The organism is Ensifer sp. CCNWLY38, from assembly GCF_037120565.1.
In the GTDB taxonomy this organism is placed as follows: domain Bacteria; phylum Pseudomonadota; class Alphaproteobacteria; order Rhizobiales; family Rhizobiaceae; genus Ensifer; species Ensifer adhaerens_H.
This window is the reverse complement of the sequence record NZ_JBBBBO010000009.1, coordinates 1-115,343: the sequence shown is the minus strand read 5'-3', so window position 1 is coordinate 115,343 and position 115,343 is coordinate 1. Positions and strand designations below refer to the sequence as shown.

The 115,343-nt window shown below is 62.6% G+C and carries 101 protein-coding genes (1 of these 101 running past the window's edge); 49 read left to right on the top strand and 52 right to left on the bottom strand.

Annotated elements, in window-relative coordinates; all coding sequences use genetic code 11:
• The 8 genes from cueR to V7S54_RS19985 form a co-directional block, all read left to right on the top strand.
• Nucleotides 1-418, top strand: partial view of a Cu(I)-responsive transcriptional regulator gene (gene cueR, locus V7S54_RS20020; protein WP_065375573.1) — the 3' portion only. The gene continues 53 nt to the left of window position 1, outside the view; the window shows 418 of its 471 coding nt (coding positions 54-471); the start codon falls outside the window, past its left edge; the stop codon is at nucleotides 416-418.
• A 96-nt stretch (nucleotides 419-514) separates the two neighbouring features.
• Nucleotides 515-907 carry a hypothetical protein gene (locus tag V7S54_RS20015; RefSeq protein ID WP_336409304.1) on the top strand — a complete coding sequence of 131 codons (393 nt, stop codon included), beginning with the start codon at nucleotides 515-517 and terminating at the stop codon, nucleotides 905-907.
• Nucleotides 908-1,110: 203 nt separating this feature from the next.
• The gene (locus V7S54_RS20010; protein ID WP_336409303.1) at nucleotides 1,111-1,341 is read left to right on the top strand and encodes a hypothetical protein; all 231 of its coding nucleotides are present in this window, start codon (nucleotides 1,111-1,113) and stop codon (nucleotides 1,339-1,341) included.
• Nucleotides 1,338-2,801 (top strand): TolC family protein, encoded by a 1,464-nt coding sequence (locus V7S54_RS20005; RefSeq protein WP_336409302.1) that lies wholly within the window; start codon nucleotides 1,338-1,340, stop codon nucleotides 2,799-2,801. Before V7S54_RS20010 ends, V7S54_RS20005 begins: the two co-directional genes overlap by 4 nt.
• 14 nt (nucleotides 2,802-2,815) lie before the next feature.
• Nucleotides 2,816-4,153 carry a multicopper oxidase family protein gene (locus V7S54_RS20000; RefSeq protein ID WP_336409301.1) on the top strand — a complete coding sequence of 446 codons (1,338 nt, stop codon included), beginning with the start codon at nucleotides 2,816-2,818 and terminating at the stop codon, nucleotides 4,151-4,153.
• 50 nt (nucleotides 4,154-4,203) lie between these two features.
• The gene (locus V7S54_RS19995) at nucleotides 4,204-4,689 is read left to right on the top strand and encodes a cupredoxin domain-containing protein (RefSeq protein ID WP_336409300.1); all 486 of its coding nucleotides are present in this window, start codon (nucleotides 4,204-4,206) and stop codon (nucleotides 4,687-4,689) included.
• Nucleotides 4,690-4,717: 28 nt separating this feature from the next.
• The gene (locus tag V7S54_RS19990; RefSeq protein ID WP_065375567.1) at nucleotides 4,718-5,011 is read left to right on the top strand and encodes a copper-binding protein; all 294 of its coding nucleotides are present in this window, start codon (nucleotides 4,718-4,720) and stop codon (nucleotides 5,009-5,011) included.
• A gap of 84 nt (nucleotides 5,012-5,095) precedes the next feature.
• Entirely contained in the window at nucleotides 5,096-5,560 is a 465-nt protein-coding gene (locus V7S54_RS19985) for a DUF411 domain-containing protein (RefSeq protein WP_083203730.1), read from the top strand.
• A 110-nt stretch (nucleotides 5,561-5,670) separates the two neighbouring features.
• On the opposite strand, the gene V7S54_RS19980 is transcribed toward V7S54_RS19985, so the two are convergent.
• A complete protein-coding gene (locus tag V7S54_RS19980) occupies nucleotides 5,671-6,069 on the bottom strand; it encodes a VOC family protein (RefSeq protein ID WP_336409299.1) in 399 nt (132 codons plus the stop codon).
• A gap of 69 nt (nucleotides 6,070-6,138) precedes the next feature.
• Nucleotides 6,139-6,867, bottom strand: a complete 729-nt coding sequence (locus V7S54_RS19975; protein ID WP_336409298.1) for a phosphoribosyltransferase — start codon at nucleotides 6,865-6,867, stop codon at nucleotides 6,139-6,141.
• A 145-nt stretch (nucleotides 6,868-7,012) separates the two neighbouring features.
• Here V7S54_RS19975 and V7S54_RS19970 point away from each other — a divergent pair, with 145 nt between their 5' ends.
• Nucleotides 7,013-8,188 carry a M20 aminoacylase family protein gene (locus V7S54_RS19970; RefSeq protein ID WP_336409297.1) on the top strand — a complete coding sequence of 392 codons (1,176 nt, stop codon included), beginning with the start codon at nucleotides 7,013-7,015 and terminating at the stop codon, nucleotides 8,186-8,188.
• A gap of 136 nt (nucleotides 8,189-8,324) precedes the next feature.
• Here V7S54_RS19970 and V7S54_RS19965 read toward each other — a convergent pair whose 3' ends face one another.
• From V7S54_RS19965 to V7S54_RS19935, 7 genes are all read right to left on the bottom strand, one after another.
• Nucleotides 8,325-10,082 (bottom strand): adenine deaminase, encoded by a 1,758-nt coding sequence (locus V7S54_RS19965; protein WP_442892580.1) that lies wholly within the window; start codon nucleotides 10,080-10,082, stop codon nucleotides 8,325-8,327.
• A gap of 26 nt (nucleotides 10,083-10,108) precedes the next feature.
• Nucleotides 10,109-11,029 carry a nucleoside hydrolase gene (locus V7S54_RS19960; RefSeq protein WP_336409295.1) on the bottom strand — a complete coding sequence of 307 codons (921 nt, stop codon included), beginning with the start codon at nucleotides 11,027-11,029 and terminating at the stop codon, nucleotides 10,109-10,111.
• Nucleotides 11,030-11,035: 6 nt separating this feature from the next.
• Nucleotides 11,036-12,064, bottom strand: coding sequence for an ABC transporter ATP-binding protein (locus V7S54_RS19955; protein WP_336409294.1), 1,029 nt, complete (start codon nucleotides 12,062-12,064; stop codon nucleotides 11,036-11,038).
• Nucleotides 12,057-12,836, bottom strand: a complete 780-nt coding sequence (locus tag V7S54_RS19950) for an ABC transporter permease (protein ID WP_065375561.1) — start codon at nucleotides 12,834-12,836, stop codon at nucleotides 12,057-12,059. The genes V7S54_RS19955 and V7S54_RS19950 overlap by 8 nt, the downstream gene beginning before the upstream one ends.
• Nucleotides 12,833-13,660: an ABC transporter permease gene (locus V7S54_RS19945; protein ID WP_065375560.1), complete on the bottom strand. Its 828-nt coding sequence runs from the start codon at nucleotides 13,658-13,660 to the stop codon at nucleotides 12,833-12,835. Before V7S54_RS19945 ends, V7S54_RS19950 begins: the two co-directional genes overlap by 4 nt.
• A 102-nt stretch (nucleotides 13,661-13,762) precedes the next feature.
• Nucleotides 13,763-14,785, bottom strand: a complete 1,023-nt coding sequence (locus V7S54_RS19940) for an ABC transporter substrate-binding protein (protein ID WP_336409293.1) — start codon at nucleotides 14,783-14,785, stop codon at nucleotides 13,763-13,765.
• On the bottom strand, nucleotides 14,782-15,861 hold the full coding sequence (locus tag V7S54_RS19935) for a LacI family DNA-binding transcriptional regulator (protein ID WP_336409292.1): 1,080 nt from the start codon (nucleotides 15,859-15,861) through the stop codon (nucleotides 14,782-14,784). The genes V7S54_RS19940 and V7S54_RS19935 overlap by 4 nt, the downstream gene beginning before the upstream one ends.
• 547 nt (nucleotides 15,862-16,408) lie before the next feature.
• Here V7S54_RS19935 and V7S54_RS19930 point away from each other — a divergent pair.
• From V7S54_RS19930 to V7S54_RS19905, 6 genes are all read left to right on the top strand, one after another.
• The gene (locus V7S54_RS19930) at nucleotides 16,409-17,872 is read left to right on the top strand and encodes an ABC transporter substrate-binding protein (protein ID WP_336409351.1); all 1,464 of its coding nucleotides are present in this window, start codon (nucleotides 16,409-16,411) and stop codon (nucleotides 17,870-17,872) included.
• Between the two features lie 315 nt (nucleotides 17,873-18,187).
• Nucleotides 18,188-19,153 (top strand): ABC transporter permease, encoded by a 966-nt coding sequence (locus V7S54_RS19925; protein ID WP_141679473.1) that lies wholly within the window; start codon nucleotides 18,188-18,190, stop codon nucleotides 19,151-19,153.
• Nucleotides 19,150-20,001, top strand: a complete 852-nt coding sequence (locus V7S54_RS19920; protein WP_065375557.1) for an ABC transporter permease — start codon at nucleotides 19,150-19,152, stop codon at nucleotides 19,999-20,001. The genes V7S54_RS19925 and V7S54_RS19920 overlap by 4 nt, the downstream gene beginning before the upstream one ends.
• The gene (locus V7S54_RS19915) at nucleotides 19,998-20,807 is read left to right on the top strand and encodes an ABC transporter ATP-binding protein (protein ID WP_336409291.1); all 810 of its coding nucleotides are present in this window, start codon (nucleotides 19,998-20,000) and stop codon (nucleotides 20,805-20,807) included. The genes V7S54_RS19920 and V7S54_RS19915 overlap by 4 nt, the downstream gene beginning before the upstream one ends.
• A complete protein-coding gene (locus V7S54_RS19910) occupies nucleotides 20,804-21,550 on the top strand; it encodes an ABC transporter ATP-binding protein (protein ID WP_336409290.1) in 747 nt (248 codons plus the stop codon). The genes V7S54_RS19915 and V7S54_RS19910 overlap by 4 nt, the downstream gene beginning before the upstream one ends.
• A 192-nt stretch (nucleotides 21,551-21,742) precedes the next feature.
• Nucleotides 21,743-22,450, top strand: a complete 708-nt coding sequence (locus V7S54_RS19905; protein ID WP_336409289.1) for an OmpW/AlkL family protein — start codon at nucleotides 21,743-21,745, stop codon at nucleotides 22,448-22,450.
• Nucleotides 22,451-22,521: 71 nt separating this feature from the next.
• On the opposite strand, the gene V7S54_RS19900 is transcribed toward V7S54_RS19905, so the two are convergent.
• From V7S54_RS19900 to V7S54_RS19850, 11 genes are all read right to left on the bottom strand, one after another.
• A complete protein-coding gene (locus V7S54_RS19900; RefSeq protein WP_336409288.1) occupies nucleotides 22,522-22,941 on the bottom strand; it encodes a CBS domain-containing protein in 420 nt (139 codons plus the stop codon).
• An 80-nt stretch (nucleotides 22,942-23,021) separates the two neighbouring features.
• Nucleotides 23,022-25,133 carry a glycoside hydrolase gene (locus V7S54_RS19895; RefSeq protein ID WP_336409287.1) on the bottom strand — a complete coding sequence of 704 codons (2,112 nt, stop codon included), beginning with the start codon at nucleotides 25,131-25,133 and terminating at the stop codon, nucleotides 23,022-23,024.
• 53 nt (nucleotides 25,134-25,186) lie between these two features.
• A complete protein-coding gene (locus tag V7S54_RS19890) occupies nucleotides 25,187-26,185 on the bottom strand; it encodes a glycosyltransferase (RefSeq protein ID WP_065375615.1) in 999 nt (332 codons plus the stop codon).
• Between the two features lie 81 nt (nucleotides 26,186-26,266).
• Complete coding sequence (locus V7S54_RS19885; RefSeq protein WP_336409286.1) at nucleotides 26,267-26,629, bottom strand: VanZ family protein; 363 nt, start codon at nucleotides 26,627-26,629, stop codon at nucleotides 26,267-26,269.
• Between the two features lie 138 nt (nucleotides 26,630-26,767).
• Nucleotides 26,768-27,868, bottom strand: a complete 1,101-nt coding sequence (locus tag V7S54_RS19880) for a glycosyltransferase family 4 protein (RefSeq protein WP_234793128.1) — start codon at nucleotides 27,866-27,868, stop codon at nucleotides 26,768-26,770.
• A 325-nt stretch (nucleotides 27,869-28,193) separates the two neighbouring features.
• Nucleotides 28,194-29,438 carry a glycosyltransferase family 4 protein gene (locus V7S54_RS19875; protein WP_336409285.1) on the bottom strand — a complete coding sequence of 415 codons (1,245 nt, stop codon included), beginning with the start codon at nucleotides 29,436-29,438 and terminating at the stop codon, nucleotides 28,194-28,196.
• A gap of 9 nt (nucleotides 29,439-29,447) precedes the next feature.
• On the bottom strand, nucleotides 29,448-30,209 hold the full coding sequence (locus V7S54_RS19870) for a polysaccharide deacetylase family protein (RefSeq protein WP_336409284.1): 762 nt from the start codon (nucleotides 30,207-30,209) through the stop codon (nucleotides 29,448-29,450).
• The gene (locus V7S54_RS19865) at nucleotides 30,202-31,530 is read right to left on the bottom strand and encodes an O-antigen ligase family protein (RefSeq protein WP_336409283.1); all 1,329 of its coding nucleotides are present in this window, start codon (nucleotides 31,528-31,530) and stop codon (nucleotides 30,202-30,204) included. The genes V7S54_RS19870 and V7S54_RS19865 overlap by 8 nt, the downstream gene beginning before the upstream one ends.
• 13 nt (nucleotides 31,531-31,543) lie before the next feature.
• Nucleotides 31,544-33,079, bottom strand: a complete 1,536-nt coding sequence (locus V7S54_RS19860) for a GumC family protein (RefSeq protein ID WP_442892571.1) — start codon at nucleotides 33,077-33,079, stop codon at nucleotides 31,544-31,546.
• Nucleotides 33,080-33,288: 209 nt separating this feature from the next.
• Nucleotides 33,289-34,437 (bottom strand): GNAT family N-acetyltransferase, encoded by a 1,149-nt coding sequence (locus tag V7S54_RS19855; RefSeq protein ID WP_336409281.1) that lies wholly within the window; start codon nucleotides 34,435-34,437, stop codon nucleotides 33,289-33,291.
• Nucleotides 34,427-35,749: a lipopolysaccharide biosynthesis protein gene (locus V7S54_RS19850; protein WP_336409280.1), complete on the bottom strand. Its 1,323-nt coding sequence runs from the start codon at nucleotides 35,747-35,749 to the stop codon at nucleotides 34,427-34,429. Before V7S54_RS19850 ends, V7S54_RS19855 begins: the two co-directional genes overlap by 11 nt.
• A 271-nt stretch (nucleotides 35,750-36,020) precedes the next feature.
• On the opposite strand from V7S54_RS19850, the gene V7S54_RS19845 reads away from it, so the two are divergent.
• Nucleotides 36,021-36,674 (top strand): N5-glutamine methyltransferase family protein, encoded by a 654-nt coding sequence (locus tag V7S54_RS19845; RefSeq protein WP_336409350.1) that lies wholly within the window; start codon nucleotides 36,021-36,023, stop codon nucleotides 36,672-36,674.
• Nucleotides 36,671-37,786, top strand: a complete 1,116-nt coding sequence (locus V7S54_RS19840; protein WP_065375543.1) for a hypothetical protein — start codon at nucleotides 36,671-36,673, stop codon at nucleotides 37,784-37,786. The genes V7S54_RS19845 and V7S54_RS19840 overlap by 4 nt, the downstream gene beginning before the upstream one ends.
• A gap of 71 nt (nucleotides 37,787-37,857) precedes the next feature.
• On the opposite strand, the gene nadE is transcribed toward V7S54_RS19840, so the two are convergent.
• From nadE to V7S54_RS19800, 8 genes are all read right to left on the bottom strand, one after another.
• Nucleotides 37,858-38,865 carry an NAD(+) synthase gene (gene nadE / locus V7S54_RS19835; RefSeq protein ID WP_336409279.1) on the bottom strand — a complete coding sequence of 336 codons (1,008 nt, stop codon included), beginning with the start codon at nucleotides 38,863-38,865 and terminating at the stop codon, nucleotides 37,858-37,860.
• Nucleotides 38,862-40,409 carry a class I adenylate-forming enzyme family protein gene (locus V7S54_RS19830; protein WP_336409278.1) on the bottom strand — a complete coding sequence of 516 codons (1,548 nt, stop codon included), beginning with the start codon at nucleotides 40,407-40,409 and terminating at the stop codon, nucleotides 38,862-38,864. Before V7S54_RS19830 ends, nadE begins: the two co-directional genes overlap by 4 nt.
• 21 nt (nucleotides 40,410-40,430) lie before the next feature.
• Complete coding sequence (locus V7S54_RS19825; RefSeq protein WP_336409277.1) at nucleotides 40,431-40,697, bottom strand: acyl carrier protein; 267 nt, start codon at nucleotides 40,695-40,697, stop codon at nucleotides 40,431-40,433.
• Between the two features lie 22 nt (nucleotides 40,698-40,719).
• The gene (gene asnB, locus V7S54_RS19820; protein WP_336409276.1) at nucleotides 40,720-42,657 is read right to left on the bottom strand and encodes an asparagine synthase (glutamine-hydrolyzing); all 1,938 of its coding nucleotides are present in this window, start codon (nucleotides 42,655-42,657) and stop codon (nucleotides 40,720-40,722) included.
• 146 nt (nucleotides 42,658-42,803) lie between these two features.
• Nucleotides 42,804-43,082: a hypothetical protein gene (locus tag V7S54_RS19815; protein ID WP_141679472.1), complete on the bottom strand. Its 279-nt coding sequence runs from the start codon at nucleotides 43,080-43,082 to the stop codon at nucleotides 42,804-42,806.
• Between the two features lie 405 nt (nucleotides 43,083-43,487).
• Complete coding sequence (locus V7S54_RS19810; RefSeq protein WP_065375537.1) at nucleotides 43,488-44,249, bottom strand: FkbM family methyltransferase; 762 nt, start codon at nucleotides 44,247-44,249, stop codon at nucleotides 43,488-43,490.
• Nucleotides 44,250-44,355: 106 nt separating this feature from the next.
• Nucleotides 44,356-44,820, bottom strand: coding sequence for a cyclic nucleotide-binding domain-containing protein (locus tag V7S54_RS19805; RefSeq protein ID WP_057251293.1), 465 nt, complete (start codon nucleotides 44,818-44,820; stop codon nucleotides 44,356-44,358).
• A gap of 91 nt (nucleotides 44,821-44,911) precedes the next feature.
• Nucleotides 44,912-47,614 carry an ABC transporter transmembrane domain-containing protein gene (locus tag V7S54_RS19800; RefSeq protein ID WP_336409275.1) on the bottom strand — a complete coding sequence of 901 codons (2,703 nt, stop codon included), beginning with the start codon at nucleotides 47,612-47,614 and terminating at the stop codon, nucleotides 44,912-44,914.
• A gap of 304 nt (nucleotides 47,615-47,918) precedes the next feature.
• Between V7S54_RS19800 and V7S54_RS19795 the strand changes: the two genes are divergently transcribed.
• On the top strand, nucleotides 47,919-48,593 hold the full coding sequence (locus V7S54_RS19795; protein ID WP_065375535.1) for a hypothetical protein: 675 nt from the start codon (nucleotides 47,919-47,921) through the stop codon (nucleotides 48,591-48,593).
• A gap of 123 nt (nucleotides 48,594-48,716) precedes the next feature.
• Here the strand turns inward: V7S54_RS19795 and V7S54_RS19790 are convergent, their stop codons facing one another.
• From V7S54_RS19790 to V7S54_RS19750, 9 genes are all read right to left on the bottom strand, one after another.
• Nucleotides 48,717-49,853: a glycosyltransferase family protein gene (locus V7S54_RS19790; protein WP_141679471.1), complete on the bottom strand. Its 1,137-nt coding sequence runs from the start codon at nucleotides 49,851-49,853 to the stop codon at nucleotides 48,717-48,719.
• Nucleotides 49,853-51,097: a glycosyltransferase gene (locus tag V7S54_RS19785; RefSeq protein WP_336409274.1), complete on the bottom strand. Its 1,245-nt coding sequence runs from the start codon at nucleotides 51,095-51,097 to the stop codon at nucleotides 49,853-49,855. Before V7S54_RS19785 ends, V7S54_RS19790 begins: the two co-directional genes overlap by 1 nt.
• Before the next feature lie 4 nt (nucleotides 51,098-51,101).
• Nucleotides 51,102-52,319, bottom strand: a complete 1,218-nt coding sequence (locus V7S54_RS19780; RefSeq protein WP_065375532.1) for a glycosyltransferase family protein — start codon at nucleotides 52,317-52,319, stop codon at nucleotides 51,102-51,104.
• Nucleotides 52,320-52,388: 69 nt separating this feature from the next.
• Nucleotides 52,389-53,564: an ABC transporter permease gene (locus V7S54_RS19775; protein WP_336409273.1), complete on the bottom strand. Its 1,176-nt coding sequence runs from the start codon at nucleotides 53,562-53,564 to the stop codon at nucleotides 52,389-52,391.
• Nucleotides 53,561-54,559: an ABC transporter permease gene (locus V7S54_RS19770; protein ID WP_058323943.1), complete on the bottom strand. Its 999-nt coding sequence runs from the start codon at nucleotides 54,557-54,559 to the stop codon at nucleotides 53,561-53,563. The genes V7S54_RS19775 and V7S54_RS19770 overlap by 4 nt, the downstream gene beginning before the upstream one ends.
• Nucleotide 54,560: 1 nt before the next feature.
• The gene (locus V7S54_RS19765) at nucleotides 54,561-56,462 is read right to left on the bottom strand and encodes an ABC transporter substrate-binding protein (RefSeq protein WP_336409272.1); all 1,902 of its coding nucleotides are present in this window, start codon (nucleotides 56,460-56,462) and stop codon (nucleotides 54,561-54,563) included.
• Nucleotides 56,459-58,351 carry an ABC transporter ATP-binding protein gene (locus tag V7S54_RS19760; protein WP_336409271.1) on the bottom strand — a complete coding sequence of 631 codons (1,893 nt, stop codon included), beginning with the start codon at nucleotides 58,349-58,351 and terminating at the stop codon, nucleotides 56,459-56,461. The genes V7S54_RS19765 and V7S54_RS19760 overlap by 4 nt, the downstream gene beginning before the upstream one ends.
• A 122-nt stretch (nucleotides 58,352-58,473) precedes the next feature.
• Entirely contained in the window at nucleotides 58,474-59,424 is a 951-nt protein-coding gene (locus tag V7S54_RS19755; RefSeq protein ID WP_336409270.1) for a polysaccharide lyase, read from the bottom strand.
• A gap of 8 nt (nucleotides 59,425-59,432) precedes the next feature.
• Nucleotides 59,433-60,782 (bottom strand): adenylate/guanylate cyclase domain-containing protein, encoded by a 1,350-nt coding sequence (locus tag V7S54_RS19750; protein WP_336409269.1) that lies wholly within the window; start codon nucleotides 60,780-60,782, stop codon nucleotides 59,433-59,435.
• 374 nt (nucleotides 60,783-61,156) lie between these two features.
• Between V7S54_RS19750 and V7S54_RS19745 the strand changes: the two genes are divergently transcribed.
• Nucleotides 61,157-62,494, top strand: a complete 1,338-nt coding sequence (locus V7S54_RS19745; protein WP_336409268.1) for a nucleotide sugar dehydrogenase — start codon at nucleotides 61,157-61,159, stop codon at nucleotides 62,492-62,494.
• Between the two features lie 41 nt (nucleotides 62,495-62,535).
• Here V7S54_RS19745 and V7S54_RS19740 read toward each other — a convergent pair whose 3' ends face one another.
• Entirely contained in the window at nucleotides 62,536-63,705 is a 1,170-nt protein-coding gene (locus V7S54_RS19740; RefSeq protein WP_065375525.1) for a DUF3095 domain-containing protein, read from the bottom strand.
• A gap of 278 nt (nucleotides 63,706-63,983) precedes the next feature.
• Between V7S54_RS19740 and V7S54_RS19735 the strand changes: the two genes are divergently transcribed.
• Nucleotides 63,984-64,814, top strand: coding sequence for an MBL fold metallo-hydrolase (locus tag V7S54_RS19735; RefSeq protein ID WP_065375524.1), 831 nt, complete (start codon nucleotides 63,984-63,986; stop codon nucleotides 64,812-64,814).
• On the opposite strand, the gene V7S54_RS19730 is transcribed toward V7S54_RS19735, so the two are convergent.
• The 6 genes from V7S54_RS19730 to V7S54_RS19705 all read right to left on the bottom strand — a co-directional run bounded on the left by V7S54_RS19730 (nucleotide 64,801) and on the right by V7S54_RS19705 (nucleotide 73,348).
• A complete protein-coding gene (locus V7S54_RS19730) occupies nucleotides 64,801-65,571 on the bottom strand; it encodes a polysaccharide deacetylase family protein (RefSeq protein WP_336409267.1) in 771 nt (256 codons plus the stop codon). The two genes, V7S54_RS19735 and V7S54_RS19730, sit on opposite strands and share 14 nt — an antisense overlap.
• On the bottom strand, nucleotides 65,568-66,665 hold the full coding sequence (locus V7S54_RS19725) for a glycosyltransferase family 4 protein (protein ID WP_336409266.1): 1,098 nt from the start codon (nucleotides 66,663-66,665) through the stop codon (nucleotides 65,568-65,570). The genes V7S54_RS19730 and V7S54_RS19725 overlap by 4 nt, the downstream gene beginning before the upstream one ends.
• Nucleotides 66,666-66,734: 69 nt before the next feature.
• A complete protein-coding gene (locus tag V7S54_RS19720; protein ID WP_442892579.1) occupies nucleotides 66,735-67,010 on the bottom strand; it encodes a hypothetical protein in 276 nt (91 codons plus the stop codon).
• A gap of 51 nt (nucleotides 67,011-67,061) precedes the next feature.
• Nucleotides 67,062-68,516, bottom strand: coding sequence for a lytic transglycosylase F (locus tag V7S54_RS19715; RefSeq protein WP_336409264.1), 1,455 nt, complete (start codon nucleotides 68,514-68,516; stop codon nucleotides 67,062-67,064).
• A gap of 41 nt (nucleotides 68,517-68,557) precedes the next feature.
• Nucleotides 68,558-70,675, bottom strand: a complete 2,118-nt coding sequence (locus tag V7S54_RS19710; RefSeq protein ID WP_336409263.1) for a mechanosensitive ion channel family protein — start codon at nucleotides 70,673-70,675, stop codon at nucleotides 68,558-68,560.
• Nucleotides 70,676-70,786: 111 nt separating this feature from the next.
• Nucleotides 70,787-73,348: an SH3 domain-containing protein gene (locus V7S54_RS19705; protein ID WP_336409262.1), complete on the bottom strand. Its 2,562-nt coding sequence runs from the start codon at nucleotides 73,346-73,348 to the stop codon at nucleotides 70,787-70,789.
• Between the two features lie 472 nt (nucleotides 73,349-73,820).
• Here V7S54_RS19705 and V7S54_RS19700 point away from each other — a divergent pair, with 472 nt between their 5' ends.
• The 9 genes from V7S54_RS19700 (at nucleotide 73,821) to V7S54_RS19660 (ending at nucleotide 83,040) form a co-directional block, all read left to right on the top strand.
• Entirely contained in the window at nucleotides 73,821-74,273 is a 453-nt protein-coding gene (locus V7S54_RS19700) for a helix-turn-helix domain-containing protein (protein WP_336409261.1), read from the top strand.
• A gap of 27 nt (nucleotides 74,274-74,300) precedes the next feature.
• Nucleotides 74,301-76,172 (top strand): SARP family transcriptional regulator, encoded by a 1,872-nt coding sequence (locus tag V7S54_RS19695; RefSeq protein WP_336409260.1) that lies wholly within the window; start codon nucleotides 74,301-74,303, stop codon nucleotides 76,170-76,172.
• Nucleotides 76,173-76,205: 33 nt separating this feature from the next.
• Nucleotides 76,206-76,427 carry a hypothetical protein gene (locus V7S54_RS19690; RefSeq protein WP_057251314.1) on the top strand — a complete coding sequence of 74 codons (222 nt, stop codon included), beginning with the start codon at nucleotides 76,206-76,208 and terminating at the stop codon, nucleotides 76,425-76,427.
• Nucleotides 76,428-76,499: 72 nt separating this feature from the next.
• On the top strand, nucleotides 76,500-77,687 hold the full coding sequence (locus V7S54_RS19685) for a YcaO-like family protein (protein ID WP_336409259.1): 1,188 nt from the start codon (nucleotides 76,500-76,502) through the stop codon (nucleotides 77,685-77,687).
• A complete protein-coding gene (locus V7S54_RS19680; RefSeq protein WP_336409258.1) occupies nucleotides 77,684-78,409 on the top strand; it encodes a TfuA-like protein in 726 nt (241 codons plus the stop codon). Before V7S54_RS19685 ends, V7S54_RS19680 begins: the two co-directional genes overlap by 4 nt.
• Before the next feature lie 35 nt (nucleotides 78,410-78,444).
• Nucleotides 78,445-78,765 (top strand): hypothetical protein, encoded by a 321-nt coding sequence (locus V7S54_RS19675; RefSeq protein ID WP_336409257.1) that lies wholly within the window; start codon nucleotides 78,445-78,447, stop codon nucleotides 78,763-78,765.
• Nucleotides 78,766-79,388: 623 nt separating this feature from the next.
• Nucleotides 79,389-80,426 (top strand): isopenicillin N synthase family dioxygenase, encoded by a 1,038-nt coding sequence (locus V7S54_RS19670; RefSeq protein WP_442892570.1) that lies wholly within the window; start codon nucleotides 79,389-79,391, stop codon nucleotides 80,424-80,426.
• A 45-nt stretch (nucleotides 80,427-80,471) separates the two neighbouring features.
• Nucleotides 80,472-81,833 carry an O-acetylhomoserine aminocarboxypropyltransferase/cysteine synthase family protein gene (locus V7S54_RS19665; RefSeq protein ID WP_336409256.1) on the top strand — a complete coding sequence of 454 codons (1,362 nt, stop codon included), beginning with the start codon at nucleotides 80,472-80,474 and terminating at the stop codon, nucleotides 81,831-81,833.
• Nucleotides 81,834-82,014: 181 nt separating this feature from the next.
• On the top strand, nucleotides 82,015-83,040 hold the full coding sequence (locus V7S54_RS19660) for an NADP-dependent oxidoreductase (protein WP_336409255.1): 1,026 nt from the start codon (nucleotides 82,015-82,017) through the stop codon (nucleotides 83,038-83,040).
• Nucleotides 83,041-83,060: 20 nt separating this feature from the next.
• On the opposite strand, the gene V7S54_RS19655 is transcribed toward V7S54_RS19660, so the two are convergent.
• From V7S54_RS19655 to V7S54_RS19640, 4 genes are all read right to left on the bottom strand, one after another.
• Nucleotides 83,061-84,827 carry a tetratricopeptide repeat protein gene (locus tag V7S54_RS19655; RefSeq protein ID WP_336409254.1) on the bottom strand — a complete coding sequence of 589 codons (1,767 nt, stop codon included), beginning with the start codon at nucleotides 84,825-84,827 and terminating at the stop codon, nucleotides 83,061-83,063.
• A gap of 219 nt (nucleotides 84,828-85,046) precedes the next feature.
• Nucleotides 85,047-85,322, bottom strand: coding sequence for a hypothetical protein (locus V7S54_RS19650; RefSeq protein ID WP_065375514.1), 276 nt, complete (start codon nucleotides 85,320-85,322; stop codon nucleotides 85,047-85,049).
• A 455-nt stretch (nucleotides 85,323-85,777) separates the two neighbouring features.
• The gene (locus tag V7S54_RS19645; protein ID WP_442892578.1) at nucleotides 85,778-86,815 is read right to left on the bottom strand and encodes an HAD family hydrolase; all 1,038 of its coding nucleotides are present in this window, start codon (nucleotides 86,813-86,815) and stop codon (nucleotides 85,778-85,780) included.
• 52 nt (nucleotides 86,816-86,867) lie between these two features.
• Complete coding sequence (locus V7S54_RS19640) at nucleotides 86,868-87,839, bottom strand: formylglycine-generating enzyme family protein (RefSeq protein WP_336409252.1); 972 nt, start codon at nucleotides 87,837-87,839, stop codon at nucleotides 86,868-86,870.
• Nucleotides 87,840-88,097: 258 nt separating this feature from the next.
• Between V7S54_RS19640 and V7S54_RS19635 the strand changes: the two genes are divergently transcribed.
• From V7S54_RS19635 to V7S54_RS19590, 10 genes are all read left to right on the top strand, one after another.
• On the top strand, nucleotides 88,098-89,069 hold the full coding sequence (locus tag V7S54_RS19635) for an AAA family ATPase (protein ID WP_336409251.1): 972 nt from the start codon (nucleotides 88,098-88,100) through the stop codon (nucleotides 89,067-89,069).
• 16 nt (nucleotides 89,070-89,085) lie between these two features.
• Nucleotides 89,086-90,081, top strand: coding sequence for a DUF58 domain-containing protein (locus V7S54_RS19630; RefSeq protein ID WP_336409250.1), 996 nt, complete (start codon nucleotides 89,086-89,088; stop codon nucleotides 90,079-90,081).
• A 2-nt stretch (nucleotides 90,082-90,083) separates the two neighbouring features.
• Nucleotides 90,084-90,611, top strand: coding sequence for a DUF4381 domain-containing protein (locus V7S54_RS19625; RefSeq protein WP_336409249.1), 528 nt, complete (start codon nucleotides 90,084-90,086; stop codon nucleotides 90,609-90,611).
• A complete protein-coding gene (locus V7S54_RS19620) occupies nucleotides 90,598-91,602 on the top strand; it encodes a vWA domain-containing protein (RefSeq protein ID WP_336409248.1) in 1,005 nt (334 codons plus the stop codon). The genes V7S54_RS19625 and V7S54_RS19620 overlap by 14 nt, the downstream gene beginning before the upstream one ends.
• The gene (locus tag V7S54_RS19615) at nucleotides 91,599-93,170 is read left to right on the top strand and encodes a VWA domain-containing protein (protein ID WP_065375509.1); all 1,572 of its coding nucleotides are present in this window, start codon (nucleotides 91,599-91,601) and stop codon (nucleotides 93,168-93,170) included. Before V7S54_RS19620 ends, V7S54_RS19615 begins: the two co-directional genes overlap by 4 nt.
• On the top strand, nucleotides 93,167-94,537 hold the full coding sequence (locus V7S54_RS19610) for a hypothetical protein (RefSeq protein ID WP_336409247.1): 1,371 nt from the start codon (nucleotides 93,167-93,169) through the stop codon (nucleotides 94,535-94,537). The genes V7S54_RS19615 and V7S54_RS19610 overlap by 4 nt, the downstream gene beginning before the upstream one ends.
• Nucleotides 94,538-94,690: 153 nt before the next feature.
• Complete coding sequence (locus tag V7S54_RS19605; protein WP_082641186.1) at nucleotides 94,691-96,334, top strand: arylsulfatase; 1,644 nt, start codon at nucleotides 94,691-94,693, stop codon at nucleotides 96,332-96,334.
• 66 nt (nucleotides 96,335-96,400) lie between these two features.
• Nucleotides 96,401-98,956, top strand: a complete 2,556-nt coding sequence (locus V7S54_RS19600; protein ID WP_176707584.1) for a fused MFS/spermidine synthase — start codon at nucleotides 96,401-96,403, stop codon at nucleotides 98,954-98,956.
• Between the two features lie 205 nt (nucleotides 98,957-99,161).
• A complete protein-coding gene (locus V7S54_RS19595; protein ID WP_065375507.1) occupies nucleotides 99,162-99,698 on the top strand; it encodes an L-2-amino-thiazoline-4-carboxylic acid hydrolase in 537 nt (178 codons plus the stop codon).
• Nucleotides 99,695-100,948 (top strand): Zn-dependent hydrolase, encoded by a 1,254-nt coding sequence (locus V7S54_RS19590; protein ID WP_065375506.1) that lies wholly within the window; start codon nucleotides 99,695-99,697, stop codon nucleotides 100,946-100,948. Before V7S54_RS19595 ends, V7S54_RS19590 begins: the two co-directional genes overlap by 4 nt.
• Nucleotides 100,949-101,022: 74 nt before the next feature.
• Here the strand turns inward: V7S54_RS19590 and V7S54_RS19585 are convergent, their stop codons facing one another.
• The 3 genes from V7S54_RS19585 to V7S54_RS19575 all read right to left on the bottom strand — a co-directional run bounded on the left by V7S54_RS19585 (nucleotide 101,023) and on the right by V7S54_RS19575 (nucleotide 103,426).
• On the bottom strand, nucleotides 101,023-101,700 hold the full coding sequence (locus V7S54_RS19585; RefSeq protein ID WP_065375505.1) for an isochorismatase family protein: 678 nt from the start codon (nucleotides 101,698-101,700) through the stop codon (nucleotides 101,023-101,025).
• 109 nt (nucleotides 101,701-101,809) lie between these two features.
• Nucleotides 101,810-102,451: a hydrolase gene (locus tag V7S54_RS19580; protein WP_065375607.1), complete on the bottom strand. Its 642-nt coding sequence runs from the start codon at nucleotides 102,449-102,451 to the stop codon at nucleotides 101,810-101,812.
• Nucleotides 102,452-102,556: 105 nt separating this feature from the next.
• A complete protein-coding gene (locus V7S54_RS19575) occupies nucleotides 102,557-103,426 on the bottom strand; it encodes a pirin family protein (RefSeq protein ID WP_065375504.1) in 870 nt (289 codons plus the stop codon).
• 121 nt (nucleotides 103,427-103,547) lie between these two features.
• On the opposite strand from V7S54_RS19575, the gene V7S54_RS19570 reads away from it, so the two are divergent.
• A complete protein-coding gene (locus tag V7S54_RS19570) occupies nucleotides 103,548-104,468 on the top strand; it encodes a LysR substrate-binding domain-containing protein (RefSeq protein WP_065375503.1) in 921 nt (306 codons plus the stop codon).
• An 11-nt stretch (nucleotides 104,469-104,479) separates the two neighbouring features.
• Here the strand turns inward: V7S54_RS19570 and V7S54_RS19565 are convergent, their stop codons facing one another.
• Nucleotides 104,480-105,709 carry an ROK family transcriptional regulator gene (locus tag V7S54_RS19565; protein ID WP_065375502.1) on the bottom strand — a complete coding sequence of 410 codons (1,230 nt, stop codon included), beginning with the start codon at nucleotides 105,707-105,709 and terminating at the stop codon, nucleotides 104,480-104,482.
• A 232-nt stretch (nucleotides 105,710-105,941) separates the two neighbouring features.
• On the opposite strand from V7S54_RS19565, the gene V7S54_RS19560 reads away from it, so the two are divergent.
• The 9 genes from V7S54_RS19560 to cysT form a co-directional block, all read left to right on the top strand.
• Nucleotides 105,942-107,180, top strand: coding sequence for an extracellular solute-binding protein (locus tag V7S54_RS19560; RefSeq protein ID WP_065375501.1), 1,239 nt, complete (start codon nucleotides 105,942-105,944; stop codon nucleotides 107,178-107,180).
• A gap of 180 nt (nucleotides 107,181-107,360) precedes the next feature.
• Complete coding sequence (locus V7S54_RS19555) at nucleotides 107,361-108,242, top strand: carbohydrate ABC transporter permease (protein ID WP_336409246.1); 882 nt, start codon at nucleotides 107,361-107,363, stop codon at nucleotides 108,240-108,242.
• Nucleotides 108,242-109,087 (top strand): carbohydrate ABC transporter permease, encoded by an 846-nt coding sequence (locus V7S54_RS19550; protein ID WP_065375499.1) that lies wholly within the window; start codon nucleotides 108,242-108,244, stop codon nucleotides 109,085-109,087. Before V7S54_RS19555 ends, V7S54_RS19550 begins: the two co-directional genes overlap by 1 nt.
• Complete coding sequence (locus V7S54_RS19545) at nucleotides 109,084-110,109, top strand: SIS domain-containing protein (protein ID WP_065375498.1); 1,026 nt, start codon at nucleotides 109,084-109,086, stop codon at nucleotides 110,107-110,109. The genes V7S54_RS19550 and V7S54_RS19545 overlap by 4 nt, the downstream gene beginning before the upstream one ends.
• Before the next feature lie 3 nt (nucleotides 110,110-110,112).
• Entirely contained in the window at nucleotides 110,113-111,048 is a 936-nt protein-coding gene (locus V7S54_RS19540) for a PfkB family carbohydrate kinase (protein WP_065375497.1), read from the top strand.
• On the top strand, nucleotides 111,045-112,130 hold the full coding sequence (locus V7S54_RS19535; protein WP_065375496.1) for an ABC transporter ATP-binding protein: 1,086 nt from the start codon (nucleotides 111,045-111,047) through the stop codon (nucleotides 112,128-112,130). The genes V7S54_RS19540 and V7S54_RS19535 overlap by 4 nt, the downstream gene beginning before the upstream one ends.
• Before the next feature lie 103 nt (nucleotides 112,131-112,233).
• Entirely contained in the window at nucleotides 112,234-113,292 is a 1,059-nt protein-coding gene (locus tag V7S54_RS19530) for a D-TA family PLP-dependent enzyme (protein ID WP_065375606.1), read from the top strand.
• A gap of 352 nt (nucleotides 113,293-113,644) precedes the next feature.
• Nucleotides 113,645-114,646, top strand: coding sequence for a sulfate ABC transporter substrate-binding protein (locus V7S54_RS19525; protein ID WP_419178170.1), 1,002 nt, complete (start codon nucleotides 113,645-113,647; stop codon nucleotides 114,644-114,646).
• A 127-nt stretch (nucleotides 114,647-114,773) separates the two neighbouring features.
• Nucleotides 114,774-115,343: sulfate ABC transporter permease subunit CysT (gene cysT / locus V7S54_RS19520; RefSeq protein WP_442892569.1), on the top strand; the 570-nt coding region annotated here is incomplete at its 3' end.

Here is a 115,343-nt window from a genome sequence, read left to right as displayed (position 1 = left end):
CTATTACGAGACGATCGGCCTTATCCCACCGGCCGATCGCAGCGGGTCGGGCTACCGCAACTATGGCGACAACGACGTCCATACATTGCGCTTCATCCGCCGGTCGCGCGATCTCGGCTTCACCGTCGAGCAGATGACCGATCTTTTGGCGCTCTGGCGCGACCGGTCGCGCGCCAGCGGTGAGGTCAAGAAGATCGCGCTCGAGCATGTCGAGATCCTGGAGCGCAAGGCGGAGGAGCTGAAAGCGATGAGCCGCACACTTAAGCATCTGGCCGCCCATTGCCATGGCGACGGACGCCCGGACTGTCCCATTCTCGACGATCTCGCGGATGCTGGAAACGCCCCCGCGAAGGCAACAGAGCCTGCCCGGTTTGGTGCGAGCGGCATCGATCCGGTTCGCAACCGGCGTCACGGATGAAGCGCCTCCATGCGCCTCGTAAAGTCTCACGCATTCGTGACGTTGCGAAGCGCAAGCGGCATTGACAGGAATCGCGAGCGTTTCTACGGATCGAGTATGGAAAAGGTGCGAACCACATATCTGCGTTTGCTGATTGTGCTGAAGCTGGCGATTGCGATGTCGCTTGCCCTGCTGCCCTATTCCACTGCTTCCGGCATGACACATGCGGCCGCGCACGGCGCGATGCAGATCGAAGCGTCCTCGGACAACCCGATCCAAGCAGCGGCCGAGCATTGCCCGAGCCTCGACAAGGGCAAGGTGAAGCCCGTCCAACAGGACGGCAAGGCCGACAAGAAGGATTGCTGCAAGACCTTCTGCGCCGCGGTCGCCGTTCTTGCCGATACCGGCAGCAGCCACCCTGTCGTCCCGCGTTCAATCCGCACCTTCGGGCCACAGTTGCAACTCGCGCCCGGCGAGCGCGACGGGCTGCATCGCCCTCCAAAAGCCTGAAATTGTGAAACCGTGACCGCTGCTGCATGTTGCCTTTGATCGTCGCCGATCGAAGGGCAAAACCATGCAGCAGAGCAAAGTGCTGTGGCCGCCTTTTGCGCGTCTCGTGAGACGCACGGCGCTGTAGCGCGGTCCGCGACAAGGCCCTACCGGTCCTTTCCGGTCGGTCGCCGACCTCTGCCATTCACATTTCAGGTTTGACCATGAAACGTTTGTTTTCCATGGCGCTCCTGCCCATGATCCTGGGCGGATGCGCTGCCACCTTGCCTGCCGAGGTTTCAAGCATCGGCGATCCCGCCGACAGCTCAAGCGGACTTCGCGGCACGCAATACCGGAGCCCCATCTCGGGCTACACCTACCGCGAGCCCATCGGCCCGAAGCCGTGGGGTCCGCTCAACGACGCCCAGTCGCCCAAGAAGGGAGACGCGTCATGATGACCCGCAAGATCAAGCTGGCGGCGCTCATCGGTCTGCCGCTCGTACTCGCCGGCTGCGCCACCAATGCCGAATATTCGACCAAGGACGCCGGCTTTGCGACCGTGGATGCCAAGGTCTCTACCGCCGCGACCAAGAAAAGCGTCTGGATCCAGAACCGCGCGCAGGCCGACAAGGTCAATGCCGAGGTCAAGGCGCTCTTGAAGCGCAAGACGATCGACGCTGACACGGCCGTCCAGATCGCGCTTCTCAACAATAAGGGCCTGCAGGCGGCCTATGCCGATCTTGGCGATGCGTCGGCGGATGCCTGGCAGGCGACACTCTTCCTTAACCCCACCGTCTCGATCGGCACCACGGGTATCGGCACGCCGGAACTGCAAGCCTATCGCGCGATCGAGGGCCTGGTCACCACCAACATCCTGGCACTTCTGACGCGCGACAAGACTATTGCCATCGCCGATGCGCGTTTCCGGCAGGCGCAACTTTCAGCAGCGCTCAGAACCCTGCAGCTGGCCGCAGAAACCCGCCGCACCTGGATCGAAGCGGTCGCCGCATGGGAAACCGTCGGACAACTCAACCAGGCTCAGGCGACGGCGGATGCCTCCTCCGAACTCGCCGCCAAACTGGGCGAAACCGGTGCCATGGGCAAGGGCGCGCAGGCGCGGGAGCATGTCTTCAACGCCGAACTGGCAGGACAGGCAGCCGAGGCGCGCCTTGCCGCGCGGCTTGCCAAGGAGACCCTCACGCGCCTGATGGGCCTGTGGGGATCCGATGTCGACTACCAAGTCCCGAACCGTCTGCCGGACCTGCCGAAGGCGCTCGCCCGCAAGGACAGCATCGAAGCGGAAGCACTGAAACGCCGCGTCGATCTCCAGATCGCCCGCCTCGATCTCGAAGCGGTGGCGAAATCCTACAAGCTGACCGAGGCGACCCGCTTCGTCACCGATCTGGAACTCGTCGCCGGCGCAGAAGCCGAACGGGAGCAAGAGGATCACGGCACCAAGGTCGAGACGACGGGCCAGTTCGAGCTCGAATTCGTCATCCCGATCTTCGACAGCGGCAACGCGCGCATGCGCAAGGCAGAGCTTGCCCACATGCGCTCGGCCAACCTGCTTGCCGAAAAGGCGGTCAACATCCGCTCCGAGGCGCGCTCGGCCTATGAGGCCTATCGCTCGCGCTACGAGATCGCCCGCCACTATCGCAACAGCGTCGTGCCGCTGCGCAGCAAGATCGAGGAGGAGGCAACGCTTAGCTACAACGGGATGATCACCAGCACCTTCGAGCTGCTTGCCGACGTCAGGGCGAGGGTCGATTCGACCGTTCTCTCAGTCAATGCGAAACGCGATTTCTGGCTCGCCGACACCGATCTGAAGACGGCGATCCACGGTGGCGGATCAGGCGGAGCAGCCGAAGCAACGGCCGCCCCCGCGACGGCGGAAGCCGGCGCTGCAGGGCATTGAGAAGGAATAGGATCATGTTCAACAGAAGACACTTCCTCGGTGCCAGCGCGACTCTCGTTTCGACCGCCGCCTGGGCGCAGACCTCCAACTCCGGCCTGCCCGAAGCGGCAAGCATGGACAACGCCAAGACGCAGAAGCCGCTGGTGCCGACTGGTGGCCGCGACTACAACCCGGTCGTCACCCTCAACGGCTGGACGCTGCCGCACCGCATGAACAATGGCGTCAAGGAGTTCCACCTCGTCGCCGAGCCGGTCGAACGCGAGATGGCCGATGGCATGACCGCTTATCTCTGGGGTTACAACGGCCAGTCGCCGGGCCCGACGATCGAGGCGGTCGAAGGCGACCGCGTCCGGATCTTCGTCACCAACAAGCTGCCGGAGCACACCACCATTCACTGGCACGGCATGATCCTGCCTTCGGGCATGGATGGCGTCGGCGGCCTGTCGCAGCCGCACATCCCCGCGGGCAAGACCTATGTCTACGAGTTCGACCTCGCGAAGTCGGGCACCTTCATGTACCACCCGCACGCCGATGAGATGGTGCAGATGGCCATGGGCATGATGGGCTTCTTCGTGGTGCATCCGAAGGACCCGAATTTCATGCGCGTCGACCGCGACTTCGTGTTCCTGCTCAATGCCTACGACATCGATCCCGGCACCTACATTCCGCGCATCATGGAAATGACCGACTTCAACATGTGGTGCTGGAACAGCCGGATCTTTCCGGACATCGATCCTCTGGTCGTCTCCAAGAACGACCGGGTGCGGGTGAGGGTCGGAAACCTCACCATGACCAACCATCCGATCCATATGCACGGTTATGACTTCGAGGTAACCTGCACCGATGGCGGCTGGGTGAGGCCGGAGGCACGCTGGCCCGAGGTGACGATCGACATTCCCGTCGGCGCCATGCGCGCCTATGAGTTCGACGCCAAATACGAGGGTGACTGGGCGATCCATTGCCACAAGTCGCACCACACGATGAATGCGATGGGCCACGACATCCCGACCTTCATCGGCGCCGACAAAAAATCGGTCGCGGCGAAGATCCGCAAGGTCAAGCCCGACTACATGCCCATGGGAACCGCCGGCATGGCCGACATGGGCGAAATGGAAATGCCGCTCCCCGACAACACGATCCCGATGATGACCGGCTGGGGTCCGCACGGCGCGCTGGAGATGGGCGGCATGTTCTCGGTGGTGAAGGTGCGCGAAGGCATCTCCGCCGGCGATTACAGCGACCCCGGCTGGTACGAGAACCCGCCGGGAACACAAGCCTTCGAGTGGACCGGCGACCTGCCGGATCTGACACGGGCAAAGGATGCCAAGACCGTGATCACGCCGAAACCATGACGACACGGCTGATTGTTATGAACTCTCTCAAATCGACCAGGAAGAACATGATGAAGAAAACAGCATTCGCTCTGGCGCTCGTTGTCGCCTCCGCCCTCACCTCCAAGGCGCTCGCTTCGGGCAGCCATGCCGGCAGCCACGACAAGGTGTCCGTCGGTGAGGCCGGCGACAAGAAGAAAGCGACGCAGACGATCCGCGTCACCATGAAGGAAACCGACGACGGCAAGATGATCTTCACGCCTGCGACCATCAAGGTTCGGCAGGGCCAGACCGTTCACTTCGCAATCAAGAATGCCGGCGAGCTCGCGCATGAATTCGTGCTCGACGACAAGGCGACGATCCAGGAGCACAAGGTGACCATGGAGAAGTTCCCCGACATGGAACACGACGATCCGAACGCGATCCGGCTTGAGCCGGGCAAGTCCGGCGACATCTACTGGACCTTCACCAATGACGGCACCTTCGAGTTCGCCTGCCTGGTGCCCGGCCACTACGACGCCGGCATGCATGGGCCGCTCGACGTCGTGAAGAAGTAACTCCCCGATCACAGCAAAGGATGAAACCATGAAGACCATCGGTACCCTCTTCGCAGCGCTTGCGCTCGCTGTCTCCGCCGTCACGTTCGCGCTTCCCGCCCAGGCGGCGGAGTTCACCAAGGGCGTCGTCAAGAAGATCGACACCAAGGCAAAGAAGGTGACGATCGACCATGAGGATCTGAAAAACCTCGACATGCCGGCCATGACCATGGTGTTCCGCGTCGGCGATGACGCCATGCTCGCCAAGCTCAAGGAAGGTGCGTCGATCGAATTCGTTGCCGACCGGGTCAACGGCAAGCTGACCGTGACCGAAGTCAAGTAAGCTGCGACAAACGGCCCGGGTCGAAATCACGCCGCCCGGGCCGGCACGATGCTATAGTCAGGCAGAACCGGAAAGGAGCGTCCAATGGACGTGTTACGCAGACATTTCGTTACAGGCGCAATCGCAGGCATCACCCTCTTTGCGACAGCCGCCGCGGCTGCGGCCGGCACCATGGCCATCTACAAGGATCCGCAATGCGGCTGCTGCGAGCAATGGGCCGAGGCGATGGAGGCGGCCGGCTACAAGGTCGAGGTCCACGACGAGGCCGACATGTCGGTGATTAAGACCCGCTTCGCGGTGCCGGCCGACGTGGAAGGCTGCCATACCGCCGTCATCGACGGCTATGTCATCGAGGGGCATGTGCCGCTGGAGGCGGTCCGCAAGCTTCTCTCTGAGCGGCCCGATATCGCCGGGATCGCCGTGCCCGGCATGCCTTCAGGCTCGCTCGGCATGGGCAACGACCCGCAGGCGTCCTACGACGTCTATACGATCGCCAAGGCAAGCGGTGCGAAGTCGGCGGTTTACTATCAGGTCCGGCCCGCGAACTAGCGCCAGGACAAAGTAGCACTTCCGCCCCGGGCGTGGTCCGGGGCCAGGAGATCGCGGGCGCTTCCACGGTGTGGAGGTGCTTTCCACGATAAAATGTCCAATCGGAGAAGCTAGGCTTCTCCCTTGCCCGAGGATCCCAAGTCCAGCGGCTCCCCGATTTCGATCGCATGTCCGTCCGGATCGTAGAAGCGGAACACGCGCTGGCCCCATGCCTGACGCTCGACGGAGCGTATCAGCTCCACATGGGGCGCGATGCGTTCAAAGGCCGCGTCGACATCCTCGTGCTCGAAGTAGAGCAGCAGGTTTCGCCGCCCGTAGGGTTCCGTCGAAGCCAGTTCTCCTCGCCACACCGTTTGTTGCAGCGAGCGTCCCTCGTGGATGGCGAAACCGCCCTCGAAGAGGACGAAGTTTCCGAAGTCCTCCAGGACCTTGAGGCCAAGTCTTTCCTCGTAGAATTCCTTGGATCGGCTGATGTCCCGGACGAAAGGGATCGGGTTGATGAACCGCATGCAATTCCTTTCGTGACCGTCTCACGCAGACAGGCAACCTATCGCGGCCCACGCTCGACGCAACGGAATTCAGACGGCGTACCAACTGCCGTCTTCGTCACGCTGAAGCATCGGCGTTTGGAACACGCCGACCACGCGCTCGGGCCAATGTGATGCGAGATCGGCAAGTGGCTTCCGCCACCGCTCGGTCTGCAGCATGGCGGCGCCGATCGCGACCGGCTCGATGCCGCAGGCGTCCATCAGCGTCAGCCCGGCCAGGATCGACGTGCCGCTCGATATCACGTCGTCGATGAGCGCCACCCGCTTCCCCTCAAGCAGCGGCAGCATGCGCGGATCGACATAGAGGCGCTTCTTCTGGTCCGGCGTCGTGATCGACGAGAGCGGCACCGACAGGTCGTCGACATACCAGAACTTTCTTGATGTACCGAGCGGCACGTAGCGACTATGGCCGAGCTTGCGCGCAACGGCGGAAGCAAGCGTCAGGCCCAATGTCGGGAGACCGGCAACGACATCGGGCTCGAAGGCGGCAAGCTTGGCCGCAAGTTCGGTTGCCAGTGCGTCCTCGACGGCAAAACTCGCCTGATTGACGATCAGCGAGGCGAGCGCGTGCCTGCCATCCGAGAGCGGACGGATCGGCAGCAGGATCTGGCGGCCATCGCCGAGCGTTGCCGGGAAGAAATCGCGATAACCCGCCTGAATGTCGAAACTTTTCGGCGGATAGACCTCCTGCCAGAAGTCGTGAGGTTGCATCGGTTCCGTCCTCGTCTTCGCATGTCGCCCGAATTGAAATGCGACCAAAAAAGCCGGTTCGCTGTTCTGGTCTCGGCCGTTTTCGTCTATACCGTTTGCGACTTCGATCAAACCGAAAGGGCACCTCCGAGCAAGCAAAGCGCGCGGAATTCACAAGCCCCTTCGCCAGATGAAACATGGGAAATGCCTGCCGATGCGCCTGCCAGACGGAATAGCCGACGATCTCACCTTCCTCACCGACTTCCGTCGCGATCTGCATGCTCATCCGGAACTCGGCTTCGAGGAGGAGCGCACCAGCGACCTCGTTGCCAAATGGATCGAGGAAGCTGGACTAAAAGTACACCGTGGCCTTGGAAAAACCGGCGTCGTCGGCACCCTGCAGGTGGGCAATGGCACGCGCTCGATCGGGCTTCGTGCCGACATGGACGCACTCGCCATGCCTGAAATCGCCGACCGCCCCTACAAGTCCCGCGAAGCCGGCAAGATGCATGCCTGCGGCCATGACGGCCACACCGCGATGCTGCTCGGCGCCGCCCGCCATCTGGCAAAGACCCGTAATTTCTCCGGCACCGTGCATTTCATTTTCCAGCCGGCTGAAGAAGGGCGCGGCGGCGCAAAGCGCATGGTCGAGGACGGGTTGTTCAAACTTTTTCCCTGCGATGCCGTTTATGGCCTGCACAACATGCCCGGCCTCGATCCGGACGAGATGGCCGTCGTTGCCGGCCCCCAGCTCGCGTCCTCCGACAGCTGGCGGCTCACCTTCCGCGGTGTCGGCACCCACGGCGCCAAGCCGCACCTCGGCCGCGATCCGGTGACCGCCGCCGGCACTTTCCTTGCCTCGCTGCAATCGATTGTCGGCCGCGTCGTCGATCCGCTACAGCCAGCCGTCGTCAGCGCCTGCTCGGTGCGCGCCGGCGACCCGAAGGCGCTCAACGTCATTCCCGATACGGTCGAGATCGGCGGCACGGCTCGCGCCTACACACCTCATGTGCGCAATCAACTCGAGGAGGAGATCGGCCGGCTGGCACGCGGTACGGCCGAGATGTACGGGATTTCCGTCGACTACGAGTTCGAACGCCGCATTCCGCCGGTCGTCAATGACGCCGACGCCACCGCACGGGCACTGAAGGCGGCTCAAGCCGTCTTCGGCGAAAAGACCCGAACAGCCTTCCCGCCTTCAACTGCGGGGGACGACTTCGCCTTCTTCGGGCTTGAGGCTCCCGGCTGTTATGTCTGGCTCGGCAACGGCCCCGCCATCGACGGCGCGCTGCACCACAACACCGCCTATGATTTCAACGATGCAGCGATCGGGCCGGGCGTTGCGTTCTGGTCGACGTTGGTGGAGCAAGAGTTGCCGCGCTCCGAGTAGCGCTCCGGCCGCGAGCAACCGCTTCACGATCGTGTAATATCGGAGAAGCTGAGAACGCCTTTGAACTGAGGCTTTATACGTGCCACGGATCCGAGCGGTCATGGCATTGGCCGCCCCATGCGGCGGCCAATGTGGCCTACGTATCAAGCACGTCGAGAACGGGACTTTCCATCAGCTTTCCCGTCAACACGTCGGCAATGCCGCGATCGGTCTGGTGCGGGCCTGCGTTGCAGGCAAGCGTCGCTCCGAAACAGGCCTTGAAGACGAGGTAGGGCGGCTGCCAATCGACGATCCGTCCGACAGCATCACGCAGCGCGGCAAAGCCGGATGACACATCGGCCAAGGGCGCATCGGAGACGAGGCCACACAGCGGCAAAGGCAGGATCGCGCCGATCTTGCCTGCGGATGCGACCGCCATGCCGCCGCCGGCCGCGATGACGGCATTGGCCGCCACCATCATATCGCGGGAATTGCCGCCGAAGACCGTGAGGTTGTGGCTGTCGTGGGAAACGGTCGTCGCGAAGGCGCCGCGCCACTCGCCCCAGCCGGTAAGCAGGCCGACGCGCGGCTTGCTGTCGGCGCGGCCATGGCGGTGAGCAACGGCAATCAGTGTCGCGCCCTGCGGCGGAACGACGAAGCCATTCTCGACTTCGGCCACGACCTCGCCCCATTGGGTGAAGCGCGGTCGGTCGATCGTGGCGACACGCACCTTTGAGCCGGTTGCGGGAATGGCGAAGTCCGTCTCGCGCAACGGCTCGATCTTCATCGTACCGGCAAGCGCTTGGACGTCGGCCTTCGGCACGGCGTCGATCATCTGCCCCGCCCGGGCCACCTGCTTACCGCCCGCAATCACCGTACGGGCGCGAAAGTCCTGGAGATCCTCGAAGATCGCGATATCCGCCCGCCGCCCGGGGGCAACGAGGCCGAGGTCCGGACGACCGAGACGGGTGGCGGCGTTCAGCGTCGCGGCGCGAAGCGCCCATTCCGGTTTCAGCCCGTAGCGCACAAGCCGCCGCACTACGTCGTCCAACCCGCCCGAGCGATCGAGATCGTCGGGAAAGACATCGTCGGTGCAAAGCGTGACGGGCTGCGGCAAATGGCCGAGCGTGTTCAGCGCCTCGACGAATTCCGGTAGCAGATGGTCATGCGACCCGCGCAATTCGATCGACAGACCGGCGCGCAGCTTCGCCATCAGATCGTCGCCCGAAACCAGCTCATGGTCGGAACTGACGCCCGCAGTGACGAAAGCCTGGAGATCGGCGCCGGTGAGACCCCGCGCGTGGCCGTTGACCGGCTTGCCGGCGGCAAGCCCGGCTTGAACGATTGCGCTGATCCGCGCTTCGCCGTCGATGACGCCGCGCATGTTCATCATTTCGGCGACGCCGCCGATTTCCGGCCAACTCAGGATGCCGGCAATCACATCAGCGTCGAAATCGGCACCGGCGAGCTCCAGGCCGGGTGCGGAGGGCACGCTGGACGGCGCCAAAAGCACCGTGCGCAAGGGCAGCCCGGCAATGGCATCCGCAGCCCAGCGAACGCCGGCGATGCCGCTGACATTGCCGAACTCGTGCGGATCCCAGACGACTGTCGTGACGCCACGCGGCAGCACCGCATCGGCATAGGTCGCCGGCGTCACCATCGAGCTTTCGACATGCATATGGGTGTCGATGAGCCCCGGGGAGACGAAGGCGCCGCTCGCGTCGATGACATCAGCCGCATCGCTGCGCGCGCCCGGTTCGTGAACACTTGCGACCAAAGGCCCGACGAGGCCGATATCGGCTGGGCGAAGCTCGCCGGTCACCACGTCGACCAGCGTACCGCCCGAGATCAGGACGTCAAACGGTTCGCCTCCACGCGCCGCCGCCACGGCGCAGGTACGGAGCGCCGCATCCATCAAGTCTTGAGGCTGCTCGACAAAACTCACTTCTGAGCCTCCTTCATCAGGGCGCCCAGAATCTGCGCACGCGTCGTCTCCACATGGGCGTCGACGGCGTATTCGGCATTGAAGATCGCATGGCTTTCGCGCGTTTCGACCACGGTGCGCCCGCGGGTGAGCGCGCCGCCGAGCTCGACCTCGATGCGGGCGCTGCGGAAGGAGATCGCGCCGGGATTGACGAAAGCGACAGCGGCTGAGGGATCGTAGATCGCCATGCCCGGCCGGCCGCGGCTGGTGCCGATCGAGATGTAGCCCGCGAGCAGATCGGCGATAAGCGCCGCATTGACGCCGCCGGCCACGCGGATCGGCGCGACGTCGTCCGGATAGGCAAAGATCTTGCGGCAGAGATCGAGATCGACCATGCGCAGCGGCAGGCCGTGCGCGAGCACAATGGCAAGCGCCTCCGGGTCAGCAAAAGCGTTGAACTCGGCGGACGCCGTATGGTTGCCGCTGGTCACGCCGCCGCCCATCCAGGTGAGATCGGTGATCCGTGCGGCAAGATCCGGGCGAGCAAGGCAAAGGGCTGCGAGGTTGGTGAGCGGCCCGAGAGCCAGTATGCGCTTCGGCCCCTCTTGTTCCAGCCAGGCCGAGAGAGCGGCGAAGGCGTCGCTTAGCGGCAATGCATCGGCCTGCGGCAGCGTCAGCCCGGCGGTCGGCATGCCGGCCTCGCCGAGGATGCGTTCAGCGGTCTCGAGCTTTCCGAGCACCGGCAAGGCGCGGCCCTCGTGGATGGGAAATCCCCAACCGAAGGCAAATGTCGCACTGGCGGCGTTGCGTTTCACCTGGTCCAGCGGCGTGTTGCCGAAAACCAGAGAAACACCGTCGATTTCTTCACCGGCATGAAGCACGACGAGCACCGCTGCAATGTCGTCGAACCCCATGTCCGTATCGATCCAGACACCCATCTGACGTCAACCGAACTTCTTCAGGCGCGCAGCCTTTTCAACCGGCAGGTCGAAGGCGATCGTAGAGCCGGTTTCACGCGCTGCCAACGCAGCATCTTCTTCCGCCTTGATGGCGCCGAGCGGTGTATCGAGCAGATATTCGCGCGTGCTGCCGGAGAAAGAGGCTCCGCGCACGGTGCCCTGGAAAGGACCTGAGCCCAGGGTCACCATGCGCGGACGCCACGCAAGCCCTGCCGTGTCAGGCGGCAGGGATCCGGAAAGATCGATCGGGCCGTTGCCGGCCTTAAGCTTGTGGCCCTCGACGGCAAAGATGTTCTCGAAGCCGACGAAGTCGGCAACGAAGCGCGAGAGCGGACGGTTGTAGATGTCCTCGGGTGTGCCGATCTGCTCGATAGTACCGTTCAGCATGACGACGATGCGGTCGGCGAGCGACAGCGCTTCGCCCTGGTCGTGGGTGACGAAGATCATCGTCACACCGGTTTCCTTCTGCACGCGCTGCAGCTCCGTGCGCATCTCGAGGCGCAGGCGGGCATCGAGGTTCGACAGCGGCTCGTCGAGCAGCAGGAGCTTCGGCTCCATCACCATCGAGCGGGCAAGGGCCACGCGCTGCTGCTGACCGCCGGAGAGTTCACCCGGCTTGCGCGCAGAGAATTTCGAAAGGCCGACCGACTTCAGGCCGGCCGTTACCTTGCTCTCGATCTCCGCCGCCGGCAGCTTCTTCAACCGCAGGCCGAAGGCGACGTTTTCGAACACGGTCAGGTGCGGGAACAGCGCATAGGACTGGAAGACGAGGCCGACCGAGCGCTTGTTGGCAGAGACGCGGGTGATATCGGCGCCGTCGAGTTTGATCGCGCCGGAAGCGGGCGATAGCAGACCGGCGATCGAGCGCATCGTCGTCGTCTTGCCGCAACCGGACGGTCCGAGGAACGCCACCAGTTCGCCCTTGCGGATCGAAAGGTCGAGGTCCTTCACCGCAACGGTGTCGCCATAGGCGAGCGTCAGTTTTTCAAGGCTGAGGAAAGCGGCGTCAGACATAGCGAGAGAATCCCAGGAAGCGTTCGGCAAGGAAGACGATGCCGATGGACATGAAGGCGAGCAGTGCGGAGAGGGCCGCGACCGACGGATCGTAGGTGATCTCCATGTAGGAGAGCATGTCGATCGGCAGCGTGCGCACGCCGGGGCCGGAAAGGAACAGCGACACCGGCACCTGGTTGAAGCTCGTGACGAAACCGAGGATGAAGGCGGCCAGAATGCCGCTGCGGATGTTCGGCATCACCACCCGGAAGAAGGCGCCGGCGCGCGAGGAACCGAGCAGCACCGCCGCCTCCTCGATATCGGAGCGCAGGTTGTTGAGGCTCGCCGAGACGACCCGCACCGCATAGGGGAGCACCAGCGCTGTATGCGCCAGGAACAGGGTCAGCGTGATGTTGAAGCCGAAGGGCACGACGATGTAGCGCAAGAGCGCCAGGCCGACGATGATGCCGGGCACGATGATCGGCAAGGAGACAATCGTGCGGATGGTTTCGCCAAAAGGCAGCTTGTAGCGCGAAAGGGCGTAAGAAGCGGGAACGCCGAGCACGAGAGCGGCCGCCGTGCCGCCGATCGCAAGCAGCATGGAGATCGCGAAACTCTCCTGGAAGCTCTCGACCGTGAAGACCTTGGCTACCCACTTGAGCGAAAAGCCCTGCGGCGGGAAGGCCAGTGTCTCGCCGCCCGAAAGCGACGCGGCGACGATGATGAAGAACGGCCCGATCAGGAAACCGATCACCAGGAGAAGGACAAGGGGTGAAAAGACGCGGGGTGTCATCGCTTGTTCCTCGCGGTGGCAAGCCGTTTCAGGAGAAGATTGGCGGCAAAGCTCATGACGATCAGGATGAAGGCGATGACGCTCGCTGCCACGAAATCATTGGCGACGGTGACGCGCTGGTAGAGCAGCGTTTCGAGCATCAGCACCTTGGAGCCGCCGAGAATCGCCGGGGTGATGTAGGCCGTCAGCGAGCCGGTGAAGACCAGCGTGCCGCCGATCACCAGGCCTTCCTTGGTCAGCGGCAGGATCACCTTGAAGAAGACTTGAAACCAGTTGGCGCCGAGAACGCGCGCGGCCGGGATCGCATCCTTCGGCATGTTTTCAAGCGCGCTGATCAGCGACAGGATCATCAGCGGCAGGAACAGCTGCAGCAGGCCGATAAACACGGCCGTTTCCGTGAAGAGAAAGCGGATCGGCTCGTCCGAAAGGCCGACGAGCTGCAGCGCCTGGTTGACGATGCCGGTGCGGCCGAGAATGACGATCCAGGCATAGGTGCGGGCGACCGACGAAATCATCAGCGGCAGCACGACGAGGCCGATCATCTGGCCCTTATTGCGCGGCGAAAGATTGACGATGGCAAAGGCTGCGGCATAACCGACGACCGCCGAAACGGCCGTGACCATCAGGCCGAGCCGGAAGGTGCGCAGGAAGACGGTGCGGTTCAGCGGATCCGAGAAAAAGGTCGTATAGGCGGAGAGCGACCAGCTGTCGGCGTTGCGAAAGCCTTCCGCCAGCAGAATCACCACCGGCGCCAGAAAGACGATCGCCGCAAAGACCGCTGCGGGCAGAGCGAGCGCCAGGGCTTCGGCGCGGTTCTGAAACATCCTTCTTCCTTTCAAGGCATTCGTTGGCGCGGCCCACCCCGTCACTGGGGCCGCAGCGTCCTCCGGCCGACGAGGCCGGCCGGTGGAGTTCAGTCGTTTGGCTTACTGGCCGACCTGCGCGTTCCACTCCGACAGCCACGCTTCGCGATTGTCGAGCGCAACGGCCGACGGGATGAGCTTCAGGTTCTTCACGGTCTCTTCGCCGTAGGTCAGGTTCTCGGCGATCTCCGGCGAAACCTTGACGTCCTTGTTGGCCGGGCTGTCGACCAGCTTTTCGGCAAGTGCTGTCTGGATTTCGGTCGAGAGCCAGAAGTCCATGAACTGCAGCGCCAGGTCCTGGTTCTTGCCGCCCTTGGTCAGCACCATCACGTTCATGCCGCCGGTCTGGCCTTCTTTCGGCGTTGCCCACTTGATCGGCAGGCCGAGCTTGGTGAAGCCTTCCCAGGAGAACCGGCCGATCGGTGCGGCCCAGATCTCTTCCTGCTGCATCAGCTGCACGAGCTGCGAGGACTTGACGTAGAAGGTGACGATGTCGTCCTTCTTGGCGCCGACGGCGGCGATCGCTTCCTTGAGATCCGGCGTGTTCTTGCCGATGGCTTCGCCGACCATGTAGAGCGCCGGCGGGCCCTGGTTGGTCGTGACGTTCGGGAAAGCGACGTGGCTGGCGTTCTCATCGCTGAGGAGATCGGCCCAGGAGTTCACTTCCATCTTGTCGGAGCGATAAACGATCGAGGTCGCGTAGAAGGTGTAGCCGACACTCATGCCGTCGCCGTTCGGGTCCTTGGCGAGGTCATAGAGCTTGTTGAAGTTCGTGAGCTTCGAAGTATCGATCTTTTCGATCAGGTCGGCGCGGGAAGCCGAGAGCGCGTCGGCCATCGAAACGACGGCCATGTCGACGACCGGGCTTGCCTTGTTGGCTTCCATCTTCGCCAGGCGCTCGACGCTATTGCCGGTTTCGACGACGAGCTTGCAGCCGCACTTCTGTTCGAACGGCGTGTAGACCAGTTCCTTGAACGCGTCCTGGGCAAAGCCGTAGACGGAAATGGTGAGCGTCTTTTCCTGAGCAGACGCGGCGTTGGCGCCAACGAGCAAAAGTGCGCTCGAGGCAAGCAGGAACTTCTTCATGGCTGGTGTCCTCCTTCGGTGACGGATGTGGCTGCGGTGATGGGGGTATGAATGGGATAACCTGCAGGCGGGGCGGCGGCCGATTGCCTGACGACGAGATGCATCGGAACCTTCGACGTCTCGGCGGTAACCGGTGCGCCAATCTCGGGGTCGGACGGGTCGCGCTCGCTGATCGCCTTGACGAGGGCTGCGACCGCAATCGCCGCGATCTCGGTCATGTCCATGCGTGCCGTCGTCAGCGCCGGCGTGATCACCGGCGCCCAGATCAGATCGTCGAAACCGGTGACGCTCGCTTTTTCTGGGACGTTGATCCCGGCGCGCTGCAATTCGGTCAGCGCACGCAGCGCATGCAGATCGGAGATGCAGGCAAAGGCGGTGTAGCCTTCGGCCACCTTCTCGGGGAGACCGAGCGGACAGCCCTTGCCGGCAACCTTTTCCAGCGGTTCAATCCAGAGCGTGTCGGTGTGATAAGCCTCGCCAAACACCGACCGGATGCCGCCGGCGCGGTCGTTCTGCACGTTGGAGGCAGGATTGTTGCCGATGATCAGCACGCGACGATGGCCGAGCCCCTTCAGGTGTTCACCAATCTGCCGGCCGCCGCCCCAATGGTCAGCGGCAACCGTGTTGCCGGGCGTCGAGGGCGTGTCGATCACGGCCACCGGACAGCCGACATCGGCGATGCGCGTGCCGCGCCTGGGTACGATCACCAGGCCGTCGACGTCGCGGTCGATCAGCCGCTCGATCGCCTTGGTCTGGGTCGAGACGTCGCCGCGCGAATCCGCGATGAGCACGCCGTAACCGGACGACGAGGCAGCAAGCTCGATCGCCTGGGCGATCTGCGGGAAGAGCGGATTGGCGATATCGGGAAGGACGAGGCCGAGCACGCCGGTGCGGCCGGTGCGCAACGCCCTGCCCGCCTGGCTCGGCACATAACCGAGCTCGGCGGCGGTCGCGCGGATTTTTTCCACCATTTCGGCCGACACGCGGCCCTTGCCGGAGAGCGCGTTCGAAACCGTGGCTGCGGACACGCCGAGCGTTCTGGCAATCCTCGTCAGTTTTGGTCCGGAACGCGCCAAATCCGTGGTTTCCGCTATCGCGTGATTAAACGATTAATCACGCGATATATCAGAATCTCCTGGGTGTCGAATCCTTTTGTCGACTCGTTGCATTTTGCAATTTTCGAGGGAAAAGTGTCATGAATAACAATCGACGCCCCCTTATTCCAAGCCGTCAATCCTGCATTAAGCTTATGGAGAAGACCGTTCGAAATCAGAGTTGAGAGGCGGCCCCAATTCGCCGGAACCAAACAGATTCGTGAAAGTTCTCTGATATATCTCGATGGTGCGCCCGACGACGGAAGGCGAAATGCGCGTATGCCCATCCGCCCGGGCCGCGGGTACAATTTTCAACTTCGACGGACAAAAGAAACCAATTTTCCCACTAAATTACTAGGGAATAAGTATGATGTATCGCAATCATCCGGTGCGTACATTCGGGTGGCGACGCGATCCGCGTGACAGGCACAATGCAGGAGTTTGGGACATGACTGGCAATATCATCGGCTTTGGCAAGACCGCGGGACAAGCCCGCCGCGCACGAGGGGCAACTCTAGCTGCCGCCACAATGGCGCTCGCTCTGTCGACGAGCACAGCCGTCTTCGCCGAGGACGCCAAGTTTGACCCCAACGCCTCGATCACGATCGGCTCGCTCTATGAACCGCAGAACCTCGACAACACCGCCGGTGCGGGCCAGGGTATCAACGAAGCCTTCAACGGCAATGTCTACGAGGCGCTGTTTACGTTGACCGACGCCGGCGACGTGCAGCCGGGTCTCGTTGCCTCGCAGAGCGTCAGCGAAGACGGCCTTACCTATACCTTCAAGCTTCGCCCCGGCGTTACCTTCCACTCCGGCGATCCGCTGACGGCTACGGACGTCAAGTACAGCATCGAGCGCGTGACGGCAGAGCAATCCAAGAGCTCGCGCAAGAAGAGCCTCGCAACGATCAGCGCGATCGAGACCCCCGATGATCAGACGGTTGTCGTCAAGCTTTCGACCCGATCGATCTCGCTCCCCTACAATCTGAGCTACGTGTGGATCGTCAACGATGCGGCGAAGGATTTGAATGCCAGCGAAGACGGCACCGGCCCCTATCGCCTCGATGAATGGCGCCGCGGCTCGTCGCTGGCGCTGACCCGCAACGACAAATACTGGGGAACCGCGCCCGCCAACGGCGAAGTCGTCTTCCAGTACTTCACCGACGCAACCGCACTCAACAATGCGCTTCTGACCGGCGCCGTCGATATAATCACCAGCGTCCAGAGCCCGGACTCGATCGCGCAGTTCAAGGACAATCCCGACTTCACCGTCACCGCCGGCCAGTCGACCACCAAGGAACTGCTTGCGTTCAACGATCGCGTCGCCCCCTTCGACAACGTCAAGGTCCGGAAGGCGATTGCCCGCGCCATCGACGACAAGAAGCTGCTGACGTCGATCTGGGGCGAGTACGGCACGCTGATCGGCTCCTTCGTACCGCCGACCGATCCCTGGTACGTCGACCTCACCGCAGTCGACGCCTATGACGTCGAAGGCGCCAAGGCGCTGCTGAAGGAAGCAGGCTTTGCCGATGGCTTCACCTTCAAACTCGACACGCCGAACTACGATCCGCATCCGATCGTCGCGCAGTTCATCCAGAGCGAACTCGCCAAGGTGAACATCAAGGTCGAGATCAACGTGATCACCGCCAACGAGTGGTACACCAAGGTCTACAAGGCACATGATTTCCAGGCGACGCTGCAGGAGCACGTCAACCACCGCGACATCGTCTTCTACGGCAATCCGGACTTCTACTGGGGCTACAACAACCCCAGGGTTGTCGACCTGATCAAGGCCTCGGAAGCGGCGGCCAATACCGACGAGCAGACCGCCAAGCTCAAGGAAGCCAACACGATCATCGCCGAGGACGCCGCCAGCAACTGGCTCTACCTCTATCCGCAGATCGTCGTATCGAGCTCGGCGGTGAGTGGCTACCCGGTGAACGGCCTGAACTCGCAGTTCTTTGCCTACGGCATCAAGAAGAGCCAGCAGTAAGCGAAACGACTTCCGCTTTTCGCGGCACTGGAGCATCCCGCCTCAAGCGGAAGCACTTGAGACGGGATGCTCTATAATCAAAGTGCCAGAGCGTCCTTTGTGCGTTCATATGAACGCACGGCGCTCTGAGAGCCCCTGGATCGGATCCAGGGGCTTCTGCGTTTCGCGATCATGGCCGACTTCATCCGCGCCGTTTCGGCCGGCCACGCACAGGTCCCACTAAAGTAAGGCCCTCGCTCTAGCCTCCCTCTCTGTTTTGATGCAAAAGCCAACGTCTCTGATCACGGCGTCCCGTGAGAAGAAAGGAATGCAGCCATTCTCACCTATCTCGTTCGCCGCTTTGCCATCCTGCTCCTGTCGCTGCTGATTGCGGCGGTGGTGCTGTTCGTTCTCCTGCGCCTGCTCCCCGGCGACCCCGCCAACGCGCTTCTCTCTGTCGGCGCCGATGCCGCGCAGATCGAAAAGGCTCGCGAGCAGGTCGGCTCGAACCTGCCGCTCTGGCAGCAGTTCCTTCGTTTTGCCGGCAGCCTCGCCCGCTTCGATCTCGGCACGTCCTTCGTCAGTGGCAAGCCCGTGATCGAGGAGATCGCCGCGCGGCTGACGGTCACCGTACCGCTGGCGCTGATGGGCTTCCTGCTTTCCATTCTGATTGCCGTGCCGCTCGGCATCCTCTCGGCCGTCAAGGCCGACCGCTGGTATGGCGGATTGATCTCGACGGTCTCGCAGCTCGGCATCGCCATTCCGGTCTTCTGGGTCGGCATCCTGCTCGTCACTATCTTTGCCGTCACCTTCCGCCTGTTTCCCTCCGGCGGCTTCCCCCGCCGCGGCTGGCAGAATGAGGGACAGGTGCTCTATGCGCTGGCACTCCCTGTTCTGACGATCGGGCTCGTCATGGGCGCATCGCTGCTGCGCTACGTGCGTTCGGCGACACAGGATGTTCTCGGCAGCGATTACCTGCGCACCGCGCGCGCCCTCGGCGCCAGCTTTCCTGAAGCGCTTGTTCGCCACGGTATCCGCAACGGCGCCGTGCCGATCATCTCCATTCTCGGCATCGAGCTTGCCACGACCCTGCTCGGCGCCGTCGTCATCGAGCGTGTCTTCGCGCTGCCGGGTCTCGGCTCGATGCTGCTGCTCGCGATCGAGCAGCGTGACTATCCCAACGTCCAGGGCGTGCTGTTCATCTCGACGCTGCTGGTGTTGCTGATCGGCTTTGGCGCCGATCTTACCCAGCGGCTGATCGATCCGCGCCTGCGCGAACGCGCCGTCGGAGGCAACGCATGAGCCCGGTCGAGACATCCGTTTCCAGACGGGAGCAACGGCACTCGCTTGCCCTTACCGTCGGGCTCGCGCTTGTCGGCATCAATCTGCTCGTCGCCCTGCTCACGCTGTTCTGGACGCCGTACGATCCTTTGAACGCCTCCGGCGGCCGGCTGGAAGCGCCATCGCTCCTGCACTGGCTCGGGACCGACCGGCTGGGGCGTGATCTGCTGACACAACTGATGATCGGTGCGCGAACGGCGCTTCTCGTCGGCACCGGCGCCGTTGCGATCGGCGCGACGATCGGCGTCAGTCTCGGCGTTCTCGCCGCCTTCGCCACCCGGATTGCCGACGATGTGATGGCTGCCACCCTCGACATCTTGATCGCCTTCCCAACGCTTCTCCTGGCTATGCTGGTCGTGGCCGCAAGCGACAGCGCCAGCCTCTGGACGGCGATCCTGGCGCTCGGGCTTGCAATCTCCGCCATCGTCGCGCGGCTGACCCGCATCCTCGCCAAACGGGTGCTGCGCCAGGACTATATCGTCGCCTCGCGAACGTCGGGAACCTCCTGGGCGGGCGTCGTCTTTCGCCACGTGCTTCCCAACATCTGGCCGACGCTCTCGGTCAATTTCGCTTTGCAGTTCGGCCTTGCCGTCATCGCCGAGGCGTCGCTCTCCTATCTCGGTCTCGGCGCACCGCCGCCGAACGCCTCCTGGGGGCGGCTGCTGCAGGAAGCGCAGGGCACCGTCTACACGGCGCCGATCGGGGCGATCGCACCCGGTATCGCGCTCGTCGCGCTTGTCATCGGCATGAACCTCCTTGCAGATGGCCTGCGCGACATCGCCGATCCGACACGCGGGAGATCGCGATGACAGCGCTTCTCAACATCCAGGACCTCGACATCCGCGCCGGCGAAAAGCCGCTGGTTTCCGGTCTCTCCTTTTCGATCCAACCCGGCGAACGCATCGGCCTGATCGGCGAATCCGGCTCCGGCAAGTCGATGACCGCGATGGCTGCGACCGGCCTGCTTCCGCCGTCGATCAGCGTAAGCGGTTCGATCGAACTCGACGGACAACAGGTGGTCGGCGCCACGGACAAGGTGATGAACCGATTGCGCGGTGTCGCCGCGGCCGTCGTCTTCCAGGAGCCGCTGACCGCACTCGACCCGCTGATGAAAATCGGCCGGCAGATCGCCGAGCCGGTGCGCCGGCGTTTGGAACGCGATGGCAGGAAGGCATCGAAGGATACCGTCCAGCGCGAAGTCCGCGACCTCATCGACAAGGTGGCGCTGCCGCAGCCGGAACGCATCATCAACTCCTATCCGCACGAAGTGTCAGGCGGCCAGCGTCAGCGCGTCGCGATCGCCATGGCGCTCGCCTGCCGCCCAAAACTGCTGATCGCCGATGAACCGACAACGGCGCTCGACGTCACCACCCAGGCGGAAAGCCTCGCGCTACTGGACCAGTTGGTGCGCGAGACCGGCATGGCCCTCCTGTTCATCAGCCATGACCTGCCCGTGGTTGCCCAGGTGGTGGAACGCGTGATCGTGCTGAAGAACGGCGTTGCTGTCGAGCAAGGGCCCGTCAAGACGGTCTTCGGCAACCCGCAACACGGCTACACCAAAACCCTGGTTGAGGCCGCCCGGCTGTTCGACGAAGCGCTCGGGGCAACCGGATGATGATGCTCGATCTTCAAAACGTCAGCTTCGGCTATTCCCGGGAGCAGACCACGCTCAACGGCGTCTCGCTGTCTGTCCGCCCCGGTGTCAGCGTCGGCCTCGTCGGCGAATCCGGCTCCGGCAAGACGACGCTTCTGCGGCTGATGCTCGGGCTCATTCGCCCGACCAGCGGCGTCATTCGCTTCGGCGAGGAGAGCCTTGATACTGGCAACAGTGCCTTCATGCAGCGCTATCGACGCGCGGTGCAGCCGGTCTTCCAGGATCCCTATTCGTCCCTCGACCCGCGCCAGCGGGTGATCGACATTATCGGCGAGCCGCTCAGGTCGTTGCGGATCCCGGGCGATCGCACGCAGGCGGTCGCCGAAGCGCTCGAAGCGGTCGGCCTGCCGCTTGACGCGATGCGCCGCTACCCGCACGAATTCTCGGGCGGCCAGCGCCAGCGCATCGCCATTGCCCGTGCAATCGTCGCCCGTCCGCAGATCGTGCTCGCCGACGAAGCGGTCAGCGCCCTCGATCTTTCGACCCGCATCCGCATCGTCGAGCTCTTCAAGACGCTTTCGGAAAAGCTGACGCTGGTGTTCGTCTCCCACGATCTCGGCGTCGTCGCAGCACTTTGTGAGGAAATGGTCATCCTGGAGCGCGGCAAAGTGGTCGAAAGCGGCAAGACCCGCGACATTCTGACCGCCCCCAAGCACGCCTATACGCAGCGGCTGCTTGCCAGCATTCCGCGCATGCCGGCCTGACAAGGGATTGCACGAAGTTCGTGGGTTCAGACGAATCCGCCTTTATCCCCAAGGACTTGGTGATTCGTGGCCGCATTGATCCAGGACAACCCCTGAGACGCACATCGTGAGCATAGTGCCGCCGGCCGCAGATACCCTGTGGCCGAACGCCCTGACCGGCGATGTTCAATTTCTTCTGGGGGTCCGGAAATCATGCCTACTCGCGCCATCTTGCCATCTGCCGTCTTCTTTGCCGTACTCGCGGCGCCGCTCGCGATCGCGACGGCGGCAGATCTCTCCGAGCCGAGCGTGGTCGCTGCACCGGAAATGCCTCTCGGCAGCGAGCCCGGCCCATGGATGATCCGCGCCCGCGCGCTGGCCGTCCTGCCCGACGACAAAGCCTCGCTCTCCCTGAATGGCACAGCGCTTGATGGCGAAAAGGTCGGCGTCAGCAATTCCGTCGTGCCGGAACTCGACATCACCTACTTCTTCACCGACAACATCGCGGCTGAACTGGTCCTCGGCACGACGCCGCACACGGCGCGCGGCAGCGGCTCGATCGCCGGCCTCGGCGAAATCGGCAAGGCATGGCTGCTGCCGCCGACGCTGACATTGCAGTACCACTTTAACGTCACCGACGAGATCAAGCCCTATGTCGGCGCCGGCGTGAACTACACGATGTTCTACAACGAGAAGCCCCGCGGCGATTTCTCGAGCTTCAACATGAAGAACACCTTCGGCGTGGCGCTACAGGCGGGCGTCGACATTAAGCTCGACGACCATTGGGGCCTGAACTTCGACGTCAAGAAGTTGTTCCTTGAGCCTGAGGTCAACGCAACGCTACCTGGCGCCGGCGCGGTCAGCGGCAAGGTCAAGCTCGACCCGTGGCTGATCGGCACCGGTATCAGCTACCGGTTCTGATCCGTTCGCGGAGCGACGCGAGAAATCGTTTGCGGCGCCGTAGTAGGCGCCGCAACTGTAGAGGCAGGATGTTAGAGGTGATGAGCCGTGACTGCCCGCGCAAGTTCACCTGACAGCTGCCGGCTGCTGGCATGGGATATGTCGCCCAGTGACAGCATGCCGACCATGCGCTTGTCCTCGTCGATTACAGGCAGACGCCGGACCTGTTTCGCCTCCATCAGGTGGACGGCGTGTTCGATCGTCTCACCGGTGCGGCAGTAAACAACATCCCTGGTCATCAAGTCGCGTGCCGTCATCGAAGCGGGATCGCGCCCATTGGCAAAGGCACGCAAGGCGATGTCGCGATCCGTGACCATGCCGATCAGACGGTCGTTTTCGCCGACGGGTAAGGCGCCGATGTCCTCATCCCGCATGATGCGCGCGATCGTCTTGATATCTGTTTCGGGAGAGATCCAGCGTGCGCCGGGATGCATGGCTTCCGATATTTTCATCGTACCCTCCTGTGCTTGAAAGCGGCGGAGAATAGGCTGACATCGTGGCCATTCATTGATCCACTGGCGACAGACGATTTCTATTGCAGCTCGAGAAGGAAATAGGTCGTCGGACCGGAGGGAACGTCGTTTGAGAGACGGAAGGCGACGGCGCCCTTCCCCTTCACGACGGGCGCATGCACAGTCCCATCGAGACCAACAGGCGAAACGCTCCAGCTCGCAGCGCTTCGCTCCATCGAAAGGTCCACATAGCCTTCCCGGATCCGGACGGGCAACCGCCCGAAATCCTCGATCACCTTCTCTTCGGTGTCGCGAAATGTCATGCCGGTGTTCTGCGCATCGGTCGCAAAGATCAAGAGGAAACGGCGGCTCTTGCTCAGGGATGCTTCCGCATCGAGGGCCGAGACCGCGATCAGCCCATTGCCATCGGCCCCGTCGATGCGCAGGACGCCGAGATCGATAGGCTCGCGTAGCGACGAGAAGGCTGCGGCTTCGGTCGCGGTCGTTGCAACGCGCAATTGCCCGGCAAAACGGTTCAGCGCGATCTCGCCTGTGCTGCTCTGATAGATGCCGGCATCGATGTTCGTGCCATTGTCCGCCGGAAGCGCACCGCTTCGGCGCAGGCTTTCGAGCAGCGCTTCGCTGTTTTGCTGACGTGGTTGCAACACCGCAGGAGTTTCGCCGACCCGGTTCGCGTCCTCAAGTCCGATCCGACCGATGAGCGCGAGGTCCGTCAGATATTCCGGCTCCCGCGCCTGCATGTCGTCAGATAGATCCTCTTCACCACGCACGGCAAACGGGACGGTTACGTCCGACGTCGCAACGTCCCCGCGGCGGTAAAGCAGCGCTGCCAGCGTCTCGCCGGCACGGGCGACGGGATCGAGGGCGATCGCATAGGGAAGCATTGCCTTCTTGTGTGCGAAAGGCTCGCCATAGGTAAGAACGATCGGGCCGTGACCATGGCGGCAAAGCGCGTCCCAGCCTTGCAGCGCCGCATAGGCCGGCATCGCCAGCCCCGCCTCGTAGCGGTAGCGGTTCCAGAAGAGATGATCGTATTCGCTGACGACGAAGGGCCTGCCGAGCCAGCGCGCCGCCGCGATCATCCGGATATAGTTCACCCCGTCGGCAATCGAACTGACCTGGGTGGTTTTGCTGCCCGGCGCGTAGCCGCTGACCCAGTCGTGATAGGTATTCATGGTCACGGCTTCGAGGTCGCGCCGGCTGAGCGACGCCTGGACCGTCGGCCAATTGTTGTAGTTGCTGATCAGGCCGCGGTAGCCAAGCCCGCGCAGCACCTCGCTCATTCGTGCGGTTGTGGCCCGTTCCGTCTCGGCAAAGAAAGCCTGCAGATCCCGCAGACGCGCGCTGTCGCCGTAGCGGTCGGCGGGAAGCTCCACCGATCTCGCCTCGATCGTCTCATCGGAGCGCAGATCGGGCCAAGCCTTGGCCAAAGCTTCGGTGGAGCCATAGCGTTTCGCCAGCCAGTTATTGAACGGCTTGGCGAGCAACGGATCGTAAGGCGCCTTTCCCGGCCGATCGTGAACGACAGCATCGAACTCCATCCCGTTCTCGTTGGCGAGAATGACGACCGCCAGGGCATCGTCGCGGATGGGCGCGACGCCCGTATAGGGGTTCACGCGCGCAAAGATCGTTTCCTGCATGCGCTTCCAGTGATCAAACGCCCGGTCATCCACAAACAGCTCGAGCTTGTGGTTTCCTCCATCGTCCCAACGGTCGTCAAAGCCGCCATAGACGCCGCGCGGCGATGACAGGCCGTCAATCATCCAGTAGATGCCGTTGCGCTTCAGCGCCGCCAGCAGATAGTGAATGCGGTCGAGGGTCTCGGGGTCGTAGTCGAAATCCCGGTCACGGCCGAACATCAGGCTGGCATCAACGAAATGCAGTCGAGCGAGATTGTAGCCGCGCATCGCCAGCTGCCGGGCGTAGCGATCGGCCGTTTCGTGATCGGGAAACCCGCCGGAGGCCGGGCTCCAGGCGAGTGACGCGCAGAGCATCCTTTCAGGTTTTTCGGGCGAACTCGCGAACGCGAGGCGGCCATTGGTGCCTGCGACCAGGCGACGATCCGCACCGATCGTCACGTTCGGCAGAAAAGAGGAAAAGTCGAGAGGGCTGCCAGCCTTGAGTTCGAGCGAGACTTCGTGCACCGGAAGCCACTGATCGGATGCGCGCATGGGCGAACCGAATGCGAGAAGCATTGCCGCAGCAGCGAACAGTCGACGCCCTATCACGCCGGTGCTCCGAGCAGCTTGCTCTCGATCGGCGCATCCGGTTTCCGGCGCGACCGGAAGAACCCGACCGGCAGGGCCGCCGCATGGAAGAACCAGGCGACGACGGTGTAGAGCCCCATGCTGAAGCCGCCTTTGCGCAGGCTCATGAGCCCGACGACGCCGGCGAGGATCGCAAGGACCACGCCGAGTGCGAGCGCCTTGTTGGGCATGAAAAGCAGCAGGCCGAGCGAAACCGCCCACCAGAGATAGACCAGAGCCCAAAGCTTGAGTTCAGGCAATTCCTTGATGAGCTGCAGGAAATAGGGCCGGCCAAGCGATGCGCGCAGCAGCTCGCCGATGCCGAACAGGTATTTGCTCTTCCAGCGGCGGACGAGCAGTCGGTAGGAATTGTCCGTGTGGCCAAAATGCTGGACGAAGCGGCGGTCGAGACGATGCAGCTTCCAGCCGGCGCTGCGCAAACGGATACCGAGGTCGAACTCCTCGTAGCCATGGAGATTGCGATCGGAGAGATAACCGACCGCCTCGATCGCCGAGCGGCGATAGAGGCCGCCGCCGTTCATGCGGTCGATCGCGCCGATGCGGTTCTCCGGCGAATTGCGTGTGACCCGCCGGGCAAATTCGAGGTTGGAGGTCAGCATCTCCTGGACATGACCGGTAACGCCGCCGACCTTAGGATTGTTGGCCAGGAACGCCTCGGCAATCTCGAGGAAGTCGCGGTCCAGAAGCATGTCGCCATCGAGCAGGCAGATGTGCTCGTGGCGGGAATACTGGAAACCGAGCTGCGGACCGATCCCGCAACTTGGAAGCGCCGGCGGGCTGATCTGGGCAATGACGACCGGATAGCGGGAGGCAATCTCTATGGTTCTATCGGAGGAACCGCTATCGGCAACGATGACCTCACCACCGACCGTCTTGAGGGCGACAAGCGCGCTCTCGATATTCGCGGCGATGCGCTTTTCTTCGTTCAGCGTCTTGATGATGACGGATACTGCCACGCGTTCCCCCCATATCAACAGCGCGTCGACAACCGCGCCCAAGTCGCGGGCGATCTTACCCGCGATATTTTGCGTTTTGGTTTACCGCCCCATCAAACGCAGCAATGGCAACCGATAGCGGAAGAGGAACCAGCCGCCGAAGACGCCGCAGGCACCACCGAGAAGCTTGACGGCGACATCAGCCACCCGCGCATGGCGATCCGCCGAGATCATCTGCAAAAGTTCGAAGCCGATCGCGGTGGCAAGCACGAGAACCAAGACACGCACGAGGTGCCTCGGATAGGCGACCGCGAACAGCAGCCCCAGCAGGCCGAACGCGCCGAACCGCTCGAGATGGACGAGATGCCCGATGCGCGGACGCAATTCGAGGGGAGACATCGTCGAATAGGCGATCACGGCAAAAAGGAGCCATGCGAAAAGGCCGGCGGCGCGTTTGAGGTTCATTGTCAGCTAGTCTTCCAGGCGGCGTGCAACGCACGGCAATCGTCGAACGGACCACGACGGCGCCGCCTGCCCGTCCAAACGTGCAAGGCGCGCTGTCGTACTTGATTGGCGAAGACACGGGCAGACGCGAACGTCGGCCTATTTCGCCAGCAATGCGCTATACACCGCCGCAGTCTTTTGCGCCACGTTTGTCCAACTGTAGGTAGCTTCCGCGTGGGCCGCGCGCTCCCGCACATCGTCATCGCTGAGTGGCGCAGCAAGCTTTGCGGTGATGCCGGCAGCAAGCGCATCGATATCGCCCAGCGGAAAGTACTCATCAGGCGCAAGGTCCAGTTCCCGGTTGGGAATGATATCGCTTGCCAGCAAGGGCAGGCCGTAGGCCATCGCCTCCAGAAGGGCGATCGGCATGCCCTCATGGCTTGAAGGCAGCACGAACAGGGCGGCATTGGCGAAGAGTTCTGCCAGTCTATCGCCGGACTGGAAGCCGGTAAGCACAACCCCCGGCACCTCGGCGGCGAGGGTTCTCATCTCTCGGACATAGGGTGTCTCGAACTCCGCGCCACCGGCGATAACGAGCCGGACATCCGTCAGCCCGCATTTCGCAAAGGCCCTGATGAGATCGAGCTGCCGCTTCTCCGGAACCAATCGCGCGGCGAGCAGGATGTAGCGTCGCGGCGCCAAGCCAAATTCACGCAGGATACCGGCGCTGCCGGAGGGCAGCGTAATCGCGACACCATTTGGAACCAGCGTCATCGACACATGGTGGCGCGCGCGCATGGTCTGGACGATATCCTGCGATATCGCCACGCGCCCATTCGAGAACCGCATGCCAAAGAACTCACCGAGCTTCAGCGTGCGCCTGGCAAAGGCGCCCCACTTCTGCCGGTCGTAGTCGTAGCCATGATGGGTGACGACAACCTTCAGTCCGAAAACGCGTGCAAGCGGTGTCATCAATGCCGGGCCGATGGCGTGGATATGCAATACGTCCGGCCGTCGCCAGGCGGCAAGACATACGCCGAGAAAGGTGTGAACCAGCGCCTCCAGCGCCATGCGGCGCGGCGACCAGAGAGGGATGACCTCGACCCCGTTCCAGGTGTAGCAGTCGCTTTCCTGAAGATAGCGCCGACGTCCGACGACTTCGACATCCCAGCCGTAGCCCAGAAGTTTGCTGGCGAGCATTTCGACGTGTTTTTCGACGCCGCCCTGGACGTTCGGAATGCCGCGCAAGCCCAGCATCATCACGCGCTTGCCCTCGCCTCTGACGGCAACAGCTCCACTCTGGACGGCCAGAGCCCGCTGCCTTCCAGACAGAGCCGCGCCGCGCCGGGGCATCTGCGCGCGTCCCTCGGACAGCCCGGATTGTGCCATCTCCTGTGCAATCACCGGCTGCTGGCGGTGACTTCGCGAGACATCAGAGTTACTGCTCATGCGTCGCCTCGAAAGTTGTCCGTACCGGATTTCACGGCGAAATACTTATCAACCAAGTAAATATTTCATTGACCACTTATATAACTGACCAGAAACCGTACGGCGAGCCCACATTACTACAAATTGCGCGCGACGGTTAACGGCGCCGGCCCTCCCCCGCCCCGAGCGATGCATAGAGGTCAAGTGTTCTGTCGCGATAGGCGGCAGCCGAGAATTCATTGGCGACCCAACGCCGACCTGATGCCCCCATCGCCGCACGTTCCGAGGAAGAGAACGCCGCCATCCGCGTCAATGCGCGCGCGAGATCGTCGGCATCACCGGGTTTTGCCGTCATCCCGGTCTCACCTTCCCGGATCATTTCGGGGATACCGCCGATCGATGCGCCGATGACGGGCCGTCCCAAGGCATAGGCTTCAAGCACGCTGATCGGTGCGTTCTCGTACCATTCAGATGGCAGGACCAGGGCGCGCGCTTCCCCAATCAGACGGTGCAGGGCCTGGCCCGAAAGGTAACCGGCGAATGTGACATCGGCCCCCGTCTGCTCCACGAGCCGGCGAAGCATCGCTTCCTCGGGCCCGGTTCCGGCGATCACCAGGCGCTGGCGCGACGATGCCGCCGCTCTTATCAACGTCCCCAACCCCTTCTCCGGCGCCAGACGTCCGGCGAAGACGAAGTAGTCGCCCTCTGTCCATTGGGCGGAATAGTCCTCGACGTCGACGAAGTTCGGGATATGGACCATGCGTTCACGCGGCCATCCCCACTCGACCAACTTGTCGACATAGAACTTGCTCGGCACGACGATGCGGTCCACCTGGTTGCGGTAGAGACCGAGCGCGCGGTGGACCAGCGTTTCCGCAAGCACTACCGCGCTCAGCGTCACCTCTCCCTTGATGCAGCGGTGGCGCAACACGTTGTAGACGTGCCCGCCGCGACAGTCCTCGCAGACGGTGCCGTCACGAAGCATCTTGTAGGAGGGGCAGGCAAGCTTCAGGTCGTGCGCCGTCATGACGACGGGGATGCCGGCGTGCTTCAGCGTCGAGAAGATCGCCGGCGACAGATGATGGTAGACATTGTGCGCATGGGCGATCGAGGGCCGGACACTCCGGATCAGCCGGTCGATGTTGCGTTGCGCCTCGCGCGAATAGATCACGCTCGCCGCCTGCACGACCTTGCGCAGCAGATTGGTGCGCCGGCCGTATTCGATCTCGGAGACGAAATAGTCGGACCATGGCGAAGGCTCGTTGTCCTCATGCTCCATGGCGAAGGGCACCACGTCCCAGCCGATGTCGCCGAACATCTTCATATGGTCGAAGAAAACCGCTTCGGCGCCGCCGCGGCGATAGAAGTAGTTGTTGATGGCGAGCAGCCGCTGACCAGACATGGCGCTCTCCTACCAGCCGAGCCTGTCGAGCACCCGCTCGACGGGCAGGACCACGCATCCCTTTGCGACCGCGTATTCGACGAGGTGTTCGAAGGTCTCCGACGTGCAGCCATAGGGCGTCGGACGCGCGGCGATGTCGTGGGTAAAAAACACGAGCCAGCCGGGGCGGGCGACCACATCGTCGATCCATCCGCTCAGTGCGCGCGCATCCGCTTCCGGCTGACGGATCTCCACTGCCTTGAGCATCAACGGGTCGACGGCGGTGCGATTGATGCTTTCGCCAGCGGCGCGGCAGGTGCGGTAGCGCCGACCCAGCTCCCGGCGCGACAACGGCCAGGCGGCATTATAGGGAAAGGCGAAATTCGTCGCTGCCGGCCCGACACCGCTGCGCTTCAGATAATCGGCATTGCGGTCGAGATCCCGAGCAAGACCGGCAGCACCCAGGCGCCTGATCTTGCTATGAGAAAAGGTATGGCAGCCGATTTCGTGGCCTCGATCGGCGAGGTCGGCGCATCCCTCCGCTGAGATCAGAGTGCGATCAAGCTCGACGCGACCAGCCAATCCGCCGGCGATGTAGAATGTCCCCCGCGCACCGTGGCGTTCGAGGATCGTTGCCCCGTTATGAAGCGCAGTATCCGGCACGTCATCGAAGGTGAACGAAACGAGCGGCACATCGGTCACAACGTCGCGCGGCTTGGCCGCGAAGCGCCAGATCAACCGGTTGGCGACGCGATCGACAAGGCCGTCGACGGTCTGCAGGAGATCAGGCATAGACGGCTCCGGATTTTACCTGCTGCGGGGCTACCGAAAGAGCCGCGCGCGATTGTAGGTGCAGGCCGTAAAGGGAAAAGAGGAAGGTGAACCAGAGGAGGTTGCCGCCCTCGAAAAACAGGCTTTCGAGGCCGGCATTGAAGATCGTGTAGAGCCAGACGCGGATGTAAAGCCGGGTCAGATGCGAATGCTCCGCCGCCGGTGCCAGGCGCGCGACGTTGCGCAAAGGCAGGACCAAAAGCCAGATCACCGTCAGCAACAATCCGGGAAAACCCGTCGTCAGGGCGATGTCGAGATAGGAGTTGTGACCATTTGCGGCCGCCACAGCCCAGGTCTCGATCGAGCCACCGCTGTTGACCAGTTCCGGCGTCTGCCAGAAAGCCTTGAAACCATAGCCGGTGATCGGTTGTTCGGCGAGCGCCGTGAAGGCGAAGCGCCAGATATCGGCACGGTTGGTAAAGGTCGCATCGATGCCAAGCTCGGTGACGAAATCGCTGAGTGGCTTGAACACCGCGGAGCCGACGGCGAAGAGATTGAACAGTCCGACCCCGCCGATAACGATCGGGATGCGCAGGAAGCGGAACCGCTCGAAAACCCAGGCAAGCAGCACAATCGCCGGCAGCATGGCGGTCGAAGTCTTGCCACCCGTGTGGAGCAGGAAGTTGAACGATAGAACGACGATAACCAGCCCGGCCAGTCGTGACCAGACGTTCATGACGAAGAGGCCAAAGAAGGCGGCAATCACCATGGCCGCCGCGGCGCTGTTCTTGTGGGGGAAATGACCACGCCAAAGGCCGGCGTTCATCGGTTCGCGCAGTTCGGAGGCCTGGTGGATCGCCAGGGTCGGCTTGAAGAGAATCCCGTAATAGGCGACCGCCAGCATGAAGAGGGTGCCGATACCGAGCATCTTGGCGAAATGTCGCTCCGAAGCCGGCAGCAGCAGGTAAATGCTGGCGTTGATCGTCACCATTACGGCGAGCACGGTCCCCTTGATGCCGAACATCGGATAGGCCGAAATCGCCGAGACGAACAGGAACCAGATGTAGAGCACGGCCAGCAATGGCCGCGGCTGCAGGATGATGCGCCGCATCGGATGCGCCAGCCCATAGGCGAACAGGCCCGCGAAGAGTGCAAGCGATACGATCTGGTTCAAGCGATTGGAATTGCCGGCCGAAGGATCCAGCACCGCCGCCCCGGTCAGATCGATGAAGGGCGTGGTCGTTATCCAGAAAAACAGGAACGTCGCCATGAAGAGCACGGTTCCTATACGGACGCGGAGCAGGTCTGCCGGACTCTCCTCGCGATAGACGGCGCTCGTCATGCCGTCCCCTCTCTCAGGCCACTGCGGGCCGGCGTCCGCGCAGGAAACGCCAGAGCCCCAGCGTTAGGGCCAGGCCGACACCAAGTGCGAGGCCGAAGATCGCGCCTCCCGCGAGCAGGATCAATGTCCGCGGCGGCCAGCTCCGCGCATTCGGCGGCAGCGCGCGCGAGATCACGCGGACATTGGTCGTGTCGATCTGCTGGCGCTCGGTGATCTGCTGGGCGCGCGCCAGGTGGGTCTCGTAGATGGTGGCCTTGGCGCGGGCATCGCGTTCGAGGTCTCGAAGCTGAACCTGGGCTTCGTTGTCGGAAAACACGTTGGACTTCTCGTCGCTCGCCTTGGCCTGCAGAGCAGCAAACGCCTGCTGCTCGCGATCCATGTCCGCCTTGGCACGATCGAGAATGCGGCGCGCTTCGTCGGTCATCGCCCCTTCCAGCGTCGTGCGCTCGGAGCGGGCATTGACGAGACGAGGATGACGCTCGCCATAGGTGCGCTGCATCGAGGCGATCTGCTGCTGCAGCACGTTATATTGCTCGCGCAGGTTCGTCATGTTGACGGATTCGAACTCCGAGGCGCTCGCGGTTCGGCCCTGAGCGATGGCATCGTTCATCTGCCGGTAGCGCGTATCCGCCTGGATGAAGCGCTGTTGGGCGTCGAGAACCTGCGTATTCAGTTCGTTCGAAAGCTGATTGCTGACGAGCTGGCCGTCGTTGGTCGACTGCAGACCATTCTTGCGGCGGAAATCCTCGACCGCTCGCTCCGCCTCGGTAACATTGTGGCGCAACTCGTCGAGGCGTGCATTGAGGTTCTGGGCAACACGGCCAGCGCTCTCGGCGGCAGATTGAAACAGCTCCTGCTCAAAGGCCGCAACGATCGCGTTGGACAGCGTCACCGCCCTCGCCGCCTCCTCGCTCCAGACCTTCATGACCACGACGAAGGAGCGCTCCTCGCGCCGGGCTTCGACGCGCTCCGATAGCGCCCGCATCGCGGCAAGTTCATTTCCTGCCTGCTGCTCCGCCTTCGTCGAAAAGAGGCTCTTCAGCGAACCGAAGGCCGAGGGCTTCACGAACTCCGGATCCTCGGCAAGGCGCAACTGGTCGATCACGCGCGACAGCACGTTGCGCGACGTGAGAATGCGAAGCTTGCTTTCGACTTCCAGCAACTGCGCGTCGCGCTGCGGGTTGGAGGTGAAAACGTCGTCGCTGACGACATTCAGATTGGAGGGGTCGACAACGATGTCGGTGTAGACATTGTAGCGCGGCGTCGCCGTCATCGCATAGGCGAGCGCGGCGGCCACACAGAGCATCACTGCGACGACGATCCAGAGGAGCCCGTCCCGCAGCCAGCCGATGATATCATCGACGCCGACGTTGCCGAGTTCGTTCAATCCGGGGAAGTAACTTTCGCGACGGACCGGTGGAGTAGCCACAGTGGCCCTGGGCTGCAGCCGCGACGTTTCCAAGGGCTCGTCGGGTTGCAGGCGCGCATTTGCGGGCTTCTCGGCCACCTGCTCTGCTTCCGGCAAGTCAGACGACAGCAGATCGAGCAACGAGCCTCTCGCGGCCGGTGCACGCTGATCGTGCGCCGGCTGGCTGGGCCTCCGTTTTTCGGCCTCGTCCGGCCTGTACATAAGCATCCCTCACGCACGCCCATCAAGACGCGAAGATCGTGACCCCGCGAGCCGCCTTCCATCGCAGAATTAAGGTTGTAGGGTGAATATTCCGTTAAACGACAGGGATTGCCGCTTAACGCATGGCGTCAGAAGTCGGTCAGCAACCGGCTCCAGCTCTCGGACGCCAGTCCGCCGACATAGATATCGTTGCGCTGGGCGGCATCCTTGAGGTCCGCATGCCGGGTCACCATGCAGAAGTAGCCGCGATGATGGAATGAGAGCCATCTCTGGCGAGAGATCGCGTTCATCAGGAAAGGCTGCGCGCTGCCGGTGGCAAGCGCGTAGCCCTCCGCGTCAAGCGAATGGAACATTTGCGCGGTGACGTCGAACTCACGGCCCGCCTCGCAGACGATGTTGAGCACCGTCGCCGTCTCACCGGCCTTGCCGAAATAGAGATAGGCACCGATCACACGCCCGCGCTCATCCACGACCTCCCGGCTCAGGAGTTCACCCAGGGTGTTGTTCAAACCGGCGACGGCCGTCAGCCAGCCGAATTCACTGCGGGACCAGACGGGTCTGACCGCAAAGCGCTGGAGCATCGGCTCGGCGCACTCGACAAAGGCCGCGAGGTCGATGGTACGCGTTGTGCAACCGGCTGCGGCGTCCGGCTTCGTCCTGGGACGACGGCGGCGCAACATTCGATCGGCGACCGTGAGTGGGCCCATGACAACGCGGGATCGAACGAGCGGTGCCTGTCGGCCAATCGTCAGAGCCCAGGCTTTGAGCGGCCGAAAGGAACGGCGCCAATCGAGGCTCTGTATCGGAAGCACGATCCCCCCGCCTGCCACCCAGTGGTCCGCACTGACCGGCGACGAATTGTCCGAAAAGCACATATCCTGTTTTGCGGCGCGCATGGCGCGGGCAAGGCACGCTGCGCCGACTGCGCCGGCCTTACCTTCGGACATGAAGGCGCAAAGCAGTTTCGCCACCGTACGTCGGCCATTGACCGTGAACTCCATCGGGAGCGCCAGTATTGCGCTGCCGATACCGCCGGTCCCGTCGTCATAGACGATGCTACCGTTTTCCGAGCTATAGAGCGGGCTGCCGAAGAAGGTGGTCTGAAGATACTGTCGAAGCTCTTCGCTCGCCGCCTGTTCGCGTTTACGAAAGATCCGGGTGAACATGCTGCTGACGATGGGGATATCCCGAGGCTCCATGGCCCGTACCTTGCCCAGGCGCGGCGTTTCCCGGCCGAGCGGCCTTGCGGCCCGGATGTTTTCGGCCTCAAGCTTCATGGGCCATCCTCGTCGCCAGAGACGCGCCGCCAGCGGCCTGCTCCCGATCATGCCGCACGAAGCGCAGGAAAACGGTCCAGGACACGATGACCATCGCTATTTCGATGACGTAGAAGGAGACGAAGGTTCCGGTCGGCGGCGCATACCAGGTGGCCCAGGCCGTCAAAGCGGCGCCGAGCACGCTGCCGAGGCCCATGACCGAGGCGCGCGCCGGATGGTAGCCGGAGGCGCCGAGCGCCTCCATCGCCACCGTCCACATGGCAAGCGGCACCACGACCCAGCAGAGGATGCGGACGAAGGAAACGAGCGACACGTAATCCTTGCCGAAAAGATAAGGCAAGACTGGAGCGAGCACAAAGACCGCGATGGCGGCAGCGATACTGATCGAGGTGGCGGCAACTAGCACCTTGCGCACACGTTCGAACGCATGATGCAGCCCGGTTGCAGTCGCCTTCGCGGAGCCGGGATAGATCAACCGGTTCAACGCTTCGACCGACAGATAGCTGCTCTCCAGCATACGCCGCGCGACGCTGTAGCTCGACATGACCTCGGCAGTCGCCACCAGGCTCAAAACCAGCAGGTCGGCATTCTGCCTGACGGCACGCAGGATGAACGGGATGCTGAAATAGAGCCCCAGCGGCAGCTCTTCACGGACGATGCCGTAGGTCGGACGCCCCAGCCCCTTGACTGCGCGCCAGCACCCGACAGCCACGAGCACATGACAGATGAACTGCCACACCGCCCAGGAGGCGACCGTCGCAACTCCGAACGCGATACAGGCGAGCGCGGCGGCAATGGTGCGCGCCACGGCAAAGCCGACGACGACCTTGTTCGCCGAGGCAAAATTCGAATGCGCGAGGAAAATCTGCTCCGCCAGCACGATGATGCGAACGAAGATGATGTTGGTGATGAGCATGAGCGTGATCACCGCGACATTGGTCGCGGGATCCGGTGACAACGTGAAGAAGAATGGCAGGACGGCAGCGCCGAGCATAACCAGGATCACGCCGCTCACGGCGGTCAGAAGAATATTGTGCCCGAGCATGCGCGCGTACATAATGCGATCGCGCGCCACGCGGCGCACCAGGCACTCCATCGCCCCAAGACCGCACAGGTGCACGGCGATGTTGGCGACAGCGGTAATTGCGACGAAAACACTGAACTCATGCACGCCGAGCCAGCGCGCCAGGATAGCAAACGTCAGAAGCTGGGCGGCGGACCCGATGACGAGGCTGCCGCCGGATGCAGCATAGGACATGATCATCGAGAGGAACGGTCTGTGCGCGCGTTCCTTCACACCTTCCGAAGCCATTCCGATCTGCCTTTGACACCAACCCGCACCGTTCATTGCGCAAAGTGCACTCAATGACAGCGAGCAATCGCCTTTGATCGCTGCGCAAGGTAGCAGGTAGAGATGATTGCGCGGTTAACACATGCGCCGCAATTGCATTTGAGCTTCATTTACCCGATTACAATAGTCTGCAGCACTGCGCGTCTACAGATTTATCCAGGAACAATTCGACCGAGGACATGAGGGGGTGGCCGTGCCGCACAACGACAATCATATCCGTCTGCATCGTTTCATGGGCGTGGAGCTTGAACTGGCGCCCGACGTTCTCATCCCGCGCGAGGAAACGGAGCTCCTGGGAAGAAAAGCCGTGTCGATCCTCGCGGATGGCCCTTCGGCACCAACCGTCATCGACATGTGCTGCGGCTCTGGAAATCTCGCACTCGGTATCGCCAACGATGTCCCGTCTGCCCGCGTCTGGGGCGCCGACCTTACGGACAGCACCGTTGCGCTGGCGCGCCGCAACGTCGACCGGCTCGGGACCGGCGGGCGTGTCTCCATTCGGCAAGGTGATCTCTTCGCCGCCTTCGAAGGTGACAATCTCGAAGGCGCGGTCGATTTGATCGTCTGCAATCCGCCTTACATCTCGACCGGACGGCTGGAGGGAGACCGGGCGCACCTGCTTGAAAGCGAGCCGCGCGAAGCCTTTGATGGCGGCCCCTACGGGATTTCCATTCACCAGCGGCTGATCCGCGACGCCCTCGTCTTTCTGAAGCCGGGTGGCTGGCTGCTGTTCGAGTTTGGCGAGGGCCAGGATCGACAGGCGGCCGCCCTTCTGTCGCGCATCAAGACCTATGAGCCGGTGACGTTCGCGACCGACCGCGACGGCAAGCCGCGCGTCGCTATCGTCAGGAGAATCGACGACCGGGACGGAAGCTTACCCAAATGAGCGAAATCCGTTCGCTCGAACGCGCGGATATCCCGGCAATCGCAGGCATGTTCCAGCGGGTGTTCCGCAATAACCAGAGCACACCGCGGCCGGCACTTGCCGATTACATGCAGCAGCTTTACCTCGATGCGCCCGGCTGCGATCCGGAGATACGCCCCCTCGTGCACGTGAACGACAAGGGCGTCATTTCCGGATTTGTCGGCGTCAACGTCCTGCCAATGGTGTTGAATGGACGCCGGCTGCGCGCGGCCATCTGCGGCTCGCTGATGGTCGAGGATCGCGAGAACGATCCCCTGGCCGGAGCGCGCATCCTCAAGGCCTTTCTGGCCGGACCACAGGATCTTTCCTTCAGCGAAACCGCAAGCGACGTCTCGGTGCAGATGTGGACACGGCTTCGTGGCGTCGTCCTGCCGCAATACAGTCTCGATTGGGTGCGCGTCATCCAACCCGCTTCCTTCAGCCTGAGTGTCGCGTCCAACCGCATCAAGCCGGCGCGGCTTGCCGCACCTTTCGCGCGCGCCGTTGACAGCGCCTACCGCAAGCGGATGGCGCCGGGCGAACAACGCTGGTCCGCCGTGTCTGCCGCCGGCATCGGCCAGGCCGGTTTCACGACACAGGAAACCGATCGCAACGGCTTTGCCGCCGTGGTCGATCGTTTCATCGCGCAGTTTCCGCTGCGCCCCGAATGGGCCGAAGGGCAGCTCGACTACATTCTCGGCGATGCGGAGCAAAAGCCCGAACAGGGAGAGCTCGTCTACGCTCTGGTAGCGGCGCGCACCGGCACGCTCGTTGGCGCTTTCGCCTATTACGCCAGGGCGAGCGAGATCGGGCGGGTCCTCCAGGTTTTGGCGCTGCCGGGCCAGGCCGGCCCGGTCATCGACTGTCTTGTCGATCATGCCTCCAAGCGCGGACTTCCGGGCCTAAGGGGGCGGACGCAGCCGGTACTTATGGAAGCCATGCTCGGACGTCGGATTGCCTTCGTCCATGTCGCCTCGACGGTGCTTCACTCCCGTGACCCGGCAATCGTCCAGGCCTGCCGGGACGGACAAGGCTTCTTCAACGGTATTGCCGGAGAGCATTGGTGCCGGCTGATCGCCGGACAGTTCGACTGACCAGGGCTTCGGTTATTGCGGCGTTTCCTTGAAGCCACCGCAACTACCTCGCCGAGCAACGCAGCTCGATATCAGCCCTTGATCTCCTCCACCGGCTGCACGAGCTGGGGACCCAGATGCAGGTAGCGCGTCGCCTTGCGCTTAGCGGCGATATCCGCCCAGACGCGCTCTACCTGCGTGACCGTCAAGCCTGCCGCTTGAGCGACGGCGTCGATATCGATGCCGTTGTTGAGCCCGTAGAGGCAGAGATCCATGCGGTCGTATGGCAGCGAGAAGTAGAACTCCTCCTGCGTCTGCTCCAGCGAATAGGTGTCGGTCGTCGGCGGCCTGCGCCGGATCTCCTCGGGAATGCCGAGATAGGCGGCAAGCGCGTAGACCTGCGACTTGTAGAGATGCGCGATCGGCTTGACGTCAGCCGCCCCGTCGCCGTTCTTGACGAAGAAACCCTGGTCGTATTCCAGCCGGTTCGGCGTGCCGAGCACCGCGAAATTCAGCCGGTCGGCGTGGTAATACTCCACTTGCTTGCGGGTGCGCTGCTTCATGTTGGTGGCGGCGACGATGCCGAGATAGACCGAAGGCGGCATGCGATGCTTCGACCGCGTGCCTTCGGGGCTTTGAACCACGAGCGAGGAAATATTGTAGCCTTCGCCCTCGAGCGCATTGGCAATCACGATCTTCGAGGCCCATCCGTCACCATAGTCCGGAACCAGTTCGCGAATGAATGCATCGCGACGCTCGTAGCAGCCCATCGCCTTCAGCGTCGGACCGATATCCTCGATGATTGCCGCGACGCCGAAGGTCTCGGCGACGAGGCGGCCAAAGCGCAGGCTTTCCGGATCGGAATCGTTTTCCGGCATGAACAGGCAAAAGACATTCTTGGCGCCGACGGCGCGCACGGCCAGCGCGACCGAAACGCTCGAGTCGATACCACCGGAGAGCCCGAGCACCAGACCGCGCTTCTTCATCGCCCGCAACTGCTCACGCAGCCCGGCGACGATCCGGTCAGTCTCGGCCGCATGATCGATCGTCAGCGTCTCGGCCGAAAACGGGCGCGCGCCCTCAGTCATCAGAATGTTCATTGGGCGGGCTCCATCGTCTCGGCCGCAAGGCGGCGGCTGACCTTACCAGTATCTGTTTTCGGGAGTTCGGTGCGGAATTCGACAATCTTCGGCACCATGAAATCTTCGAGATGGCGGGTGCAGTGGCGAATAATGTCCTTGTCCGTCAGGCTGGGATCGGACAGCACCACCAGCGCCGCAATTGCGTGGCCGAGCACCGGATCGGCGACGCCGACCACCACGGCCTCGGCGATGCCGGGATGCGCGTGCAGCACCGTCTCGACTTCCTTGGGAGCGACCTTCTCGCCGCGCGTCTTGATGATGTCGTCCTTGCGGCCGACGAAATAGAGGAAGCCCTCTTCGTCGGTCTGGAAGAGGTCGCCCGTATAGAGCACCTTTTCCCAAGGGTTCGGCCCCGGCCGCAGCATGCGCTCGGTCGCGGCATCGTTGCGCCAGTAGCCTTGCATGACATGGGGACCGCGAATGACAAGTTCGCCGGGAACGCCCGGCGGTACGCGTTTGCCCTCGTCATCGACGACGAACGCCTCGGTGTTCGGGATCGCGATGCCGACCGAACCCGGCCGGCGGTCGAGTTCTTCCGGCGGCAGATAGGTGCAGCGCTTGCATTCCGTCAGCCCGTACATCGAATAGAGCCGGGCGCCCGGAAAGAGCTCGCGGAGCCGCGCAATATGCGGCGGCGGCAAGGCAGCGGCGGTGTTGGAGAGATAACGCAGGCTTGGCAGGAAGCCGGGTTCCAGATCGCGCATCTGCAGGATCATTGCCGCCATCGTCGGAACCAGCGGGAAGCCGGTGACGCCCTCCTCACGGATCCGCTCGAAGATCGCATGCGGAAACGCGAAGGATTTTTCGAGCACCAGCGTCGCGCCGATGCGGATCGCCATCAGCAGCTGATAGAGGCCGTAGTCGAAGGCAAGCGGCAATACATTGAGGATGATATCGTCAGGTTCGTTGCGCAAATAGGTGGTGATCGACTCCGATGCCGCATCGATGTTGCGATGGGTCATCATCACGCCCTTCGGCCGACCGGTCGAACCCGAGGTGTAGATCAGCATCGCAAGGTCGACATCGATGCCGCGATGCGGCACGGGCGTTGCCGCTTCCGCAAGGCAGCTCTCGAAGGAGACCGCGTCAACCGGCGTCTGGCCGTTGGGCGCAGCCGTCGAGGCAACGAAGATATCCGATTTGCCGCTCAGCGCCTGGGCCTCCGCCACGATCGGCATCAGCTTTGCCTGCGTCAGGATCGCCGCCGCCTCGCAGTCGGTCATGATATAGGCGAGCTTGTCCGCCTTGGTCGAGGCGTTGATCGGGCTGAAGGTCGCGCCGGCCTTCAGGATCGCGAAGATCGAAACAGCCGCCTCCCAGCAATTGTCCATGAAGACGAGCACGCGATCGTTGCGTTTGACGCCGGCCCGCGCCAGCGCGGCAGCCAGCCTGCCCGATAGATCGTCGAATTCGCCGTAGCTCAGGCGACGGCGGTCGGTGACCAGCGCCGTTTTCGCCGCTTGCCTGCCGGCATTGCTGATAAGGAATTGCTCGAACCGCATGGACGACCCCTCGCGTCTTGATTATGCCGTGGCCGGCGCCCCGACCCGGGCCCCGATGAAGGCCGAAATGCGCGCAAGAGAATCGAGATTCGCGGGCACGATGTCGGCGTCGCCCATGACGATGCCGAACTGGTCCTCGATGAAGGCCACCAGTTCGAGAACGCCGGTTGAATCGATGATGTCATTCTCGATCAGCGAGGCTGTATCGGCGAGATCGTAAGATGTATCGCCGAACAGGAAGTTTTCGATGACGAAGGCTCTAACCTTGTCTTTGATCGTTTCCGTCATGTGGTTTCCTTTCCTCAATATTTCAGGCTGCTTCCGCCGCGCGGACGCTGGTGCCGGTGAAGGTTTGCAGCCAGAGCTGTGTCGACAGGACTCCGACGAAAGCCGCATTGTCGCGGAAGCCGGTGACTGGCTGCGACTGGCATTTTTCGTAGAGCTTCGTCACGGCCTTGGCATTGAAAAGCCCGCTGTCGCTGACACGCGCCTCGCTCATCGCATCGCGGACGTAATCGAGTTCCCCCACGCCGGTGAAGGAATGGCTGTCCGGCGCGCGATAGGGCTGCTTGGTTCGCTGGCCGATGGACGGCGGCAACAGATCCTTGGTCGCTTCGCGCAGGATATGCTTCTCCACCAGCCCCTTCAGCTTCATTTCGGGCGGCAGACGGGTCGCGAATTCGACGAGGCGATGATCGAGGAACGGGAAGCGTCCTTCGATCCCGTGGGCCATGGCCATGCGATCGCCCTGGCTCGACAGGATATACCCCGGCAGCAGGAAGCGGCTTTCGAGATACTGCGCCTGGTGCAAGGGGTGCCAACGACCGAAGGCTGCCGGAAGCCGGCTCGCCAGATCCTCCGCCGCATCGTAGTTGCTCAGCCGCGTACGCAGATCGCCTGAGAAGAAGATCTTGGTCGCCGCCGTGCTCTTGAAGCGTGGCCGGTGCGAAAAGAGGGGATCGTCGAGCGGCACGTCGCCGGCGCCGAAGAACGCGGCGAGATACTCCGCCGATTGCTGCTGCAGGCCCGGGATGTAGGGATAGAGCTTGCGGAAGAGGTGAGGGCGTATGCGCGACCCGGGCTGGCGGCCGCAGAACCGACGGACCCGCGACTCCTTGAAGATATCGTAGCCGGCAAAGACCTCGTCGGCCCCTTCACCCGTCAGAACCACCTTCAGCCCCTGCTCCCGGACGAGACCCGAAAGCTGATAGAGAGGTGCCGGCGCCGTTCGGATAATCGGTCGCTCCGCAAAGCGGATCACCTCCGGGAAAGACCTCGCGATGTCGCCCGCCCGGCAGGCAACGGCGCTGTGATGCGTGCCGAGCGCTGTCGCCATTTCCATCTGGAAGGCGCTCTCGTCGTGCTCCACACTGTCGAAGGTGACGGAGAAGGTCCTTAGCCCCTGCGGCGCCATGTCGGTCGCCATCGCCGCGACAATGGAGGAGTCGAGCCCGCCCGAAAGGTAGGAGCCGACGGGAACATCAGCGCGCATTCGGATCCGGGTGGCATCCGTGAGCAGCGCACGCAACTCTTCGGCAGCGGCGCGCTCATCCGTGAAAAGCGGCGATGCCCCGCGGTCGGGATAGTCGAGTTGCCAGTAGGGGCGGATCGCGACCTTGCCCTTTTCTGCAATCATGAGATGCGCCGGCTCAAGCTCATGAATGTCGCGAAAGCCGGTGCGCGGCGCGATCGGCGCCCAGAGCGTGAAGATCTGGTCGAGCGCGATCGGATCGAGTTCGGCAGAAACGCCTGGCACCTGAAGCAGGGCCTTGATTTCGGAAGCGAAATAGAGCGTGCCACCATGGTTCATGTAGAACAGCGGGCGTACACCCATCCGGTCGCGTGCCAGCATCATCCGCTGGCGTCGACGATCCCAGATGGCGAAGGAAAAATCGCCATTGAGACGGGACAGGCATTCCTCCCCCATGACATCGTAAAGATGCAGAATTACTTCGGTGTCGCTCGAGGTGCGGAAGCGCCGGCCCTTGGCGCGCAGCTCGTCGCGCAATTCGACGTAATTGAAGATCTCGCCGTTGAAGGCGATCGTCAATTCACCGCTCTCGTCCGACATCGGCTGCTGGCCGTCGCCGAGACCGACGATCGACAGGCGCGCATGACCAAGTCCGGCCTCCTTGTCGACGAAGACGCCGTTCTCGTCCGGGCCGCGATGGGCAATCGCGGAGACCATTCTCTCGAGGAGGTGCTTTGCGTCTGGAATTGAGCCGAAATAGCCACCGAAACCGCACATGTTCAAACACTTTCACACCGGTCGATCACCGCCGAAGCATAATCCGCATGAGGTACTCATGGGTTAAATCTCCGGCATTTTCTGGTTGTATGGTAAATGCCACGGTTCGGGCGCAAAACCCGACATAGAGGCAGGGAAGTCTAACCTTAGCGCTCCGAAATTCTTGTTTTCGATATCATTTTAAACATCAGATAGAGAAACAGGACCGGCCAAAGAATGCAGATGACCAGTCCGGCAAAACGATACATGTTCCAAGGCGCACGCGCCTGCAAACCTTCAAGATAAGTCATCGCCAGGAGAAACAAGGCGGTCAGGCAATAGGCGGCAGTCGCAAAATACATCCATGACATGCGGTCGCCCTCACGACACAACATCAAACTTTCTGCATGAACCCTTAGATCGACCTCAATCTGAGGCAAAGACATGCAGCAAATCAAAGTACTACAACAACCTTTGCGCGTCTCATGTGACGCGCGGCGTTTTAGGCAATAGCGGCCAAGAAATTTATAGCACTGAAAATTACGTCTTTAAACGAAGAATTAACATTCTCTAAAGAATGGTTAACCATGCCGGCTCCGCAGCTGTTGTCGGCGGGAGCCTGTCTCGCTCAAGAATGATCCCGCAGGACGTGACTTGAACCCCTATCGCCGCGCGCCTCTGCGCGAAGAGACAGCCATCTGATACACGCGGGCGGATGGAAAACGCACTTGCCGTTGTCGCAACCGCCTAAAGCCTGTCGCGCAAAAGTGCACAGCGGTTTTGCGATAACGACACGCGACATATCAAAAACTTAAAGCGCAAGGAGCGAATCTGAAAGATCGCGACGCGCTTTAGCGGTCGTGCCGTCTCGAAACGAACAAAAGGTCGAAGCCCCGAAACTCCCGGCGGGCAATCGATTTGCGCAGCGCCGCCCAAATCGCCGAGGGATTGTCGAGGCGGAAGCCGCTCAGGCTGCGGATCAGGCGCATCGTGGCTGCAATCGTGCGAATTGCGCGCACCACCGAAGGACCGCTCAGCGAGGCAAAGAGGATTTGCGGGTGCACCGCAAGCAGGATGCCGGCGGTGCGTTGCGGATCGATAGCCCGGAACTGATCCAGAGCGCGATACTCATATCCCTCGATGTCTATCTTGAAGCAGAGCCGCTCGGTCCGGGCCATGGTCTGAAGCTCGGCGATCGTAACCGTCTGCGCTCGGATCGCCTCGCCGTTGTCGTCGGCAATCAGCGCGGAGGTTTCCGAACTGCCGAAACCGCCGCCGACGGAGTGCAGCACCAGCACCTCGTCCTCGGAAAGCGCGGCGTTGATCACGCGCACCTCACCGCTGTTTTCCGGCTGCATCTCCTTCAGGATACCGAAGCAGACGGGGTCGGGCTCGACGGTGATGACGTTGTCTGCGATCTGCGCCGCCCAATAGGGCGTCACCCCGATCCATCCGCCGATGTCGATGAAGGTCGTCTTGCGATCGACAAGGCGCTCGATGTTCTGAAACGTACAAGGTTCCCAATCGCCATTCTGCAGCCGCGCGAAGAAGCGCTTCTTTTCCGGCTTGTCGGGAAATTGAACGGTTTTACGGAAGTAGGTGATCGAACGCATGTCGCCTGTCTAGCCGATAAAACCGCCAAGCGGAATCGCTTTTGCGAAAGGCTCACATGCCCTGAGGGAATGTCTCCACATGGTACAGCTCAGGTTGCGAGGTGCGTCAGGCGTCGACCCGCTCGACCTGGTTACGGGCTTCGCTGAGCTCGGCCGTGGTCTGGGCCAGGCGGTCAGCCAGGACACGCATGATTTCCACCGCCATCTCGGGAAAATCGGCCAGCAGCTTGAGGAAATCCTCCTTGCGAATACGCAAGGCTTCGAGCGGTGTGGTGGTCCGCACGGTCGCCGTGCGAGGCGTATTACAGAGGATGGCGATTTCGCCGACAATCGAATTTTGCTCGAACTCGGCAATCTTGAAGGGCCCGCCGGCTGTGTTGATCAGTACCTCCGCCTTGCCGGAGAGAATGACATAGGCCGCATCGCCGATGTCACCCTGATAGAACAGCGCGTCGCCGGCACCGTACATCACCCTGTCGGACGTGAAGGCAAGAAGTTTCAACTTTGCCGGCGGCAATCCTGAAAACAGGGTTATCCGGCGCAGCATTTCAACTTCATCCTTGAGCAACATCACAATCCGTGTCTCCGATTTCCCGTCGGGAGCAGTCCGCCTCCCGCATCGCGGCGGGACCATATGCTCGTGCCCTGACATTAATATTACATCAAGATGCCATTTCCTTGTAGTCGCGTCCGTCATCCACTGCGGCATCGGCACCAGTGTCATGAATGAGGCGCCCATTCTCGAACTGCGCGACACGGTCGAAGAGGTCCATCAACGAGGGATTGGCAAGAACCCAGACGATCGCTGGATCGCGCCCGGCCCGGTCAAGCATCGAGAAGACGTTGCGCACGACCTGCTCCTGGACGCGTTGATCGAGCGCAAGCAGCGGCTGGTTGAAGATATAGAAATCGCAGGCGCGGATAAGCGCGCGCGCAAGATCGAGCTTCTGCCGCTGTGCTGCCGTCAGACGTTTGCCGCCCGCGCCGACATTGTAGTCGAAACCGAAGGCCAGCACTTCGTTATAGAGGCCGCCGGCTTCAAAGAGATCGCGGACAATCGCCCGGATCTTTTCCGACCCATCGGCATGCTTGTGGCCAATACGCCCGAAGAGCACGTTGTCGATGATGCTGCCTGAGGCAATGTAACGGTTCGGACGATAATGCTCGATCATTCCAGCGAGGTCGGCCGGCAAACCCTCATCGAACTCACGGCGCGTGGCAACAACCTTCGCCATGACCTCTTCCGTCAGCAAACCGAAGCGGTGCCGCGGCTCGATGTAATCGAAGCACAGCCGGATGATCTTGATCTGATCATCTTCGGAAACCTCGGCCTTGCCGCGACTGCGCACCTTCTGCAGGATGGCCTCGTAGACCGGTATTTCCTCGGCGGTCATGAAGGTCAGCTGCTGGAAGAACGGGTGATCCGGCGGCAAGTCGCGGAACAGTTCGACGACGTTCTCGGCGATCTCGATCCCCATCGCGTAGAATGTTTCACGCAGCCCGACCCGTTGCAGGATCGTCTTGAAGAACGGGTGGTTCTCAAGCGCGTTCGCCCACATCGCCTGATCGGTGATCGTGCCAAACAGCATGTTTTCGCCGATCGTGGCCTCGATGTTGTAGGTTCCCGGTTCGAAGAACACGACGAGATCGCTGAGCTTTTCCTTTTCAAGACGTTGCCTGAGCGCGCTGCGCATTTCGACGATGCCGGCTGCGAACGCCGCATGGCGGTTCGCGTCGATCGTCGAGCGGACGGCCAGCGCCATCACGTCATTGGTCAGCAGCACGGCGTCGAGAACCGGGCGGATCTGCACGAGCAGATCATCCGGACCGCTCGCCCCGGCTGAACCGTAGTCGACCCAGTCGCTGTTGACATCCAGATGCGGATTGCCGGCAAGGCGCGCCTCGGTCACTTCCCACTTCCGGTGCGAAGCGCCCTCCCCTTCGTAGTTTACTTCCGTCAGCGGAGCGTGCTTCAGGCCGTAGAGGATGTTGTCGCCGAGGCTGCCCTGGAACACGTAGACATCGGACGAAGCGTAGGCGATCCGACGTCCGGTAACCGATTCCGGGATCTCCAGAATATCCTGTCCGCCGATGACCACCTTGCCGCTCGCTGGCCAGACCAGCCGGCCGAAGGCCTCCGCCAGCACCTCGCCACCGCCCGTCAGCGCCACCTTCTCGCCCGGCTGCACCTGAAGCGATACGTGGTCGAGCACGGTCGAGCCGCCGTCGTCGACCACCGTCACGTTTACCGCCGCCAGCGGGCCACTCAACGATTCGATGGCCCCCGCCGCAACGGCCTGAACCTTCGGATCGAGCAACGGATCGATGCTGAATTGCTCGACGACCTGCGCGTACTTGACCTGAACGTCCTGGCGGGCCTGATCCCAATCGATCAGTTCCTTCAGCGGACCTGGCAGGTCCTTATAGGCTCCGATGACGGCGACGAGCTGACCGATATCGAGGCGACCTTGCAGGGCGAAATAGCCGCCGATCGCGTAGAACAGGAAAGGCGTGACCTGCGCCAGGAAATTGTTGATGAACTTGACGAGGAACTTCCACTGGTAGAGGTCGTAGCGGATCTTGAAGATCCGGCCGAGCCGCGCCGCGATGTCGGCGCGCTCATAGTTGGAGGTATCGTGCCCGCGGATGGCACCGATGCCGTCGACGATTTCGCTGACACGACCGGAGAGTTCGCGCGCCGTCAGCTGCCGTTCACGCCCAAGCACCAGCAGCCGCTTGCGCATGCGCGGGATGATGACCGCCTGTACGGCGACGATCAGCGACGCGATCAGACCGAGCCAGAAGCTCTGCAGCAGGATGAACACCAGCGCCGTCAGAGCCTGGCCGCCGAGCAGTGCCGGCGAGACGAAGGCGTCACCGGTAAAGCCGCCGAGCGGCTCGACCTCATCCTTGATCATCGTTGCGATTTCGGCCGGCTTCACTCTCTTGAAGTGGCTCGGCGGGAAGCGGAGGACACGATCGACGAGTTCGAAGCGGATGCGCCGCAACAGGCGCTCGCCGAGCCGGCCCTTGAAGGTGTTGATGTAGAACTTGAAGAGGCCGTTGACGACCACCAGCAGCAGGAACACCAGGCTGAGCGCGAGCAGCATGCCTTCTCGGCCGAGATGGAAACCGTCAAAGACATTGATCGTTCCGAAATACGGCAAGTTGAACGAAATCGCCAGGAAGGCCTGCGTCGCCTCCGGACTGTCAAAGCCGTCACCCTGGATCGGTCCGTTGACGATCTGCTTCGGCAGGTCGAAGGACAGGAAATAGGGGATCATCGACAGCGCGACGATCACCAGAATCCAAAGCTGATCCTTGCGCGTGTGTGTCCAGATGTAGCGGGAAAGGCGTGGTTCCATGTGTCTGGCAATAGGACCTTATTGAACACGATAGCTTCTCGCGTGACGGACCGCCGTATGCCCCACCACGCATCATTCCTCGGCGGAGCCTCCGGATGGGTGCCTGTCGGCGCTCGATCGCGAAGTGGATGCCTGCATATTCCGTCCGGCGCCGAATCCGGTTCTGTCGATTATGCAGGTGCGAGGGAAATCTGCAATGGACGCGGTTCCGACTCCACTGCCGCGAAGGCAACCACAGAGAACGTCACTCTCCGAAGCACACGCCGTTATTGCACTCGCCCGGCGTCCAGCTTACAACGAGAGCATGAAACACACCAGCCACCCGCTTTCCCAAACCAGCGATTGGTACGAGCATGCCTTTGATTTGGCACGCGGTATCGCCGCCTATACGCAGAGCCCCCTCATCGAAGGCGTCGCGAAGGTAATCGCCAAACATCCCGAAGCCCACATCGCCAACGCCTTCAATCACAAGCAGGTTGCCTGCAAGGTCTGGGCACGCGACACGCTTTTGAGTGTTGCTGGTTCATCCTACGCCAGGATTGCGATTCTGGGCGGTTGGTATGGCATCCTGGGCGCGATGCTGCTGGAGGATGCGCGCTTCAACGTGGCTGCGGTCGACAGCTTCGACATCGACCCGGATGTGGAAACGGTTGCGCGAACCCTGAATGCCGCCTTCCCGGAGAAATTCCGTGCGGTGACGGCCGACATGTATGCGATTGACTATACGACGCTTGGGGCCGACCTGGTCATCAACACGAGCTGCGAACACATCGCCGATCTGAGATCGTGGCTCGATCGCATTCCCGCCGGCACGCGCGTCCTGCTGCAATCCAACGACTACTTCAGCGAGCCCACCCATATCAATTGCGTGGCTTCCGTCGAGGACTTCAGGAAACAGGCGGCGCTGACGACAGTCGAATTTGCCGGCGCCCTGCCGACGAAAAAATATACCCGCTTCATGCTGATCGGTACGGTTTGAGAGCGGCTGGCGCGCCGCAGCGAAGGGAGCTATCTGCCTGTCGAATAGTGCCATTCCAGGAAAAGTGTGAAACGGTTTTCCGTCCGGAATTGCGCAATTTCAAACAGTTGGAGCAATTCGCTGTCAAAGAGCCGTGCGGCTCTCCAGGATTTCGGCGGTCTTCATCGCGCCGTCCAGATCCAGCGGCGGAATGTTCGGCTTCGGTCGCGCCAGCATCGCTTCGACATCGCGCGCCAACCTCTCGGGCGTCACCTCGACCTCCGGCAGAACGCCGGCAAGGCCGAGCTTTTCGAGCCGTTCCGCCCGGGTCGACTGCTCGGTCTCGCCGCCCGCGACGAAGGGGATGAGCAGGGATCCGCAACCGGCGCGGATGATGTCGCAGACCGTGTTGTAGCCGGCCTGAGAAACCGAAAGCCGCACGCCCGAAAGCAGGCTCGCGAAGTCCTTTCGGAAGCGGAAGAGCTGCACGTTGCCGGGCGCGGCGGCTTGGAAGGCGTCATAGTCCTGCTGCGGCAGGTTCGGCCCCGTGACCAGACACCATCGCAGCTCGCGCGGCAGCAAGCTCGCCGCCTGCAACGCCGCGCCGATCAGTTCCTTGCCCACCGCACCGCCACCGGCCGAAACGAGCACGTCGAACGTTTCCGCCGGAACGTCCGGCACGGGCCCCGCCACGAGGCCCGTATAGGCGACCTTGTCCTCGATCTCAGCCGCATAGGGATAGGTCTCTTCGAGCCGCGCGAAGGCAGGGTCCCCGTGCACGAGCACGAGATCGAAATATGCCCTGACGACGTCGAGGGTCTCCTCGGCGCGGCCAGGTTTCGTCCGCTCCTGCAGGATGTCCCTAAGCGAAGCGGCAACGAGGGGTCTTGGGGTCTGTTTTTCGATCACCTCAAGCAAGGGCATCAGCTCGAAACGCATCTGGCGGCGGCCGAAAGGGAACGCTTCGAAAATGACGATATCGGGATCGCAGGCAAGGTACGCCTCGATCAACAGCTCCCGGCGCCGATCCTTGAAAGCGTCGCTCACCGGATTTCCCTCGCTGTCGGCAAGGCCGGAAAAACCCTTGTCGCCGGCGAGCACCGGCGGAAGGGCTACATGCTTTACGTCATTCCCCGGGAAACCCGGCACCGGGCTGCCGCCGGTCACGACGGTCACCTCGAAACCCCTGGCGGCAAGTGCGCTCGCGATCCGGCTCGCCCGCGCCAGATGGCCGATGCCGAGGAGATGCTGCACGTAGAAAAAGACACGGCGCGCACGCATCACGCGGCTCTCCATTCGCTGGCAAACAGGGCGGCAAGCTGATCGATACTGGTGTGGTGGTCGAATTGCGCGCGGACCTTCCGCTCCGCCGCACCGCCCAGGCCGTGACGGAGCGTGGGATCTCGGATGAGTTGCTCCAGGGCCCGTGCAAGCGCCTGCGGATCTTCCGACGGGACGACCCTGCCGTTCTCGCCATCGACGAGAAGTTCCGGAACGCCGGAAATCGCCGTCGAGACACACGGCAGTCGTTGGCTCGACGCTTCGACAAGCACATTGGGCAACCCGTCGCGATCGCCGTCGGCGGTGATCCGGCAGGCAAGCGCGAAGATATCGCTCGTCCGGTAATGCGCCAGCACGTCGGTCTGGTCGAGCGCGCCCTTCCAGGCAACCCTGCCGGAAACGCCAAGCTCGGTCGCAAGCGTCTTCAGTTTGCTGGTCAGTTCACCGGCACCGATGTGCTCGAACCGCCAATGAAGGTCCGCCGGCAACAGCGAGAGTGCCTTCAGCAAGACGTCGTAGCCCTTCTTGTCGACGGCGCGGCCCACGCTGACGATGCGGACCGGATCCGAAGGGTCAGAACCATTGCGGTCAGAATGCGTGCCGTCGAAACGTGGGAAACGATCAAGATCAAGGCCGTGGTAGCTCAGATGCACCCGCGCCTTTTCGCTCGTCAGGCTCTTCAGATGTTCGTAGCCCATGCGCGTGCAGGTGACCGTCCAACGCGCCCGGCCAAGCTTTTCGGAAAGCTCCCAGTCCGGCGACGTCCAGATGTCCTTGGCATGCGCCGAGCAGGTCCAGGGCGTACCGGCGATCACGCTGGCATAGGCCGTCACCGAGGCAGGCGTATGGATGAAATGCGCGTGCAGCCAGCGCGGATTGCCCGGCCATTCCGAAGCGAGCACCACCGCCTGCCCGAACCGGCGAAAGCGGTTGCGGCTGAAATCGCGGCGCAGGTCTTTCAGAAAGAGCCCAAATGCCGGCCAGAAACCCGGCTTCGGCAGGGAACGCACGAGACCGCGCAGCACCCGCAGCGGCTCTTCATGCAGATATTCGGGCAGATAGTGAACATCGGCACGAATCTCGTCGTGAACCGGATGGCGCTTGCCGTCGGTCGGACGGCGAAGCGCGATCAGTACAAGGTCTAGTCCGGCCCGCTCAAGGCCAAGCAGTTCCTGCGCGATGAAGGTTTCCGAAAGACGCGGATAGCCCTTCAGCACGACTGCAATCTTGCGATCTGTCGGCAATGCTTCAGCTCGATTTCTTCACGATATTCAAGTGGTCGCTCGACGGCCGGTCGAGCCACCGACCAACGATCTCGGAGATATGCACGAGCCCTTCCAGCCGCAAGCCGTTGGCGGTGCTTTTCGAAGGCGGTGCCCGGGACGGCAGCGCCTTCAGCGCGGCCGCCAACCGTAGCGGATCTTCCGCTTCGTCCGGCAACAGCATTTCCACGAGCCCAAGCTCGGCCGCGCGGCGGGCGCGGATCAACTGCTCCTCGCGCGGCTGGATGCGCGGCACGATCAGCGCCGGTTTGTCGAAGGAGAGGATTTCGCAATAGGTGTTGTAGCCGCCCATGGCGACGACGCCCTTGGCGCCGGCGATGAGCTCTTCCATGCGATTATCGAACTCGATGATCTTGATATAGGGGATCTTGCTGCCCTTGCGGATCAGCTTTTCCCGCTTCTTGACCGGCATATAGGGCCCGAGCACGATCAACGCCTTGTGCGTAAGCTCCGGGTCCTGCTGGTAAGCGTGGATGACATCGTGGATCAGGTCCGCACCGTCGCCGCCGCCCCCCGTGGTGACCAGGATATAATCGCCTTGCGGCTTGTGGCCCGGCAGTTCCTCCCGCGGGACGCTACGCTGCAGGAAGCCGACGAAATTCATCCGATCGCGGACAGCCGGCGGCACGTCGAGCTCGGTCAGCGGATCGTAAAAATCCGGCGGGCCATAAACCCAGATCGTATCGTAATACTGCTCGATCTTGCGCATGGTGTCGCGCCGCTTCCACTCCGCTTCCAGCAGATGTGGCGCATCCATGACCTCACGCAAGCCCAAGACCAGCGTCGTGCCGTGCGCTTTCAGGTAGGTCAGCGTCTCCTCGACCTCGCCGCGCAGGCCCATCGGCTCCTTGTCTACGATGAAGATGTCCGGCTTGAAGGTTTCGGCTGTGTGGCGAATGATTGCCTGACGCATCTTCAGCGTCTCGTCGAGCTCGATATGACGGTCGAGCGAGGTGTAGTCGCCATTGTGCAGCTTGATGACGCTCGGAATCTTCACGAAATCGACGCGCGCACGGTAGTCGAAAGCACCGGCGATCGTTGCCCCGGAGATGATCAGGATGTTCAGACCGCGGTAGTCTTCCACCAGGGAATGCGCGATCGTGCGGCACCGCCGGAGGTGCCCGAGCCCGAACGTATCATGGCTATACATGAGGATCCGGGCATCTTCAAAACGCCGCATCATGCAAGAAACCTTTCGCTCAGGATCAATGAACTGTTTGGCGCCGACCGGTTGCCAGCGTCAAATCGGGCTTCATTTGTAGGGATCGGCGGCGTCACGCAACCCATCTCCCAAGAAGTTGAACGCCAAAATCACAAGAATGACCGGAATTGTGGGAAATAGGAGCCAGGGGTAGAAAGCAATAACGCTGACGCTTTTGGCCTCCGTCAAAAGAATGCCCCAACTGGTGATGGGGGGTCTAAGACCGAGACCGAGGAAGCTCAGGGCCGTCTCGCCGAGAATCATGCCGGGGATCGAGATCGTCGCAGTTGCGATCAGATGCGACATGAAGCCAGGCACGAGATGCCGGCCGATGATGCGGCTGCTCTTGGCGCCCATCAACTGGGCCGCAAGCACATAATCCTCCTCGCGAAGCGCCAGCAGTTTCGAGCGCACCGCGCGCGCAAGCCCCGTCCAGTCCAGGAGGCCAAGGATGATCGTGATCGCCAGATAGATCAGGATCGGACTCCAGGTCGCCGGCATGATCGCTGCGAGCGACAGCCAGAGCGGGATGCTCGGGATAGACTGCAGGACTTCAATGACGCGCTGGACGATGAGATCGAAGAGACCGCCGTGATAACCCGCAAGGCCACCGATGACGATGCCGAGCACGAAGCTGACGGTGATGCCGAGCAGGCCGATCGTCAACGAAATTCGGGCACCGTAAATGATGCGCGACAGCACATCGCGACCGAGACGGTCCGTCCCCAGGAAGAACGCCTGACCGTCCTTCGCCGGGCAAACGAGATGCACGTTGCTGTCGAACAGGCCCCAGAAACGATAGCTGTCGCCCCGGCAGAAGAAGCGCAGTCGCTGCACGTCCGTGACGTCGTCGGCATAGTTGCGCTTCAGCGTTTCCATATCCAGCGTCATGGTCCGTCCATAGACGAAGGGACCGACGAACTGGCCCTCATGGAACAGGTGCACCGCCTGCGGTGGTGCGTAGATATAGTCCATGTTGCGGGTATGCAGGTTGTAAGGCGCCAGAAACTCAGAGACGACGATCGTGAGGTAGAGCACCGCGAGGAAGACGCCGGAGACGAGCGCGAGCCTGTGGCGGCGGAATTTCCACCACATCAGGCGAAGCTGGGAAGCCTGGTTGACGCGCACCTGCTCGTCGGTCATCGCCTCGACGGAATAGGGATCGAAAGGAGCCGTCGATACGTAATGCGGCAAGGGCTCGCCGGGCGCCGGAAGAAATGACGTCACTTGGTGCTCCTGCCTTGCAGCCGAATTCGAGGATCGAGAATGGCGAGCGCGATATCGGAAATAAGCACGCCGATCACGGTCAGAAACGCGAGGAACATCAGGAACGAACCGGCGAGATACATGTCCTGGCTCTGCAGGGCCTTGATCAGCATCGGCCCGGTGGTTTCCAGCGACAACACGATCGCGGTGATTTCAGCGCCGGAAATGATCGCCGGCAGGATCGAACCGATATCCGATATGAAGAAGTTCAACGCCATGCGCAGAGGGTATTTGACCAGCGTGCGCATCGGCGAAAGGCCCTTGGCGCGGGCGGTTACGACATACTGCTTCTGCAGCTCGTCGAGCAGATTTGCGCGCAGACGCCGGATCATGCCGGCCGTGCCCGCCGCGCCGACGATGACGACGGGGATCCAGATATGTTCGAGGATAGACTTCGCCTTGGCCCAGCTCATCGGCTCGGCCAGATACTTCTGGTCCATCAGGTGGCCGATCGAAATCCCGAACCAGATATTGGCGAAATACATCAGGATCAGCGCCAGCATGAAATTGGGGATGGCAATGCCGATCAAGCCCACCAGCGACAGGCCGTAGTCGCCCCAGCTATACTGGTGGGTCGCGGAATAGATGCCGATCGGAAAGGCGATCAGCCAGGTGAAGATGATGGTGACGAAGGAGACGAGGATCGTCAGCCACAGACGGTCGCCGACGACGGCGCTGACCGGCAGCTCGTATTCGAAGGAATAGCCGAAATCGCCCTGCAGCATGCCGCCGAGCCAGTAGACGTAGCGCAGGACCGGTGGCTGGTCGAAGCCGTACTCCTTCCTCAGCGCCTCGATCTGCTCCATGTCGACGCCTTCGCCCTGCGCCTTGATCTCGGAGACATAGCTCTCGAAGTAGTCGCCGGGCGGCAGTTCGATGATGGTGAAGACAAGAGCCGAAATGATGAGGAGGGTTGGAACCATCGCTGCGATACGCCAGAGAATATATCGCAGCATGTCAGGCTTCCTGCTCGATCCAGAAGGTATCGGTCTTGTAGACACCAAAATAGGAGGTGGGATCGAAGCCGTAGAGCCCCGTTTCCGGCACATTCCGGAGCTTCTTCGCCACGAGGATCGGCTGCAGCGAGGCGTTTACGATACCGATCGAGAAGACCTGGTCTGTGTAGATCGACAGCATGCGGGTCCAAATCTCCGTGCGCTCGGCGTCGTCAGCCGAATGCCGCCAGCGTTGCAGCAGCTCCGTCAGTTCGACAGCGGCAGGCAGATCCGGCGGCTGGCCCATTTCGCCATGGGACAGGTAGTTGAGCCCCCAGACCGGCCATTGCAGCTGGTCGTCGGCCGTCGGCGCCAGTTGCCCCGGGTTCATGCCCGGGGTCGGAACGCCGTTGTCGAGCCCGAACCACATCGACATGACGATCTCGCCGCCGACAGCACGGCTGCGGAACGTGTCGCGCTGCGAGGTGCGGATGAAAAGCGATATCCCGACCTTCTGCCAGTAATCGGTGACGAGCTGCAGCACGTCCGTCTCGAGCGTGCTTTCGCCGGCCGTTTCCACGACGATTTGCGCGGCCCTGCCATCGGGCAGGACACGGATGCCGTCGCTATCGCGTTGCGTCAGGCCCGCTTCGTCGAGCAGTGCATTGGCTTGAGCTGGATCGTGGGCCACCCACGCGTTGGCGAATTCCGGACGGAACAGCGGGCTGTCCGGCAGAACCGTGTCCGCGCTCTCCTTGGTCAAGCCGTAGAAAACTGCCTTGTTGATCTCGGTGCGGTCGATGGCCAGCGAGAGCGCGCGGCGAACGCGCACATCCTGCAGCAACGACCGCCAGACCGTGTCGGAGCAGTTGAGGTTCGGCAACAGCGCCAGGCGCGAGCCTTGCGTCTTCTTCCACAGCAGCACCTTGACCGGATACCGCTTCTCGGAATCCTTGAGGAACGTATAGTCGACGAAGTCGATGCCCGTCGCCTGAAGGTCGCTTTCACCCGTGCCTGTCTTCGCCGGGATCAGCGCCGACGAGCTGACGTTGAGCACGAACTTGTCGATATAGGGAAGCTGCAACCCGTTCTCGTCGACGCGGTGGAAGTAGGGGTTGCGCTCAAAGATGAACTGTTCGGCAGGAAGCGGCGTCGTGTTGCGCCATGGATCGAGCGTCGGAAGCTCAGGATTCTCAGGGCGATAGGAGCGAGCCATGCGCATGTGGAGCTGGCTCCATTTCTTGACGCGCTGCTCCTTCATCAAAACCTTGAGCTTGTCTTCTTCCTGATATTTCTCGTGGAACTGCTTGAGATAGGCTGAAGGCACTGCCACCACCAGCGGCTGCGGTGCGGCGAGCTTCTGCAGGAAGTCCGGGTTCGGCGTCGACCAAGTATAGCGAACGGTTCGCTCATCGATGACTTCGAATTTTCCGGCTTCGCCGTCCATCACCAGCGCAGTCGGCAAACCGGCGGGGCTCAGCTTCTCGTTGTTGAGCACATCGTCCCAGCAATAGCGGAAGTCCTCCGCCGTCAGCGGCGACCCGTCGGACCACTTGTGCCCTTCTCTCAGGTGGAAGGTGAAGATGCGGTCCTCGACCGTCTCGTAGCTTTCAAGGACATCCGCTTCGAGCTTCAGCGTTTCATCATAGCCGACCAGTCGGGCATAGCCGTAGACGGTCATGAGCCGGATGTCCTTGGCACTGCCGATGATCATCGTCACGTCACCGCCATGCTTGCCGGGCGTGCGCCCGAGCGCCGCGACGTTGATGACACGCGGCGTCTTGGGCAAGCGCTCGTTGACCGGCGGCAGCTTGCCGTCGGCAATCAGCTTTTCCAGAAACGCCGGTTCACTCCCAGCAGCCAGGAGCCGCATGGGAAATGCCACGGTTGCAAGCAATGCCAGTACAGTTCGGCGGGTGATCATGGCCGTAACTCCCTTGCATCCACGGACCGGCGCGCCAGCACGAAGTGGTCGCCACCGAGATCGGCGGGGATGAGCGTGTCGCCAGCGTCGTCGACGCGGAACTGCGGTCCCCAGCGCCGCATATCCGATCCTTCGCTGTCCTTCAGCCTGTCAAAGTCGAGCGGCCGATCGAGATCCGGATAGGGAACGGCCGCGAGCAGCGACTTGGTATAGGGATGAACCGGCTTGCGCATCAGCACCTCGCGCGGGGCGAGCTCGACGATGCGGCCGGCGCACATGACGGCGATGCGATCCGCCATGTAGTCGACGACTGCAAGGTTGTGCGAAATGAACAGGCAGGTCAGCCCCAATTCTTTCTGCAGATCCTTGAGAAGGTTGAGAACTTGCGCCTGAACGGAAACGTCGAGCGCCGAAACCGGTTCGTCGCAGATCAGCAGTTCCGGCACGAGCGCGAGAGCCCGGGCAATGCCGATGCGCTGACGTTGGCCGCCCGAAAAGCTGTGCGGATAACGGTTGATGAAGCGCTGGTCGAGGCCGACAGCCTGCAGCAGCGAACGCACCGTCTCGACACGCGATTTCGCCGTTCCGCGCCCATGGATCTCCAAGGGTTCGCTGAGGATGTTCTTGACCGTCATGCGCGGCGAAAGCGACGAGACCGGGTCCTGGAAGACCATCTGGATTTTCGAGCGCAACGCCTGAAGTTCGTCGCCGTGGGCCTTCAAGACATCGACAGGTCCTTCGCCGTTGTCGAAAGTCACCGATCCGGCATCGGACGTGACCGCGCGCATGAGGATCTTGCTGACGGTCGTCTTGCCGCAACCGCTTTCGCCGACGAGACCAAGACATTCGCCGCGGCGAATGTCGAAGCTGACGTCGTCGACGGCGCGATGCAGTGTACTTTCCCCGCCGCCAAACCAGGAAGACTTCCGCGTGCCATAGGTCTTCGAAACATTGCGGACGGATAGCAGCACATCCGGGCCGGCGGGTTTGTTTGCTGCCGAAGTTCCGAGCAGCGTGCCGGCCTTGACCGGCACTTCGCGCAGCGCCTTCAACCTCTCGCCGGGCTTCATGTCGAAATGCGGGATCGCCGCCATTAGGCCCTTGAGATAGGGATGCTGCGGGTTGCGGAAGATGGCCTCGACAGGGCCAGCCTCGACGATCTGCCCATGATAGATCACCACAACCTCGTCGGCCATGTTGGCGACGACGCCGAGGTCATGGGTGATCAGCAGCATTGCCATATTGAGCTTCACCTGAAGCTCGCGCAGAAGTTTAAGGATCTGGGCCTGTACGGTCACGTCGAGCGCGGTCGTCGGCTCGTCGGCGATCAAGAGGGCCGGCCGGCAGATCAGTGCCATCGCGATCATCGCGCGCTGGCGCATGCCGCCGGAAAGTTCGAACGGATACATCTCGTAGGCGCGCTTCGGATTGGCAAAGCCGACATAGCCGAGCAGTTCCTCGGTCCGTGCCCGGCGTTCAGCCTTTTCCGCATCCGTGTGGATCTTCAGCACCTCGGAAATCTGGTTTCCGATCGTATGGAGCGGCGACAACGACGTCATCGGCTCCTGAAAGATCTTGCTGATACGCGTGCCCCGCAGGCTGCGTATCTCATCACCTTCCCGCTCCAGCGAAAGCAGGTCGATGGGCTTTGCCGCCGTGGTGGGATCGTTGAACAGAATTTTGCCACCAACCCTGGCGACGTTGGGCAGGATGCCCATTACCGCCTGGCTGATTGCCGACTTGCCCGATCCCGACTCACCAACGAGCGCCGTGACCTTGCCAGGCAAAATCCTGAAATTCGTATTGTTCACGGCTTGAACTTCGCCGCCGAGCACCGAGAATGTGATCCGCAGACCTTCAACTCGAAGCAGGTCCGCCCCAGATGTCATAGCAGCACGCTTCCCTCATTGCTTTTTATCCGCCGCCTCTAAAAAAAGACTAGCGCAGCTTCAGAGGGCTGTCCAGCATGGCCAACTGCAACCGGAGCATTGCCCCGTGCATCTTCAGTTGGTTAGGGGGCGGGGCACGTCCCGCCCTTCAGCACGTCGGCGCAGTTCGGCGAGCGGCGGAAGTCGTCATAAAACAGCGTCCAGTCGGTCGTATCGGCAGCCCGATAGGGGCCGAACTTGAAGTACTGGTTCTTGCCGAGCCCCTTGTCGGCGTGGCCGACATGCCCCGCCACCGTGATGATCGGCTTGCCGTTGGCGAAGAGTTCGATGCGTCCCGTGCCACCGGCCCCCGGCAGCGAGTAGATCGCGAAGTCGATCCAGCCGGACTTCGGATCGGGCAGCGGATTGCCATGGTTCGTCACCTTGATGGCATCCGTGCAGGCGTTGAACAGGCTGCCGTCTTCCAGCTTCCAGTTGCTGTCGGCGGCGACCAGCATGCGCATCTGGTTGACGCTAGGCCGCCCCCACACGGGGATCTCGCCAGGCTTGCACTTCGCCGGCGTACCTTCCGGGCCGGATGAGAGCGGCGCGATGTAATTCGTCTCCACCGTGACGAAGAGCTTGCCCGCCTCGAGGCGAAAAGCAAGGAACGGACTGAAATCCCCTTCGGCGCCAGGATCGATCTCACGCTTCCATTGGGCGATCAGATAGCGATGATCCTCCTTCGGGACCGGATCGGCGAACTTGACCGCGAAACCATACCAGACCCCCTGGTCGTAGGGCACGCGCAGCGCCGTCTTCTCCCAAATCTCGGCTCGCTCGCTACAACCGTCGAGGGAATCCGGACAGGTCGGAACGACGCTCAACTTGAGTGCGCCCTTGCCGGTGTGCGTCACCTGGTTTTGAAATTCTACCGTGCCCGCACTCTGCTCGAAGTTCTCGCGATAGTAGAGCCCGCCTTCGGGTGAGAAATTCTGTTCCTCGAATCCGTCTGAAAGTTTGGTTTCCCACGGCTGCGCCATCGCGCCTCCGGCCATGGCGATGCTGGCGGCGACAATCACGGCTCGGAACATACTTCCCCCTATTGAAGCATCTTGTCGATAAGGCCGCGCGGCGGCTGAAGCGGACGAGTATTGCGGTGAAGCAGCATGACATGTTCCGCCTCGGAAAGTCCATCCTGCAACACATCGTCGAAGCGCTCATCTGCTCTGGCAAGCAACGCTGCATCGTTGGGGTAGAGAATCGTGAATTTCTGCCGCACTCCGCGCAGTTTTTCCTGGCCGAGCGCCGTCCAATCTCCGCCGCAGTAATTGACGAAGGCCTCGCTGGCGACGACGCTATGTGCATATTTCTTGGTCAGGTTCTGCAACCGCTGCACTTCGTTGACGGCCGAGCCGAAGGCGGAGAAGGTCAGCCGGTCGCGCAGCCCGACATTGCCGAACATCACGTTGCCGACATGCAGCCCGATGCCGTAGCCGATGGGATCGCGGGATTGCTTGCGCCGTTCGCCGTTCAGCATCTCCATGCGCGCCGTTGCTGCGCGCACGGCGGCAAAGGCCTCGCGGGCGGCAAATTCGGACGGCTCCTTATGGCGCCCACACGGATAGACGGCGATGAACCCGTCGCCGACGAAGCTCAGGATATGGCCGCCATTGCGATTGAAGGGCGCGGCGATCGCGTCGAAATAGGTGTTCAGCGTCTCGATATAGGACTGCCGCCCCTCCTTCTCCGCCAGCATCGTCGAGCGACGCATGTCGGCCATGACCAGGATCGCGCGCACGGTTTCGCCGTCGCCGCGGCGGACCTGGCCGCTCATCACGCGCCGACCGGCGCTGGAGCCGAGATAGGTGGTCAGCATATTGTCGGCGAGCTTTCCGAGCACCGCCATCTTCGCTGCGACCGCCAGGTGGTGCTGAAGTTTGAGCAACGCCCCGATCACATCATCGGTGAAGCCGCCATGGCGGTCCGTCGACCAGGATCCGACCATGCCATGCCCCGAATCGGCGCCGAGCGATTGCATGAAGGCCAGGTAGTCCGTGGCGCCCATCTCCTTGAGATCGTCGAAGATCGGGAACTCGGACGGCGTATCCTGGTAAAGACGCCGCCGGACATGCTCGAGATTGTTGTTGAGCAGATAGTAGTAGGGGCTCTGCAGGAAACGCTCGGGATTGAGCGCCAGTTCTTCGTGCCGAAGGCCGCTTACCTCGACGCCCTTGCCGCGGATCCAGGTAAAACCAAGCGCATCATAAAGCGGATGCAGCATCGAAAAGGAGAGATGGACACGCATCAGCGGCAGGCCGGCGGCAGCGAGCCGTTCGCAAAAGCCTTTGACGATCGTTTCCAGCGGCGCGTCGCTGAGCGACGTCCGCATCAGCCAGTCGGCAACCTTGTCGATGAGGATTTCGGATACGTTGTCGTTCGTCGGGGCCATTTCGCGTCCTCACCATGACAGACCGTCCCGCGTCAGCATCCGGAGACGGCGAACGCCCCGGCAAATTGCCGGTCCATGTTCGCGGTGGATGATGATGAGCCGTGCCCGTTAAGAAAATGCTCCAACCGATTCCGGCGTCGATGACGTGCAGGCACCCGGAATGCGGCACTTATATGTTGCAGATATTGATGCCACCCGGCGATTTCCAGAGGCCGGGCAAAGTTTTTCTCGCATGATGTTTTGATAGCCGGCTCAAAGGCATGTCCTTCGGCGTGACGCAGTGCCTCGCTTGACTTGGAGCTTGTTTCTCTCCAACAAACCACGACATGTTCGCGCGGCGCCACCCGTCTGTCCACGAGATCCGGAAAGCAAACTTGACCTCACCTCATTACGAAAGCCTGCTCTCGTCCATCTCCGCCTCGAGCGCCAGGGTCGGCGTCATCGGTCTCGGCTATGTCGGCCTGCCGCTCGCCATCGCCGCTGCTCGCGCGGGCTTTGCCGTTACCGGCTTCGATATCGACCCCACCAAGATCGTCGCGCTCGACGCGGGCAAGTCCTACATCGCCGCCGTATCGGACGCCGCACTCGCAAAAGAGAGCGGTGCCGGCCGCTTCCGCTCGACGACGGACTTTCAAGAGCTGGCGGACTGCGACGTCATCATCATCTGCGTGCCGACGCCGCTTACCAAACACCGCGACCCGGATCTTTCCTTCGTCGAAAAGACGTCACGCGCGATCGCGGCGACCCTCAGGCCTGCACAACTCATCGTCCTGGAATCGACCACCTATCCCGGGACGACCGACGGCGTCGTGCGCACCATCCTCGAGGAAACCGGGCTCAAGTCGGGCAGTGACTTCTTCGTCGGCTTTTCGCCGGAACGTGAGGATCCCGGCAATCCGACCTACGAAACGGTCAGCATTCCGAAGGTCGTCGCCGGCGATGGACCACAGGCTTCGGCCCTGATGGAACGGTTCTATGCCGCCGTGGTGAAAACCGTCGTGCCGGTCTCCTCCAACGCCACGGCGGAGGCCGTGAAGCTCACCGAGAACATCTTCCGCTCCGTCAATATCGCCCTCGTCAACGAATTGAAGATCGTCTACGAGGCCATGGGCATCGACGTCTGGGAAGTGATCGAAGCGGCGAAGACCAAGCCGTTCGGCTACATGCCGTTCTACCCCGGACCGGGGCTCGGCGGCCACTGCATCCCGATCGACCCCTTCTACCTCACCTGGAAGTCGCGGGAATACGAGCTGCCGACGCGCTTCATCGAGCTTGCCGGCGAGATCAATTCGGCCATGCCGCGACATGTGTTCAGCCGCCTCGCCGAGGCACTCGACCGCAAGTCTGGCAAGGCGCTCAGCCGTTCCAACGTCCTCGTCGTCGGCCTCGCCTACAAGAAGAACGTTCCGGATATTCGCGAGAGCCCGTCGCTGCGCTTGATCGAGTTGATCGAAGAGCGCGGCGGACGCACGTCCTATCACGACCCCTACGTCGCTGAGATCCCACCGACACGCGAACATGGTGCTTTGAAGGGCCGGCGTTCGGTCTCACTCGACGCGCAAACAGTCGCAGCGTTCGATGCCGTGCTGATTGCCACCGATCACGACCAGGTGGATTACGTCGCCCTTGCCGCTTCCGCCTCGCTCATCGTCGATACGCGCAACGTGTTCTACCGCAACGGACTGACCGGCGAGCATATCGTCAAGGCCTAGCTCGCCAAGGGCTGCAAACCGGCGGTATCTCGCATGTCTTGCTAGGCGGTCCTTAGGCGCGCCAGCGCGGCCTTGAGCTTGCTTGCCGCCACCGCGTAGCCGCCCGACGCGCCATCGACGAAATGCATGTGATCCCGTGTCATCGGCGTCGGCACAATGCAGGTCATCAGCGCCGAATCCTGTTGATGCAAGCCATAGTGCCCGACACCCGCCGCCTCTGCTTGTCTCAGCCGAGACTCGATCCGTTCGAGCCGTTCAGTGCTGATGTCGATCGTCATTTTCAGCCCGTCGTCGAACTTGCGGAAGTCCGTGTTGTCGGCGAGGTCGCGGCGGTAGCGATTCGTGTCGAACGAGCCCAGATTCCAGCCCAGCCGGAGGCAAACAAACAGAACCAGCGTCTGCACGGTGATGAAGCAACGGGGAAGAAAGCGTCGTCCTTTCGGCGCCACGGCCCGCGTCTCGGCTTCAATGCCCTTGAAGGAGAAACGTGGCCTCGGCCCAAGTTCGGGAACAGGATGGCCATTGCGTTCTTCCTCATCGGCCAATGCGACGATATCGGCGATCAACGCCTGAAACTCCGGTCCATTGCCCTTCGGCCCGGGCACGGCGATGATCGAGGCGATCGCGCCGTGGCGGGACTCGATCGGGTTCCAGCGACAGGAAAGCCCGGTGAGGTCGGGCCGGCTGCCAGCCGCCGCGGCGCCGACGGGATAGCGTCCCGCCTTCATCGCCGCCTCGGCCCAACTGGCGCCGCCACCTGCAAACATCGCGTAGAAAACCTCTTCGCTCGCCTTGAAGCGTGCGACACGCATGTCGAGGCCGTTGGCGCGGATATCGCTGACCGGTACCAGAGCGGCGCGCAACTCAAGCCCGAGCTCCTCCGCGACCCAGGTCTTCACGGCGGCGAGTGCGTCGCGTGCGCGGTCCGCCATCGGCGCCGGCAGCGCGGCGAGCGCGCCGTCCCCACCGAAAACAAAGGGCATCGACTTTTCCTCGAGCGCGTTCATCAACGCCGAGATGACGCTGGCACCTGCCATGTTCACAGTTTTGTAGCGGCCTTCGGCGATCGCGCCGGTGGAGTTGACGATGTCGGCGACAGCGAGAAGCCAGCCGTCCGGCAGCGGCCGATAATTCGCCTCGTCCGCGACCCCTTCGAACGCATCGAAGAGAGGTACGCTGTCGTAGAACCGCGCGTCTGTTGCCTCAACCATGCGTGACCTGTTCCCTACGTTACTGCGTTCGATAAATAATCCACGTAACAGCGCAAGGAAAAGTTTCATGTGCTGCTGCTAAGGCCTCGCCATCGATCCGGCGCCCCCCCGCTGAAATGCGGTTCCGTCGGACGAATTCCAACCGGGCGCTCTTGGCGACGCTAAGGTTACTTTCCAAATAATAACCCATGGCATTGCAGGGGTGTGGCCATTGTGCTTGTTTAACAGTCACACAAGGATCAAAATGGTCCGAGCGTGCGTAGTGAAGCCGAAACTGAATGCGTGACGACAACTTTCGAGTGCGGTTCTGGGGCGTAAGAGGAAGTTTGCCGGTATCCGGCCAACAATACCTCGCCTATGGGGGAAATACATCCTGCATCGAGATTCGATGCGGCAAGGATGTATTGCTCTTCGATGCGGGGTCTGGGCTGCGCGAGGCCGGTTACTCGCTGATCGCCGAAGGCATCGACCAATTCGACCTTTTCTTCACCCACAGCCACTATGACCACATCATCGGCCTTCCCTATTTCAAGCCGATCTACAAGTGTCAGAACTCGGTACGCTTCTGGTCGGGTCATCTGCACGGCACGATGACCACGAAGGAAATGATCCGCGACTTCATGCGCCCACCGTGGTTCCCGGTGGATCCGGATATCTGTCAGGCAAGCCTCGACGGCCTGGATTTCAAACCCGGTGACGTGCTGACGCCGCGTGAGGGGGTAACGATCCGCACGACGAGCCTCAGGCATCCGGGCGGTTGCGTCGGCTATCGCGTCGAATGGAACGGCCGCGCCGTCGCTCTGGTCTACGACACCGAACATGAGCCGGGCATCCTCGATCCCGGCGTTCTCGAACTGATCGCCGGCTGTGATCTGATGGTCTACGACTGCACCTATCTCGAAAGCGAGATGGATCATTTTCAGGGCTTTGGGCACTCGACCGGCATGCATGGCGCCCGGCTGGCGATGGCGGCCGGTGTCAAGCATCTGGCCATGTTCCATCACGATCCGTCCCGCACCGACGAGGCGCTGGCCGCAATGGAACGCGACGTTCAGGCGACGTTCGCCGGCGCCTTTGCCGCCCGCGACGGACAGATCATCGAGCTGTAATCTCGCGGCCGGCAAGCCAACGGCAGGCCGGATGTCTGCTGGTCGCCGCAAAGAGCTTTTCGAGGAACGCCCAGACGCCCTCGTCGTGAACGAGGTGATGCGTCAGCACGCCGATCGTGCGGCCCTTCTGCTCCGCTCTCTCCTCGACGTCGCCGGTCACCTGCCGAAGCCTCGCAATGATGTCGGAGACGATCAGTGCATGGTCGCGGCAACCGCGCGTCCCGCGCCAATCCATGACATCGACATGCGTGTTGACGAGCTTGAACGGCGATGGTTTCTCCGGCCCGAAGACCGAAAGCACCGTGAACCCGATGTCGGGCAAGCCGTCGAGAAGCGTGTTGTCGATCCGGTTCCATGGGGGAACGAGCATCGGCACGAAGCTGCCCGGAAAGAGCGTCCGCAGGCGGTCATAGCCGAGCTCGAGTTCGTGGAGCACCGTGGCGCGCGGCCGGTGCGCGCCAAGCTCCTGCTTCTTTTCCTCAGGCGGCGCATGATTGCGATGCGCCCACCCGTGCACGGCAATGCCGACATCTGCGAGCCCGCCAAGGCGGCGCGCGAGCGCTTCGCCGGTCTGGGCTGGCGGAACGGCCAGAACGACCGGAAGAGCGTGTCGGTCGACCAGCGACAGCAACCGATCGAGCGCCCGCGTCGGCTCGGCTGCGTCGTCGTCACGCAGCCAGAAATCCACCGGCCGTCCCGACGCTTCAAGGCGATCGAGCTCCGCAGCAAGGCACTGCCAATGGATTTCCTCGGTCATTTCGGCGTCTCCAGAAACTCATCGAAAATCGAGCGAAGCCGTCGGGCGGCTGCCGGAAACGAGCGCTCATCATGAACGAACCGTCGGGCGGCTGCGCCCAATCGCCTGCGGCCCGCCGGATCCTCGATCAGGTCGCGCATCGCCGCCGCATAGGCGCCGATATCCCCGTCCCGCGTCAGCAGCCCGGTCTCACCGTCTCTCACCACTTCCGGCACGCCGGCCGTTCGTTGCGCAACGACCGGCAGGCCTGCGGCCTGCGCTTCGAGATAGGCAAGCCCGTAGGCCTCGCCGCAGCCGGGCCACACGTAGAGATCAGTGCTGGCAAGAATATCCGGCAGGTCGGCTGCATCCTTTTCGCCAAGCCACGTCAATCGATCGGGAGGCAAAGTCGCAAAGGCCCCCATGACCTCGTCGCGACAAGGTCCGTCGCCGACGATCGTCAAGGTCCAGGCGGCATCGGCAACACGCGTCAGCGCCTGCGCCAGCATGCGGTAGCTGTTCATCTTGTCGCCGCTGCGCATCATCGCGACCACGACCAGCCGGCAGGGGGCATCGGCTGATGGCTTGCTCTCAATGAACGGCGCAGCGTCGATGAACGGCGCAAGCATCGCATGGCGGCATGAGGGAGCGGCTTCAAGAAGGCCGTCGCGGTCGCGGCGCGTCAGACAGATGTTGACGGCCGCCTGCGAAATAGCCGCAAGAACATGGCGCTGGGCAATCGCGCCGACACCCTCATTCCGCCGCATCGAGTACGACGCTTCCGCCGTCACATAGGGAATGGAAAATTCGTCCGAAAGCCTAGGCCCGAGAAGGTCTGGCGCCTTGTAATAGGGATGGTAGCAAAACCAGAGATCGGGAGCGCCCTCGCTCCGCCAGAGTGTGCGAAGGCGCGCAGTTTCGGCGTCCGCCGCACGCTCCAGTTCCCGGAAATCCTGATCCGACGGCTTGGCCATGAAACTGCGCAGGTCCGACGCAATCGCAACCTCGTGCCCACCGATCCGCAGTGCCGCAATCAGCATGCGGGCCATCAGCCGGTCGCCTGACGGCACCGGGTGATCGGGGGATTTCAGCGGTGCATAAAAGGCGATCTTCATCCGCAGCGAGCTATCGTGTCTCCGCGCGAGACTGTCAACCAACGGGTTTCCGTACGCACAACCGGTTCGTCAATCGATCGGCAAATCATAGTAGTCGCGTCGGATAAGTCTAAGCGTGCGATCCGGTTCAATGACGTAAGTCTCCTGAACGAAACTGTTGCCGCTCGTGAAGCGGTGCGGGACGATGCTGCCCACCGGCGCCTTCGTCAGTTTCGTGCGAGGCTGTCCGCCATAGGTGATGCTGCCCGGGATCGGCTCGATATCTGGCGTGGTACAGCCGGCGAGCGTCAGAGCGAAAAGGCAAAGAAGGGCTGCCGACCGTCTCACAGGCGAGTTGCATTTCATCGCGACCATTTCGAGACCTCCACATCTCGCGAGAACACGTGCGCCGCACGCCTATGGCGCGGTGGCCGCCGACTTGTTTTCGACTTTCGCCGCGGCCGCGTCAGCGTCATGGGCGTCCAGCAGGCTATAGGCCACATAGTACTTATAGATGTTGCTGACATATTGAACCGTCTCGCGCCCGACGATCGTGGCGGCGGCATTTTCGACATTGCCGAACCAGAGGTTCGGATCGAGCCCCATATCCTTGGCCTTTGCCCGGAACTTGCGCAGGTTCCCGGGCCCGGCATTGTAGGCCGCGAAGGCAAACAGCAACTGATCTCGCGGGGTCACGGCCGGGTCGTTGATATAGGTATCGACGAGGAAGCGCAGATACTTGGATCCAGCTTCGACATTCAGATTCTCGTCCTTGTCGATGCCGTGGATGTTGACCGCCTTGTCCGCTGCGGTCGACGGCAGGAGCTGCATGATGCCGACAGCACCGCGATGGCTGCGCCTGGACTGATCGAGCTGTGATTCCTGGTATCCTTGCGCCATCAGCATCAGGTGATCGAAGGAATAGGTCTTTCCGTGCTTGCGGAAGATCTCGACCAGCACTTTGAAGCGTTCGACATCCGCCGGATCATAGGCACGCTTCAGCATCTTGTCGCCCTTGTAGTAGGTGTTCTTCAAGATGTTGCCGAAGGTGGTGCCGACCTTGTGGGTCTTGACGAAGTCGTCGAGGACGGCCTTGAGCTTCGGGCTGTCCTTGCGGATCGCCCAGGCGATTTCGCCGTGATCGGACACAGCGATGTCCTCCCGCACCTTGAGATCAGTGAAGACCTTCGACCAGATGTTCGCCTTGTACATATCGACGACCGTCCACGGCAGCAGGCCGGCATTGATCATCTCCAGGACGTCTTCGTCCTCCAGGTTCTCATCCATGTCCTTCAAGGCAATAGGCGGGCGGCCGGACTTTTCGAAACCGGCACTCAGGGCCGCCAGGTGCTCGTAGTAGCTGCTCGAGCGGCGCACATGGATTTCCTGTCCGCTCAGGTCATCAAGACTGGCGATTGCGGGCGCGGATGGGCCGGTGACGAGAACCTCCTTGGCTTCGTCGTAGAGCGGCGCCGTGAAATCCACCTCGGCAAGCCGTGTTTCCGTGATCGTCAGGTTCGCCATGACGATATCGCCGAGACCTTCTTCCAGCGCGGACAGAAGTCTCGCCCGCGGCATCGGTACGAAACCGACGCGGATTTTGTCGATCTGCTTCTTGCGGTCTTTGTTGAGCTCGTTTTCGAGCGCCGTCCCAAATTCAACAGCCGTGCCCAATTGCTGGCCGCGGTCGATAAAATAGATCGTCTTGCTGAACGGTACGATGATGCGGATCACACGTCGCTTTTCCATCCCGTCGAAGTCGTCCTTGTGCGGAACGAGCATCGACCGAACGAATTGCTCGTTCGATTGCGCCAAGGCGCTGCCGCCCGCGAAGAACACGAGGAGCATTGCCACCAAAAGCAGGCGTTTCATGACCGGCCTCCCAAGCCCCCGAGAAACCTCGATGATAAAGGCTATTCCTGCGGCGCACCGCCTTCGGCAAGGGCGGCCGCAGCTTTCTTCTTTTCGATGGCATCACGGGTCGCGGCAGCGGCCGCCGCAGATTGCTGCTGCTCGTCGCCCGCCACCTGCACCGTCGGCGAAGCGAAATTGATGCCGTTTTCCTTGAAGGCTTCCTTGATCATGACCTGGGCCCGACGTCTGACTTGGGTCTGATTTCCCGGCTTCGTCTTCATGGCGAAGCTGAGCGTCATCCCATAATCGCCAAACTGTTCGACGCCTTTCATCTTGACCGTTTCCAGGATCAACGGCCCCAGTTCGGGATCCTCGAGCAGCTTGGCCCCGATACCTTTCACCACCTTCTTTACCTTCGCCACATCGGTATCGAACGAAACGTTGATCATGAATTTGTCGATCACCCAGTCGCGGCTCATGTTCTGGACCGCACCAAGCGAGCCGAACGGCACGGTAAAGACCGGGCCCCGATGGTGCCGGAGCTTGACCGAGCGAATGCTGAAGGATTCGACCGTGCCCTTGTAGCTGCCGCTCTGGATATATTCGCCCACCCGGAATGCGTCATCCGTCATGTAGAAGATGCCGCTGATGACGTCCTTGACCAGCGACTGCGATCCGAAGCCGAGTGCGACACCGAACACGCCGGCGCCGGCGATCAGCGGACCGATTTCGACGCCGAGGCCGGAGAGAACCATCAGTACCGCCACGACGGCGATGAAAATCGCGAGGAAGTTGCGCAGGATCGGCAACAGGGTCAGCATGCGCGTGTTGCGAGCCAACTCCGCCGGATCGTTGGCCGCCGCATGCGCCTGCGTCAGGCGCAGGCTGATGAAACCCTTCACCAGTTGCCAGACGAGATCCGCCGCCAGCAGAATGACGACGCCGGCGAGCGCCCCGCGGAAAATCCGATTGAAAACATCATCATGCATCATCGCCGTCGCGTTGACCTTGAACACGACTCCCAACCAGGCGGCCGCGAGGGCGATGATCAGGAGACGGGCGCCCCGCTCGATCAGGACGTTGCGCATCACCCTGAAATCATCGGCGGCGGCGGCGTCCAGCATCGTCTTCGTGAAGGCGCTGGTGAAGCGCAGCAGTGGCGGCAGGCCAATCACATAGAGACCGATCCAGAACAGGACCTCCATGCCCGCGACCCAGAGCAGCCACAGCACGATGAGGAAAGCGACCAGCAGCACATTGCTAACCACGCGGCGCGAGCCGGAAACCGCGCCAATAGGTCGCCGCAAAGCCGTTGCGATCGCCAGGACCAGGACTCCGAGCCCGAGGATCGCCGTAACCAGTTCGCGCACGTCCGCGGATATGGCAAGCGCCAGCATCGCATCACCGACGCCCCAGACGAGCGCGGCGGCACTGATCAGCCAGAGAGAATGACGATACCAGAAGCCTGCCTCGTCTGCGGTCAGAGACAGATAGCCGCCACGGGCGTCGGCGCTCTCCTCGCGTTCGCGACCACCTTTCAGGACGGCGGATGCGATGATCATCAGCAGGCGAGCTCCGATCCAGGCTCCAAGCAGCGGCGCGATCGTCGCCTCAAGCAGCTTTGGCCATTCTGCGAAGGCAAGCACTGACATGCTGGCGGCAGCAAAGACGACGAGCGGCAGAACGCGTGCCAACATGGTCCGCGCCGGTCCTGCCAACGCGGCCCCTTGCAGGCTACGCCGCAACAGCCAGCGCAGCAGATATTCGGCACCGTAGCCGATCAGGAGAATGAAGAAGAAGCCCTTGAGAACGGGCGCCCTGCCGTGGCTCTCCATCACGCCGGCCAGCCGATCCCGCCCCGCCTGCATTTCCGGTAGAACGCGCGGCACGGCATCGCGAATGCCGGTCAGCCGCCGCCTGATCTCGGCGGTCCAGCGCGCGACGACGCCCGCAGCCGGCGCTTGGGCAGCCGGTGCCGGAGCCGGCTTCGCCGACAGCCATTGCTTCACTTCCGGGTCATCAAGAAGCTGGATCAATTGCTGAACCTTGGCAGGCGGCGCTGCGGGCACCGCCTCCTGCGCAAACCCCTCGGAAACGGGACAGAAAATAATTGAAAGAAACGCGAGAAGGCCGAAGACCGGCCCCAGAAAACGACGCGACGACCCGACACAGCCCATTCTTACCACCCCCAGGGATCATGCCGGCCCCGACCGGCACGATTCTCAACTTTTACAAATGCTAACATACCTGTAGGCGGTTCTGCCAACGCCCTTTCGCCGCGCCGCGGATCAACGACGACGGAAGCCGCCGCCCCCATGGAAGCCTCCCCCACCGTGGAAGCCACCGCCTCCCTGAAAGCCGCCGCCACCGTGGAAACCGCCTCCCTCGAAGCCGCCGCCACCAAAGCCACCCGGGCGGTCAAAACCACCGCCTCCACTGCTCGGGAAGTTCAGCGGCCGCTGATCGAAGGACTGTCGCTCGAAGGAGCGCTGGTTGCCGAGCTGTCGGCCGATATTGTCGATGGCCAGATGATCGGGCGCGCGGTCCAGCGTTCGGGTGCCTGCCCCCTGGCCGGATCCGATCCGCTGGTTCAGGTTTTGGACAGCGTCCGGATGGTTGGCGGAAAACTGTTCGCCCGCCTTGGCCCTGTCCTGGATGGAAGGCTTGTCGACCGGCTGCCAGCCGTCAGGCGTGTGCTCCTGCCATTGCCCGTCGTCGCGGCGATAGACGTTTCCGTCGCGCCCGGCGTAAACGTCGCCACCCTTGCCACCGGCGACGAAACCATGGTTGCCGTCCGACGTGCGCCAATGGGCTCCCGCGCCGCCCGCAGTCGAACCGCCGGAAATGCGCGCAAAGTCGGAACCGTGCTTGACGGCGGCCGTACCCCAGCTGCCGTAGACATTTTGACCACCGCGTGTGATCGCCGCGTTGCCGGTGCGCGGATTATAGGCTGCGACGAAGCCGCGGTCGCCGTTCGGCCCATAGCCGACAGCGCCGCGCATGTAGGTTCCGGTGCGCGGATTGTAGGCGGCCCCGGCAGCGATGCCACGATAGGGCCCATAGGCATAGCCGTAGCGGCCGAACGTTCCGACAGCCGGGTTGTAGAACGCACCGACGCCATAGGTCACGGGACGCGGATAATAGGGCCAGTAGCCGCCGCCAGCCCAGCCATAGTCCCAATAATCGTCATAGTACCAGCCGGTGCCGTAGACGAAGGTATCCCAGGCGAGATAGGCACCGAGATAGCCCATCGTGTAGCCGAACCAGACCGCGTCGGGCTCGGTCTCGTAAATCCGCACATAGGTGGCGTTGTAGATCGGCGAGGATGGCGGGATCTTGTAGATCTCGTCGGGCACCGCCTTGGCGACGCTGAAGGGTCCGGTCGGCGTATCGCCGACGAACCAGATGCCGTCCTTCACGACAAAATACTTGTCACCGACCTTGATGACGGTCTCGTTGGTGTTCACGGCGTAAGTCAGCGAGGTGCCGTCGATCTTCTCGAATTTCGGGTCGCCACTATAGGTCACGTCCACCTTGACCGACCCGTCGAGCGCCACGCGCGCCTTTTCGGGAATGCTTGCCTTCAGCCGCGCTTCGGCGTTTTCGGACGTGCCGGGAACGGACGAGCGCACGGTGTAATAGGCGGCGTCCTGCGGGATGTTCTGGAAATCTTCGGGAAGCTTGGGCGTGGCGAAGGTCCACGGACCGTCGAGGGAAGAGCTCGCAAACCAGCGACCGGAGACGAGAATGTACCAGTTGGAATCCGCATCGCGATAGAAGACGTCGCTCTCGCTGTTAGTCGCAACCTTGAGCCCGGTGCCGGGCACCTGCTCCAGCTTCGGCTCGCCGTCGAAGACGAGCAACTCGGAGGGTTTGTCCGAATAGATGACGTCAGGCACCACGGCCTTGTCCGCTTGCGGCGGGACAGCCGCCTTGGCATCCTTCCAGTTGTCGTCGTCCGGAAGCTTGCCGAGAATGTCCGGCAGCGACGCTGCAGGCTGCCACCCCGATGCCAGGTCCTTCGATTGCAGCCACGCCTTGTCGTTGCGCAGATAATAAGTGCTGTCCGCATCGACCTTGAACAGGTCCCAATTGGTGTTGACCGCGAAGGACAGGCCTTCGACACCCTTGACCGGCGCGAACACCGCCTTGCCATCGGTCTGCACCAGCACCGCCGGCGCCTTGCTGACGAAGATCGGCGGCGGATCGGCCTTCAACCCTTCGACATTGCCGAGCCGCTCGTAGTCCGCCAGGCTCGCCGTCAACTTGTCCTCGGAAACCGTGATGGTTCCGACCGGCATCAGTTTACCGACCTCGAGGGCGAGGTCCGCCAGTTCCTTTCGGTCGAGAACGGAAAAATTGATCTCCGTCATCTTGATGTCCGATACGACGACCTGGCCGGATGCGCTGTCGGCGTCGGTCTTGCCGGTCACCCCTATGACACCATAGATCGGCTTGGCATCGTCGGACTGCTTGTATTCGGCAGCGATCAACGCATCGAGATCAGTGAAGTCCTTCCAAGCGTTGATCTGAGGCTGGTAGAGCGTAACGGTCGCGCCGCTGTCGGTCTTGAAGGCGCGCGGCCAGCCGAGCCCCTTGGGATCGGCATCGTTCAGATACTTGCCGCTGACGAAGCCGTTCTGGCCATTGAAGCTCACCGCGCACCATGTACCGCCATCGTCGCATTCCTTGACGTCGACTTCCGCGCCTTCCGCAATCTTGCCGAGGCTGTCGAAGCCGGTGCCCGGCCCTTCCCGGAAATTGACGGACGCGTTTGTTGTAGCCGGACCGGCCTCGGCCGGGACGGAGGCAATCGCGAAAAGGGTCAAGGCCAGGGTCAATCTGCGCATCTCGGTTCTCCGGCGTCTAGCAGCAATCCGAACCGGCACCGTGCTGTCGCCGCCTGTGCCACGTTGATGGCAGGTGAGGAGCAGACATCGGACCGGTATGATCGCAGCATCTTCGGCAGCGGGGGCAGCACAAGTACGTAACAGTAACGGCGACCGTAACAGGCCGTTGAAAAGGGACGACGAGGCCCGGCCTTGAGCCTCCCTTCGAGCCACCGAACGCCGATTGACGCAGGATCGATTCGCATGGGGCCGCCTCGCATTTTGGCGCGATCGAGGCAAGGTGACGCACGCGACCCGTCACAATTCGCGCGCTTGCGCCCCGATCACGGCAGCATCGCCCGCCTCATCCCCTGGAAAACCGAAACGGCGCCGCAAATCTCGGCGTTTTAGCCCGTAGTGATTGCATCGGGAGATTTATTCAAGCAAACTCATATGTATGATTTGACCATTCCTACGTGCGGAGGAAATGCAAGTGAACACAAAAGCCCCCAGCCAGATTGATGTCTTTGTCGGTTCCCGCGTCAGGATGCGTCGGTTGATGGCCGGGTTGAGCCAGGAAAAGCTGGCCGACGGTCTCGGGATCACATTCCAGCAGGTACAAAAGTACGAAAAAGGCACCAACCGCATCGGCGCCAGCCGCCTCCAGGCGATCGCCGATATCCTCGGCGTGCATCCGAGCTTCTTCTTCCAGGAAGGCGACGACGCCGCGGCCCGCTCCGGTGCTGGCGACACGACACGCGAGCCGAGCGAAATCTCCTCTTTCGTATCGTCGAAGGAAGGCATCGCGCTCAACCGCGCCTTCCTGAAGATCACCGATCCGGTGCTGCGCAAGAAGATCATCTCGCTCGTCGCCGCCGTGGCCCAGACGCCCGAGACGGAGAGCACCCGTACAGGAACCAGCCACGCCCAGGATCTGCACGGATAAGCGCCTGCACCCGACAGGAATGACCGGATGACATTCAGACTGCAGACCCTCGGGCGCTTGCGTCTCGTCGATAAGGACGGGCGCGAAGTGACGTTCCCGGAGAAGGGTCTGCTTATCCTTTGCTATCTGATCGTCGGCGGATATCGCGAACAATCGAGAAACGACATCGCCAAGCTGTTGTGGGACGAAGTCGTTCCCAGTCAGGCCTTCGTCAATCTGCGCAAGACGATCTCCCGGATTAGTGCACGGCAGGACGAACTCGGCTGTCATTTCCTGAGCTTCTCTCCATCGTCGGTTGGACTCGACGTCGATCGACTGCAGAGCGACTTGGACGAAATCAGTCGGGATCCGGGCGATGCGCTCAACCGCTTCCAACTGGCAGCAACGACATTCCAGGAGGACTTTCTCAAGGACCTGAAGTCCCAGGGGCAAGCGCTGCACGGCTGGATCGAACGGCAGCGCGGCGAACACATGACGCTCTTGCGCGAGAGCCTGATCGCAGCCGCGCCGGAAGCGGCGAAGAGCCATCGCAAGCTGGTCAAGGCCGCGGCAGCGCGGCTCCTCGAGCGCAATCCGCTCGACGAGGAGGTGCGCAAGATCCTGACCCAGGTGTTTCAGCTGGAAGGCAATCACCTGGAAGCGAGAGCACTTGCGCACAGCAATGCGCCGGCCGTTCCGGCGATCGCGGAATGGCGGCCAGCCTCGACGATCTTTGCGCCGGCCTCCGAGGCGGCCGCGGACTTGCGTCCGCCGCGTGTCGTGCTGCTACCCCCGAGCAACGGAGCGATCGACAGTCCCGCCACCCAGTTTGCTGGCGCCTTGATCGAGGACGTCACCATCGGGCTTTGCGCGCTTCGTTCGGTTTCGGTCATCGCCCCCTACACGGCCGCGCAGATCAGCCTCCAGGCGGACAAGGCGAACACCTACCAGAAGCACGCCATCAGCTACATCCTCGACACCCGCCTGACGGACGAGGGCAGCCGGCTGACTCTATTCACGCAGCTGATCTTCTTTGCCAATGACGAAGTGATCTGGGCTGACCGCTTCAATCTCGACGGCGACGGGTTGATGACCTCCAGGCGGGAGATCGCACGCCAGATCGCCTATGCCATCGCCAGCCAGGTGGAACGCAACGAGGCGCATCGCAAGACCTACGAAACCAATGTCGGCTCCTATCGCAGTTTCCTGCTCGGGCAGCGATATCTCAAGCAGCTGAACCTTCCGGAAGTGCGGCGCGCGCGCAAGAGCTTCCGTGAATCGCTGTACGAGAATTCCGACTTTGCACCGGCCATGAGCGGGCTGGCGCGCAGCTACTTCTTCGAGTGGCTATTGACGGCGCGTGGTGACAGCGAGTTGCTGGCGCTTGCGGAACGGCACGCGCGCGACGCGGTGGGAGCCGATGACACGCTGGCAACGGGCTATCGCGAGCTCGGGGTCGTCAAGCTCTATCTGAGACAATTCGATGAGAGCATGGAATACCATGACAAGGCGGAGGCGCTCAGCCCGCAGCATGCCAACGTGATCGCGAGCTATGCCGATACGCTGGTGCAGGCCTCGCGTCCCGAAGGTGGTCTACGCAAGATCCAGGCAGCACTCGACCTCAACCCGATCGCGCCGGACGAATATTTCTGGACCGCCGCCGGCGCCAGCTATTCGCTTGGCCAGTATGAGCAGGCGATCGCCTATATCGAGCGCATGCGCGATCCGACGCCCGCAGACCGGTTGTCGGCGGCGAGTTGGGGCATGCTTGGCAACAAGAAGAAGGCCCGCCTATTCGTTCGCAAAACGTTCGACGTACATCCGGATTTTGATCTCGACAAATGGATGGCCATCGTTCCCTTCAGGGAAGAGTGGCAGCGAGTCCACTATTGCGAGGGCCTGCGCAAGGCAGGTTTCTGACGTCTTCATTCAACCGAAAGCCAGGAGGGGTAAATGGCGAAAGTGGTGGTAATTGGCGTGGCAGGCGACGACAGGCTCTGGATGGCGGATCTCGACGCGGGAACGGTAACGCAAATCCCGACGCCGACGCAGGGGCCGCTGGCGGCGGCCAACGATCTGCGCGTCAACGGTGGCGCAACAGTGCACAAGGGCGTGAACCTCGCCGTGGTGGCCGCCTCGTCCGGTTCGGTTTCCGGCGGGTTCATGGACGGCTAGCGCCGACACGTGGCGCAAGTCAGCGGAATTGACCGGCCGTCGGATGATTGTTTCGGTTATCCGACGGCCGGTATGATTACATACAGCGATCGCGCCTGTTCGCCCGAAGAGACCCTTCGGCGCATCGAGCCGCTTTTGCCGACATTCGGCGTCAGCAGGCTTGCGCGCCTGACCGGGCTCGACAAGATCGGGATCCCGGTCTGGAGCGCCATATCCCCGAACGCGCGTTCGATCGTCATCAATCAAGGAAAAGGCATCACCGACAATGACGCCAAGGTTTCGGCCGCCATGGAGGCGATCGAACGCGCCGTTGCCTGCGCACCCGCCGTGCCGACCAGATTGGCGACCCGGCGGACATTATGCGAGAGCGGCGATCGGGCGTTGACGCTTCCAGGATTGGTGGCCGCCGGCCAGCCGGACCTCGGCAACGACGAAACGATCGCCTGGCTTCGCGGCTTCAACCTCGCAGACGGAACCACCACATGGGCGCCGCTTCATGCGACCACCCTCGACCGAACCATCGAGGGCTGCCGGTACTGGCAATCCTCCGATGGCCTTGCCTCCGGCAACACCGAGACCGAAGCCATTCTGCACGGCTTGCTCGAGCGGATCGAGCGCGACGCCGAAACGCTCTGGCGCCTGTTGCCGCTAAGCGGAAAGCTCGCGACGTGCATTGATCCTGCATCGTTCGAGGACACGGTCCTCGACCGGATGGCGCGGCAGATCGCGGCTTGCGGCCTGCAACTGCGCCTCTTCGACATGACCAGCGACATCGCCGTTCCCTGTTATGCAGCGACACTTGCCGACGCCGGCATTCTGACCGCGCGGCAGCCTCGGTACCACGACGTGACGATCGGCCACGGTGCGCACCCGATGGCGCGCAGAGCCGCCATCCGCGCCGTGACGGAGGCCGCCCAGTCAAGGCTCACCTCTATCAGCGGCGCCCGCGACGACGTCTTTCCCGAGACATTTACCCGCCCCCTTCCGGGCGAGACGCAGCGCCTGTTCGAGGCGGTCCCGCAAAGGAAACCGCCGCCCTCTACAAGCGCCGAGGGCGGACCGCACGTGCTGCTACGCTTCGCTATGCAGCGGCTCGAGGAGGCGCGTATCCGCTCGGTTGTGGTCGTACCGCTCATCGAAGAATGCGCCGTGCCGTTCTCTGTCGTCAAGGTTCTCGTTCCGGGCCTGGAGAACCCCGACGGGCTGCGCAAGCGCCGTTTCGGAGAGCGGGCGCTGGCACGCGCACTGGTGGTCGGATGAAGATCGTCTTCGTCGGGCCGACCCTGCCGGACGCGCGCCGCGTTGCGGGCGCCGCCATCACTCTCCAGCCGCCTGCAATCCAGGGCGACATTCTCCGCGCGACCGAGCGTGGTGCAACGGCTATCGGTCTGATCGATGGCAATTTCGAACAGGTCGCCCCGGTCTGGCACAAGGAGATCCTCTACGCGCTGGCGCAAGGCGTTCAGGTTTTCGGGGCAGCCAGCATGGGGGCGCTTCGCGCTGCCGAATGCGCTCTCTTCGGCATGACGGGCATCGGCGAGATCTATCGGCAATATGCGCAGGGCGAGCGAGTGGACGATGCCGATGTCGCCCTGATCCACGGCCCGTCTGAGCTTGGATACCTGCCGCTGACCTTGCCGCTGGTCAATGTGGACGTAACCCTTGGACGCTTGGCGGATCGCCAGCTGCTTTCTGTTGAAGCGGTGGCGGCGGTCGGCGCCGCGGCAGCCGGCGTCTTCTACAAGGAGCGCACCTGGGCCGCGATTGTCGACCGCGCGCGCCTTCCCGCGTGTACAGACCGCACGCATCTCGCAGACCTGCTTGCCGCCGAATTCGTCGATCAGAAACGTATCGATGCGCTGCTTTTGCTCGACGCACTGCACAACGCGCCGAACCAACGAGCGGTTGTGTCGAGAGACTGGGAATTCAATTCTACCAGCATGTGGAAGAGGTTGTCCGGTCAACCTGACGCTTCATCTTAAGCGCGTGGTTTTCCCATACAACGTGTGTCACGCTCATGTCACGCGCGCTGCCGCGCAGTCACGCTATGATTGGCCACGCTGAACTGGATCTGGCAGATCCACAGGGAGCTGGGAAAATCATGCTATCTTCATTTGCTGTACCGGTGGAGCCGGAAGACAAGGAGAAGGAGCTACTGGCATTGGCTCGCCTTGTCACCTATGCGCGAGATTCCGCCAAGACCCTCAATGTCGAAGGTGTGCAATACTGTCTCGAGCTTGCGCTCGCATCGCTGCTCAAGGAGGCAGAGGAATGCGGAGACAAGCGAGCACATCTGACCAACGAATTGATGACGCGACCAAGCCTCGGCCGCTGCTGAGGTCAGCACGTTCGGGGCGTTCTCCGTCCGGAATTGCAGTCGCGAAGGATCGTCCTCCGTCTTCCGGAACGATGGAATGATCTGATCAACCCAATCGTTACAACGCCCTGTTTTGCAGAAAAGCAAAACAGGGCTTTTTCATTTTCCACCTGCAGGCGAGTTCGCCTGCTGCGATGTGCACGACGCGGCTTAGGGTGACGACTTTGCGGCTCCGCCGCTGCGTCACCGTGCAGCCGTCGGATATTTCAGTTTCGACGCGAGGGCGCGCTCGCCAGGGTGAGATGGAAGGGGACGGACGGAATTTCCCCGGAACCTCGGCCCGTTCGAATGTTTGCTTCGCCTGGCGCTCGGAATTTAGTCCATAATTTCCATAGATATTATTGAATAATTGGCGCCACCGGTTAGGCTTGAACCACTCGACACAAGCGGGGATGCCATGAGCCAACGCCGTTCAACGACCAGCGTTTTGTCGCGAAGCACCCCCCTTGCGGCCAATAGGCACTGCGGCTGCTGCCGCATCCGCCGGCCTCATCTGAAGCCCTTCGATGTGCCCCCTGCCCGCTCCGCTTAACCCGCGGGTTTCGGCAGCCAGCGGCACGCCTAACGAAACAACGGAGACCATCTTGAGCCAGACCACCCCTACCCTACCCGTCCTCGACCTTTCGCGCTTTGCGGCGGGCCACCCCGAGCGGGCGGAGGCGCTCGACGAATTGCGCAGCGTTGCCCGCTCGGTGGGCTTCTTCTATCTCGAAGGCCACGGGATTCCGCAGGAAGAGATCGACGGTATCCTTTCGCTTTCGCGGCGTTTCTTCGCACTGCCCGAGGATGACAAGCTGGCAATCGAAATGCGCAAGTCACCGCATTTCCGCGGCTACAACCGCGCCGGGCTCGAATATACCCGCGGTACCCAGGACTGGCGCGAACAGGTCGATTTCGGCCCCGAGCGCCAGAGCCTTGAGATCAAACCCGAGGATGCACCGTGGAAGCGGCTGGTCGGCCCCAACCAGTTCCCGGAAGCCTTGCCCGAGTTGAAGCCGGCGATCCTCGCCTACATAGACGCCGTCACCGGGCTCGGCATCCGCCTGATCGAGATTTTCTCCGAAGCGCTCGGCCAGAAGCCCGATGTGTTCGGGCCGATCTACCGCGATGGCCCCAACCAGCTTCTGAAGATCATCCGCTATCCCGGCCGCGACAAGACGGAGAGCGATCAGGGGGTGGGCGCCCACAAGGATGGTGGCTTCGTCACCATCCTGCTGCAGGACGTGGTCGGCGGTTTGCAGGTCGATGACGGCAAGGGCGGCTGGATCGACGCGCCGGCGAAACGCGGCACCTTCGTCATCAACGTCGGCGAACTCCTGGAACTGGCGTCGAACGGCTATCTGCTCGCCAACATCCACCGAGTGGTCACGCCACCGGCAGGCGGCGACCGGCTTTCCGTCGCCTTCTTCCTCGGCGCCAACCTCGCCTCGACCATCCCGGTGCTCGACCTGCCGCCGGAGCTTGCGGCCGAGGTCCGCGGTGTGACCCAGGATCCGCAGAACCCGCTCTTCCACGAGGTCGGCCGCAACGTGCTGAAATCCCGGCTGCGCTCGCATCCCGATGTCGCCGCCGCGCACCACGCAGACCTGCTGGAACAACAGAAGGCGGCCGTCCCCGCCTGATTGACCGGACAGCGCCGATCAACCTGAAAGCCAAGGAGAAATGGCATGACGATTCATCAAAAGCCGGAAGAACCTGCAGTCGAGATCAAGGCAGCGACCGGGCTGCGCGAGGCCGGCGGACGGCTGCATCCGGAAACGCTGGCGCTTCATGGCGGCAGCTATCGCTTCGATCCGGCAAGCGGCGCCGTCGCCGTTCCGATCTATCAGACGACCTCCTATCAGCTGCCCGGCACGGACGGCGCCGACAAGCTCTTTGCGCTCGAGGCTCCGGGACATCTATACACCCGTGTCTCCAATCCGACGCAGGACGCATTCGAGCAGCGGCTGGCGGAAATCGAAGGTGGCGCCGCAGCACTGGCGCTCGGCTCCGGCCAGGCGGCATCGGCCTTCGCCCTGCTGAACCTTGCGCGTGCCGGCGACAACGTCGTCAGCGCCGCCGGCCTCTATGGCGGAACCTGGGCGCTCTTTGCCGCGACGCTCAAAAGCTTCGGCATCGAGGTGCGCTTCGTCGATGCGGCCGATCCGGAAGGCTTTGCCCGGGCGACGGACGACAGGACACGCGCCTACTATGCCGAGTCCCTGCCGAACCCGAAACTTGACGTCTTCCCGATTGCCGAGGTCGCCGAGGTGGGCCGGCGCTTCGGCATTCCGCTGATCGTCGACAACACGGCCGCACCGCTGACGATCCGCCCCTTCGATCACGGCGCCGCAGTGGTCGTCTACTCCACGACGAAGTATATCGGCGGTCACGGCACCTCGATCGGCGGCGCGATCATCGACAGCGGCCACTTCCCCTGGCACGACCATGAGGCGCGGCACCCGAACCTGCATGAGCCGGACCCGAGCTACCAGGGCAAGACCTGGCTGGAAAAGGCCGAGGCGATCGCCTTCCATCCCTACATCCTGCGTGCCCGCGCGGTTCTCTTGCGCGACCTCGGCGCCGCCATCAGTCCGTTGAACGCCTTCCAGTTCATCCAGGGCCTAGAGACGCTGCCGCTCAGAATCCGCCAGCACAACGAGAATGCGATCAAGGTGGCCGAGTTCCTCCGCACCCACCCGAAAGTGGCGCGCGTAATCTTTCCAAAATTCCAGGAGGGCGAAGCGAAGGCTCGCGCCGAGAAGTATCTCCGGAATGGACACTTTGGAGCCCTGGTCGGCTTCGAACTGAAGGATGGACGCGAGGCGGGACGCCGTTTCATCGACGGGCTGAAGCTGCTCTACCATGTCGCCAATATCGGCGACGCGCGCTCGCTTGCCATCCATCCGGCGACGACGACGCATTCGCAGCTTACCGAGGAGGACCAGCTCAAGACCGGCGTGACACCGGGTTATGTCCGGCTTTCGATCGGCATCGAGCATCCGGACGATATTATCGCCGACATCAAGCAGGCGATTGACGCCGCCTGATCGAACGCTTTTGCAGGAGTTGCCGCGGGCTCGCCCTTTCGGGCCGGGCCCGCGGCGCCATTTTGGCGTCCGAACGCGCCGGTAGGCCTCCGTTCGGTTTCATGCCACAACATGCTCTAATCGAGCGTCCGTCGGATGGCACCCCGGCGCAGATCCGGCCATGCATAGGGAAGGAAAGACAATGAGCACGAACACCCAGGTTCTGCTGGCCGCCCGGCCATCGGGGCGACCGACGCCGAGCGACTTCCGCATCGTCGAGACGGCAATCCCGGAGCCGGCCGAAGGCGAGGTTCTGCTCAAAATCCTCTACCTCTCGCTCGATCCCTACATGCGCGGGCGCATGAACACCGGCCGGTCCTATGCCAAGCCGGTGGAGATCGGCGCGGTTATGGAGGGCGGCACGGTTGCCCGCGTCGTGCGCTCGCGCCACCCGGATTTCAGCGACGGTGATTTCGTGCTCTCCCATTCCGGCTGGCAGAGCTATGCGCTGTCGCGCGGTGCGGACCTGCGCAAGCTCGATCCGTCGGCGGCACCTCTGTCGACCGCGCTCGGCATTCTGGGCATGCCCGGCTTCACCGCCTATGCAGGACTGCTGACGATCGGCAAGCCGAAGCCGGGCGAGACAGTCGTGGTGGCCGCCGCAAGCGGCGCCGTCGGCTCGGCCGTCGGCCAGATCGCCCGCATCAAGGGCGCGCGCGCGGTCGGCATCGCGGGCGGTGCGGACAAGTGCGCTTTCGTTCGCGACGTGCTCGGCTTCGATGCGGTGATCGATCACCGCGCTCCGGATTTCGCCGAGCAACTCGCCGCCGCGTGCCCCAAAGGCATCGACGTCTATTTCGAGAATGTCGGCGGCCATGTCTGGGACGCGGTGTTTCCGCTGTTGAACGACTTCGCCCGCGTGCCCGTTTGCGGCCTGATTGCGCACTACAACCAGGCCGGCGGTCCGCAAGCTGGTGGCGACAGGCTGCCGGGCGTCATGCGGGAGGTTCTGAGCAGGAGCCTGCTGATCAGGGGCTTCATCCAGCGCGAATTCGCCGATCAGCGTCCGGTTTTCTACCAGGAGATGGCGGGCTGGATCGCCAACGGCGAGGTTCGGTACAAGGAGGACGTTGTCGATGGCATCGAGAACGCCCCGAATGCCTTCATCGGGCTGCTCGAAGGCCGCAACTTCGGCAAGCTGGTCGTGCGGGTGGCCGCCGAGAACTGAAAACCACGCCTCGCGAGCGATCAGTGCAGGCTGGCGAGGCGGACGCCGGCCTTGCCAAGACCATCATAGAGAAGCGCGATCAGTTCGGGCGTATAACCACGCGCGGCGAGTTCGCTCTCAATCGACCGCATCGAGCCAGCCTTGTTCCGCTGTAAGCCGTCAAGGGCACTCGTGGCCTCTCTCGTCAGGCCGAGCTGACCTGCCGCCGCCATCCGCAGGAGGTTGACGGCAGTGTCCGCGGGATTGGCGAGCTGGCGCGCACGCGTCAGTGCTTCGCGGTATCTGCCGTTTCGGTAGTCTTCGAGCGCCAGCGTGAGCGCCGCGTCGTGGTGCACATATTCGCAGCCCACTTCCGCCACCCGCGCAAGACTCACGCCCTCCGAATATTGCCCGCTGACGAAGAGCAGCAGACCGAGCCGAGCGGGAATGGCATCATCGAGCGGATTGAGCGCAACGGCGCGGCGACCGGACATGAACGCGGCCTCCGTGTCGCCGGTGGCGAAGCGCGCCTGCATCTGAGCGATGTAGCTCTGGCTCGATTGCGGTGCGAGAGCTACGGCCTTATCCGCGAGCTTCACCGCCCGCGCCGCCACCGTCGGCGAGGCGCTCGCCTCGCCGGTCGCCACCAGCACCGTGGCCAGGCTGGCAAGGACGTCAGGGTCTGTCGCCTGATAGGTCACCGATTGCTCCAGGCAGGCATGTGCCGAAGCCAATCCTTCCGGGTCGATCCGCGCCAGCGCGACATCGGCAAGAAGCACGCAACCGTAGCCGATCGACGGTGACACGAGCTGCCGCGCCGCCTCCAGGCTGACGATGACACCTTCCTCGCCGGCGAGAGATCGGGCGAGCCGAGCCAGCAGTTTTTCCTGAACTGCTCGTGCGTCACCGCTGTCGATATCGGCTTTCGCCGTACCCGCTCGGAGCGCCTCATTGCTTTGCGCATCGACAACCTGCCACGAGATCTGATGCTGCTTGACGTCAGCGCTGTAAGCGACCGAGAGCCGGTACTCCTTGCTCCCCTGCAGCTTCACCGGCGGTGCCGACGCGACCCAGCCGGTGACCGATGCAACATCGACGCCCGGCGCCGGCGCTTGCGCCAAAGTGCGCACCGCGGAGAACTGCGACAGCGCGTGGACCAGGTAGTCGCCCGCCCTCCGCTGCTCTTCGCCGCCGGTTCCGCCAGCCGCCGGAACGTCGATGACGATCGTTGGCTTGGCAGAAAGCACCGGTTGCCAAGGGAGGCGCTCGACGACAGAGAGATAGAAGGCTCCGGCCATTGCCGCGGTCCCTACAGCGACGGCGATCAGACCGAACGGACGACGCTTCGGCTGGACGATGGCGGAAGCGACGTTGGCCAGTTCCTCCGGCTCGAGCGCCGTCTCCTTGAGAGCCGTTGCGATTTGCAACGGGTCCGGTGAGCGGTCGCTCACCACGAAATGCGGAACGTAGTTGCCCTTGGGAAGCTCGATGCGAAGCCCCGCCTTATCGCCGACGGTCTCGTAATATTGCGTCAGCGCAGCGCGCAGGCGCGAGGCTTCGACGCGCACGATCGGATCGGTTGCCGGATCGAAGGAAGCCGGCCGACCGAAAACGTCGATCGCGATGGTATAGGCTTTGACCTGCCCCGAGCGGCCAGCGAAGAATTCATCGACCAGGTAGCGCAGGAGTTTCCGGTGGCGCTCAGTCGCATGAAACTGACTATCGGCAAGAATACGATCAAGTGCAGGGCGTGCGTCACATTCGGCAACGGCACAATCAGCTGCTTGACCCGCATTTCTGGCTTCCATGATGCGCTCCCAACTGCCCACAACCCCAAAGAGAGTGCAAACGCGAGACGAACTCTAGACGAGAGCCGCAGTGGCGAAAAGATAAATATTGCGCCATCACAAAACATTTTCACGAAGGAAATGAGTGATTTCAAAACGGAGCAAGAACCTTTCGAAAATTCCACAGAATTTTCACGGGCTTTACATGAAATGTATGAACCCAAGAAGGCTATTTGTTAATCATAATGAACTAGGTTCGCGACCTGAATCGATGATACAGATGGAAATTACCTCTTCTTCGATCTCGCGACAGATCAATTCATACTCCGAGATCATCGAATGATCCAGAGGATCGCGCTTACGTTGCCGGTCGAGCATGGAGCTCGCCTCTTCATAGGCCTCGCAGAGGTTGGAAAGAGAAAGGTTCCTGGCACTCAGCAGTTGCAGTTGGCCGCGCAATGCCGGAAGCTTCAGCATGAGCTTCAGAAGTCCGCGCTGTACGGCCGCGTTGGGCATTGTTTCCTACCCGCCTGATCGACAATCAATGACATTGCCGCCAGCCCGACACGCTGGCGCGCCATTTCTCAAGGATCACTTTCTCCGGGACCGTGACGACACATCAGCCCGCCGAGCGCTCAACCAAAACTGGCAGCCGGACCGGACCTCTCCCTCGATGGTTAACGTGACAACAGACGCTCCGTTTCGGAAGTACGTAACAGTAACTTTGCCCCGATAGCCTTGACGCCGACGATATGATCGTCCGAGTTCGTCCTTGGATACGACAAGCTTTATGCCTCAGAAGGTCCCGGCATCGCCAAGGCGATCCCTATCGATGACAGTTCGGTTTGGACGCCTTCGTCGAACCGTAGGTCATCGTCACCGGAGCGCGGCCGCCCAAATCGGCCGGCTATCGCAAATAACGTCAATCGGCATAGGATCGCGACCAGCCCTAGAGGCTGACTGCCCACTCCTTACTTGTCGAAAGCATAGATCTTGCGCCAGTCCTGTTTCATGTCGACCAGCAGCCAATTTCTCTGTTCGGCTTCCGTCAGCGCCTTGTCCAGCTTGCCGACGGGCGATTGCCGGTCATAGGCCCATTCGCGCTCGCCGTCCGTATGGTGCACGATCAGGCCGAAGCGTGGACCGGAGCCCGCCGTAACCCAGCGCAGCATCTCGTAGTCGCCGTCGGAATTACCGGCGGCAAAGATCGGCCGTCGGCCGATGAACGTGTTGATGCCGACGGGCTTGCCCGGGCCGTCGTCGATGAAGTCGATCTTGGGCTCGCGCGTCAGCACCGGCATATCGCCGTCGAGGTCATATTTCGTCGTGATGCTGCTGCCGACGACCTGTTCGGGCGGGATGCCGTACATCTGTTCGGTCATCGGCCGCATAAATTCGATGCCGCCGCCGGAGACGATGTAGGTCTTGAAACCGTTTGCCCGGAGATAATCGAGCAGCTCACGCATCGGCAGATAGGTGATCTCGTTGTAGGGACGGTTGAAGCGCGGATGTTTGGCGGTCGCAAACCAGTCCTTGACCGTCTTGGTAAACGCATCCGTCGTCATGCCGGCATGGGTCGCCATCACGAGTTCGACGATGCCCTTCTCGCCCGAGGCGGCGACACCCGCCATATCGCCCTTGAGCAGCGATGCGAATGGCTCCTTGTCCTTCCACTCCGGGTGTTCCGGCGCCATAGCCTTGACGCGATCCATAGCGAACATGCCCTGGAAATAGTTCGGCTGCTCGGTCCAGAGCGTGCCGTCATTGTCGAAGACGGCGATCCGTTCCTCCGGCGCCACGAAGTCCGCCCCGTTCTCGCTGGTCACGCGCGTGACGAAATCGACGATGGCCGACTTCGCCTCGCCATCATTCCAAGACGGAAGGTTGTCGGCAGGCGCATCCGCCGCGACGACGGCAGCCGGAGCGGCGAACGCCGTGGAAAGCAGAAACAGGAGACCAACGAGCCGCGAGCGGTACCCGCTCGGCGTGGAATTGGATCGCATCGCAATTGCCGTCATCACGCATCCTCCTTGCGGGAACGATTTGAAACCTCTGGCAGGGTCAGGGCCGCCGAATACAGCGGAACCCGATATGGGTGGTCGCCGCGTTTTCCTCATGCGCATGGCGTGCCGCCGGCCGGTAGCGGCGGCAATAGTTGGGTGCGCACAGATGCGAGCCGCCTTTCACCACCCGGCGGGCGATGTGGATCGCCGGTTGTCTCGGATCGAAGCTTGCTTCCCTGTCGCCGCCGCGCGGATTGGAGGGGATACAGCAGCTCTTTTGCGCCGGCGCCGGATGGTTGGTCGACCAGAAGTCGCTCGTCCATTCCCAGACATTGCCGATCATGTCGTAGAGACCGTAGCCGTTCGGTGGGAAACTTGCGACCGGCGAGGTCCGTTCGAAGCCGTCGGGTCTGAGATTTTCCGTCGGGAACATGCCATGCCAGGTGTTCGCCATGAACCGTCCCTCCGGCACCAGTTCGTCACCCCAGGCATACTCCGCGCCTTCGAGCCCGCCTTTCGCGGCGAACTCCCATTCCGCCTCCGTCGGCAAGTCCTTGCCCGCCCATTCCGCATAGGCCTTGGCATCCAAATAGGAGACCTGGACGACCGGATGATCGAGCTTGCCGCGGATGTTGCTCTGCCGCCCATAAGGCCGCCGCCAATCGGCACCGAACTTGAAGTTCCACCATTGCGACGGACTGTTGCTGGTAATCCGTTTCGGCGGATCGAAGATCACCGAGCCGGCGCGCATCATCTCCGGCAGGGCGCCGGGATAATCCTTAGGGTCCGGGGTCTTTTCCGCCTCGGTGACGTAGCCAGTCGCCTCCACGAAGGCGGCAAACTGCCGGTTGGTCACCGGCGCCACGTCGATCCAGAAGCCGTCCACTTTGACCGGATGCGCCGGCGCTTCCTCCGGATAGTGCTTGTCCGACCCCATGACGAAGGTGCCACCTTCGATCCAAATCGGCTCGCGCGCGCTGATTGCTGCCGGCGTTTCGTTGAGAAGTGGTATCTTCGGCGACACTTGCATGCGGCTTCCATCTCCCGAAGGTGGCGGGTTCGACTACCAAACCGGTCCAAGCTAACGCCATTCCTCGCCGGCCCAAAGTACGTAACCGTTACGATGGCAAACAAAACCTCGTGGCCACGATGAAAATCGGCCAAATGTGGTCCTTGCGGGGGTCTTCGTTACTGTTACGTTCTTTCCAATTGGCCTGATTTAACAATAAGCTCTGCCGAAATTTCATGATGACTGATGCTGCCGGAGAGGCAGAGGGAGCAGGAATTCATGGGTGCACGCGACGATATCGAGCAACTTGGCAAGCGCATCGGCGAAGCGATCATCGGCCAGGAGGGCATGATCGAGCGGTTGCTGCTGGGCTTGCTCAGCAACGGCCACTTGCTCGTCGAAGGTCTGCCGGGGCTCGCCAAGACCCGGGCCATCAAGAGCATGGCGAAGAACCTCGACGCGGAGCTGTCGCGCATCCAGTTCACGCCCGACCTCCTGCCCGCCGACATCACCGGGTCGGAGATCTATTTTTCCGACGGCGGCAAAGGCGAGTTTCGCTTTCAGGAAGGCCCCATCTTCGCCAACCTCATCCTGGCGGACGAGGTGAACCGTGCGCCGGCGAAGGTGCAATCGGCCCTGCTCGAAGCGATGGAGGAGCGCCAGGTCACCATCGGTGGCAAGAGCCACACACTGCCGGATCTGTTCCTGGTGATGGCGACCCAAAATCCGATCGAGCAGGAAGGCACCTATCCCTTGCCAGAAGCCCAGCTCGACCGCTTCCTCATGCACATCCAGGTAGATTACCCCGACGCAACGTCGGAGGCCGACATCATGCGGCTCGTGCGCTCCGAGGAAATTCACACGAAATCCAACAATCACGCGACGGAAAAACTCGCCCAGGATGCTGTGTTTACCGCGCGCCAGGAGATTTCGGCGATCACCGTTTCAGAGGCAATCGAGAACTACATCGTCGCGCTCGTCATGGCGACCCGCTATCCCGATAAGGTCGACAAGGATCTCGCCAAATGGCTGCAGGTCGGCGTCAGCCCGCGTGGCGTCATCGGTCTCGACAAGGTTTCGCGGGCCCACGCCTGGTTGAACGGCCGCGACTTCGTGACCCCCGACGATGTGCAGGCCACCGTGCACGACGTCTTTCGCCACCGGCTGGTGCTTTCCTACGAGGCGCATGCCGGCGGCACCACCGCCAACCAGGTGATCGACCGTATCGTCGAACTCGTCGCGGTCGCCTGAGGATGGAGGTTTGCCGATGGCCATATCCCTGCCGGCTCTCGCCCGTTCCCGCGGCATCGTAAAGCCCCGCCAGGTCGATACGACCGGCGTCTACACGTCGGTCGACACGCTCGTCGGCCTCGAGGCCATGGCCCGAGACCTGACCTTCCTGCGCAAGGCACCGGTCCAGAGACTGCTCGCCGGTCGTCATGAATCACGCATGCGCGGCCGCGGCCTCTCCTTCGAGGAGCTACGCAACTATCTCCCGGGCGACGACATCCGCGCGATCGACTGGCGGGTGACGGCACGCACCGGAAAGCCGGTCGTCCGTGTCTATGACGAAGAGAAGGACCGGCCGGCCCTGATCCTCGTCGACCAGCGCATCAATATGTTCTTCGGCAGCCGCCGGGCGATGAAGTCGGTCGCGGCGGCCGAAGTCGCCGCACTCTCGGCCTGGCGCGTGCTGGCGCTCGGCGATCGTGTCGGCGGTTTCGTCTTCGGCGACGAAGAGGTTACCGAGGTGCGCCCTTACCGCAGCCGCGAGGCCGTGATCCGCTTTGCCGACAGCATCGTGCGCCACAATGCGGCGCTGCAGGCCGGTTCGCAGGCGCCGCATGGCGCGGAGCAGCTCGACGTCGTGCTCACGACCGTCGCCAACATTGCCCGGCACGATCACCTGGTCATCGTCATCAGCGATTTCGACGGCTACAGTCTCGAAACCCGCGACATGCTGTTGAAGCTCTCCGCCCACAACGATGTGATCTCCGTTCTCATTTATGACCCCTTCCTGCTCGAACTGCCGCGCAAGGGCGACATCGTCTTCAGCGGCGGCCTGCTTCAGGCCGAAGTGCAGTTCGGCCATGGCAATGTGCGCGAGGCGATCGACAGTTTTGCCAGAAAACGCGGGCGGGCCCTGCGCGCTTGGCAGGAAGAACTCGGCCTGCCGATGCTGCCGATTTCCGCCGCCGAGGAGGTCGCGCCACAATTGCGCACCATGCTCGGCCAACTCGCCAGCCGGCAACGGAGGCGATAGCGATGGCGACGGCCGCCCCTGCGAAAGACCCGTTGCTCGAGGCAACCCTTCGGCAGCTCGCAGACATCGCCATGCCTCAGCCCGTCTCGATGATGCCGCAGACGTGGGCCTGGGCGGCGCTCGGCTGCTTCATACTCCTGCTGATCGCCTTCGCATGCTGGCGCTGGTACCGACGCTGGGAGGCCAATCGTTACCGTCGCGACGCGCTCGCCGACCTCAAGAAAATCGAGGGACGCCTCGCCGCGTCCGCGACCCGCGGCGAGGCGCTCGTCGCTTTACCCGTCCTCTTGAAGCGCACCGCCTTGGTGCTCTGGCCGCGCGAAACGATAGCCGGGCTCCATGGCACGGGATGGACCGGCTTCCTCGATGCCCATTCCGGCGGCCCGGTGTTCCCGATCGCCTCGGCGCGTTTCTTCGAGGAAGCCGAATATCGTGGCAGCGCGGCGCTCTGCGCCGTCCCGGAACCCGAAGCGTGGGCCTATGCCGCCGCGGCACGTCACTGGATCGAGGCGCACCATGTACGTGCTTGACCACGCCTGGGCGCTGATCCTTCTGCCGCTGCCCTTCGTCGTCTGGTGGCTGCTTCCGCCCTACCGCGAGCAATCGGCCGCCGTCAGAATACCCTTCTTCAAGGACATTACGGCTGCGGCCAATCTCGGGCCGACCGAGGGCTCCGTCGTCCCAAGGACCAATCTCGGCCAGAAGGCGATTGCGCCCATCTGCTGGGCACTGATCGTGCTGGCGCTGGCGCGGCCGCAATATGTCGAGCCGCCGATCGAAAAGACCGAGCCGCAGCGCGACCTGATGCTGGCGATCGATCTTTCGCAGTCGATGGACACGCGGGATTTTCGCGATCCCTCCGGCAATCTGCAGACCCGCGTCGAGGCGGTGCATAAGGTGGTTGCCGACTTCATCGACCGGCGACCGAACGATCGGCTCGGCCTGATCGCCTTCGGCGACGCGCCCTATCCGCTGGTACCGTTCACGCTCGACCACAAGACCGTCAAGCTGATGCTGGCCGACAGCTTGCCCGGCATGGCGGGCCCGCGCACGGCAGTCGGCGACGCGATCGGGCTCGCGATCAAGATGTTCGACGCCAGCACCGCGCCCGACAAGGTGATCATCCTTTTGACTGACGGCAACGATACCGCCAGCAAGATGCCGCCGGACAAGGCCGCCGGCATTGCCGCCGACCGGAACGTGGTGATCCACACGGTGGGGATTGGTGACCCCAGTGCGCAAGGCGAACAGAAGCTCGATACGGTAACCCTTCAGGGTATCGCCGAGACGACGAAGGGCCGCTACTTCTTCGGCCAGGACCAGGCGGGCCTGCAGAACATCTATGAACTGCTCGATCAACTGACACCGGCGAACCAGAAGACACTTTCCTGGCGGCCGCGGATAGAACTGTTCCACTACCCGCTTGGCGCAGCACTGCTGATCGTCCTCGCCTACCACGCCATCATGTGGTTCCTCTCTTCGCTTGCCGAGCGCCGCCGGCGGCAGGAGGCAGCGCCATGATCTCGGACTTCCACTTCCTGAGACCGCTTTGGCTGCTGGCACTGCTCGCCGTCCCCCTGCTCGTCTACCTCGTCAGCCGACGCGGCGATGTCCGCTCGCAATGGCAAGGCATGATCGCGCCGCATCTTCTCGATCACCTGCTGATCGAGAAGGGTGGCAAGCGGCGCCTCCAGCCCGTGCACATCACCGCAGCGCTGATCGCCGTTGCGGCCATCGCCGCCGCCGGTCCGACCTGGCAGCGCGAGCGCCCGCCCTTCGTCGAGGACACCGCGCCGCTGGCGATCGCCATCGACCTCAACCCGACCATGAACGCGACGGATATCTCGCCGACGCGGCTCGAGCGCGCCAAGCTCAAGGTCCAGGATATTCTCAACCTCAGAAAAGGTTCGCGCACGGCGCTCTTCGCCTATGCCGGCTCCGCCCATATGGTGCTGCCGCTGAGCGACGATGCGGCACTGGTCAAGACCTATCTCGCGGCACTCTCGCCTCAGATCATGCCGGTAGACGGCAAGGATACGGCAAAGGCCCTGCAGGAGGTCGAGAAAGCCCTGGCCAATGAAACGGTGCCCGGCACGATCCTCTTCATCACCGACGGCGTCGAGCGTTCAGCATTTCAGGCGTTCAGCCAGTATCAGGGCCGCAACGCGCTGATGGTGCTCGGCATTGGCACGGTAGAAGGCGGCCCGGTGAAGACGGCCGACGGCGGGTTCCTGACCGATGCGACCGGCGGCCATGTTCGCTCCAGGCTGGATGTCGACAGCCTCAAGGCGTTGCAATCCGCATCTAATGCCGAGGTAGCGACCGTGACAGCTGATGATGCCGACGTGCGCTGGATCGTCAGGCGCATCCAGACCAACTTTGCCGCGAAGACCGCCGAGGGGCTGACCCGCTGGCACGATGCCGGCTGGTGGCTGACGATCCCGATCGCCGTCTTCGGCCTGTTCTGGTTCCGGCGCGGCTGGACCGTGCGCTGGGCCGTCTATCTGCTCGCCATCAGCCTGCTCATGAGCGACGAGCGGGCGGAGGCGGCCGATAACCGCTTCCTCGATCTCTGGTTGACGCCGGACCAGCAGGGCCGCCGCGCCTTCGAGCAAGACGACTTCCAGGGTGCCGCCGAAAAATTCGCCGATCCCACCTGGCGCGGGGCGGCGCTCTACCGGGCCGGCCGTTTCCAAGATGCGATCGACGCCTTTGCCGAAACCGATACGGCCGAGAGCTACTACAACCAGGGCAACGCCCTGATGCACCTCAACAAACCGGAAGAGGCGATTACCGTCTATAAGCAGGCATTGAAACGCCGTCCCGACTGGCCCGACGCGAAAAGGAACCTGGCGGCTGCCGAAAAATTCAAGGCCGACAAGGACAAGCAGGAACAGGACGCACAGCAGGAACAGGCGGGCATGGACCCCGACCATGTCCAGTTCGACGAAAAGGGCAAGAAAGGCACTGAGGCGACGATCCAGGGTGGACCACAGACGGCGGACATGTGGATGCGCAACATCCAGGTGTCTCCCGCCGAGCTGCTCGCACGAAAATTCGCGATCGAGGCAAAGGAGGCGACGCCGTGAGTGCCTTGTCCCGAATGCCTCGGCTGCTGGTCTGGCTCGTCGGCCTGTCGCTCTGGCTTGCGGGCCATGCGCTCGCCGACAACCCCTTCGCGCGCGCCACGCTCGCGACCAAGGGCACGATCTATGCCGGGCAGCAAATAGAGATCGACGTCGACGTCTTCGTGCCGAACTACTTCCTGACGCCGCCGCAGTTTCCGCTGTTCGATCTTCGGGGCGCAGTGGTCACCATGCCCGACGACCGCGGCTTGAACCTCAACGAGACTGTCGATGGCGAGGCCTTTTCCGGCATCCGCAAAACCTATGTGATCACGCCACAGGCGGCAGGCAATTACGCCCTGCCGACGATCGTGATCCCCTTTGGCTATGCCGCCGTGCCGGGCCAAACGACACAGGGTAGGGTTACCGTGCCGCGGCTGAAATTTACCGTGGAAGCGGTACCAGGAGGTGCCGGCGGCACGCCCGGCGTCACCGCTGGCGAAATCACCATCACGCAGACATTCGACCGCGACCCGGCCGGCCTGCATGCGGGCGACGCGCTGGTGCGCACGGTCACCACCCGGGCGGCCGGCCTCGCGCCGATGATGATTCCCGAGCCCAGCTTGAAGGCCCCAGAGGGCGTGCAGATTTATCAGCACGATCCGGTACTCTCGGAGGAACGCACGCCGCGCGGCGAGATCGCCGCGGGACTGCGCAAGGACACCGCAACCTACGTCTTTGCCAAGCCGGGCACCTTCTCTCTGGCGGCAATCACATTGGAGTGGTTCAATCCTCAGACCGGAAAGACCGAAACCGCGGAGGCTGATGGCGCGGAAGTGGCGGTCGGCGCCGGGCCGACAACGAAGGTCGCCATCGCGCCACCCGCTCCTCCGCCGACAAAGGAACCCTTCGATTGGCTCTGGTGGGGCATGGCGGCGGCCACTGTCCTCGCCGTCGCCATTGTCATCCAGTTCGCCGCCAATCTGTTCGGACGGCTGGAAACCTGGATCGGTGCGGCGCTCTCGCGCAAGGCGCAGTCGGAGGAGACGGCCTTCCGCCATGTTCTCGACGCCTGCCGCGACCACGACAGGGCGCGGCTGGACGCGGCACTCGATCGCTGGTCGCGCAAGACCGGCAATGTACCGCTTGCGAAATGGTTTGAACGATTTGCCGACCCGGAGACGAGGGTCGCTTTCGCTCGGCACCGACAGAGCCGCTACGGCACTCCGCAATCCCACCACGAGCGGCCAGATTTCTCCCGGCTGCGAAGTGGATTGAAGTCGGCGCGGCGACGCTGGCTCGAAGAAATCTCCGACGACGGCGACGAAGCGGTTGATGAACTGCCCGAGCTCAACCCGGTGTTCGACAGCGCCTTGCGGCAGAACCGCTGAAGCCCTGTGAGGCGGCGCGTTACGCGTCCTCCGTGCCTTCGTAACTGTTACGTACTTACCTGAGGGCGCGTTCCCGCGGAGATTGCATCGGTAAATTCGAAACTTTGCCTGCATTCCGAGAGCGATTTGTTTGCGGCCTCAGGGAGACTTGAAATGAGTATCGATTTGAAGACCAGGCTTGGGAGGCTCGCGGCGTGCGCCGTCGAGCGGTCGATGAAGCCGAAGGCGCTGGCACTGGCCGGCACCGTGCTGATGTCGACCATCACCGCTTCGGCACCGTCGGCCTTTGCGCAGGATGCCGCCAAGCCGAACATCCTCGTGATCTTCGGCGACGACATCGGCCAGACCAATATCAGCGCCTACTCCTTCGGCGTCGTCGGCTACAAGACCCCGAATATCGACCGGATCGCGCGCGACGGCATGTTGTTCACCGACTATTACGCTGAGAACAGCTGCACCGCCGGCCGCTCCACGTTTATCACCGGGCAGACGGTGCTGCGTACCGGCATGTCCAAGGTCGGCGTTCCCGGTGCCCCCGTCGGCATCCAGGACCGTGACGTGACCATCGCCCAGGCGCTGAAGCCGCTTGGCTATGCCACCGGGCAGTTCGGCAAGAACCATCTCGGCGACCAGGACCGCTTCCTGCCGACAGCTCATGGCTTCGACGAGTTCTTCGGCAACCTCTATCACCTGAATGCCGAAGAGGAGCCCGAGCGGCCCTACTGGCCGAAGGACGATCCCGCGTTCCTCAAGTCCTACGCGCCGCGCGGCGTGCTGCATTCCTTCGCCGACGGCAAGGTGGAGGACACCGGCGCGCTCAACAGCAAACGCATGGAAACGATCGACGACGAGACGACCGCCGCGGCGATGGAGTTCATCAAGAAACAGACGGAGGCGAAGAAACCTTTCTTCACCTGGATGAACACGACGCGCATGCATCTGTTCACCCATGTGCGTGACCAATACAAGGGCCAGAGCGGCATGCCCGGCAACGACTATGCCGATGGCATGATCGAGCACGACAACGATGTCGGCAAGCTGCTCGACCTGCTCGACGAATTGAAGATCGCCGACAACACCATCGTCGTCTACACAACCGACAACGGCCCGAACCAGTTCTCCTGGCCGGATGCGGCAACCACACCTTTCCGCAGTGAAAAGGACAGCAACTGGGAAGGCGCCTTCCGTGTCCCGGCGATGGTCCGCTGGCCGGGAAAGATCAAGCCCGGTGTCTCCACCGACATGGTCTCCGGTCTCGACTGGTTCCCGACACTGCTTGCAGCAGCCGGTGACAAGGACATCAAGGAGCGGCTTTTGAAGGGCGCCGACCTCGGCGGCAAGACCTTCAAGGTGCATCTCGACGGCTACAACCAGTTGCCCTACCTCACCGGCGAACAGCCGAAGAGCGCGCGCAACGAGTTCTATTACTTCAATGACGACGCCAAGCTCGTCGGCATGCGCTGGGACAATTGGAAAGCCGTCTTCTGCGAAATGCGCAAGCCCGGTGGCTTCGACGTCTGGCAGGATCCGTTCACCTGCCTGCGCGTTCCGAAGATCTTCAACCTGCGCATGGACCCTTACGAGCGGGCTGATATCGTCTCCGATCAGTACAACGACTGGCGGACGAAGAACGCTTATCTCTTCGCCGAAGCGGTGGGGAAATCGGCGGCATTCCTCGAAACCTTCGTCGCGTATCCGCCAAGCCAGAAGCCGGCAAGCTTCTCGGTCGACCAGATCGAAGAAAGCGTGCACCAGAAGATCGACGAGATCCTGGCGAAGACCCAGCCGGCACAGTAACGCTCTCGAGAAGGCGGCGCCCCGCGCCGCCTTCTCTTTCACTTTTGCTAAAAATGGCGTGCCGCGATGACGAAGAACATTCAGCCCGCTCGAACGGTCTCCTTCGAGGAGTCGATCGAAGACCCTTTGGCGAGACCGCGGACACACGTCGCGCCGGCGATCGCCGCCTTCATGCTCTTCCTCTCCGGCACCGCGGCGCTGATCTTCCAGGTTCTCTGGATCAAGCAGCTCTCGCTCGTCACCGGCATCGACGTCTATGCGGTCAGCACCGGGGTCAGCGCCTTCTTTCTCGGCCTGGCGCTCGGCAGCTTCGCCCTCGGGCGCATTGGCGACCGCTCCCGACAGCCGCTCCGCCTCTATGCCCTGCTCGAAACCGGTGTGGCCGTGCTCGGCACCGGCGTCACCCTCATCCTTTCCCATATCGCGCCGCTCTTCGTCGCAACCGAGGAAACCAACGCCTTCGCCGCCTGGGCCTTGCTGATCCTGATCGTCGCTACACCCGCCTTCCTGATGGGCGGCACCCTCCCCTTGCTGTTGCGAGCGCTCAAAGGGGCGCCGGGAGGCGTCGGCGCAAAGGGCGGCCGGCTCTATGCCGCCAACACGCTCGGCGCCATCCTCGGCTGCCTTGCGGTCTCTTTCGTCCTCATCCCCACTCTCGGCGTGCAGGCGACGGGATTTTTCGCCGCCGGCCTCGGGTTCGGCGCGGCCGCAATCGCACTTTCGCTGAGCACGACGGAGATCCGCGAAGACGCGCAAGTTGACATGCCGATACCGGCGCAGGGCATCGGTGGTTCACGGTTGGCGCTGATCCTCTACGCGATCGCAGGCGGCATCGCCCTCGGCTATGAAGTCGCCTGGTCGCAGGCGATCGTGCAATTCATCTCCACCCGTTCCTTCGCCTTTTCGGTGGTGCTTGCCACCTATCTCGCCGGGCTGGCGATCGGCGCCGCACTCTTTTCGCGCCGGACCGACCGCCTGTCGGATCCTTGGAGCGCCTTCGGCCTGCTCATCACGTTGGCCGGCCTCGTGGCGCTGGCCGAGCTTGCCCTGCTCGGCCCCTGGCTGACGGCGTTGCAGGCCAGCGCGGAAGCAGCCATCGCCGGTATCACTGGCAGCATCTTTGCCGGCATGTGCGCACGCTTCCTCGTCGCGGCGCTCACGATCGTCTTCGTCCCGACGCTGATCCTCGGCGCCGCCTTCCCGGTCGCCTTGCGGCTCGCGGTCGATCCTCATCATGTCGGTCGCGACACCGGGCGCGTTCTGGCGCTCAACACACTCGGCGGCATCGCCGGCACGCTGCTGACCGGCTTCGTGCTGGTTCCGTCGTTCGGTATCATCCGAAGCTTCGCCGTTCTCGCCGTCGCCGCAGCCATCATCGGCGTCATCGCAGCTAGCCGCGGGGCGGCCGGCTGGAAGGGTTGGCGCCTTGCGGCGCCAGCGCTCGGCGTCGTCACCGTCCTGATCGCCGTGATGGTGCCATCGGACCGGCTGGCCACCTTGCTCAATCTCTCACGCGGCAACGGCACGATCGTCTCCTATGAGGAGGGCCTCGGCGCGACGGTCGCCGTCATCGAACAGGGCCAGGCGGACCGGCGCTTCCGCCGCCTCTATATCCAGGGCGTCTCCAACACCGGCGACGCCGTGCCGTCGCTGCGCTACATGCGGCTGCAGGCGCTCTTGCCGCTTGTCATCCACAAGGGCGAGCCGAAATCGGCGCTCGTCATCGGGCTTGGCACCGGCATTACCGCCGGCTCATTGCTCGCCTATCCCGGTCTCGACCGACGCGTCGCCGCCGAACTGCTGCCGTCGGTTGCCCGCGCCTCGACATTGTTTGCCGGCAATTTCAACGCGGCAGGGGATAGCCGCCTCGAAGTGCGCGTTGCAGACGGTCGCCGCGAGTTGATGCGCAGCGCGGAGCGCTACGATCTCATCACGCTGGAACCGCCGCCGCCGTCGGCCGCTGGCGTCGTCAATCTCTATTCGTCCGACTTCTACAAGCTGGCACGCCAACGCCTCGCGCCAAACGGTCTTGTTGCGCAATGGCTGCCGATCGCCACTCAGAACGACGAGGACACGCGCGCGCTCGTGCGCAGCTTCCTCGACAGTTTCCCGCATGCCTCGCTCTGGTCGACCGAGCTGCACGAGATGCTGCTCGTCGGCTCCGTCGAACCACAGGCGCTCGACGCCGCGCGCATCACCAAGCGCATGGCCGACCCGTCCGTCGCCGCGGCGTTCAGGGAAGTCGGCATAGGTGGTGCGGCCGACCTGCTCGCGACCTGGATGACCGACCGCGCCGGACTTGATCGTTACGCCGGATCGACGCAGCCTGTCACCGACGACCAGCCGCGGATCGAATATGCAAGCTGGGTTCGTCCCGACGAGTTGCAGCGCACGCTCCCAGCCCTCGTCGGCCTGCGCAGCAAGGCACCGCTTGTCGGAGCGGACGCGGCGCTCGAGAAATCCGTAGCGGACGCCCACAACCGGCTAATGCTGTTCTATCAGGCTTCGCTCAACGCCTATGCCGGCTATCGCGACGAATGGGCGCGTGACATGGAACTGCTGATGCGCGTGGAGCCGGACAATCCCTATTATCGCTGGTTCGTTTCGAGCAGCGAGCGCTGATCGCGCACAACCGAATCCGGGACCCACGCGACTGCAACTCGCGTCGTGTCGGTCGGGCTAAGATTGATTCCTGCATAATCGCGGAATAGCGCAAAATTTTTGCACGACGCGAAATCCCTCCGGCACAGATTTGCAACACAGAGGCATTGCCTACGTAGTATCCTGCCGCTGTTGTTCTGCCCTGTGGCAGACAGGGAGGCATTCCATGGAAAAGACGGACAAAGAAAACACCGAAACCACGTCGCGGGCGGCAATGGATGGCGAGATCGGCATTCTCGCGCGCCGCCGCATCGAGGCCGGCATCATCGCGCCGATCTACGAGGCGATGCGCGAGGAGGTCAGCGAGGAGCGCGCCCAAGCAATCCTCGACAAGGCGATCACCAAGGCCGCGATCGAAGCCGGCAGGAGCTTTGCCGCAAAGACGCCTGGCGGCACCAACCTGCGCACCTTCCAGGAACTGCAGGACCTCTGGACGCAGGACGACGCGCTTGTCATCGAGGTAACGAAGGCGACGGACGAGGAATTCCACTACAATGTGAAGCGCTGTCGCTACGCCGAGACCTATCGCGAGATGGGGCTCGGCCATATCGGGCACCTGCTTTCCTGCAACCGCGACGGCGTTTTCTGCACCGGCTACGATCCGCGCATCACGCTTGAACGCACCCAGACGGTGATGCAGGGCGCTACCCATTGCGACTTCCGCTACAAGCTCAACAAGGACGCACCGGAGCAGCCGAAATGAGCGCCGAAGCCTTGCGCACTGAGCCCAAGCGAATCAACACGCCGGTTACAAACGGTGACCGACTGTGGAACGACATCGTCGCCACCGCACGCTTCGGCGCCGCCGATAAAGGCGGGGTCACCCGTCTGACGCTGACAGAGGAGGACCGTGAGGTCCGCGATTGGTTCGCAGGCGCGTGCCGGGCGCTCGGCTGCACGGTCGAGATCGACGGCATCGGCAATATCTTCGCGACCTATCCCGGCGAGGACATGTCGCTGCCGGCAATCGCGGTCGGCAGCCATCTCGATACCCAGCCGCAGGGTGGCCAGTTCGATGGCATTCTCGGCGTGCTTGCCGGCCTTGAGGTGCTGCGCACGCTCAAGGAAACCGCCGCCCGGCTCCGCCATCCGCTGACGGTCGTCAACTGGACGAACGAGGAAGGGTCGCGCTTTTCTCCAGCAATGATGGGGTCAGGCGTCTTTGCCGGTGCGCTTTCGCTTGATGCGGCTCACGCGCTCACCGACCGAGACGGCGTCACGGTCGGGGCGGCGCTCGATACGATCGGCTATCGCGGCGAAGCACGGGTCGAGCCGGCCGCCTTCGCGGCTTACGTCGAGCTCCATATCGAGCAAGGACCGCTGCTGGAAGCCTCAGCAACCGAGATCGGCGTCGTCACCGGCATCCAGGGACTGCGCTGGTTCGATATCACTGTCACCGGCACCGAGGCCCATGCCGGCAGCACGCCGATGGCCCAGCGCGACGATGCGCTCGTCGCCGCTGCCGAAATCGTGCTCGCTGTGCGCGACATCGCCCGAGAGAACCCGCCCGGTGTCGGCACCGTCGGCTTCGTCGAAGTCGGCCCCAATTCCCGCAATGTCGTTCCCGGCTCCGTCCGGCTTCAGATCGACATGCGCCATCCGTCCGAGGCCGGGCTTGATCGGATGCAGGCGGCGCTGGAGGATACCGTCCGCAGCGTTGGGCCAGGCGCCGAACTGAAGCGCATCTGGTCGAAGGCGCCGGTCGTCTTCGATCCATCGATCGTGGACGCCGTGCGCAACAGCGCCGAAGTGCTCGGCTATTCGGCCACGGACGTCGTTTCCGGGGCCGGGCATGACGCGGCGCATATTGCGACGATCATGCCGACCGCGATGATCTTCGTACCTTCCAAGGACGGGCTGTCGCACAACGAGGCGGAATACACCGCGCCCGAAGAATGCGCCCGCGGCGTGGAGGTCCTGTTCCAGACCCTTCTGGAACTCGACCGGCGCTGACCGATAAAGCAGCACCCACGGCAGACGGTCTGCCGTGGGTGCTTGCAATCCGCTTTCACGATTTCGCTGCGTTCTTAGCCGCGCTGCGAGTCCAGCTGCTCCTGATCCTTCTCGACCTGCTGCGCCTTCAGGTAGCTCTCGATCAGCAACTGATATTCCGGGAAGATCTTGGTGTAGATCTCTGCCCATTGCTGGGCATCGTCGCGATGCCAGGTGCGCTGCAGTTCGGAGGCGACCGCTGCGGTATCCATCGGCACGACACCAGCCTGGACGACACGGGCAAGGGTGATCTCCTCAGCCATCTTCGAATAGGTGCCCGAAGCATCGACGACCACGAAGACCTTGTAGCCGTCATGGACGGCGCTGATCGCCGGGAAGGCCATGCAGACGCTGGTGATCGTGCCGGCGATGATCAGGGTCTTGCGGCCGGTTTCCTTCACCGCGGCGACGAAATCCGGGTTGTCCCAGGCATTGATTTCGCCGCGACGGGCGACGTACTTGGCATGCGGCGCATTGGCATGGATTTCCGGGATCAGCGGCCCGTTCGGGCCTTGCGGTACGGAGGCCGTGGTGATGACGGGCATTTTCGCCAGCGTCGCCATGCTGGCAAGTGCCGCCGCATGGGCGCGCAGCTTCGGCATTGGCATATCGTTGACGGTCTGGAACAGTCCGCTCTGGTGGTCGATCAGAAGCATCACGGCGTCATCGGGGTCGATGACCGGGCGCTGTCCGTTGAAATTTGCAGGTGTCATGGTCTTGCTCCTTGTTGGCTGAAACGCAGGCATGCGTTCGGGTTCGCCGAAGTGCGTGCTGCGCTTCGGCGTTAGGTTTGGGGCGCGGCGGCGGCCGCGCCCGTATTGGTCATTCGGATTTGTCGTACGAGAACTGGATGCCGGCGGTACCGCCGGTCTCGATGAACAGGTTCATGAATGCCGGCACTGTTTCCGAGCGCTGCCAGTCGCGTTGCAGTTCGCAGAAAAGCTGAGGCACGCTGATCATCTTGCCGCCTGCCTGCTCGATCCGGCGAAGCGCCGCTTCATGCGCAGCAACGGATGTTCCGCCGACCGCATCCACAGGAACATAGACCTCGTAGCCTGCCTTCAACGCGTCGAGCGCCGGGAATGTCAGGCACGCCTCGGTCCACAGTGCGGTCATGATCAGCTTCTTGCGTCCGGTCTTCTCCACTGCCTGCCGAAATTCGACATCTTCCCACGAGTTGATCGACGTGCGGTCGTAGGTCGGGAACTCCTTCAAGACCCTGTTGACCTGCGGGATCGGCGGCTTGTTCAACCCGCTCTTCACGTTGACGGTCGAGTGAACGATCGGCAACCCGTAAGCGACAGCCGCCTTGGCCGCACCGCAGATATTGTTGATCATCAGTTGCCGGTCCATTGAAGCGATCGAGTTCACCTGGACCGGTTGGTAGTCAATGATGATGAAGGCCGAATTGGCGGGGGTCAGCAAATGATCCCTTGAGGGATCACGAATTGCTTCGCTGGTCATGGTCGTTTCCTTCCTTTGCATCGCTCGAGATCATTCGCGGACAATCTCCGCTCAGGGCCGCCCGAGCGCCGACCCGTGTACGCACGTCTTGCCGGGTTAGCGGCGCTAGACGCTCGCGAGCTTGCCAAAGCGACCGGACTGGAAGTCCGTCATCGCCTGTCTGATCTCCTGCTCGGTATTCATGACGAAGGGACCATACATCGCGACCGGCTCATCGATTGGCTCGCCACTCAAGACGAGCGCAGTCACATCCGAGCTGGCGTCCAACGTAACGCCACCACCGTCACGGCCGAAAAGTACAAACTGCGCTTCTCCGACGACGTCGCTGCCGTTGACGAGAACATTGCCGCGCAGGATCGCCAAGCCGGCCGAGTGACCTTCCGGCAGATCGAGGTTGAATGATCCTCCCTGCTTCAGGCGCACATCCCAAACATTGAGGGGCGTGAAGGTCGTTGCAGGCCCTTGAGTTCCGGCATGATTTCCCGCGATCACTGTTAGAGTTCCGGCACCGTCCGGCAGTTTGACCGTCGGAATGTCGCGAGCAACCAAGGTCTGGTACCCGGGTTTCGCACCCTTGTGGACGGCCGGCAGATTGACCCACAGCTGGACCATTTCGAGCGTACCGCCCTGTCGGGTGAAGCATTCCGAGTGGAATTCCTCATGCAGGATGCCGCCTGCAGCCGTCATCCATTGCACGTCGCCCGGACCGATATGGCCACCGTTGCCGGCTGAGTCACGATGATCGACCTCCCCCTGGTAGACGATCGTCACGGTCTCGAAACCACGGTGCGGATGGACACCGACGCCGCGTGGTGTCGCCGTCGGGGCAAAGGCGATCGGTCCCGCATAGTCGAGCAGAAGGAAGGGGTTTGCATGGTCGCCGGCGCGATCACGCGCCAGCAGCGAGCGAACCGGAAACCCATCACCGACCCAATGCGGGTGCGCATTCCCGAAAATACCGAGTATCTTTCTCATTGCGGTTTCTCCTTGGCCTCGCCGTTTCAGCGATAGCGTTGGAGGAAAGATATCCCTGCACCAAACCTGGCAGTAGACGGTCGTTTCGAGCTATAATGTCCTAAAAATAGGACAATACACGATGCAAGACCTGAACGACCTGAAGCTTTTTGTCGACGTCGTCGAGCAGAACGGCTTTGCGGCAGCGGCGCGCAGGCTGAACATACCACGCTCCAGGCTCAGCCGCCGCATCGGGCTGCTCGAGGAACGGCTCGGAGTGCGGCTCGTGCAACGGTCGACCCGGCATTTCGTGATCACCGAAGTCGGCCGGGAGTATTACCGGCACTGCGTCGCCATGCTGGTGGAGGCCGGCGCGGCGCAGGAGATGATCGACCGCATGCGCTCCGAACCACAGGGTGTGGTCCACGTCAGTTGCCCGTCTTCAGTGGTCTATTTCCAGGTCGCGGAAATGATCGCCCGCTTCATGGCAGAGTGCCCGAAGGTCGAGGTCGTGCTCGAGAGCACCAACAGGCGCGTCGACGTGCTGCGCGAAGGCATCGACATCGCCGTCCGCGTTCGCTTCCCGCCGCTTGAAGAAAGCGATCTCGTCGTCAAGCGCTTCGCCGAGAGCCGGCAACGCCTGGTCGCCAGCCCCGCGCTGCTCGCGTCGATGGGTAAGCCGCCGGCGCCTGCGGACCTCGGCGTCTTCCCAAGCCTTGCCTGGAACCCCGATCGCCCCGAACACGACTGGCGGCTGGAGGGTCCCGGCGGCGCCACCGCAATCGTGCGCCATCGGCCGCGGCTCGTCACCGAAGACATGGTGACGTTGCGGCTTGCCGCCCTGCGCGGTGTCGGCATCTGCCAACTGCCGGAGATGGTAATTCGGCAAGACCTGAAGGATGGCACGCTTGTCGATGTGCTGCCCGACTGGGCGCCGAGGGCCGGCATCATTCACGCGGTCTTTCCCTCACGCCGGGGTCTGCTTCCTTCGGTGCGCGCCCTGCTCGATTTTCTGGCCGCCGGATATACTGAACTTGCCCGTCTGGACGAGCCCAGAACCTGACGGTCGCGCCATTACACCGCTGCGTGCTCTCGTGTTTTCAAGATCGCGGAGAAGCGCGGATCGAACGTGCGGCTGATCGGCTCTGCGGCCGCACCGATCGCCACCGCCCAGGGGTCGGTGAAACCGATCTGCAATCGCGGGAGACTGCGGTCTCGCCGATCGGCGATCGAGGGGAGCAACGGTATCATCGCCTCGACCAACAGGCGCGCGAGCCCCGGCGGAAGGCCACCGCACAGGATCACCGTCTGCGGGTCAAAGATCGTTTCGAGCGCCTGGACGGCGGCGCGTAGTTCAAAGACCGCCGCATCGAGCCAGCGCCGCACCCGCTCGTCCGGGCCGGCGGCAATCGCATCGATATGGGCGTAAAGCTCCGGATCGGCCGGGTCGAGGTCGAGCAGCCTGCAGAGCGAGGCGATCGAAGCGCGATGCTCGAGCGGCGTGCGCTCATCCAGCGATGCGCCACGCGGCAGGCTGAGGATCATGCCGATCTCGCCGGCATTGCCATTGGCGCCGCGGTAGAGCTCACCGTTGAGGATCAGCCCGGCGCCAAGGCCATAGCCGAGATAGATGCAGATGGCATGGTCGACACCATGCGCAGCGCCAACCATGCGTTCGGCAGTGGCGGCCGCGGCCGCGTCGTTCTGCAAGCCGACATCGAGCCCCGTGCCGGTCGCAAGCGTCTCGAGCAACGGAAAATTCTGCCAGGCCGCCATCATCCAGGGATCGTCGTCGTCGGCTTCGATGCCGAAGGGACCGGGCATCGCCGCCCCAAGGCCGACGAGGCGATCTTCCGATTGCGGTGCGATCTCCGTGAGATCTCGGCGGGTCTTCTCGATCAGTTCCAGAATCGTCCGGACGCCGGTCGCCGGCCCACCGGCCGGCAGGTTGGCCTCGCCACGGGCGAGCACCCTGCCGACGAGATCGACAGCGATGGTCCGCGTCACATGCCGGTCGATCTGCAGGCCGATCGCGAAAGCACCCTCCGGCACCAGGCGATAGGGCGTCGAAGGTTGCCCGCGGCCGTTGCGCACCGCCTCAAGCGACTCGACCAGGCCGTCCCGCTCCAGGTCCTCGATGATGTTGGAGACCGTCTGCTTCGTGAGCGCCGTCGCGCGGGCAAGGTCCGCCCGGGACAATTGGCCGTTCAACCGCAGCGCGTCGATCATGACGCGCCGATTGTGTGCGCTCGTCCCCTCCTGGTTGGTGCCGCTCTTCGCCCGGATCAGGCGCATATCGTTCATCCAAAAAACCCCTCTTGACACTGTTAGAATATTGAACAAAAAATAAGTCAAGACAATTGACTTAATAGGAGCCCAAAAGAGCTCCCGGGGGAACGAAAGCAGCGGCAAGCACCGCTGCGGGCGCTCCGATGGATATGTCGACGGCCGCTCGGAAACGGACGGACTTCTCGCATACGGCGCACCTAGAGGCGCGCCGAAGAAGGCTGAAACGCTCAAGTTACTGGAGGAAATCATGTTGAAATCGATAAGAACCACCTTGCTTTGCGCGACCCTCGCCGGCGTCTCCTTCGTCGGCCACGCGCATGCGGAAACGACGCTCAACGCCCTCTTCATGGCCCAGGCCGCCTATAGCGAGGCGGATGTGCGCGCCATGACCGAGGCCTTCACCAAGGCCAACCCGGACGTGAAGGTTAATCTCGAATTCGTTCCCTATGAGGGCCTGCACGACAAGACCGTGCTGGCGCAGGGATCCGGCGGCGGCTACGACGTCGTGCTCTTCGACGTGATCTGGCCGGCCGAATATGCGGCCAACAAGGTGCTCGTCGATGTGACCGACCGCATCACCGGCGAGATGAAATCCGGCGTGCTGCCGGGCGCCTGGACGACCGTCGAATATGACGGCAAGCGCTATGGCATGCCCTGGATCCTCGACACAAAATACCTGTTCTACAACAAGGAAATCCTGGAGAAGGCCGGCATCAAGGCGCCGCCGAAGACCTGGGACGAGCTTGCCGAACAGGCCAAGGTGATCAAGGACAAGGGTCTGCTCGCAACCCCGATCGCCTGGAGCTGGTCGCAGGCCGAAGCCGCGATCTGCGACTACACCACCCTCGTCAGCGCCTATGGTGGCAAGTTCATCGATGGCGGCAAGCCGGCCTTCGCGTCCGGTGGCGGTCTCGACGCGCTCAATTACATGGTGACGAGCTATTCTTCTGGCCTCACGAATCCGAACTCCAAGGAGTTTCTGGAGGAGGACGTCCGCAAGGTGTTCCAGAACGGCGAAGCCGCATTCGCTCTCAACTGGACCTATATGTACAACCTCGCCAACGATCCGAAGGAAAGCAAGGTTGCCGGCAAGGTCGGCGTCGTGCCGGCGCCGGGCGTTGCGGGCAAGAGCGAAGTCTCCGCCGTCAACGGCTCGATGGGTCTTGGCATCACTTCGACCAGCAAGAACCCGGACGAGGCCTGGAAGTACATCGTCTACATGACGTCGCAGCAGACGCAGAATGCTTATGCCAAGCTCAGCCTGCCGATCTGGGCTTCTTCCTACGAAGATGCCAGCGTCACCAAGGGCCAGGAAGAGCTGATCGGCGCTGCCAAGCTCGGCCTCGCGGCCATGTATCCGCGTCCGACGACCCCCAAGTACCAGGAACTTTCGACTGCCCTTCAGCAGGCGATCCAGGAAGCACTGCTCGGCCAGGCTTCGCCTGAGGACGCCTTGAAGACGGCGGCCGAAAACAGCGGCCTCTGAGCCGCCCTCCCAAGCCCCGGGCGGGTAACCGCCCGGGGACCGCGGGAATTATGCGGTAGCGCTGGCATCCACGCGCTTTAACACTTTGATTTGGCGCATCATTCGCTTGGGTCGATGACGATCCGGGGCAATATGCGATAGCATGACGGGGCTCCCTAGGCCCGAGAAGGTTTCCATCCTATGTCCGGCACCTGGATAACAACGCGCGCATGGCTGCTCATGCTGCCGCTGCTGGTGGTCATGATCGCCGTCATCGGCTGGCCGTTGATCGATACGGTCAGGCTTTCCTTCACCGACGCCAGGCTCGTCGGCACGGAAGGCACGTTCGTCGGCCTCGCCAACTATGCCAAGATGCTCGGCGGCTCGAACTTCCTGCGCGCCTTCGTGACGACGACCTGGTTTGCGGTCGTCTCGGTCACGGCGGAAATGGTGCTCGGGGTGCTCGCAGCACTGCTGCTCAATCAACAATTTCGCGGTCGCACGGCTCTCAGAGCCTTGATGATCCTGCCCTGGGCTTTGCCGACGGTGGTCAACGCCACGCTCTGGCGGCTGATCTACAATCCGGAATACGGCGCGCTCAACGCCGCCTTGTTGCAGCTCGGCCTGATCGACAGCTATCGCTCCTGGCTCGGCGAGCCCGGTTCGGCGCTCGCCGCACTGATCGTCGCCGACTGCTGGAAGAACTTTCCGCTGGTCGCCCTGATCGCGCTCGCAGCGCTTCAGGCCGTGCCGCGTGATATCACCGCCGCCTCGCTGGTCGACGGCGCAGGCCCCTTCAATCGCTTTCGCTATGTCATCATGCCTTATCTCGCCGGCCCATTGCTCGTCGCCCTGGTGCTGCGGACGATCGAGGCCTTCAAGGTATTCGACATCATCTGGGTGATGACGCGTGGCGGACCGGCCAACAGCACCCGCACCCTGTCGATCCTCGTCTACCAGGAAGCGTTCTCCTTCCAGCGTGCCGGATCGGGCGCCTCGCTGGCGCTGATCGTCACGCTGCTCGTAACCGTGCTCGCCGTCGCCTATGCAGCAATGGTGCGCAAAGCCGCAGGAGCATCCTGATGGAACGCCAGAACCCGGTTTTCACCGCCTTCGTCTATGCCGCGGCACTGCTGCTGGCAGCCATCATCCTCGCCCCCATTCTCTGGCTCTTCGTCATGAGCATCTCGTCGGCCGCCGACCTCTCGACCAAGCCGCTCAACTGGTGGCCCAACGAGATCGATCTATCGCGCTACCGCCTGCTGTTGTCCACGATCGAAAACAGCACCGGCGCTGCCTTTACTGCCTCGCTCTTCAACAGCCTGAAGGTTGCCGGCATGGCAACGCTGGCGGCGATCGCGGTCGCCATTCCCGCCGCCTGGGCGGTATCGCGCACATCCAACGTTTCCTGGTCGCTCTATGCGGTGATCGCCACCTACATGCTGCCACCGGTGGCGCTTGCCGTGCCGCTCTATATGGGGCTTGCCTATCTCGGGCTTCTGAACTCGGTGTTCGGCCTGGCGCTTGTTTATCTCACCATTCTGGCGCCCTTCACCACCTGGCTGCTGAAATCCGGATTCGATTCCATCCCGAAGGAAATCGAGAGTGCCGCGATGATCGACGGCGCCCGCCTCGACCAGATTCTCCGGCTCATCACCTTGCCGCTTGCGGCTCCCGTCATGGCGACGTCGGCGCTCTTTGCCTTCCTGCTCGCCTGGGACGAATTCTTCTACGCGCTGCTCTTCACCTCGGACCTGCGCGCCAAGACCCTCACGGTTGCCATTTCCGATCTCGCCGGCGGCCGTGTCTCCGATTACGGGCTGATCGCCACAGCCGGGGTGCTGGCCGCCCTGCCCCCGGTGGTGATCGGTCTCCTCATGCAGCGCGCCCTCATTTCCGGGCTCACCAGCGGCGGCGTCAAAGGATGACGGCTATGACCAATTCGGAACGCCCGGCCGGGCTCATGGCGATCGATCGCGAAATGGCGCGTCAGGCCTCGGACGCCATCGCCTCCGTGCACCAGGCGACGGCGATGGCGGCCAGTGTCGCTGCCTCGCTGAAGTCTACCGGCAAGCTGCTGCTGCTCGGCATGGGCGGCTCGCATGCCGTCGGTCGCGCCGTCGAGCCGCTCTACCGTGCCCATGGCATCGACGCCATTGCCCTGCCGCTCTCGGAACAACTCGGCCAGCCGCTTGTCATCGAAGGCAAGACGATCCTCATCACCTCGCAGTCCGGGGAAAGCGCCGAGGTGCTGCGCTGGTTCGGTGAAACCAAAGGCGCAACGCCGCACACCTTCGGCCTGACGCTTGAAGGCGGTTCCTTCCTCGCCAGCAATGCGCCGTCTCTGGTCGGCGTCGGCGGCACCGAGAAGGCCTTTGCGGCAACCCGCAGCCTGACGATCAGCTTCGCCCTGCACCTTGCCGTCCTCGCCGCGCTCGGCGACAATCCGGCCGATGCCCTTCACGCATTGGAAAACCCGCAATCGCCCGATACGTCGGCGGCACTCGAAGCCCTGCACAGCGTCCGATCCGTTGTAACTTCGGGCCGCCGGCTGCAAGGCCTCGCCGAAGCGATCGGCCTCGGTCTGACCGAGCTTTCCCGCCTGCCCTGCTTCTCGCTTGAAGGCGGCCAACTTCGCCACGGGCCGATGGAGATGCTCGGTCCATCCGTCGGCGTCGTGCTCTTCCGCGCGGCGGATCCGACGGCGAATCTCGTCGGGGCCATGGCGATCTCAGCCGCCGAAGCCGGCTCGCCGGTCGTCGTCTTCGATGCTTCCGGCGAGGCGCCAGTCGAAGGCGTCAGCACCATTCCCTTTGCGCCGGCCGCGGGCATGGCGGCGGTCTTCGCCATGCTGCCGGTCGCCCAGTCCTTCATGATCGCCTTTGCGGCGTCCCGTGTCGAGAATGCCGGTACCCCCGTGCGCTCGACCAAGATTACCCGGAGCGAATAAACGATGCGTCCTCTTGCCGTGGTCGGCAATGCCAATGTCGATCTCATCCTCGGGCCGGCGGCCCCCTGGCCCAAAGCCGGAACCGAAATCATCGTCGATCACGACGAGCTGCGTGTCGGCGGCTGCGCCGGCAACAGCGCGCTCGCCTGGGATTCGCTCGGCGTCGACTACGCGATCGCCGCCAATGTCGGCAACGATCAGTTCGGCACCTGGCTGAAGGAAGCCTTTCCCGAGCGGTCCAAGTCCTGGCCGGTCGAGAATGTCGGCACCACACTTTCCGTCGGCATCACCCATCCCGATGGCGAGCGGACCTTCTTCACCACGCGTGGGCATCTGCCGCTGCTCAGCTTCGAGGAAGTCCGCACCATGCTCGACGGCGAAAAACTGCGTGGCGGCTACGCGCTGCTGACCGGCGCCTTCCTGACCGATGCGCTGACATCGGACTATGACCGCTTCTTCGACTGGGCCGACGCCCACGACATCGCCGTTGCGCTCGACACCGGCTGGCCGCTCGATGGCTGGACGCAGACGAACTGCGCGGCGACCGTCGGCTGGCTGAAGCGTTGCCGGCTCGCACTCTTCAACGAGGTCGAAACGACCACGCTGACGGGCCTCTCCGACCCCACCGAGGCCGCACACGAGCTCCGGAAACACATGCCCGAAGGCGCGATCGTCGTCGTCAAGCGCGGCCCCCACGGGGCGATCGCCATCGATGCGGAAGGCCGTCTTTCATCGGCCGCCGCCCCCGCGGTTACCGTGGTCGACACGATCGGCGCCGGTGACGTCTTCAATGCCGGGTTCCTGGCGGCACTCGCAGCCGAGATGTCTTTGGCAGCCTGTCTTCGCACCGGCGTCGCCATCGCCTCGGAGGCGATTTCCACCCTGCCGCGCAGCTACGGCAAACCGCTTTCGTCCTACCTTCAGGAGATCGGCGCATGAGCGCACTCGCCATTCAGAACATTCACAAGCGCTATGGCGAGGTCGAGACGCTGAAGGGCATCGACATCGATCTCGAGAGCGGCGAGTTCCTGGTGCTGCTCGGCTCATCCGGCTGCGGCAAGTCAACCCTGCTCAACATCATCGCCGGACTTGCGGAGCCGAGCGGCGGCGACATCCGCATCGGCGACCGCTCCATTCTCGGCGCGCATCCGAAGGATCGCGACATCGCCATGGTCTTCCAGTCCTATGCGCTCTACCCGAACATGAGTGTTGCAAGGAACATCGGCTTCGGCCTTGAAATGCGCAAGGTCCCCTCGGCCGAGCGCGAAAAGGCGGTGGCGGAGACGGCAAAGCTGTTGCAAATCGAGAACCTGCTCGACCGCAAGCCGAGCCAGCTCTCGGGCGGCCAGCGCCAGCGCGTCGCCATCGGCCGGGCGCTGGTGCGCAATCCGCAGGTCTTCCTCTTCGACGAGCCGCTCTCCAACCTCGACGCCAAGCTGCGCATGGAGATGCGCACCGAACTCAAGCGTCTGCACCAGATGCTGAAGACCACGGTCGTCTACGTCACCCACGACCAGATCGAGGCGATGACACTCGCGACCCGCATCGCGGTGATGCGCGACGGGCGGATCGAGCAGCTCGGCACGCCGGAAGAGATCTACGACCGCCCGGCCACGCTCTATGTCGCCGGCTTCGTCGGCTCGCCGCCGATGAACATCCTCGATGCTACGGTGTCGCAAGGTCAGTTGAAAATCGCCGGCGACGGCCAGGCGATCGCCCTGCCGGCACGCCTCCGTAACGTTGTCTCCGATGGCCAGCGCGTCAAGGCTGGTATTCGCCCGGAAGCGCTGCGACTTGCCGCTGGTGACGAGCCCGCGCCGCAGTTCAAGGCGCGCGTCGAGGTGGTCGAATTGACCGGCCCCGAACTCGTCACCACGGCGCGGATCGGCGACCAGCGCATCACCGCCTGCCTGCCACCACGCAGTTCGGTCCTGTCGGGCGAAGAGCGCGCCTTCACGATCGAGGCGGATGCCCTTCATCTCTTCGATCCCGACACCGGCCGGTCGCTGGCGAAAGACTGAGGGTGCCTGCGGGCGACGACCGGATTGCTCTAGCGACGCCTTTTCCTTCTTGTGAGAATCGTTCATCACACGTTGTCCCGCGCGAGAAGAGGAATTGACCACGATGCCCCTGCCGATCGAAACGCCGGCCGTTCTCGTCGACCTCGAAATTGCCAAGCGCAATATCGAGCGCTTCCAGGCCTATGCCGATGAACATGGCATTCGCGTGCGCCCGCACATCAAGACGCACAAGCTGCCGCAGATGGCCGAGCTTCAGCTTGAGGCTGGAGCGGTTGGCATCACCTGCCAGAAGGTTACCGAAGCCGAAGCAATGGTCGAGGGCAGCGACCGGATCAAGGATGTGCTGATCACCTACAACATTCTCGGCGAAGCCAAGATGGCGCGGCTGGAACGGCTCAATGGCCGCGTCGCGCTTGCCGTCGTTGCCGACAGCGAGACCGTCATCGACGGGCTTGCGGGATATTTCGCCGGCAAGGACAAGCCGCTTCGCGTTTTCGTCGAATGCAACACCGGTGCCGATCGTTGCGGCGTTGGTGCGCCGGCTGAGGCGGCGAGACTTGCCAGCCAGATCGAGGATGCGAAGGGGCTCGTGTTCGGCGGCCTAATGACCTATCCCCCCGTCAACGGCGAGGCAAAGGTCCAGGCCTTCATGAGCGAAGCAAAGAGGCTGATCGAAGCCGACGGCATCGCGGTGCCTGACATCACCTCGGGCGGCACGCCGAGCATGATGCATGCCGCCGGTGCGCCGGTTGCCAGCGAATATCGCCCCGGCACCTACATCTACAACGACCGTTCGTTGGTGTCTCGCGGTGTGGCAAGCTGGGACGATTGCGCGCTGACGGTGGTTGCGACCGTCGTCTCCGTCCCATCCGAAACCCGCGCGATCATCGATGCCGGCAGTAAGGTGTTGACCTCGGATCTGCTGGGACTGACAGGCTATGGTCACGTGCTCGGCCGCGACGACATCCGCATCGACCAGCTCTCGGAGGAACACGGCCGCCTCGTCACCGATGGGCCGATCAACCTCAAGGTCGGTGATCAGCTCCGCATCGTGCCCAACCACGCCTGCGTCGTGACCAACATGGTCGATGCGGTCCACATCGTCGAAGGCGACACGCTCAAGGACACCTGGCCGATCGTCGCCCGCGGCCGCGTGCTCTAGTTTCGCGCCCTAGAGACCCAGAAATCGTTGCTCGCCTGGAGAACCCCGCATTCGCCCGGAATGCAGGGCTGAAGGCTCTTCGACGAACCGGTCCGGCAAACGCTCGAAAGGAGAATCGACGCGTGCCTACTGGACACCAGCATCATGCCCTCCATCTAATGGTCTTGGCGGGCCGGCACGGCCATACTGGGCGGTTGCAGGCAAACCGTTCCCGAAAAGGCGGCGAGAACGATAGGACATTTCCCGATTGCCGCCCCCGGTGTCATCTGTTTGCGTTGTAGCAGTCGATAAAATTGATAGTTTTATCTGGTAACCGATGGAGGTCGAAATGGTCTTTGGACGAATTACCGGAATGGTGGGACTGGCAATTGTGCTCGGGGGCCTGCAGCTGGGAGCTGCGAGTGTTGCGTTTGCCGACACGACGATCTTGAACGTGTCCTACGATCCGACACGTGAACTCTATAAGGACTTCAATGCTGCCTTCGCAGAGAAGTGGAAGGCCGACACCGGTGAGACGGTGACGATCCAGACGTCGCATGGCGGCTCCGGCAAGCAGGCCCGCTCGGTCATCGACGGCCTGCAGGCCGATGTCGTAACGCTGGCGCTCGAAGCCGATATCGACGCGATCGCCAAGGGAACCGGCAAGATCCCGGCGGACTGGAAGACGAAGTTCGAGAACAACAGCGCGCCCTACACATCGACGATCGTGTTCCTCGTGCGCAAGGGCAACCCCAAGGGCGTCAAGGACTGGGGCGATCTGGTAAAGCCGGATATCCAGGTGATCACGCCGAACCCGAAGACTTCGGGCGGCGCGCGCTGGAACTTCCTGGCTGCCTGGGCCTATGGCCGGGCTGCCAATGGCGGAGATGACGCCAAGGCGCAGGAATATGTAACGGAACTCTTCAAGCATGTTCCGGTGCTCGATACCGGCGCGCGCGGCGCGACGACGACCTTCGTGCAGCGTGGCCTTGGCGACGTGCTTCTCGCCTGGGAAAACGAAGCTTATCTCTCGCTCGAGGAACTCGGCCCCGACAAATTCGAGATCGTCACGCCGTCAATCTCGATCAAGGCCGAACCGCCGGTGGCGCTCGTTGACGGCAACGTCGACGCCAAGGGCACCCGCAAGGTAGCGGAAGCCTATCTCGGCTACCTTTACAGCGATGCCGGCCAGAAGATCGCGGCCAAGCACTACTACCGGCCGTTCAAGCCGGCAGCGGCAGATCCGGCCGACATCAAGCGGTTCGGCGAACTGAAGCTCGTAACCATTGAAGATTTCGGTGGCTGGAAAGAAGCCCAGCCGAAATTCTTCGGCGATGGCGGTGTCTTCGACACGCTCTACAAGCCGGGCCAATAAAACCTGAACAGCGCGCGCAGCCAGACGAACCGGCTGCGCGCGCTGCTTCGCGTCGCGCCGGGCCGAGCCGAGCCCTCGAGCGAGGCGCGTTTCATCGTGCCGCGTAAAGACTGCAAAGGTAGTGCCATTGACGGATGCGACGAAGACTGCACCCTGGCGATTTCGCCAGCCGAGTGTTTTGCCTGGATTTGGATTGTCGCTCGGGATCACGCTGAGCTGGCTGGTTCTGATCGTGTTGATCCCGTTGTCGGGTCTGGTGTTTCGGGCAAGCGGGCTCGGTTGGGCACAGTTCGTGGCGCTGGCGCTTGATCCGCGCACGCTCAATGCCTTGAAGATCTCCTTCGGCACGGCCTTTATCGCGGCCGTTATCAATCTCGTCTTCGGCGTCATCCTCGCCTGGGTATTGGTGCGCTATCGTTTCCCCGGCAAACGGGTGATCGATGCCATGGTCGACCTGCCCTTTGCGCTGCCGACCGCGGTTGCCGGCATTGCCCTGACGACGCTTTACGCCGGCAACGGCTGGATCGGCCAGTTCATCGAGCCGCTCGGGCTGAAGATCGCCTTTACGCCATCCGGCATCGTCGTCGCGCTGATCTTCGTCGGCCTGCCGTTTGTCGTCCGGACCGTGCAGCCGATCATGGAGGAGATCGACAAGGAGGTGGAAGAAGCCGCCGCCACGCTTGGCGCCAGCCGCTTC

Excerpts from the sequence above, each read along its gene's own strand:
- V7S54_RS19640 (WP_336409252.1), bottom strand. The coding sequence starts at position 87,839 with ATGCAAGTGTCGCCGAAGATACCACTTCTCAACGAAACGCCGGCAGCA.
- V7S54_RS19545 (WP_065375498.1), top strand. The coding sequence starts at position 109,084 with ATGACGGCTATGACCAATTCGGAACGCCCGGCCGGGCTCATGGCGATC.
- V7S54_RS19950 (WP_065375561.1), bottom strand. The coding sequence starts at position 12,836 with ATGACACCCCGCGTCTTTTCACCCCTTGTCCTTCTCCTGGTGATCGGT.
- V7S54_RS19550 (WP_065375499.1), top strand. The coding sequence starts at position 108,242 with ATGGAACGCCAGAACCCGGTTTTCACCGCCTTCGTCTATGCCGCGGCA.
- V7S54_RS19560 (WP_065375501.1), top strand. The coding sequence starts at position 105,942 with ATGTTGAAATCGATAAGAACCACCTTGCTTTGCGCGACCCTCGCCGGC.
- V7S54_RS19720 (WP_442892579.1), bottom strand. The coding sequence starts at position 67,010 with ATGAAATGCAACTCGCCTGTGAGACGGTCGGCAGCCCTTCTTTGCCTT.
- V7S54_RS19625 (WP_336409249.1), top strand. The coding sequence starts at position 90,084 with ATGGCGACGGCCGCCCCTGCGAAAGACCCGTTGCTCGAGGCAACCCTT.
- V7S54_RS19595 (WP_065375507.1), top strand. The coding sequence starts at position 99,162 with ATGGAAAAGACGGACAAAGAAAACACCGAAACCACGTCGCGGGCGGCA.
- V7S54_RS19970 (WP_336409297.1), top strand. The coding sequence starts at position 7,013 with ATGCGCCTGCCAGACGGAATAGCCGACGATCTCACCTTCCTCACCGAC.
- V7S54_RS19660 (WP_336409255.1), top strand. The coding sequence starts at position 82,015 with ATGAGCACGAACACCCAGGTTCTGCTGGCCGCCCGGCCATCGGGGCGA.
- V7S54_RS20015 (WP_336409304.1), top strand. The coding sequence starts at position 515 with ATGGAAAAGGTGCGAACCACATATCTGCGTTTGCTGATTGTGCTGAAG.
- V7S54_RS19620 (WP_336409248.1), top strand. The coding sequence starts at position 90,598 with ATGTACGTGCTTGACCACGCCTGGGCGCTGATCCTTCTGCCGCTGCCC.
- V7S54_RS19985 (WP_083203730.1), top strand. The coding sequence starts at position 5,096 with ATGGACGTGTTACGCAGACATTTCGTTACAGGCGCAATCGCAGGCATC.
- V7S54_RS19715 (WP_336409264.1), bottom strand. The coding sequence starts at position 68,516 with ATGAAACGCCTGCTTTTGGTGGCAATGCTCCTCGTGTTCTTCGCGGGC.
- V7S54_RS19910 (WP_336409290.1), top strand. The coding sequence starts at position 20,804 with ATGATGATGCTCGATCTTCAAAACGTCAGCTTCGGCTATTCCCGGGAG.
- V7S54_RS19695 (WP_336409260.1), top strand. The coding sequence starts at position 74,301 with ATGACATTCAGACTGCAGACCCTCGGGCGCTTGCGTCTCGTCGATAAG.
- V7S54_RS19665 (WP_336409256.1), top strand. The coding sequence starts at position 80,472 with ATGACGATTCATCAAAAGCCGGAAGAACCTGCAGTCGAGATCAAGGCA.
- V7S54_RS19855 (WP_336409281.1), bottom strand. The coding sequence starts at position 34,437 with ATGAAGCTTGAGGCCGAAAACATCCGGGCCGCAAGGCCGCTCGGCCGG.
- V7S54_RS19850 (WP_336409280.1), bottom strand. The coding sequence starts at position 35,749 with ATGGCTTCGGAAGGTGTGAAGGAACGCGCGCACAGACCGTTCCTCTCG.
- V7S54_RS19630 (WP_336409250.1), top strand. The coding sequence starts at position 89,086 with ATGGCCATATCCCTGCCGGCTCTCGCCCGTTCCCGCGGCATCGTAAAG.
- V7S54_RS19815 (WP_141679472.1), bottom strand. The coding sequence starts at position 43,082 with ATGTCTTTGCCTCAGATTGAGGTCGATCTAAGGGTTCATGCAGAAAGT.
- V7S54_RS19605 (WP_082641186.1), top strand. The coding sequence starts at position 94,691 with ATGAGTATCGATTTGAAGACCAGGCTTGGGAGGCTCGCGGCGTGCGCC.
- V7S54_RS20000 (WP_336409301.1), top strand. The coding sequence starts at position 2,816 with ATGTTCAACAGAAGACACTTCCTCGGTGCCAGCGCGACTCTCGTTTCG.
- V7S54_RS19580 (WP_065375607.1), bottom strand. The coding sequence starts at position 102,451 with ATGACCAGCGAAGCAATTCGTGATCCCTCAAGGGATCATTTGCTGACC.
- V7S54_RS19690 (WP_057251314.1), top strand. The coding sequence starts at position 76,206 with ATGGCGAAAGTGGTGGTAATTGGCGTGGCAGGCGACGACAGGCTCTGG.
- V7S54_RS19575 (WP_065375504.1), bottom strand. The coding sequence starts at position 103,426 with ATGAGAAAGATACTCGGTATTTTCGGGAATGCGCACCCGCATTGGGTC.
- V7S54_RS19635 (WP_336409251.1), top strand. The coding sequence starts at position 88,098 with ATGGGTGCACGCGACGATATCGAGCAACTTGGCAAGCGCATCGGCGAA.
- V7S54_RS19710 (WP_336409263.1), bottom strand. The coding sequence starts at position 70,675 with ATGGGCTGTGTCGGGTCGTCGCGTCGTTTTCTGGGGCCGGTCTTCGGC.
- V7S54_RS19615 (WP_065375509.1), top strand. The coding sequence starts at position 91,599 with ATGATCTCGGACTTCCACTTCCTGAGACCGCTTTGGCTGCTGGCACTG.
- V7S54_RS19810 (WP_065375537.1), bottom strand. The coding sequence starts at position 44,249 with ATGCGTTCGATCACCTACTTCCGTAAAACCGTTCAATTTCCCGACAAG.
- asnB (WP_336409276.1), bottom strand. The coding sequence starts at position 42,657 with ATGTGCGGTTTCGGTGGCTATTTCGGCTCAATTCCAGACGCAAAGCAC.
- V7S54_RS19865 (WP_336409283.1), bottom strand. The coding sequence starts at position 31,530 with ATGACGAGCGCCGTCTATCGCGAGGAGAGTCCGGCAGACCTGCTCCGC.
- V7S54_RS19780 (WP_065375532.1), bottom strand. The coding sequence starts at position 52,319 with ATGATGCGGCGTTTTGAAGATGCCCGGATCCTCATGTATAGCCATGAT.
- V7S54_RS19965 (WP_442892580.1), bottom strand. The coding sequence starts at position 10,082 with ATGGATGCGGCGCTCCGTACCTGCGCCGTGGCGGCGGCGCGTGGAGGC.
- V7S54_RS19555 (WP_336409246.1), top strand. The coding sequence starts at position 107,361 with ATGTCCGGCACCTGGATAACAACGCGCGCATGGCTGCTCATGCTGCCG.
- V7S54_RS19705 (WP_336409262.1), bottom strand. The coding sequence starts at position 73,348 with ATGCGCAGATTGACCCTGGCCTTGACCCTTTTCGCGATTGCCTCCGTC.
- V7S54_RS19875 (WP_336409285.1), bottom strand. The coding sequence starts at position 29,438 with ATGTCTGGTCAGCGGCTGCTCGCCATCAACAACTACTTCTATCGCCGC.
- V7S54_RS19565 (WP_065375502.1), bottom strand. The coding sequence starts at position 105,709 with ATGAACGATATGCGCCTGATCCGGGCGAAGAGCGGCACCAACCAGGAG.
- V7S54_RS19680 (WP_336409258.1), top strand. The coding sequence starts at position 77,684 with ATGAAGATCGTCTTCGTCGGGCCGACCCTGCCGGACGCGCGCCGCGTT.
- V7S54_RS19920 (WP_065375557.1), top strand. The coding sequence starts at position 19,150 with ATGAGCCCGGTCGAGACATCCGTTTCCAGACGGGAGCAACGGCACTCG.
- V7S54_RS19735 (WP_065375524.1), top strand. The coding sequence starts at position 63,984 with ATGCGTGACGACAACTTTCGAGTGCGGTTCTGGGGCGTAAGAGGAAGT.
- V7S54_RS19600 (WP_176707584.1), top strand. The coding sequence starts at position 96,401 with ATGACGAAGAACATTCAGCCCGCTCGAACGGTCTCCTTCGAGGAGTCG.
- V7S54_RS19800 (WP_336409275.1), bottom strand. The coding sequence starts at position 47,614 with ATGGAACCACGCCTTTCCCGCTACATCTGGACACACACGCGCAAGGAT.
- V7S54_RS19895 (WP_336409287.1), bottom strand. The coding sequence starts at position 25,133 with ATGCGCGCATCCGATCAGTGGCTTCCGGTGCACGAAGTCTCGCTCGAA.
- V7S54_RS19900 (WP_336409288.1), bottom strand. The coding sequence starts at position 22,941 with ATGAAAATATCGGAAGCCATGCATCCCGGCGCACGCTGGATCTCTCCC.
- V7S54_RS19585 (WP_065375505.1), bottom strand. The coding sequence starts at position 101,700 with ATGACACCTGCAAATTTCAACGGACAGCGCCCGGTCATCGACCCCGAT.
- V7S54_RS19870 (WP_336409284.1), bottom strand. The coding sequence starts at position 30,209 with ATGCCTGATCTCCTGCAGACCGTCGACGGCCTTGTCGATCGCGTCGCC.
- V7S54_RS19795 (WP_065375535.1), top strand. The coding sequence starts at position 47,919 with ATGAAACACACCAGCCACCCGCTTTCCCAAACCAGCGATTGGTACGAG.
- V7S54_RS19755 (WP_336409270.1), bottom strand. The coding sequence starts at position 59,424 with ATGTTCCGAGCCGTGATTGTCGCCGCCAGCATCGCCATGGCCGGAGGC.
- V7S54_RS19805 (WP_057251293.1), bottom strand. The coding sequence starts at position 44,820 with ATGTTGCTCAAGGATGAAGTTGAAATGCTGCGCCGGATAACCCTGTTT.
- V7S54_RS19990 (WP_065375567.1), top strand. The coding sequence starts at position 4,718 with ATGAAGACCATCGGTACCCTCTTCGCAGCGCTTGCGCTCGCTGTCTCC.
- V7S54_RS19525 (WP_419178170.1), top strand. The coding sequence starts at position 113,645 with ATGGTGGGACTGGCAATTGTGCTCGGGGGCCTGCAGCTGGGAGCTGCG.
- V7S54_RS19945 (WP_065375560.1), bottom strand. The coding sequence starts at position 13,660 with ATGTTTCAGAACCGCGCCGAAGCCCTGGCGCTCGCTCTGCCCGCAGCG.
- V7S54_RS19845 (WP_336409350.1), top strand. The coding sequence starts at position 36,021 with ATGGGCGTGGAGCTTGAACTGGCGCCCGACGTTCTCATCCCGCGCGAG.
- V7S54_RS19540 (WP_065375497.1), top strand. The coding sequence starts at position 110,113 with ATGCGTCCTCTTGCCGTGGTCGGCAATGCCAATGTCGATCTCATCCTC.
- V7S54_RS19790 (WP_141679471.1), bottom strand. The coding sequence starts at position 49,853 with ATGCGTGCGCGCCGTGTCTTTTTCTACGTGCAGCATCTCCTCGGCATC.
- V7S54_RS19590 (WP_065375506.1), top strand. The coding sequence starts at position 99,695 with ATGAGCGCCGAAGCCTTGCGCACTGAGCCCAAGCGAATCAACACGCCG.
- V7S54_RS19955 (WP_336409294.1), bottom strand. The coding sequence starts at position 12,064 with ATGTCTGACGCCGCTTTCCTCAGCCTTGAAAAACTGACGCTCGCCTAT.
- V7S54_RS19650 (WP_065375514.1), bottom strand. The coding sequence starts at position 85,322 with ATGCCCAACGCGGCCGTACAGCGCGGACTTCTGAAGCTCATGCTGAAG.
- V7S54_RS19725 (WP_336409266.1), bottom strand. The coding sequence starts at position 66,665 with ATGAAGATCGCCTTTTATGCACCGCTGAAATCCCCCGATCACCCGGTG.
- V7S54_RS19885 (WP_336409286.1), bottom strand. The coding sequence starts at position 26,629 with ATGAACCTCAAACGCGCCGCCGGCCTTTTCGCATGGCTCCTTTTTGCC.
- V7S54_RS19825 (WP_336409277.1), bottom strand. The coding sequence starts at position 40,697 with ATGACGGAAACGATCAAAGACAAGGTTAGAGCCTTCGTCATCGAAAAC.
- V7S54_RS19960 (WP_336409295.1), bottom strand. The coding sequence starts at position 11,029 with ATGGGTGTCTGGATCGATACGGACATGGGGTTCGACGACATTGCAGCG.
- V7S54_RS20010 (WP_336409303.1), top strand. The coding sequence starts at position 1,111 with ATGAAACGTTTGTTTTCCATGGCGCTCCTGCCCATGATCCTGGGCGGA.
- V7S54_RS20005 (WP_336409302.1), top strand. The coding sequence starts at position 1,338 with ATGATGACCCGCAAGATCAAGCTGGCGGCGCTCATCGGTCTGCCGCTC.
- V7S54_RS19980 (WP_336409299.1), bottom strand. The coding sequence starts at position 6,069 with ATGCGGTTCATCAACCCGATCCCTTTCGTCCGGGACATCAGCCGATCC.
- V7S54_RS19770 (WP_058323943.1), bottom strand. The coding sequence starts at position 54,559 with ATGCTGCGATATATTCTCTGGCGTATCGCAGCGATGGTTCCAACCCTC.
- V7S54_RS19535 (WP_065375496.1), top strand. The coding sequence starts at position 111,045 with ATGAGCGCACTCGCCATTCAGAACATTCACAAGCGCTATGGCGAGGTC.
- V7S54_RS19830 (WP_336409278.1), bottom strand. The coding sequence starts at position 40,409 with ATGCGGTTCGAGCAATTCCTTATCAGCAATGCCGGCAGGCAAGCGGCG.
- V7S54_RS19760 (WP_336409271.1), bottom strand. The coding sequence starts at position 58,351 with ATGACATCTGGGGCGGACCTGCTTCGAGTTGAAGGTCTGCGGATCACA.
- V7S54_RS19655 (WP_336409254.1), bottom strand. The coding sequence starts at position 84,827 with ATGGAAGCCAGAAATGCGGGTCAAGCAGCTGATTGTGCCGTTGCCGAA.
- V7S54_RS19530 (WP_065375606.1), top strand. The coding sequence starts at position 112,234 with ATGCCCCTGCCGATCGAAACGCCGGCCGTTCTCGTCGACCTCGAAATT.
- V7S54_RS19880 (WP_234793128.1), bottom strand. The coding sequence starts at position 27,868 with ATGATGCTGGGCTTGCGCGGCATTCCGAACGTCCAGGGCGGCGTCGAA.
- V7S54_RS19675 (WP_336409257.1), top strand. The coding sequence starts at position 78,445 with ATGTCACGCGCGCTGCCGCGCAGTCACGCTATGATTGGCCACGCTGAA.
- V7S54_RS19685 (WP_336409259.1), top strand. The coding sequence starts at position 76,500 with ATGATTACATACAGCGATCGCGCCTGTTCGCCCGAAGAGACCCTTCGG.
- V7S54_RS19915 (WP_336409291.1), top strand. The coding sequence starts at position 19,998 with ATGACAGCGCTTCTCAACATCCAGGACCTCGACATCCGCGCCGGCGAA.
- V7S54_RS19940 (WP_336409293.1), bottom strand. The coding sequence starts at position 14,785 with ATGAAGAAGTTCCTGCTTGCCTCGAGCGCACTTTTGCTCGTTGGCGCC.
- V7S54_RS19730 (WP_336409267.1), bottom strand. The coding sequence starts at position 65,571 with ATGACCGAGGAAATCCATTGGCAGTGCCTTGCTGCGGAGCTCGATCGC.
- V7S54_RS19570 (WP_065375503.1), top strand. The coding sequence starts at position 103,548 with ATGCAAGACCTGAACGACCTGAAGCTTTTTGTCGACGTCGTCGAGCAG.
- nadE (WP_336409279.1), bottom strand. The coding sequence starts at position 38,865 with ATGAACATTCTGATGACTGAGGGCGCGCGCCCGTTTTCGGCCGAGACG.
- V7S54_RS19995 (WP_336409300.1), top strand. The coding sequence starts at position 4,204 with ATGAAGAAAACAGCATTCGCTCTGGCGCTCGTTGTCGCCTCCGCCCTC.
- V7S54_RS19840 (WP_065375543.1), top strand. The coding sequence starts at position 36,671 with ATGAGCGAAATCCGTTCGCTCGAACGCGCGGATATCCCGGCAATCGCA.
- V7S54_RS19765 (WP_336409272.1), bottom strand. The coding sequence starts at position 56,462 with ATGATCACCCGCCGAACTGTACTGGCATTGCTTGCAACCGTGGCATTT.
- V7S54_RS19905 (WP_336409289.1), top strand. The coding sequence starts at position 21,743 with ATGCCTACTCGCGCCATCTTGCCATCTGCCGTCTTCTTTGCCGTACTC.
- V7S54_RS19930 (WP_336409351.1), top strand. The coding sequence starts at position 16,409 with ATGGCGCTCGCTCTGTCGACGAGCACAGCCGTCTTCGCCGAGGACGCC.
- V7S54_RS19740 (WP_065375525.1), bottom strand. The coding sequence starts at position 63,705 with ATGGTTGAGGCAACAGACGCGCGGTTCTACGACAGCGTACCTCTCTTC.
- V7S54_RS19750 (WP_336409269.1), bottom strand. The coding sequence starts at position 60,782 with ATGGCCCCGACGAACGACAACGTATCCGAAATCCTCATCGACAAGGTT.